Annotated in this window: 110 protein-coding genes, 4 tRNA genes and 1 pseudogene (2 of these 115 running past the window's edge); 69 read left to right on the forward strand and 46 right to left on the reverse strand. The window is 66.8% G+C overall.

The genetic code is table 11. The features are described 5' to 3' along the window. Positions 1–661: the 3' portion of a phosphotransferase gene (locus BLJ79_RS01035; protein WP_071212805.1), read on the forward strand. 557 nt of this gene lie to the left of the window's left edge; 661 of the gene's 1,218 nt are visible here — the last part of the coding sequence; its start codon lies off the left edge, out of view; it ends in the stop codon at positions 659–661. A gap of 56 nt (positions 662–717) precedes the next feature. Here the strand turns inward: BLJ79_RS01035 and BLJ79_RS01040 are convergent, their stop codons facing one another. Then, positions 718–1,194 (reverse strand): hypothetical protein, encoded by a 477-nt coding sequence (locus BLJ79_RS01040; RefSeq protein ID WP_071212806.1) that lies wholly within the window; start codon positions 1,192–1,194, stop codon positions 718–720. 275 nt (positions 1,195–1,469) lie between these two features. Between BLJ79_RS01040 and BLJ79_RS01045 the strand changes: the two genes are divergently transcribed. Continuing rightward, positions 1,470–1,949, forward strand: a complete 480-nt coding sequence (locus BLJ79_RS01045) for an ASCH domain-containing protein (RefSeq protein ID WP_071212807.1) — start codon at positions 1,470–1,472, stop codon at positions 1,947–1,949. Positions 1,950–2,217: 268 nt separating this feature from the next. Beyond that, positions 2,218–3,108 (forward strand): hypothetical protein, encoded by an 891-nt coding sequence (locus BLJ79_RS01050; RefSeq protein WP_071212808.1) that lies wholly within the window; start codon positions 2,218–2,220, stop codon positions 3,106–3,108. Positions 3,109–3,243: 135 nt separating this feature from the next. Here the strand turns inward: BLJ79_RS01050 and BLJ79_RS01055 are convergent, their stop codons facing one another. The 3 genes from BLJ79_RS01055 to BLJ79_RS01065 are packed head-to-tail and all read right to left on the reverse strand — an operon-like array spanning position 3,244 to position 5,792. Then, entirely contained in the window at positions 3,244–3,912 is a 669-nt protein-coding gene (locus tag BLJ79_RS01055; protein ID WP_071212809.1) for a response regulator transcription factor, read from the reverse strand. Further along, positions 3,890–5,404, reverse strand: a complete 1,515-nt coding sequence (locus tag BLJ79_RS01060) for a sensor histidine kinase (RefSeq protein ID WP_083410916.1) — start codon at positions 5,402–5,404, stop codon at positions 3,890–3,892. Before BLJ79_RS01060 ends, BLJ79_RS01055 begins: the two co-directional genes overlap by 23 nt. After that, the gene (locus BLJ79_RS01065) at positions 5,397–5,792 is read right to left on the reverse strand and encodes a hypothetical protein (RefSeq protein WP_071212810.1); all 396 of its coding nucleotides are present in this window, start codon (positions 5,790–5,792) and stop codon (positions 5,397–5,399) included. The genes BLJ79_RS01060 and BLJ79_RS01065 overlap by 8 nt, the downstream gene beginning before the upstream one ends. A gap of 243 nt (positions 5,793–6,035) precedes the next feature. On the opposite strand from BLJ79_RS01065, the gene BLJ79_RS01070 reads away from it, so the two are divergent. Next, positions 6,036–6,800, forward strand: coding sequence for an SGNH/GDSL hydrolase family protein (locus BLJ79_RS01070; RefSeq protein WP_071212811.1), 765 nt, complete (start codon positions 6,036–6,038; stop codon positions 6,798–6,800). A gap of 91 nt (positions 6,801–6,891) precedes the next feature. Here the strand turns inward: BLJ79_RS01070 and BLJ79_RS01075 are convergent, their stop codons facing one another. Next, the gene (locus tag BLJ79_RS01075; protein ID WP_071212812.1) at positions 6,892–8,568 is read right to left on the reverse strand and encodes a thiamine pyrophosphate-dependent enzyme; all 1,677 of its coding nucleotides are present in this window, start codon (positions 8,566–8,568) and stop codon (positions 6,892–6,894) included. Positions 8,569–8,863: 295 nt separating this feature from the next. On the opposite strand from BLJ79_RS01075, the gene BLJ79_RS01080 reads away from it, so the two are divergent. Genes BLJ79_RS01080 through BLJ79_RS01095 form a run of 4 tightly spaced genes read left to right on the forward strand, consistent with a single transcriptional unit; the run spans position 8,864 to position 13,717 of the window. Next, complete coding sequence (locus tag BLJ79_RS01080) at positions 8,864–9,457, forward strand: PadR family transcriptional regulator (RefSeq protein ID WP_071212813.1); 594 nt, start codon at positions 8,864–8,866, stop codon at positions 9,455–9,457. Continuing rightward, entirely contained in the window at positions 9,454–10,185 is a 732-nt protein-coding gene (locus tag BLJ79_RS01085; protein ID WP_071212814.1) for an ABC transporter ATP-binding protein, read from the forward strand. Before BLJ79_RS01080 ends, BLJ79_RS01085 begins: the two co-directional genes overlap by 4 nt. Further along, positions 10,182–13,130 carry an FtsX-like permease family protein gene (locus BLJ79_RS01090; protein ID WP_175475357.1) on the forward strand — a complete coding sequence of 983 codons (2,949 nt, stop codon included), beginning with the start codon at positions 10,182–10,184 and terminating at the stop codon, positions 13,128–13,130. Before BLJ79_RS01085 ends, BLJ79_RS01090 begins: the two co-directional genes overlap by 4 nt. Next, the gene (locus BLJ79_RS01095) at positions 13,127–13,717 is read left to right on the forward strand and encodes a GNAT family N-acetyltransferase (protein ID WP_071212816.1); all 591 of its coding nucleotides are present in this window, start codon (positions 13,127–13,129) and stop codon (positions 13,715–13,717) included. The genes BLJ79_RS01090 and BLJ79_RS01095 overlap by 4 nt, the downstream gene beginning before the upstream one ends. Positions 13,718–13,807: 90 nt before the next feature. Here the strand turns inward: BLJ79_RS01095 and BLJ79_RS01100 are convergent, their stop codons facing one another. The 4 genes from BLJ79_RS01100 to paaI form a co-directional block, all read right to left on the reverse strand. Continuing rightward, on the reverse strand, positions 13,808–14,509 hold the full coding sequence (locus tag BLJ79_RS01100) for a nicotinamide mononucleotide transporter (RefSeq protein ID WP_071212817.1): 702 nt from the start codon (positions 14,507–14,509) through the stop codon (positions 13,808–13,810). 88 nt (positions 14,510–14,597) lie between these two features. Next, the gene (locus tag BLJ79_RS01105) at positions 14,598–15,215 is read right to left on the reverse strand and encodes a TetR/AcrR family transcriptional regulator (RefSeq protein ID WP_071212818.1); all 618 of its coding nucleotides are present in this window, start codon (positions 15,213–15,215) and stop codon (positions 14,598–14,600) included. Between the two features lie 110 nt (positions 15,216–15,325). Then, positions 15,326–16,648 (reverse strand): phenylacetate--CoA ligase family protein, encoded by a 1,323-nt coding sequence (locus BLJ79_RS01110; RefSeq protein ID WP_071212819.1) that lies wholly within the window; start codon positions 16,646–16,648, stop codon positions 15,326–15,328. Between the two features lie 46 nt (positions 16,649–16,694). Beyond that, positions 16,695–17,135 carry a hydroxyphenylacetyl-CoA thioesterase PaaI gene (gene paaI, locus BLJ79_RS01115; RefSeq protein ID WP_071212820.1) on the reverse strand — a complete coding sequence of 147 codons (441 nt, stop codon included), beginning with the start codon at positions 17,133–17,135 and terminating at the stop codon, positions 16,695–16,697. Between the two features lie 258 nt (positions 17,136–17,393). Here paaI and BLJ79_RS01120 point away from each other — a divergent pair, with 258 nt between their 5' ends. Then, on the forward strand, positions 17,394–17,753 hold the full coding sequence (locus tag BLJ79_RS01120; protein WP_071212821.1) for an SPW repeat domain-containing protein: 360 nt from the start codon (positions 17,394–17,396) through the stop codon (positions 17,751–17,753). Between the two features lie 61 nt (positions 17,754–17,814). On the opposite strand, the gene BLJ79_RS01125 is transcribed toward BLJ79_RS01120, so the two are convergent. Beyond that, the gene (locus BLJ79_RS01125) at positions 17,815–19,086 is read right to left on the reverse strand and encodes an MFS transporter (RefSeq protein ID WP_071212822.1); all 1,272 of its coding nucleotides are present in this window, start codon (positions 19,084–19,086) and stop codon (positions 17,815–17,817) included. Positions 19,087–19,218: 132 nt separating this feature from the next. Here BLJ79_RS01125 and BLJ79_RS24010 point away from each other — a divergent pair, with 132 nt between their 5' ends. Then, positions 19,219–19,602 (forward strand): ClpX C4-type zinc finger protein, encoded by a 384-nt coding sequence (locus tag BLJ79_RS24010; protein ID WP_071212823.1) that lies wholly within the window; start codon positions 19,219–19,221, stop codon positions 19,600–19,602. Between the two features lie 117 nt (positions 19,603–19,719). On the opposite strand, the gene BLJ79_RS01135 is transcribed toward BLJ79_RS24010, so the two are convergent. The 3 genes from BLJ79_RS01135 to BLJ79_RS01145 form a co-directional block, all read right to left on the reverse strand. Continuing rightward, a complete protein-coding gene (locus BLJ79_RS01135) occupies positions 19,720–20,766 on the reverse strand; it encodes a GNAT family N-acetyltransferase (protein ID WP_217641771.1) in 1,047 nt (348 codons plus the stop codon). Then, positions 20,763–22,925, reverse strand: coding sequence for a S9 family peptidase (locus BLJ79_RS01140; protein ID WP_071212824.1), 2,163 nt, complete (start codon positions 22,923–22,925; stop codon positions 20,763–20,765). The genes BLJ79_RS01135 and BLJ79_RS01140 overlap by 4 nt, the downstream gene beginning before the upstream one ends. Before the next feature lie 147 nt (positions 22,926–23,072). Beyond that, the gene (locus BLJ79_RS01145; protein ID WP_071212825.1) at positions 23,073–24,701 is read right to left on the reverse strand and encodes an alkaline phosphatase D family protein; all 1,629 of its coding nucleotides are present in this window, start codon (positions 24,699–24,701) and stop codon (positions 23,073–23,075) included. A gap of 139 nt (positions 24,702–24,840) precedes the next feature. On the opposite strand from BLJ79_RS01145, the gene BLJ79_RS01150 reads away from it, so the two are divergent. The 3 genes from BLJ79_RS01150 (at position 24,841) to BLJ79_RS01160 (ending at position 27,424) form a co-directional block, all read left to right on the forward strand. Next, the gene (locus BLJ79_RS01150; RefSeq protein WP_071212826.1) at positions 24,841–25,149 is read left to right on the forward strand and encodes a hypothetical protein; all 309 of its coding nucleotides are present in this window, start codon (positions 24,841–24,843) and stop codon (positions 25,147–25,149) included. A 113-nt stretch (positions 25,150–25,262) separates the two neighbouring features. After that, a complete protein-coding gene (locus tag BLJ79_RS01155; protein ID WP_071213226.1) occupies positions 25,263–26,669 on the forward strand; it encodes an amino acid ABC transporter substrate-binding protein/permease in 1,407 nt (468 codons plus the stop codon). Next, on the forward strand, positions 26,666–27,424 hold the full coding sequence (locus BLJ79_RS01160; protein WP_071212827.1) for an amino acid ABC transporter ATP-binding protein: 759 nt from the start codon (positions 26,666–26,668) through the stop codon (positions 27,422–27,424). The genes BLJ79_RS01155 and BLJ79_RS01160 overlap by 4 nt, the downstream gene beginning before the upstream one ends. Before the next feature lie 114 nt (positions 27,425–27,538). On the opposite strand, the gene BLJ79_RS01165 is transcribed toward BLJ79_RS01160, so the two are convergent. Next, positions 27,539–28,174 carry a polysaccharide deacetylase family protein gene (locus tag BLJ79_RS01165; RefSeq protein WP_286135226.1) on the reverse strand — a complete coding sequence of 212 codons (636 nt, stop codon included), beginning with the start codon at positions 28,172–28,174 and terminating at the stop codon, positions 27,539–27,541. 411 nt (positions 28,175–28,585) lie between these two features. On the opposite strand from BLJ79_RS01165, the gene BLJ79_RS01170 reads away from it, so the two are divergent. Beyond that, positions 28,586–29,014: a DoxX family protein gene (locus BLJ79_RS01170; protein WP_071212829.1), complete on the forward strand. Its 429-nt coding sequence runs from the start codon at positions 28,586–28,588 to the stop codon at positions 29,012–29,014. Between the two features lie 93 nt (positions 29,015–29,107). Here BLJ79_RS01170 and BLJ79_RS01175 read toward each other — a convergent pair whose 3' ends face one another. Next, a complete protein-coding gene (locus tag BLJ79_RS01175; RefSeq protein WP_071212830.1) occupies positions 29,108–29,764 on the reverse strand; it encodes a DUF4386 family protein in 657 nt (218 codons plus the stop codon). A 237-nt stretch (positions 29,765–30,001) separates the two neighbouring features. Beyond that, complete coding sequence (locus BLJ79_RS22725) at positions 30,002–30,283, reverse strand: hypothetical protein (RefSeq protein WP_139194662.1); 282 nt, start codon at positions 30,281–30,283, stop codon at positions 30,002–30,004. A gap of 638 nt (positions 30,284–30,921) precedes the next feature. On the opposite strand from BLJ79_RS22725, the gene paaA reads away from it, so the two are divergent. The 9 genes from paaA (at position 30,922) to BLJ79_RS01220 (ending at position 38,022) form a co-directional block, all read left to right on the forward strand. Beyond that, complete coding sequence (gene paaA / locus BLJ79_RS01180; RefSeq protein ID WP_071212831.1) at positions 30,922–31,911, forward strand: 1,2-phenylacetyl-CoA epoxidase subunit PaaA; 990 nt, start codon at positions 30,922–30,924, stop codon at positions 31,909–31,911. 3 nt (positions 31,912–31,914) lie between these two features. Further along, positions 31,915–32,208 carry a 1,2-phenylacetyl-CoA epoxidase subunit PaaB gene (paaB, locus tag BLJ79_RS01185; protein ID WP_071212832.1) on the forward strand — a complete coding sequence of 98 codons (294 nt, stop codon included), beginning with the start codon at positions 31,915–31,917 and terminating at the stop codon, positions 32,206–32,208. Beyond that, complete coding sequence (gene paaC / locus BLJ79_RS01190; protein ID WP_071212833.1) at positions 32,205–33,065, forward strand: 1,2-phenylacetyl-CoA epoxidase subunit PaaC; 861 nt, start codon at positions 32,205–32,207, stop codon at positions 33,063–33,065. The genes paaB and paaC overlap by 4 nt, the downstream gene beginning before the upstream one ends. A 16-nt stretch (positions 33,066–33,081) precedes the next feature. Further along, complete coding sequence (gene paaD, locus BLJ79_RS01195) at positions 33,082–33,567, forward strand: 1,2-phenylacetyl-CoA epoxidase subunit PaaD (protein WP_071212834.1); 486 nt, start codon at positions 33,082–33,084, stop codon at positions 33,565–33,567. Beyond that, positions 33,564–34,760: a 1,2-phenylacetyl-CoA epoxidase subunit PaaE gene (gene paaE, locus BLJ79_RS01200; RefSeq protein ID WP_071212835.1), complete on the forward strand. Its 1,197-nt coding sequence runs from the start codon at positions 33,564–33,566 to the stop codon at positions 34,758–34,760. The genes paaD and paaE overlap by 4 nt, the downstream gene beginning before the upstream one ends. Before the next feature lie 87 nt (positions 34,761–34,847). Further along, positions 34,848–35,627 carry an enoyl-CoA hydratase/isomerase family protein gene (locus tag BLJ79_RS01205; RefSeq protein ID WP_071213227.1) on the forward strand — a complete coding sequence of 260 codons (780 nt, stop codon included), beginning with the start codon at positions 34,848–34,850 and terminating at the stop codon, positions 35,625–35,627. A gap of 547 nt (positions 35,628–36,174) precedes the next feature. Next, positions 36,175–36,495, forward strand: a complete 321-nt coding sequence (locus BLJ79_RS01210) for a hypothetical protein (RefSeq protein WP_139194663.1) — start codon at positions 36,175–36,177, stop codon at positions 36,493–36,495. Positions 36,496–36,965: 470 nt separating this feature from the next. Next, complete coding sequence (locus BLJ79_RS01215) at positions 36,966–37,391, forward strand: GNAT family N-acetyltransferase (protein ID WP_071212837.1); 426 nt, start codon at positions 36,966–36,968, stop codon at positions 37,389–37,391. Between the two features lie 109 nt (positions 37,392–37,500). Next, positions 37,501–38,022, forward strand: coding sequence for a GrpB family protein (locus BLJ79_RS01220; protein ID WP_071212838.1), 522 nt, complete (start codon positions 37,501–37,503; stop codon positions 38,020–38,022). Positions 38,023–38,189: 167 nt separating this feature from the next. On the opposite strand, the gene BLJ79_RS23220 is transcribed toward BLJ79_RS01220, so the two are convergent. The 3 genes from BLJ79_RS23220 to BLJ79_RS01235 all read right to left on the reverse strand — a co-directional run bounded on the left by BLJ79_RS23220 (position 38,190) and on the right by BLJ79_RS01235 (position 40,257). After that, the gene (locus BLJ79_RS23220) at positions 38,190–38,552 is read right to left on the reverse strand and encodes an iron chaperone (protein ID WP_071212839.1); all 363 of its coding nucleotides are present in this window, start codon (positions 38,550–38,552) and stop codon (positions 38,190–38,192) included. A 323-nt stretch (positions 38,553–38,875) separates the two neighbouring features. Continuing rightward, complete coding sequence (locus BLJ79_RS01230) at positions 38,876–39,208, reverse strand: ArsR/SmtB family transcription factor (protein ID WP_071212840.1); 333 nt, start codon at positions 39,206–39,208, stop codon at positions 38,876–38,878. A 50-nt stretch (positions 39,209–39,258) separates the two neighbouring features. Further along, a complete protein-coding gene (locus tag BLJ79_RS01235) occupies positions 39,259–40,257 on the reverse strand; it encodes a zinc-dependent alcohol dehydrogenase family protein (RefSeq protein ID WP_286135227.1) in 999 nt (332 codons plus the stop codon). Positions 40,258–40,361: 104 nt separating this feature from the next. Here BLJ79_RS01235 and BLJ79_RS23885 point away from each other — a divergent pair, with 104 nt between their 5' ends. Continuing rightward, on the forward strand, positions 40,362–40,835 hold the full coding sequence (locus BLJ79_RS23885; protein WP_139194686.1) for a helix-turn-helix transcriptional regulator: 474 nt from the start codon (positions 40,362–40,364) through the stop codon (positions 40,833–40,835). Here BLJ79_RS23885 and BLJ79_RS01245 read toward each other — a convergent pair. Both BLJ79_RS01245 and BLJ79_RS01250 read right to left on the reverse strand, forming a co-directional pair. Then, positions 40,832–42,127, reverse strand: a complete 1,296-nt coding sequence (locus tag BLJ79_RS01245; protein ID WP_071212843.1) for an MFS transporter — start codon at positions 42,125–42,127, stop codon at positions 40,832–40,834. The genes BLJ79_RS23885 and BLJ79_RS01245 overlap by 4 nt on opposite strands. 63 nt (positions 42,128–42,190) lie before the next feature. Further along, positions 42,191–42,640 carry an Lrp/AsnC family transcriptional regulator gene (locus BLJ79_RS01250; protein WP_071212844.1) on the reverse strand — a complete coding sequence of 150 codons (450 nt, stop codon included), beginning with the start codon at positions 42,638–42,640 and terminating at the stop codon, positions 42,191–42,193. 215 nt (positions 42,641–42,855) lie between these two features. Here BLJ79_RS01250 and BLJ79_RS01255 point away from each other — a divergent pair, with 215 nt between their 5' ends. The 6 genes from BLJ79_RS01255 (at position 42,856) to BLJ79_RS01280 (ending at position 49,172) form a co-directional block, all read left to right on the forward strand. After that, entirely contained in the window at positions 42,856–44,025 is a 1,170-nt protein-coding gene (locus BLJ79_RS01255) for a thiamine pyrophosphate-dependent enzyme (RefSeq protein WP_071212845.1), read from the forward strand. Continuing rightward, complete coding sequence (locus BLJ79_RS01260) at positions 44,022–45,122, forward strand: alpha-ketoacid dehydrogenase subunit beta (protein ID WP_071212846.1); 1,101 nt, start codon at positions 44,022–44,024, stop codon at positions 45,120–45,122. Before BLJ79_RS01255 ends, BLJ79_RS01260 begins: the two co-directional genes overlap by 4 nt. Continuing rightward, positions 45,119–46,552 carry a dihydrolipoamide acetyltransferase family protein gene (locus tag BLJ79_RS01265; protein WP_071212847.1) on the forward strand — a complete coding sequence of 478 codons (1,434 nt, stop codon included), beginning with the start codon at positions 45,119–45,121 and terminating at the stop codon, positions 46,550–46,552. The genes BLJ79_RS01260 and BLJ79_RS01265 overlap by 4 nt, the downstream gene beginning before the upstream one ends. A gap of 211 nt (positions 46,553–46,763) precedes the next feature. After that, positions 46,764–46,964: a hypothetical protein gene (locus BLJ79_RS01270; RefSeq protein WP_071212848.1), complete on the forward strand. Its 201-nt coding sequence runs from the start codon at positions 46,764–46,766 to the stop codon at positions 46,962–46,964. A 150-nt stretch (positions 46,965–47,114) separates the two neighbouring features. Further along, positions 47,115–47,951: an MBL fold metallo-hydrolase gene (locus BLJ79_RS01275; protein WP_071212849.1), complete on the forward strand. Its 837-nt coding sequence runs from the start codon at positions 47,115–47,117 to the stop codon at positions 47,949–47,951. 21 nt (positions 47,952–47,972) lie between these two features. Beyond that, entirely contained in the window at positions 47,973–49,172 is a 1,200-nt protein-coding gene (locus BLJ79_RS01280) for an MFS transporter (RefSeq protein ID WP_071212850.1), read from the forward strand. Here the strand turns inward: BLJ79_RS01280 and BLJ79_RS01285 are convergent. Next, complete coding sequence (locus BLJ79_RS01285) at positions 49,127–50,056, reverse strand: phosphatase PAP2 family protein (RefSeq protein WP_071212851.1); 930 nt, start codon at positions 50,054–50,056, stop codon at positions 49,127–49,129. The two genes, BLJ79_RS01280 and BLJ79_RS01285, sit on opposite strands and share 46 nt — an antisense overlap. A 160-nt stretch (positions 50,057–50,216) precedes the next feature. On the opposite strand from BLJ79_RS01285, the gene BLJ79_RS01290 reads away from it, so the two are divergent. The 9 genes and pseudogenes from BLJ79_RS01290 (at position 50,217) to menD (ending at position 60,710) form a co-directional block, all read left to right on the forward strand. After that, complete coding sequence (locus BLJ79_RS01290) at positions 50,217–50,810, forward strand: winged helix-turn-helix domain-containing protein (RefSeq protein ID WP_071212852.1); 594 nt, start codon at positions 50,217–50,219, stop codon at positions 50,808–50,810. Then, positions 50,807–51,493, forward strand: coding sequence for an SRPBCC family protein (locus BLJ79_RS01295; RefSeq protein WP_071212853.1), 687 nt, complete (start codon positions 50,807–50,809; stop codon positions 51,491–51,493). The genes BLJ79_RS01290 and BLJ79_RS01295 overlap by 4 nt, the downstream gene beginning before the upstream one ends. A 27-nt stretch (positions 51,494–51,520) precedes the next feature. Further along, positions 51,521–52,519, forward strand: a complete 999-nt coding sequence (locus BLJ79_RS01300) for an o-succinylbenzoate synthase (protein ID WP_071212854.1) — start codon at positions 51,521–51,523, stop codon at positions 52,517–52,519. A gap of 197 nt (positions 52,520–52,716) precedes the next feature. Next, entirely contained in the window at positions 52,717–54,792 is a 2,076-nt protein-coding gene (locus tag BLJ79_RS01305) for a PhoX family protein (protein WP_071212855.1), read from the forward strand. A 223-nt stretch (positions 54,793–55,015) separates the two neighbouring features. After that, positions 55,016–55,693, forward strand: a complete 678-nt coding sequence (locus BLJ79_RS01310; RefSeq protein ID WP_071212856.1) for a recombinase family protein — start codon at positions 55,016–55,018, stop codon at positions 55,691–55,693. A 28-nt stretch (positions 55,694–55,721) separates the two neighbouring features. Beyond that, entirely contained in the window at positions 55,722–57,254 is a 1,533-nt protein-coding gene (locus tag BLJ79_RS01315; protein ID WP_071212857.1) for a zinc ribbon domain-containing protein, read from the forward strand. Between the two features lie 151 nt (positions 57,255–57,405). Further along, positions 57,406–57,858: pseudogene (locus tag BLJ79_RS01320) on the forward strand (RNA polymerase sigma factor); the annotation flags it as partial. After that, positions 57,851–58,969 (forward strand): hypothetical protein, encoded by a 1,119-nt coding sequence (locus BLJ79_RS01325; RefSeq protein WP_071212859.1) that lies wholly within the window; start codon positions 57,851–57,853, stop codon positions 58,967–58,969. The pseudogene BLJ79_RS01320 and the gene BLJ79_RS01325, both read left to right, overlap by 8 nt. Positions 58,970–59,012: 43 nt before the next feature. Further along, positions 59,013–60,710, forward strand: coding sequence for a 2-succinyl-5-enolpyruvyl-6-hydroxy-3-cyclohexene-1-carboxylic-acid synthase (gene menD, locus BLJ79_RS01330; RefSeq protein ID WP_071212860.1), 1,698 nt, complete (start codon positions 59,013–59,015; stop codon positions 60,708–60,710). A 205-nt stretch (positions 60,711–60,915) separates the two neighbouring features. Here the strand turns inward: menD and BLJ79_RS01335 are convergent, their stop codons facing one another. From BLJ79_RS01335 to BLJ79_RS01350, 4 genes are all read right to left on the reverse strand, one after another. Further along, entirely contained in the window at positions 60,916–61,704 is a 789-nt protein-coding gene (locus BLJ79_RS01335) for an amino acid ABC transporter ATP-binding protein (protein WP_071212861.1), read from the reverse strand. An 11-nt stretch (positions 61,705–61,715) separates the two neighbouring features. After that, a complete protein-coding gene (locus BLJ79_RS01340; RefSeq protein ID WP_071212862.1) occupies positions 61,716–62,510 on the reverse strand; it encodes an amino acid ABC transporter permease in 795 nt (264 codons plus the stop codon). Positions 62,511–62,602: 92 nt separating this feature from the next. After that, positions 62,603–63,394 (reverse strand): ABC transporter substrate-binding protein, encoded by a 792-nt coding sequence (locus BLJ79_RS01345; protein WP_071212863.1) that lies wholly within the window; start codon positions 63,392–63,394, stop codon positions 62,603–62,605. A gap of 165 nt (positions 63,395–63,559) precedes the next feature. Then, on the reverse strand, positions 63,560–64,897 hold the full coding sequence (locus tag BLJ79_RS01350; protein WP_071212864.1) for an isochorismate synthase: 1,338 nt from the start codon (positions 64,895–64,897) through the stop codon (positions 63,560–63,562). Between the two features lie 118 nt (positions 64,898–65,015). On the opposite strand from BLJ79_RS01350, the gene BLJ79_RS01355 reads away from it, so the two are divergent. Together BLJ79_RS01355 and BLJ79_RS01360 are read left to right on the forward strand one after the other, a co-directional pair. Beyond that, a complete protein-coding gene (locus BLJ79_RS01355; RefSeq protein ID WP_071212865.1) occupies positions 65,016–65,714 on the forward strand; it encodes a demethylmenaquinone methyltransferase in 699 nt (232 codons plus the stop codon). A 186-nt stretch (positions 65,715–65,900) separates the two neighbouring features. Beyond that, positions 65,901–66,998 (forward strand): polyprenyl synthetase family protein, encoded by a 1,098-nt coding sequence (locus BLJ79_RS01360; RefSeq protein ID WP_071212866.1) that lies wholly within the window; start codon positions 65,901–65,903, stop codon positions 66,996–66,998. A 20-nt stretch (positions 66,999–67,018) separates the two neighbouring features. Here the strand turns inward: BLJ79_RS01360 and BLJ79_RS01365 are convergent, their stop codons facing one another. From BLJ79_RS01365 to BLJ79_RS01375, 3 genes are read right to left on the reverse strand one after another with little or no spacing between them, the layout of a single operon-like run. Further along, entirely contained in the window at positions 67,019–67,534 is a 516-nt protein-coding gene (locus BLJ79_RS01365) for an HIT family protein (protein WP_071212867.1), read from the reverse strand. 10 nt (positions 67,535–67,544) lie between these two features. Next, entirely contained in the window at positions 67,545–67,979 is a 435-nt protein-coding gene (locus tag BLJ79_RS01370) for an SMI1/KNR4 family protein (RefSeq protein WP_071213228.1), read from the reverse strand. Between the two features lie 26 nt (positions 67,980–68,005). Continuing rightward, on the reverse strand, positions 68,006–69,412 hold the full coding sequence (locus BLJ79_RS01375; protein ID WP_071212868.1) for a PucR family transcriptional regulator: 1,407 nt from the start codon (positions 69,410–69,412) through the stop codon (positions 68,006–68,008). 110 nt (positions 69,413–69,522) lie between these two features. Between BLJ79_RS01375 and BLJ79_RS01380 the strand changes: the two genes are divergently transcribed. The 3 genes from BLJ79_RS01380 to gabT all read left to right on the forward strand — a co-directional run bounded on the left by BLJ79_RS01380 (position 69,523) and on the right by gabT (position 72,851). Continuing rightward, positions 69,523–71,100 carry a sodium-dependent transporter gene (locus BLJ79_RS01380; protein ID WP_071212869.1) on the forward strand — a complete coding sequence of 526 codons (1,578 nt, stop codon included), beginning with the start codon at positions 69,523–69,525 and terminating at the stop codon, positions 71,098–71,100. After that, entirely contained in the window at positions 71,097–71,234 is a 138-nt protein-coding gene (locus BLJ79_RS22230) for a methionine/alanine import family NSS transporter small subunit (RefSeq protein WP_083410922.1), read from the forward strand. The genes BLJ79_RS01380 and BLJ79_RS22230 overlap by 4 nt, the downstream gene beginning before the upstream one ends. Positions 71,235–71,510: 276 nt before the next feature. Next, positions 71,511–72,851, forward strand: a complete 1,341-nt coding sequence (gene gabT, locus BLJ79_RS01385; RefSeq protein ID WP_071212870.1) for a 4-aminobutyrate--2-oxoglutarate transaminase — start codon at positions 71,511–71,513, stop codon at positions 72,849–72,851. A gap of 148 nt (positions 72,852–72,999) precedes the next feature. Here gabT and rarD read toward each other — a convergent pair whose 3' ends face one another. After that, a complete protein-coding gene (rarD, locus tag BLJ79_RS01390) occupies positions 73,000–73,959 on the reverse strand; it encodes an EamA family transporter RarD (protein WP_071212871.1) in 960 nt (319 codons plus the stop codon). A gap of 358 nt (positions 73,960–74,317) precedes the next feature. Here rarD and BLJ79_RS01395 point away from each other — a divergent pair, with 358 nt between their 5' ends. Beyond that, positions 74,318–75,715, forward strand: a complete 1,398-nt coding sequence (locus BLJ79_RS01395; protein WP_071212872.1) for an FAD-dependent oxidoreductase — start codon at positions 74,318–74,320, stop codon at positions 75,713–75,715. A gap of 592 nt (positions 75,716–76,307) precedes the next feature. On the opposite strand, the gene BLJ79_RS01400 is transcribed toward BLJ79_RS01395, so the two are convergent. Next, entirely contained in the window at positions 76,308–77,819 is a 1,512-nt protein-coding gene (locus BLJ79_RS01400; protein ID WP_502686087.1) for a catalase, read from the reverse strand. Positions 77,820–77,859: 40 nt separating this feature from the next. Further along, entirely contained in the window at positions 77,860–78,288 is a 429-nt protein-coding gene (locus BLJ79_RS01405) for a Fur family transcriptional regulator (RefSeq protein WP_071212874.1), read from the reverse strand. Between the two features lie 71 nt (positions 78,289–78,359). Between BLJ79_RS01405 and BLJ79_RS01410 the strand changes: the two genes are divergently transcribed. From BLJ79_RS01410 to efeB, 5 genes are all read left to right on the forward strand, one after another. Then, complete coding sequence (locus BLJ79_RS01410; protein ID WP_071212875.1) at positions 78,360–79,640, forward strand: MFS transporter; 1,281 nt, start codon at positions 78,360–78,362, stop codon at positions 79,638–79,640. 106 nt (positions 79,641–79,746) lie between these two features. Continuing rightward, on the forward strand, positions 79,747–80,619 hold the full coding sequence (htpX, locus tag BLJ79_RS01415; protein ID WP_071212876.1) for a zinc metalloprotease HtpX: 873 nt from the start codon (positions 79,747–79,749) through the stop codon (positions 80,617–80,619). Positions 80,620–80,964: 345 nt separating this feature from the next. Next, entirely contained in the window at positions 80,965–81,810 is an 846-nt protein-coding gene (efeU, locus tag BLJ79_RS01420) for an iron uptake transporter permease EfeU (RefSeq protein ID WP_071212877.1), read from the forward strand. Positions 81,811–81,841: 31 nt separating this feature from the next. Continuing rightward, on the forward strand, positions 81,842–83,002 hold the full coding sequence (gene efeO / locus BLJ79_RS01425) for an iron uptake system protein EfeO (RefSeq protein ID WP_071212878.1): 1,161 nt from the start codon (positions 81,842–81,844) through the stop codon (positions 83,000–83,002). Between the two features lie 5 nt (positions 83,003–83,007). After that, positions 83,008–84,330: an iron uptake transporter deferrochelatase/peroxidase subunit gene (efeB, locus tag BLJ79_RS01430; RefSeq protein WP_071212879.1), complete on the forward strand. Its 1,323-nt coding sequence runs from the start codon at positions 83,008–83,010 to the stop codon at positions 84,328–84,330. Between the two features lie 124 nt (positions 84,331–84,454). On the opposite strand, the gene BLJ79_RS01435 is transcribed toward efeB, so the two are convergent. Beyond that, positions 84,455–84,943: a YajQ family cyclic di-GMP-binding protein gene (locus BLJ79_RS01435; protein ID WP_071212880.1), complete on the reverse strand. Its 489-nt coding sequence runs from the start codon at positions 84,941–84,943 to the stop codon at positions 84,455–84,457. 158 nt (positions 84,944–85,101) lie between these two features. Here BLJ79_RS01435 and BLJ79_RS01440 point away from each other — a divergent pair. Continuing rightward, positions 85,102–85,183 (forward strand) — tRNA-Tyr (locus BLJ79_RS01440). A gap of 172 nt (positions 85,184–85,355) precedes the next feature. On the opposite strand, the gene BLJ79_RS01445 is transcribed toward BLJ79_RS01440, so the two are convergent. Continuing rightward, a complete protein-coding gene (locus BLJ79_RS01445) occupies positions 85,356–85,769 on the reverse strand; it encodes a hypothetical protein (RefSeq protein WP_139194665.1) in 414 nt (137 codons plus the stop codon). 347 nt (positions 85,770–86,116) lie between these two features. Here BLJ79_RS01445 and trxA point away from each other — a divergent pair, with 347 nt between their 5' ends. After that, positions 86,117–86,488 carry a thioredoxin gene (gene trxA, locus BLJ79_RS01450; RefSeq protein WP_071213229.1) on the forward strand — a complete coding sequence of 124 codons (372 nt, stop codon included), beginning with the start codon at positions 86,117–86,119 and terminating at the stop codon, positions 86,486–86,488. A 13-nt stretch (positions 86,489–86,501) separates the two neighbouring features. On the opposite strand, the gene BLJ79_RS01455 is transcribed toward trxA, so the two are convergent. After that, entirely contained in the window at positions 86,502–87,494 is a 993-nt protein-coding gene (locus tag BLJ79_RS01455; protein ID WP_071212882.1) for a DNA-3-methyladenine glycosylase family protein, read from the reverse strand. A 95-nt stretch (positions 87,495–87,589) separates the two neighbouring features. Here BLJ79_RS01455 and BLJ79_RS01460 point away from each other — a divergent pair, with 95 nt between their 5' ends. Next, a complete protein-coding gene (locus tag BLJ79_RS01460) occupies positions 87,590–88,966 on the forward strand; it encodes a cystathionine beta-synthase (RefSeq protein ID WP_071212883.1) in 1,377 nt (458 codons plus the stop codon). Between the two features lie 18 nt (positions 88,967–88,984). Further along, positions 88,985–90,142 carry a cystathionine gamma-synthase gene (locus BLJ79_RS01465; protein WP_071212884.1) on the forward strand — a complete coding sequence of 386 codons (1,158 nt, stop codon included), beginning with the start codon at positions 88,985–88,987 and terminating at the stop codon, positions 90,140–90,142. Between the two features lie 96 nt (positions 90,143–90,238). Here the strand turns inward: BLJ79_RS01465 and BLJ79_RS01470 are convergent, their stop codons facing one another. Together BLJ79_RS01470 and BLJ79_RS01475 are read right to left on the reverse strand one after the other, a co-directional pair. Further along, a complete protein-coding gene (locus BLJ79_RS01470) occupies positions 90,239–91,426 on the reverse strand; it encodes an amidohydrolase (RefSeq protein WP_071212885.1) in 1,188 nt (395 codons plus the stop codon). A 64-nt stretch (positions 91,427–91,490) separates the two neighbouring features. Then, complete coding sequence (locus BLJ79_RS01475) at positions 91,491–91,928, reverse strand: hypothetical protein (RefSeq protein ID WP_071212886.1); 438 nt, start codon at positions 91,926–91,928, stop codon at positions 91,491–91,493. A 130-nt stretch (positions 91,929–92,058) separates the two neighbouring features. Between BLJ79_RS01475 and BLJ79_RS01480 the strand changes: the two genes are divergently transcribed. The 7 genes from BLJ79_RS01480 (at position 92,059) to BLJ79_RS01510 (ending at position 98,018) form a co-directional block, all read left to right on the forward strand. Continuing rightward, the gene (locus tag BLJ79_RS01480) at positions 92,059–92,331 is read left to right on the forward strand and encodes a metal-sensitive transcriptional regulator (protein WP_071212887.1); all 273 of its coding nucleotides are present in this window, start codon (positions 92,059–92,061) and stop codon (positions 92,329–92,331) included. A gap of 9 nt (positions 92,332–92,340) precedes the next feature. Continuing rightward, positions 92,341–93,027, forward strand: a complete 687-nt coding sequence (locus BLJ79_RS01485; RefSeq protein WP_071212888.1) for an MOSC domain-containing protein — start codon at positions 92,341–92,343, stop codon at positions 93,025–93,027. Positions 93,028–93,366: 339 nt separating this feature from the next. Then, the gene (locus BLJ79_RS01490; protein WP_071212889.1) at positions 93,367–95,376 is read left to right on the forward strand and encodes a DEAD/DEAH box helicase; all 2,010 of its coding nucleotides are present in this window, start codon (positions 93,367–93,369) and stop codon (positions 95,374–95,376) included. 999 nt (positions 95,377–96,375) lie between these two features. Then, a tRNA-Thr gene (locus BLJ79_RS01495) sits at positions 96,376–96,447 on the forward strand. Between the two features lie 71 nt (positions 96,448–96,518). Continuing rightward, a tRNA-Met gene (locus BLJ79_RS01500) sits at positions 96,519–96,592 on the forward strand. Between the two features lie 480 nt (positions 96,593–97,072). After that, positions 97,073–97,768 carry a VTT domain-containing protein gene (locus tag BLJ79_RS01505; RefSeq protein ID WP_286135245.1) on the forward strand — a complete coding sequence of 232 codons (696 nt, stop codon included), beginning with the start codon at positions 97,073–97,075 and terminating at the stop codon, positions 97,766–97,768. A gap of 178 nt (positions 97,769–97,946) precedes the next feature. Beyond that, positions 97,947–98,018: transfer RNA gene (locus BLJ79_RS01510), tRNA-Thr, on the forward strand. Positions 98,019–98,085: 67 nt separating this feature from the next. On the opposite strand, the gene BLJ79_RS01515 is transcribed toward BLJ79_RS01510, so the two are convergent. After that, the gene (locus tag BLJ79_RS01515) at positions 98,086–98,694 is read right to left on the reverse strand and encodes a DedA family protein (RefSeq protein WP_071213231.1); all 609 of its coding nucleotides are present in this window, start codon (positions 98,692–98,694) and stop codon (positions 98,086–98,088) included. Positions 98,695–98,977: 283 nt separating this feature from the next. On the opposite strand from BLJ79_RS01515, the gene BLJ79_RS23225 reads away from it, so the two are divergent. The 8 genes from BLJ79_RS23225 to BLJ79_RS01555 all read left to right on the forward strand — a co-directional run bounded on the left by BLJ79_RS23225 (position 98,978) and on the right by BLJ79_RS01555 (position 106,676). After that, complete coding sequence (locus tag BLJ79_RS23225; RefSeq protein WP_071212890.1) at positions 98,978–100,957, forward strand: MinD/ParA family ATP-binding protein; 1,980 nt, start codon at positions 98,978–98,980, stop codon at positions 100,955–100,957. Position 100,958: 1 nt separating this feature from the next. Then, positions 100,959–101,894, forward strand: a complete 936-nt coding sequence (locus BLJ79_RS01525; RefSeq protein ID WP_083410923.1) for a DUF2797 domain-containing protein — start codon at positions 100,959–100,961, stop codon at positions 101,892–101,894. A 32-nt stretch (positions 101,895–101,926) separates the two neighbouring features. Then, positions 101,927–102,220, forward strand: a complete 294-nt coding sequence (locus BLJ79_RS01530; RefSeq protein ID WP_071212891.1) for a hypothetical protein — start codon at positions 101,927–101,929, stop codon at positions 102,218–102,220. 71 nt (positions 102,221–102,291) lie between these two features. After that, on the forward strand, positions 102,292–102,741 hold the full coding sequence (locus BLJ79_RS01535) for an FAS1-like dehydratase domain-containing protein (RefSeq protein WP_071212892.1): 450 nt from the start codon (positions 102,292–102,294) through the stop codon (positions 102,739–102,741). Further along, the gene (locus BLJ79_RS01540) at positions 102,741–103,181 is read left to right on the forward strand and encodes a MaoC family dehydratase (RefSeq protein WP_071212893.1); all 441 of its coding nucleotides are present in this window, start codon (positions 102,741–102,743) and stop codon (positions 103,179–103,181) included. The genes BLJ79_RS01535 and BLJ79_RS01540 overlap by 1 nt, the downstream gene beginning before the upstream one ends. 56 nt (positions 103,182–103,237) lie before the next feature. Further along, the gene (locus BLJ79_RS01545; RefSeq protein WP_071212894.1) at positions 103,238–104,425 is read left to right on the forward strand and encodes an MFS transporter; all 1,188 of its coding nucleotides are present in this window, start codon (positions 103,238–103,240) and stop codon (positions 104,423–104,425) included. 13 nt (positions 104,426–104,438) lie between these two features. After that, positions 104,439–105,515 carry a UDP-N-acetylmuramate dehydrogenase gene (locus BLJ79_RS01550; protein WP_071212895.1) on the forward strand — a complete coding sequence of 359 codons (1,077 nt, stop codon included), beginning with the start codon at positions 104,439–104,441 and terminating at the stop codon, positions 105,513–105,515. Between the two features lie 18 nt (positions 105,516–105,533). Beyond that, positions 105,534–106,676 (forward strand): winged helix DNA-binding domain-containing protein, encoded by a 1,143-nt coding sequence (locus tag BLJ79_RS01555; protein WP_071212896.1) that lies wholly within the window; start codon positions 105,534–105,536, stop codon positions 106,674–106,676. Between the two features lie 160 nt (positions 106,677–106,836). Here BLJ79_RS01555 and asd read toward each other — a convergent pair whose 3' ends face one another. From asd to BLJ79_RS01595, 8 genes are all read right to left on the reverse strand, one after another. Next, on the reverse strand, positions 106,837–107,955 hold the full coding sequence (gene asd / locus BLJ79_RS01560) for an aspartate-semialdehyde dehydrogenase (protein WP_071212897.1): 1,119 nt from the start codon (positions 107,953–107,955) through the stop codon (positions 106,837–106,839). A 160-nt stretch (positions 107,956–108,115) separates the two neighbouring features. Further along, a complete protein-coding gene (locus BLJ79_RS01565) occupies positions 108,116–108,349 on the reverse strand; it encodes an NF038396 family protein (protein ID WP_071212898.1) in 234 nt (77 codons plus the stop codon). Next, positions 108,346–108,855 carry a dihydrofolate reductase gene (locus BLJ79_RS01570; protein ID WP_502686092.1) on the reverse strand — a complete coding sequence of 170 codons (510 nt, stop codon included), beginning with the start codon at positions 108,853–108,855 and terminating at the stop codon, positions 108,346–108,348. The genes BLJ79_RS01565 and BLJ79_RS01570 overlap by 4 nt, the downstream gene beginning before the upstream one ends. Positions 108,856–108,914: 59 nt before the next feature. Next, complete coding sequence (locus tag BLJ79_RS01575) at positions 108,915–109,718, reverse strand: thymidylate synthase (protein ID WP_071212900.1); 804 nt, start codon at positions 109,716–109,718, stop codon at positions 108,915–108,917. A 142-nt stretch (positions 109,719–109,860) separates the two neighbouring features. Continuing rightward, positions 109,861–110,247 (reverse strand): GntR family transcriptional regulator, encoded by a 387-nt coding sequence (locus tag BLJ79_RS01580; RefSeq protein WP_071212901.1) that lies wholly within the window; start codon positions 110,245–110,247, stop codon positions 109,861–109,863. Beyond that, on the reverse strand, positions 110,244–112,049 hold the full coding sequence (locus BLJ79_RS01585) for a hypothetical protein (protein ID WP_175475358.1): 1,806 nt from the start codon (positions 112,047–112,049) through the stop codon (positions 110,244–110,246). Before BLJ79_RS01585 ends, BLJ79_RS01580 begins: the two co-directional genes overlap by 4 nt. A gap of 114 nt (positions 112,050–112,163) precedes the next feature. Beyond that, positions 112,164–112,499, reverse strand: coding sequence for a GNAT family N-acetyltransferase (locus tag BLJ79_RS01590; RefSeq protein WP_071212903.1), 336 nt, complete (start codon positions 112,497–112,499; stop codon positions 112,164–112,166). Between the two features lie 92 nt (positions 112,500–112,591). Beyond that, positions 112,592–113,160 carry the 3' portion of an NUDIX hydrolase gene (locus BLJ79_RS01595; RefSeq protein ID WP_083410925.1) on the reverse strand. 397 nt of this gene lie beyond the right edge of the window, so 569 of the gene's 966 nt are visible here — the last part of the coding sequence; the start codon falls outside the window, past its right edge; the stop codon is at positions 112,592–112,594.

Below are 113,160 nucleotides of genomic sequence, written 5' to 3' on the forward strand. Positions count from 1 at the left end.
GCCGCCGATCGACGGGGTCCTGGCCTTTCACCGCGCCCACGGGGTGCCCCTGGCCGAGGATCTCATGCACGCCCCGGAACTGCCGCTGGCACCGCAACACATCATCGGGCTGCTCGACGCGCTGCCGCAAGCACTCCTGGAGGTCCCGGCTCGGCCGGCTTGGTCCGACCGCCTGGGCTGGTACGGGCATGCCGCGCAAACCGCCGTCCCCGACCAGGCCGGACCTATCGGTGAGCTGCTCACACGCCTGGCCCGCATCCTGGAAACCGCGCACCGCGGTGACCTGGTGCCCAGCCACGGGGACTTCTACGAGGCGAACATCTTCGTCGAGAACGGGAACATCACCGGGCTGCTCGACATTGATTCGGCCGGCCCAGGGTACCTGGTCGACGACCTGGCCTGCTTCTTGGGGCACTTGGCGGTCCTGCCCGACCTGGACGCGCGCTACGGGCGCGTCAACGGCTACTTCGAGGATTATGCCGCGGCCTTCGAGACCGAACTCGGGAACCGCGGGGTCTCGGCCAATGGACTGTATGCCCGGGCAGCGTGCGTGGTCCTGTCGCTCGTGGCAGGAGCCCGCGACGAGGCGAATCCCGACTGGCATGCCGTGGCCCTGGCCCGGTTGGCATTGGTGGAACAGTTGCTGGCCCGCGCCGAATAGGCCCCCGGCGGCGAAGATGAGAGCTTTCTCATCCGGCTCTCCTCTTCGGCTCACATTCATTGGCCATGCTTGAAGCAGATCAAGAGCAAGACAATGAACGAGAGGTTCGCAGCCATGAAGAAGTCACGTACGTTTTGGTCCATCACCGGTGCGCTGGGCGTAGTCGCCATCGGCGCTGGCGTTGCGGTCGCCCAGCCAATCGTCCCGGTCAACGAGACCGTGATCATGCAGGAAAGCGCGGCGCAGCAAGGATTCTCCTCCGTGGAGCGCGTCGCCGAAAAGGCCGAAACCTCGGCCGCGGTGGCCGACTCGGCACAGTCCGCGGTCTCTGCGGTGTCGGCGAAGTCCGCTGTTTCCCCGGTGTCGGCGAAGTCCGCTGTTTCCCCGGTGTCGGCGAAGTCGGCCGTCTCGCCGGTGTCGGCGAAGTCCGCTGTTTCCCCGGTGTCGGCGAAGTCGGCCGTTTCCCCGGTGTCGGCGAAGTCGGCCGTCTCGCCGGTGTCGGCGAAGTCCGCTGTTTCCCCGGTGTCGGCCAAGTCGGCTGTCTCCCCGGTGTCCCCGATGTCGCCGCAGTCCGCTCCCTCGGCTGCCAGCGCCGCCTAACGGACAAAAGACTAGAAGACACGCGGCGGGTGCCGGTTCCGTTCCAGGAACCGGCACCCGCCGCGTTCATGCGCCCGGCAGCGCAGGGCACGTCTTCGTACCCACGCGATGTCTTGCCTGATCACTGCGGGACCGCGGTGGCATACTGTGGTTTGTGAAACCAGAAGACGCCAATGCAAGCCGCTTGGACACGGAAGCCGCCGCCCGGATGTGGGATTCGTACGCAGCAGCCCACCCGGATGCCGTGCGCCTCTGCGCCGAGTATTCGGTCGAACGCTTTGGGGATTCGGCCGAGCTGGCCGATGCCCTGCTGCGGGAAGTTATCCATGGCAGCAAGCGCGCCACCTCGACCCTGGCCCGGGAATTCCTGGACGACGGGGCATCCCTGCCCCGAGTTGGCTCGCACTGGATTGCCTGCGACGGCGAGGGAACCCCAAGGGTCATCTTGCGCAGCATCGAACTGAGATTGGGAACCTTCAACGACGCCGACGCCGATTTTGCCAGGGACGAGGGCGAGGATGACCTGTCCCTGGAAAGCTGGCGGCGTGAACACCGCAGGTACTGGCAGCGCACGGAGGCCGCCCGCGGGCGGAGCTGGAGCGAGGACGACCCGATCGTTTTCGAACGCTTCCGGATTGCCTGGACACCGGCACCTGCCGGCATTGAACCCGAAGCAGCCGGCACCTGATCCGGGCGGGGAATGACAAGCCCGAAACCGAGTTCCATGCGTAGTCATGGGGAGCCGAATCCGAGTGCTGCACGCAAGTTCGGGTAGTTAACTGGTAGCCCCACCTGTTGTCCGCCCGTTGTGGCGGACGTACTCTTCGTACATCTGGAACGCAGCATATCCACAGGGTCCTTGTGGGGAACACAAGGTGGGGCTCGTGCTTGCTGGGAGTGCAATCGATCTGTTGGGTGCCGGATGCAGTATCCAACTCGTCGATCAGAGGGATCCCATGAACAAGATCTTTGCCATTCCCAGCGCAATCTTCATCGCTTGCGCGACCATGCTGGTGGCCCCGGCAACCGCGGCACCGCCGGCAGGCACCCAGCTCTCCGGGGCGATCTTCACCTCGGATGTCACCGGCACTCCGGTCAACCTGAACGTCTACGACGCCAAGGAAGATGTCTACCTCAACGGCGGGCCCGGCATCAACGCTCCCGACGACGCGGCGGGACTGCCCGCCGGAACCTATTCCTTCCAGGTCACCGATCCCTCGGGAAAGGTGCTGCTGTCTTCGGACCCGGTTGCCTGTCGCCAGTTCACGGTGAATGCCAGCGGTGTCATCCAGGACACCTCGCCCTCGGGGGCCTGCGCCCACGCCACCGGGCTCGACGGTGAAGACGGAGGGGCAACCGTCCAGTTGTTCCCGTACGCCGACACCCCGAACAACGGCGGGGTCTACAAGGTCTGGGTCACCCCCACCGACAGGTTGGACTGCTCGGACCGGGGCAGCAAGAACTGTTTCGTGCCGCGCTACAGCAAGGTGGACAACTACAAGGTCCTCAGCGACATGATCGTCGAGATCGACGTGAGGTTCTGGAAGGACGGGGTGGCCATGGACGGCTACGCCGCCACGTGGACCGACACCAACGGCGCCCACAACGTGAAGTTCTCCGAATGGAACCCGGCGGTGTTGGCCTTCCACGAGGCCCACTTCGAGGCAACCGAGCAGGGCACGCACTCCATCCGCGTGGCCAGCCAGCCCGGCTGCACCATCGTGTCCGTCCAGGCGCCCGACGGATCCGCGGCCAAGGTGAAGGGCACGACCTCGGACGTGGCGGTGACCGTCGCGGACCACGCCGACGGCAACCACACCTACTGGGTGGATGTCACCTGCAAGTAGGCAAGCAAGGAAGCGCTCCGGCCGGGTGCCCTTTTCGGGCATCCGGCCGGAGCGCGTCAGGTGCGCAAACCGTGCCGGAGCGTCCGGCGGGACCCGCTGCCGCAACCTCGCCGGCCGCCCGGGCCCGCTGCCCGGCTAGCTCGGTTCCTCGAAGCGGTAACCCATGCCGCGGACCGTGGTGAACCATTCGGCGCCCAGCTTGTTGCGCAGGTAGCGCACGTACACGTCCACGACGTTTGAACCCGGGTCGAAGTCATAGCCCCAGACCCGGGAGAGCAGTTGCTCGCGGCTGAGGACCTGCCCGGGGTTGCGCATGAAGGCCTCGGCCAACCCGAATTCCCTGGCCGAGAGGTCGATCTCGCGCCCGTGCAGGCGGGTGCGGCGGCTGGCGGCGTCAAGCTCCAACGGCCCCACGCGGATCACCTGGTCCTCGGGCACCGCTGCCTGCGGACGCAGCCGCAGGCGCACCCGGGCCAGCAACTCCTCGAAGCGGAAGGGCTTGGCCATGTAGTCGTCCGCACCGCCCTCGAGCCCGGCGACGGTGTCGTCGATGCTTGAACGCGCGGTCAGGATGATGACCGGGGTGTCGACATTCGTGGAGCGGATCCGTGACAGCACCGAGAACCCGTCCTCGTCGGGCAACCCGAGGTCAAGGATGATCAGCTCGAAGTCCCCGGTCTGGGCCAGGTAGCCGCCCTCCTTGCCGGTGTCGGCGACGGTCGGCTGGAAGCCGGAGGACTTCAGTCCCTTGGCAACGAAGGAGCTGATGCGCTCCTCGTCCTCAATGATCAGTATCCGGCTCATCTTCTTCTCTTTCCAGGCTGGTGGGGATCTCAATGACGAAGGTGGACCCGACGCCCACGTCGGAGCTGACCCCGACGGACCCGTGGTGCGCCTCGGCGATGGCCGAGACGATGTTCAGGCCCAGGCCCGAACCCTCGGTGCGCTTGGAGTTGCGGCCACGCCCGAAGCGCTCGAAGATCCGCGATTGGTCCTCGACCCCGATGCCGACCCCCTCGTCGCGCACCCAGAGGCGCAGCACCGATTCCTCGTTGGTGCCGTGGGTGACATTGGTTCCCATGGTAATCGTGGACCCGTCGGCGGAGAACTTCACCGCGTTGGAACACAGCTGCAGCATGGCCTGGGTGATCCGCTGGGGATCGACGTTGGCCACGGCCTCCACGCGGTGCCCGATCCGCCAGGCCCTTTCGCCCAGCGGGCGGGCCCGGTCCAGCAAGTCGTCCAGCAGCGTGCCGATGTTCGTGGGCACGGGTTGGACGAAATCGACGCTGTTGGAGGTGGCCAGGGTGACCAGGTCGTTGATCAGCAGGGACATCCGGTCCAGTTCGGCCAGGGCGATGTCCCGCGACTGGTTCACGTCCACCGGATCGTTGGCGTCCATGAGTTCGAGGTGACCCTGGATGATGGTCACCGGTGTGCGTAGTTCGTGGCCCACGTCGTCCAGCAGCTGCCGCTGGGAGACCATGGCGTTTTCCACGCGGTCCAGCATGGCGTTGACGGTGATCGTCAACTCGGCCAGGTCGTCGCGCCCGACGACCTCGATGCGCTGGGACAAATCGGATTCGGAGATCTTCCGGGCCGTGTCGCGCAGCAGCGCCACGGGGCGCAGGAACCTGCCCACCAGCAGCCATCCGGCGGTTCCCGCGGCCAGCAGGATGACCATCCCGACCACCATGTACATCACGAAGCCGCGGTTCAGTGCCTGCTTCTCGGCCGTGTAGTCGTAGGCGAACACCAGGTGGGCCGGGGTCCGGGGCTGGGTGACGGTCAGCGGTATGCTCACCGCGCGGTAGGTGGACTGGCTGGTCGGCACGGTCTGCAGCATGATCTGCTCGTCCGGTGCGTCGTGCACCGCCCAGGCGACGAATCCCGGGTCGTTTTCCAGACGGGTCTGCACGACCTCGGGGGCGGTCCAACGCACCTTCTGGTTGACCAGGCTCAGCATCCCCTCGTGCCGTGCCGGCAGGGTTTGCTGCATTGCGGTGTACAGCAGCACCTCGGCCGTGAGGGGTTCGGCGGCGGTCGCCAGTTCGGAACTGCGCGCGGTGAGCACCTGGAACTCCTGGACGCTGCGCTTGAGCGAGTCGTCTATGCGGGCGTCCATGGTCTTGACCTGCAAGAGGTAGACCACGGTTCCGGTGACGGCGAAGGCAAGCGTCATCAACCCGAGCATCCCGGCCAGCACCCGGGTGCGGACGGAGAACCCGCGGCGGGCAAAACGGGTGCCTTCGGGCGCGGAGGCCAGTTGTTGGGCGAGCTCGGGGATCCTAATCATCGTCGTCCCCGTCGTCCCCGTCGTCCCCGTCATCATCATCGTCGTCGTCGTCATCATCGTCGTCGTAGGCCTTGGAGGGCGGCAGCGGCTTGACCGGCGCCGACTTGCTGGGCAGGACGGTGGGTTTCTTGGACGGGGGGCTGGTCGTGGGCTTGGGCGTAGTCGACTTCGTGGGCTTGGGCGTTGGCGTGGGCACGGCCGATGGGCTGGGCGTCGCGGATGTCGATGACGGAGTGGCCGGTGCGGTGCCTTGCTCGATCGTGATCCCCGGGCCCAGGTTCACCGCCGGCGGAGCCGAAAGTTCCAGGGCAACCACGTAGGCGCCGAAACCCAGTGCCAAGAGCGCCACCAGCGCGGCCGCGATCTTGCCGATCTTTCCCAATCCCATGAACCCAAGTATGGCCGAGATTGATGAGACCCAAATGAGAGGGAGCCCATGTCGGCGTCGTTTCCCGCAGCAAGCCCCCGGCAACCGGCCAGCCCGTGCAACAAGGTGGATGCGGTTTCCCCGCATCCGGCGCATTGACAGGGGAACGGGGAAGGTCGACCCTGAGGACTGGGACGGCACGGGAAACCGTGGCGGGGGGAGCGTTGGCTGGTTCAGGGGCAGGGCTATGCGAAGGGAACCACGATGAGCGGCTTCGTTGGTATCGAACGAATCCGGCGTGTTTGGCTGGATGCCGTCCAGGCGGGGCCCTCCCTGCTGCAGGGACACCGGATCGCCAGGAACATCCCGAGACTCGAGGAAGCGGCCGGACCCAACTGGGGCCTGGTCGATGCGGCCGGAAGCGGCGGGGTGCCGCTGCGGTTGCTGGTCATCGGGGATTCCAACGTTGCCGGGACCGGGGCTCCCACACACTCCGTGGCATTGACCGGCCAGCTGGCGGTGCGCCTTTCGGCGCGGCGGCACCGCCCGGTGGCCTGGGAAGCCGATGGCGCGAACGGCGCCACCTTGGAACGCATCCGGCATGAAGTGCTCGGACTCATCCAGGAACACGACCCGGACATCGTCGTGCTGGTCGCAGGGGCCAACGACGCGATGTCCGGACGGAGCCCCGCGCATTGGGGCAGTGACCTGCGGGCGGTGCTGGGGGCCTTCCTGGATCCGGGCAGGGACCGGGAAATCGTGGTGGCAGGGGTCCCGCCGTTTCGGTACTTCCCGGCACTTCCGACACCGCTGAACGAGTTCCTGGAACGCCGGGCCAGCCGCCTGGATGCAGTCTCGGCGGGAGTGTGCGCGGAACTGGGGCTGGACTTCGTCTCCTTTGCCGATGATCCGCCGCTCGGGGAGGCCTTCTTTGCCACCGACCGTTTTCATGCCTCGGTGGCTGGTTACGGTCACTGGGCGGAGTTCCTGCTCGAGGTCTTGCAGGACCGCCGTTCGAGCGGTGGCTGAGGCGGCCGGCCCGCAGCAAACGGCAAGTGCCTGCCGCTTCCCCGCAGGCGGGGATGCGACAGGCACCGTTGGTTTTCGGCGCGGAGCCGGGTCAGTAGGCCTTGACGCGCTGCTCCACGATCAGGTGGACGAGGGCGAACTGGCCCTTCTCGTCAATCGCCGAGAGTGCTGCCTCGAGGGCGGCGGGAACATCGGCGTCGTTCTCGACACGGATGCCGAAACCGCCGAAGGCCTGGGCCATCAACGCGAAATCCGGGTTCTTGAGCTGGGTGCCCGAAATGCGTTCCGGGTAGTGGCGTTCCTGGTGGGTGCGGATGGTTCCGTACTCCTGGTTGTCCATGACAATGACCAGCGGGGTGGCGCCGTACTGCGCCGCGGTGGCCAGTTCCTGGCCGTTCATCAGGAACTCGCCGTCACCGGCGATGGTGACCACGCGGCGGCCCGGGAAATTCAGCGAGGCCGCGATGGCGGAGGGCACCGAATACCCCATGGACCCGTTGCGGGCCGAAATCATCGAGGCGTATTCCTCGGTCGGGAAGTAGCGGTGCGCCCAGTTGGTGTGCTCGCCGGCGCCCAGGGTGATGATGGCGTCCTTGGGCAGGGACGGGACCAGGTTGGCCATGAGCGTGTCCATGCGTGCAGGCCCCGCCGAGGGCGTGGCCGGGGGCAGGGCCGCGAACTTTTCCTGTTCGCCGCGCATGCGTTCGGTGAAGGACCTCCACTCGGGCTTGCCGGAGAATTCCATCATGACCAGGTCCCGCACGAAGACATCGGGCTTGGAGACGATCTGGTGGGAGACCGGGCCGGAGCGGCCGCGCAGGGACGGGTCGATGGTGACCAGGAAGTTCTTCTTTGACCAGTCCTGGCGCACCAGGAAGCCGTCGGTGATGACGTCGCCCGGGACGGTGCCGACGAAGATCAGCAGGTCGGTTTCCTCGAGCAGGTCGTAGGTGGGTTTCGGGCGGCCGTAGCCGATGGGACCCACGTAGGACGGGGAGCTGAAGGGGATGTTTCCCTCGCAGCGCCATTCGACGGCTGCCGGGAGGTGGTGTTCCTCGAGCCAGGAGGTCAGCTGGGTGGTTCCTTCCTGGGTCCAGTCGTTGCCGCCCAGGACGAACAGGGGCTTGGAGGATTGCTCGAGTGCGTTCTTGAGTTCCTTCCAGTCGGTCACGGTCATGCCGCCGGTGGCCACCGGGATGACCGGGTGCAGGGCGGGGTCGACCATTTCCCGGATGACGTCCTCGGGCAGTCCGACGACCACGGGGCCGGGGCGTCCGCTCATGGCTGCGAACATGGCTTCGGCCACGATTTCCGAGGCCCGCTCCGCGTGGTCCAGGACCATCACGCGCTTGGCGCCGGTGTCGAACCATCCCTTGATGTCGAATTCCTGGAAGGCCTCGCGGTCCCGGTGGGCGAAGGGGATCAGGCCGACGAAGAGCACCATCGGGGTCGAATCCTGCCATGCGGTGTGCAGGCCGACGTGCGCGTTGGCGGCACCCGGTCCGCGGGTCACCATGGCAATGCCCGGGCGCTGGTGCATCTTGCCGTCGGCCTCGGCCATGTAGGCGGCGCCGCCCTCGTGGCGGCACACGACGGTTTCGATGGGGGAGCGGTGCAGTCCGTCCAGGACGTCGAGGTAGCTTTCCCCGGGAATCACGTAGGTGCGCTCGACACCGTGGGCCACCAGGGTGTCAACGATGATGTGTCCGGCCGACTTCTTGGTCGGCACCTGGACCTCGGCGGGTTCTTGCAGTACTTGGGTGCTCATGCGTCATTGCTCCTTGCTGTCACCGCGGCGAACGGCGACATGTGTTGCACGGCGGTCACGTCATTGTGCCGCGTCGGGTCGAACGAATTCTGAAGTTCCAGCAAATGTACATGATGCTCGGGACCGACCCTAAGTATGGTACGAAATGCTTCTGTCACAATGGGTTGTTGATCACTATGACTTGTTTTTGCTATCGAACCTCCCGGTGAAATCGGGATCCCGGGTTTGGCCTCGCGTCGTCTGAATACCGAGTATGTAAGATGGTCGGAAACATACTGAGTATTTAGGGGTCGATTTGTCAATCAAGCATTCATTGCTGGTCATGCTGGAACAGCAGCAACGCTACGGGTTCGAGCTGCGCGAGGAGTTCGAGCGTTCCACCGGAAGCACCTGGCCGCTGAACATCGGGCAGGTCTACACGACACTGGACCGGCTCGAACGCGACGGTCTGGTCAGCGACCTGGGCACGGACGAACGCGGGCACCGCTACTACGCCATCACCGAGGCGGGGCGGATGGAGGTCGCCGCCTGGTTCTCCACCCCGGTGGCCCCCAGCACCCCGCCGCGCAACGAGTTGGCCATCAAGCTCGCCCTGGCACTGGGAACACCGCGGGTCGATGTCGCCGCGGTCATCCAGACCCAACGGCTCTCGACCATCCACGCCATGCAGGGATACGTGCGTTCCCGGCGCGAGGCCGACAAGGCCAACAAGGCAGAGGACTTTTCCTGGCGGCTGGTCCTGGAATCGCTTATCTACTCGGCAGAGGCCGAGCTGAAGTGGCTGGACCACTGCGAGGAGAAAATGCTGACCATGGCCAAGCCCTCCGTGGCTGGGGCAGGCATCGCGGCCTCGGTGGCCGCACCGGCGCGCACCCGGGAACTCTCGTGAGCGCGCCGGGGAACCGACAGTTGCTGGAGCTGGCGGGCGTGACCAAGACCTACGGCACCGGGGACACCTCGGTTGCCGCGTTGCGCGATGTCTCCTTCAGCGTCGACGAGGGGGAGTTCGTCGCGGTGATGGGCCCCTCGGGTTCGGGCAAGTCCTCGCTGCTGGCCCTGGCCGGAGGGCTCGACACCGCCACCAGCGGGGAGGTGTTCATCCAGGACACGCCGCTGGGTTCGCTGGGCCTGGCCGACCTGGCCCGGCTGCGCCGCCGGGCCGTGGGGTACGTCTTCCAGGACTTCAACCTGATACCCACGCTGACCGCGGTGGAAAACGCCGCACTGCCGCTGGAACTCGACGGCTGGAAGCCGGCCAAGGCGCACCGGGCGGCGCGCAACGCCCTGCGCCAGGTCGGCATCGAACACCTGGCCGGGAGGTTCATGGACCAGCTCTCCGGCGGCCAGCAACAACGGGTCGCCATCGCCCGCGCCATCATTGGCGAGCGCTCACTGATCCTTGCCGACGAACCCACCGGGGCCCTGGACTCGGTGACCGGCAACGGTGTCCTCGAGGTGCTGCGCCAGCGCGCGGATGCCGGGGCCGCGGTGGTCATGGTGACCCACGAGCCCCGGCATGCGGGATGGGCGGACCGCGTGGTGTTCCTCAAGGACGGGCGCATCGTGGACCAGACCGCATTGCAAAACGACCCGGCCTCGCTGTTGGTGAACCGATGATGTTCAAGCCGCGCTCCGGAACCAAGGGACCCACCGGCCAAGCCGGCGGACGCGCCCTGGCCCGCAGGATGGCGCTGCGCGACATCCGCGCCAACAAATCGACTTCGGCACTGGTGCTGTCATTGATCGCTCTGCCACTGATGCTGATGGTGCTGGCCGTGACGCTCATCGACAGCGCCGTCCCCACGGGACCGGAAAACGCGAGCAGGCAGCTGGGCGGATTTGACCTGCAGCTGCTGGGCAGCGAGTACCCCCTCGGTGCCGTGCAGAACCCGAACGACCCCTTCCAGTCCGCCAGCAATGGCGATCCGGGCCCCGAGGAAGAGACAACTGGTGCAGCGGATGTGCCGGCGATCCTGAAACAGCTCGACGAGGGCGCCTCGAGCACCGTGGTGCGCAACGGGTACCTCAAGTTCCCGGGCGCGGACGGCGAGGTGCAAACCGAGGTAACGGTCGGGGAGCTTCAGGACCCGCGTTTCACCGGGCGCTACACGCTGTCGGCCGGTGCCTGGGGCACGGGGGAGTCGGTGGCCATCAACCGGGATCTTGCCGATGCCACCGGGCTGGGCATCGGAGGGCGGCTGGTGCTGGGGGACGCCGGGTACCCGATCAACGGGATTGCGGAGCAGTCAGTCGGCATGGGACTCAGCGGCAGCGGACTCGGGCTCAGCCTGGGGATTGGCGGGTTCGAATCCCCGGCGGTGTTCCTTGCCCCGGGACACCCGATGGCCAAGGAGGCGGAACACGCGTACTTCTCGGTCTTCGTGGAGGGGATGGAGATCGACCTGGAGCGGCAGGCAGCGCTCAATGCCCTGGGGATCGGCAGCTACGCCAGGGACTTCATCATCGACCCTCCCGCCAGTGGCCTGTGGACGGGATCCTCGGGCGACGACGCGAGGGCCGAGGCATTGTTCAGGTTCATGGCGATCTCCACCGTTGGGTTCTTCGTCTTCCTGGAGGTGGGGCTGCTGGCCGGTGCCGCCTTCGCCGTGGGAGCAAAGCGGCAACGCCGGACCTTTGCGCTGTTGGGCGCCAACGGCGCCGACGCCGGGGTGATCAGGTGGATCGGTGGGTACTCGGGGCTCTTCCTGGGCGGGAGCGCGGTACTGCTGGGCACGGGCCTGGGCCTGGCCGGGGCCCGGGGCGTGACCTGGTGGAGCGAGGCGAACGCCGGGGGCTTCCCCGGTTGGCATGTCCCCTGGAGCATCATCGCCGCACTTGTCCTGCTGGGCCTGGCCAGCGCCGTGGTCGCCGCCCTGGTGCCCGCGCGGTCGGTGTCCCGCAATGCGGCACTTTCCGCGCTGCGCGCCGAGGCGAGCCCCTCGGCGCGGCCCAGGATCCCGGTGCTTGGGTTTGTGTTCCTCGGGTTGGGTGCAGCCTGTTGGTCCGTGGCGCTGGTGCTGGGGTTCGGAGCCGGCAGCTACGGAGTGCTCAACGAGCGCGGCAGCCTGGTGGCGGGCGGATTTATTGCCGGGATGGTGCTGTGCACCTTGGGCTTGATGCTCTCGATCGGGTTCATCCTGAGGGTGCTCGGCAACGCCGGGCACAGGCTGCCGCTGGCCGGGCGGCTCGCGGTGCGCGACATCCAGCGCAACCACGGGCGCACAGTGCCCGCGGTTGCCGCGGTGATCGCCGGCACGGCGCTGGCCACGGCATTGGCCCTGGCTGCCGGGCACACGGTGTCCGGTGCCGGGTTTGCGGAGCCCACCAAGCCCCCGAACCTCCAAGCGATCTTCCTCATGTCCGGCACGGAAGAAGACTTGTCTGTCAACGAGAATGATGCCCGGACCAAGGCCGCGGAGGTCATCGAGCAACTCGAACGCTCTGGCCATGCTCCGCTGTCCAGTGCCAGGCAGGGGTCGTTCCATGCAGGCAAACGGCAGCCGGGCACCGGGGATTCCTCCGGGGGGCCGTGGGTCGCGTTGTTGGCACCGAGCAGCATCTGCCGCTACGGACACCAGGACATGGACAGCAGCACCGCTCCGGACCTGGCGGGGTTGGAAGCACGCACGCAAGCCGTGGCGCAGAGCATTTGGGAGTCGGACAGATTCACTGCACGGTACTGCGGGGTGGACGGCAACGGAAGCGGGGCCTCGGTGCATGCCGAGAACTCCGCAACCATCACCGACCTGGCGGGGCTCAAGCTCCTGTTGGACAAGTCCTACACGCCCGCGGCAGGCGAGGCCTTCGGGAAGGGCAAAGCCATCGTCACGGTGCCCGAATTCGTCACCGACCAGCAGCGCGTGGCCTTGGGAATTCCGGACATGGGGCTTCCGGAAGTCGAGCGCGGATACTTTTATGCAAGTCCCGCCGGGGCGCTGCTGGGCATTCCGGTGAAGGATGCCTTCGAGATCGACGCCCTCGAGGTGCGCGTCCCCCACCGGAACGTGCCGCCGGTCATGATGTCCAAGGAAGCGATGATCGGCACCGGGGGATTCATCGCAGACTCGACCCTGCTGGTCGATCTGGGGAAGAGCCTGAACACGGAGGAAATCCGGGCCGTGAACAAGGACCTGGAGCGGCTGGGCGTCAGCCTCGAAACGAGGATCGAGCCCTCGGGAATGGACCGGCTCATGGTGTTGCTGCCCTGGCTGCTGGGCATCGCCGCCGGGCTGCTGGTGCTGGGCACCGTGGCGGTGACCACCGGCCTGGCGCTCGCCGACGGACGGCGTGATGCCCGGGTCATGGCGGGAGTCGGCGCTTCCCTGGAAACCCGCCGCCGTTTCGGGGCCGCGCAGGCCGGATTCACCGCGCTGCTTGGCACGGTGCTGGGAATGCTGCTCGGGGCCATGCCGGTGCTACTGCTGCTCGTCGTCATGGAGGGAACCGTGGATCCGCGGCTGTTGGCGCCGCTGACGGTGCTTGTGGCCGTCCCTCCGTTGGCTGGATTGGTCGGTTGGCTCATGGTTCCGCGCCGCATCCGCGCAGCTAGGATGGGCGGATGACCACAGCTGACAATTCGCCGACCGCCGGCCGCCTGCGTCCCTGGACTGACTCCGGACAAGACCTTGCCGCGATTCTCGAGGCCTTCGACAGCGACGACATGGCGGCGCAGGCCGGGGAACCGCTCGGGACCGAGGCAGCCGCGCGGCGTTGGGTGGCACAGTGGATCGGCCCCGGGAACCAGGGCGCCGTGGCGTTCGCCATCGACGTGGCGGGCAGGGCGGTCGGGCACGTGATGGCCGGCGCGATCGACCGTCGCCACGACACGGCATGGGTCTCGTACTGGGTCGCACCCGAAGCCCGTGGCACGGGATTGGCCTCGCGGGCGACAGCCGGCCTGGCCGAGCACTGCTTCGGGTCCTTGGGGCTCTTTCGCCTCGAACTGGCCTACCGGGTGAACAATCCAGGCTCCGCGGGCGTGGCCAGGAACGCCGGGTTCCGCATCGAGGGCCTGGAACGCGCGAAGCTGCGCTACCTGGACGAACACGGGAACGCGGTGCGCTACGACGTGCAAACCTGCGCCCGGCTGCGCAGCGACGGCCCCGCACTGGTTCCTCCGCTGCCGCTCGCCCCTGCGGGAGCCGCGTAAACCGGGAATCGACGTTGGATGGCAATGGCCCGGAACCACAAGGTTCCGGGCCATTGCCATGACGGAAAAACGCGCCTGTGCCGATGCAGCCTATGCGGTGTAGGGGCTTGGCGGGTACTTTGCCCCGGGTGCCGCATCGGCATCCATCGAGGCCTGGGTGGGCAGGTTGCGCCAGGCGAACCAGCCGTAGATTCCGGCCAGGGCCTGGAAGACCGTGACGCCGAGCAGGGCCAGTGCGGGGTTGGTGTCAAAGAGCAGGGCGACATAGACGATGGCCGATGCGGTGCTGGCCAGCCAGGCCCAGCGGTAACCGCACGCGATGCCGACAAGGGACACGATCAGTGCGGCCTCGGCCGCAAAGGAGATCCACAAGGATGCGGTCCCCTCGGTGAAGATGAACCCGGATGTCAGCATGCGGCCCATGCGCAGGGCTGTGAACACCAGCACCAGCAGCACGCCGACCAGCAGGGACTTGACGCTGAACCCGCGCTGGATGACCTTGCGTCCGAACTTCCCGGAGATCTCGAACTTGGAGAAACGCCACAGGCCGAAGGCCGCCGCCAGCAGGGCAGGCACGGCATAGGCGAGCAGGGATGCCTCGAATTGCAGGGCGATGACCAACGGGCCGGCGAAGACGGCCAGGATCTGTGCCCACCAGCCCAGGTCGTTGCGCCGGGCGAGCACCACCATGGCGATGCAGCTGAGCAGTGCCGAAAGGGCAAAGAGTGCCACCTGGGTTCCGGAATCCGTTCCGGGGGCCTGGGTGAAGAGATTGTAGAAAAGTTCGTCCACGAAGAATGCTGCCTATTCACAAAGAAAATCGGTGGGGGCGGTGCGGTGCCTCAGCTATCGATCGTAGCGCGACTTGACGTGGTGAACCCTATTGGCCGTTCTGGTGTAATCCATCGAACATCATGGTGATGGCGTGCTCCTCGACCTGTTCGGCCGTGACGTTTCCATCTTCCCTGAACCATTCGACCAGGGAGTTGATGGTGCCGAACAGCAACCGGGTGGTGGTTCGCGGGTCGATGTCGCTGCGCAGCGAGCCTTCCCGCTGGGCCTCGACCACCAGGTCAGAGACCTTGCGGTCCACGGCGCGGCGGCGCTGGAGCGCGTCGCGCTCGATCTCGGTGTTGCCGCGCAGCCGCAGCAGCAGCGTCACGTATTGCTGGCGCTTGACCAGGACCCGGATCGTGGAGCGGAGGAAGAACTTCAGGCGTTCCTCGGCGGTGCCCACGCTGGCACGCTCGTCCTCGGCGATGGCCTCGAGCGGCACCAACGCCTCGTCAAGGGCCAAGCGCAGCAAGTCGCCCTTGGAGGGAACATGGTGGTAGATCGCGGACTTGCTGATACCCAGGTTCTCGGCGAGCTTGCCCATGGAGGTGGCGTCGTAGCCGTGCTTGTTGAAGACCTCCACGGCAATCGAGAGGACGGATTCCTGGTCGTATCCGGGGCGACCGCGCTTGGTCGGTGAGGAGTTCGTAACGCTGGCAGTCATGATTCCTCATTCTCTCACGAACGGTCGGTCCGTAAATTCGGCCCGGGATGCCGCCTTGGGGGCGGGCGGTGGCGTGTCCATCGCCCGCCCCCAAGGCGGAGGGGATCGGCCTACTTCTTCTCGCGCAGGTCGTAGATGCGGCGCAGCTTGCCCGAGGAACGGGCCAGGGAGCCGGGGTCCACGACGTCGATCTCGCAGGACGAACCGACATGGATCTTGATTTCCCGGGCAAGTTCCCTGCCGGCGGCGATCGCCCGGTCGGCGTCGCAGTCCTCGCGGCGCTCGATGCGCACCGCCAGCTGGTCCATGCGGCCCGGCCGGGTGATCTCCAGCTGGAAGTGCGGGGAAAGGCCCGGCACCCGCAACGCGATTTCCTCGATCTGGGACGGGAAGAGGTTCACGCCCCGCAGGATGATCATGTCGTCGCTGCGCCCGGTGATCCGGCCCATGCGGCGGTGCCCCGGCCGTGCGGTGCCCGGCAGCAGGCGGGTGAGGTCGTGGGTGCGGTAGCGGATGATCGGCAGGGCCTGCTTGGTCAGCGAGGTGAACACCAGTTCGCCGTGCTCGCCGTCGCGCAGGACCTGGGTCTCGTCGAAGGCRTCAATGATCTCCGGACGGAAGTGGTCCTCCCAGATGTGGCTGCCATCCTTGGTCTCGTTGGATTCGCCGGCCACCCCCGGGCCCATGACCTCGGACAGACCGTAGATGTCGCAGGCATCGATGTCGAACATGACCTCGAGCTCGTGGCGCATTTCCTCGGTCCACGGCTCGGCACCCAGGACCGCGGTCTTCAGGGAGGTCTTGCGCGGGTCGATCCCGGCCCGCTGCATGGCATCGCCGATGGTCAGCAGGTACGTGGGTGTGCACAGGATCGCGTCCGGCTCGAAGTCCTGGATCAGCGTGATCTGCTTTTCGGTCTGGCCGCCGGACATCGGAATCACCGTGGTGCCCAGGCGCTCGGCCGCGGCGTGCGCTCCCAGGCCGCCGGTGAACAGGCCGTAGCCGTAGGCGTTGTGGACCTTCCATCCCGGCTTGACGCCCGAGAGGCGCAGGCAGCGTGCGCCCATCTTGGCCCAGTCGTCCAGGTCCTGCTGGGTGTAGCCGACCACGGTGGCCCGGCCGGTGGTGCCGGAGGAAGCGTGGATGCGGGCGACCTCGTGCTGCGGGACTGCGAACATGCCGAACGGGTAGGTCTTGCGCAGGTCTTCCTTTTCCGTGAACGGGAACTTGGACAGGTCCGCCAGTTCCTTCAGGTCGCTCGGGTGGACCCCGGCGGCATCGTACTTTTCCTTGTACAGCGGAACCCGGTCGTACGCGTAGGCCAGGGTGTCCTGCAGCCGCGTGAGCTGGATCGATTCGATCTGGTCCCGGCTCATGCTTTCTTCCGGGTCCAGCGGGTTGGGCAGTTCGATCCGGGTGGAGGTCTGGGTCATGATGTGGCCTTACGTGCGTTGTTGCGGGAGGTGGGGGAGGGGGGCGTCAGGGACGCTTCGGGATGGTGCGGGAACGGCCGCGGAACTCGGCCAGCACCTCGTCCTCGGCGCCCGGGACGCTCTGCAGGACCTGGATGTCGTAGATCCCGCTGCGCCCGGTTTGCTGGCGGCGGTTGGCCACGGCGGTGAGGGTCCGGCCGGGGATGCCGGGCTTGAGGAAGTTGATGTCGACGCCGGAGGCCACCGTGATGGTGTCGGCCGAGCCGGTGTGCGGGTTGCAGGACATGGCGAACGCGGTGTCGGCGAGGGCGAAAACCATCCCGCCGTGGGCGATGCCGAAGCCGTTGAGCATTTCCCGGCGCAGCTCCATGGAAATGGTTGCGTGCCCGTCTGCCACCTTCAGCACCTCGATGCCCAACCACTTGGCCGCATAGTCGTTTTCCAGGATGGGATGCATCAGCGGTGCATCGACGCCAGTGTCGCTCATGGGGAGCCTCTCAGTTATTTACCGAACGATCATTAGGTAATCCTGAAATGTGAGATAAGTCAAGACGGGAGGAGCCGAAGCCCGGGTTTTCGGGCGACATCCATTCGTCATCAAGGTCCCAACCGGGCCGGTTGCCCAAGGTGCCCGCCGGGTCGGGTCCCAAGGCGGCGGTGGGACGAAAGCCCCTACCCGCCACGGCGCACCCGGCCCAGACTGAAGGCAGGATCAAGTGCGTGACAGCAAAGGAGTTGAAGTCCAATGCGTAGATTCAGGCGTTGGGAAGATTGGGTCGTCGTGGTCGTCGGGCTCGTGATGGCGCTGACTCCCATCTGGTCGGAAGGCACAGGCAACTCGGTGTCGATGCTGATCATCTCCGGGGTGCTGTTGCTGGCCGTCGGGCTGGTCAACCTGGCCGGGCCGAACCTGTACGGGATCGAGGTCGGGCAGGTCCTGGCATCCATCCTGGCCATCATCCTGCCATGGCTGGGCCACTTCAACGGGACAAATGTCCCGGCGCTCACCGCATGGATCGGTGGGGGATTGGCCCTGCTGGCAACCTTCCTGGCCATGAAGCCCAGCATCGACGTCTCGGAAAAACTGCACCACCAAGAGGGGTAGGCGCGGCCTCGGCCGCCTGTGCATCCGCCGGCACAACCGTGTGCCGGCGGAAGCCTGCGTCCTAGGCATTGGTTCCGCGCGGTTCGGGGCCCAGGTGCCAGCTGCGCAGCGGGGAGAAAAGAATGGGCACCGCGGATAGCCCTGCCAGCAGCGCCCACGCCCACAGCACCGGTTGGATCCCGAAGGCGGAAGCCGCAATGCCCCCGGCGATGCTGGCCACCGGCATGATCCCCAGTGTGAAGAAGCGGTTGCCGGCCATGACGGTGCCAAGCCGCGATTCCTCGCACAGTTGCGGGATGACCCCGGCGCCGGCCACGGTCGCCAGCACCAGCATGAATGCCCACAAAAACGACTGTGCGGCCACCCAGGCCAGGGCGGGGCCCGGCAGGATTTCGGCCAGGGCCAGCGCAGCAACGGCCGGCACGCAGCCCAGCGATGCGGCGATCTTCAGCCTTCCGATGCCCAAGCGCCCGAGCAGCCGCGGGGCGATCAGCGAGGCAACCAGGCTGCCGCTTGCCGAGACGGTCCCGACCAGGGCGAAGGTTGCCGCGGAAAACCCCAGCGATGAGATCACGAAGACGGCGAGGACCGAGTTGCCCAGTATTGCCGCGGCATTGAGCAACAGGTTCGACAGCAGCAGCGCGCGCATTGTGCGATGGCCAACGGCCATCGACAACCCCTGGGCGATCGAGCGCCAAAACCGCGGCCTTGGCCCGGCCGCCGGGGGCGTGGCATGGCCGGAGGCTCGGGGCAGCAGGAGCGCGGAGCACAGGTAGCCGAAGCCGCCCAGGACCAAAGCCAGCGGCGCGGCGAGGACCTTCAGCCCCGCGGTTGCCACCGCGGGGGTGCCGATCGAGGCCAGGCTGGAGGCTCGCTGGAGCCTGGCGTAGGCGCCACCGAGTTCGTTGGATCCCACAAGGGACGGGACCAGTGCCCCGCTGGCCGAAGTGAAGAAGACGTCGGCGATGCCCAGCAGTGCGGCGGCCACCAGCAAGTGCCACATGTCCAATGAACCAAGGAGAAAGAGCAATGGGATCGCCAGGATGAGTGCGGCCCGGGCCAGGTCTGCCGCGCGCATGGCCGGAAGCTTGGGGAGCCGGTCGACCAGGGCGCCTATGGGCAGTCCGAGGACCAGGAACGCCCCGAGCCCCAGGGCGTTGAGCAGGCCGACCTCCACCGTTCCTGCGCCGAGGCTTGCCACGGCGATCACCGGCAGCAGGGTCCGGGTGGCGTTGTCGGCGACGGCTTCAAAGGCGTTGGATGCCAGGAGCCGTCGGAAGGCCGCCGGATTTCCCTGTCGCTTCGCCGTTGTCAGTGTTGGTGCGGGGTTCACGGTGGGGGACCTCTCGATCGTGTCAGGTGATTCCTGACAGATTGTCAGGTTAATCCTGACAGCGCAACCCCGTTGATCACGTAGTGTTGGGTTGTGAGCGAACCAGGGGCAATGATGAGTCCGTCCGACCGGATGGCGGATACCGGCCAGTGCAGTTTTTGCGGGCGTGACCGGGAGGCCTGCGGCAAGCTTGCCTACGGGCCGGGCGTCGCCATTTGCTCGGACTGCACGGAAAACTGCGCTTCCCTGCATGCCGGCGGGGTCGCCTCCGAACCGTGGCTTGACATGACCCAAGAGCAGGTGCTGGAACTGCTGCCGCGGATTTCCGCGGTGGCCGCACAGGTCGAGCAACGCCTGGCCGCGTGGGTGGGCGTCGCCCGGGGCAAGGGTGCCAGCTGGGCACGCGTGGGCGAGGCCCTGGCCATGACCAGGCAATCGGCCTGGGAAAGGTTCAAGCAGCCCGGCAGCAATCGGGCCGCAGGGGGCAAACCGTCAAGGCCCCGAGAGCAAGGCTGAGCGACCCGGGGCCGCAGGGCCGCATGTTCCAGGATCGCCAGGCCACAAGGCCCGGCAGGCTACCGGTAGTTGGCCATCGTGTGTTAGCCGTCGGTGCCGCCGGGAGCCGGACGACGGTTAGCGTTCCTCCGGCCCCGGATGGCCTTGCAGGATCCGTGCGTAGAGGTCGCGGATGAACGGTTCCTTGGCCCGGTTGTAGTCCATCACCAGCCCGGCACCGCCGCCGCGTTCGTTGATCCGTTCGGCGGACGCCCGCTTGATGCGCGCATAGGCATCGAGGTCCGCCGGATGGGTGCGCAGCCATTGGCGGAACGCGAGCATGCGTGCGGTCTCGGGGCAGCCCGGCGCAAAGACATGGATGTTGGCTGCCGGCAGCCCGGAGCCCGGGCCGGAAACCAGCAGCCGGTGGCCATACCAGCCGCGCTCGCGGAGGCGGAAGACGAATCCCGCCGCCTCGAGCAGGGGCACGTAGTGGTCCTCAAGGTCCGGGTCCTCGACCGTCAACACCACGTCAATGACCGGCTTGGCCCAAAGCCCCGGCACCGAGGTGGAACCCAGGTGCTCGAGGGCCAGGGCCCGGGAACCCAGCGCGTCGCGCAGGCGCCCGGCGAGCGCGTCGAAGTCGCCGGCCCAGTGCGGCGAGGCGGGCACCACATGCACGGGGGCAGGGGACGGTTCCCCATGGATCCACTCGACGCCACCGTCATCGGACTGCGGGCTGCGCAGCAACGGCAGGTGGGGCAGCACGCAGAGGTAGCGGCGGCGACCGGGCCAGCGGGAATCGGGCGGTGAATCGCCGGCGTGGAACCCTGCGGCCCGGTAGAAGCCGATGGCGTCGTCATCGGTGCGGGCTACAACCATGGCGGCCTCGTCGCCCTGGATCCGGTGCACCAGCGCGGTGGCAAGCCCCTGGTTTTGCAGTGCCGGGGCCACGGCGAGGTATTCGATCTCGACCGCGAAACCGTCGATGCGCCGGTAGGCGGCCAGCGCCGCAGGTTCCCCGCCCGCATCGGGCGCAACGAGCAGCTCCAGGTCCTTGATTTCCTCAACCACGGCGTCGAGGTCGGCGCCGGTGGCGCCGGAAGCCGCGGTGAGCAGCGCCCGGAACGCGGGGTTCGTGGCGAACCCCGCGCCGGACGTGCTGGTTATTTCCGGTGTGCTCATGCGCCTTCGGGGTTCAGGCCCAGGGTGTCCAGAGCGAAGGCGTAGTCCCAGGCGCGGGTCTTCCAGCCCTCGTAGCGGCCCGAGGCGCCGCCGTGCCCGCCGTCCATCTCGATCTTCATCACGATGGGTGCGGTGCCGGTGGTCTCCTCGCGCAGCTTCGCCACCCACTTGGCCGGCTCCACGTAGAGCACGCGGGTGTCGTTTAGCGAGGTGACGGCGGCGATCCGCGGGTAGGGCAGGGCCGCGACGTTCTCGTAGGGGGTGTAGGACTTCATGTAGTCGTACACCTCCTTCTCCTCGATGGGGTTGCCCCATTCCTCCCATTCCAGGGCCGAGAGCGGCAGGTCCGGGTCCAGGATGGAGGTCAGTGCGTCGACGAAGGGGACCTGGGCGATGATGCCGGCGTAGAGCTGCGGGGCCAGGTTGGCCACCGCGCCCATGAGCAGCCCGCCGGCCGAACCGCCCAGGGCGACGATGCGCTTCGGGTCTGCCCATCCGGATTCCAGCAGGTACTTGGTGGCGTCCACGAAGTCGGTGAAGGTGTTCTTCTTGGCCAGCTTCTTCCCGTCCAGGTACCACTGCCTTCCCAGTTCTCCGCCGCCGCGCACGTGGGCGATGACGAACACGACGCCGCGGTCCAGCAGCGAGAGCCGCGGGATGCCGAAGCCCGGGTCCATGGACATCTCGTAGCTGCCGTAGCCGTAGACGAGCACCGGGTTGGGCGATTCGTTGGTGATCTCCGCGCGGCGCAGGATGGTCAGCGGGATCCTGGTGCCGTCGGCCGCGGTGGCCCACTCGCGGGTGGCGCGGTAGTTGGCCGGGTCGTAGTTGTTGACCTGGGTCTGCTTGCGCAGGGTCAGGGTGCCGTCGGCGAGCGTGTAGTCGTAGACGCGGGCGGGGGTGAAGTCCGAGGTGTAGGAAAGCCGGATCATCGGCGCCTCGAGCTCCGCGTTGGCCAGCGAGCAGGTGTAGAGCTCCTCGTCGAACGCCGGTTCCACGGCCGGGAGCTGGGTTGCGGTGCCCAGGCCCGCCAGCGGGAGCACCTGGATGCGTTCGGTGGTGTCCTGGCGCACGGAGATGACCAGGTGGGTGGCCGTGGCGGCGGTGCCTTCGACCTTGACGGTGTCGCGGTGCTCGATCACCGTGTCCCAGCGCTGCTGCGCGTAGGGCAGGGCAAGCTGGTCGGCGCGCAGCAGCGAGACCATGTTGTTCAGGGCCTGGCGGTCGTGCGTGATGACGTAGGCGCGCTGCCCGTCCAGGGTGACGGGGTCCGCGGTGTGCAGGATGCGGTGCTCGCGGGAGACCAGCATGGCCGGGACCGCCTGCTCGTCGAGCAGGTCCAGGGTGCGGGTCTCGGAGTATTCGGAGTTGCCGATGGAGATCAGCAGCTCGGTGCGGTCCGCGGAGAGGTCGAAGCCCAGCCACATGCCCGGGTCGTCTTCCTGGAAGACCACGGTATCGTCGGCGGGGTCGGTGCCCAGGGTGTGGACCTTGATCTGGTGGGGGCGCCAGGAATCGTCGACCACGGTGTAGAAGACCCGGGTTCCGTCGGGGGAGAACACCAGACCGTAGAACACGTTTTCGATGGTGTCCGGGAGCAGCTGCCCGGTGGACAGGTCCTTGAGGCGCAGGGTGAAGCGTTCGTCCCCGGCGTTGTCCTGGGCGTAGGCCAGCAGGTTCCCGTCCTCGCTGACGGCCATCCCGCCCAGGGAAAAGAAGGGCTTGCCCTCGGCCTCCCGGTTGCCGTCCAGCAGCACCTGCTCGCCGGCGATGGCCACGCCCGCCTCGATGGCCGGCGGCGTCCAGTCCGCGGCCAGGTCCCCGGTGTCGGTGGCCGCCACGCGGCAGTGGATGGCGTACTGGGAGCCTTCGGCGGTGCGGGTGAAGTACCACCATCCGCGCTTGCGGGCGGGGACCGAGAGATCGGTTTCCACGGTGCGGGCCTTGATCTCGTTGAAGATCGCCTCGCGCAGCGGCGCCTGGTTGGCGGTGACCGCCTCGGCGTAGGCGTTCTCGTCCTGAAGGTGGGCCCGGACCGCGGGGCTGTCCTTGTCCCGCAACCATTCGTAGTCGTCAGTGAAGGCATCCCCGTGGTGAGTGCGAACGGTGGGGACCTTGGGGGTCTGCGGGGGGACGGGTGCGTGCTCGGCGTGGCTCATGCTTCCATTCAATCCGACTTGCCGCCCATTGGGCCCATGGCTTCGCCCAACGCGGACAAAACCACACCGGAGGGAGGCAACGGCACGAGCCAGCGGTCCCTGGGCCCGTGAGGCCCCTGGACCCCTGGCTCGTGCGACGGCCATGGATCAGCGTTGCCGGGTCAGCGTCTTGGTGTACTGCACCTTCCCGTTGGCGTTGATCAGCTTCACCGTGAAGGCGGAGCCGTCGCCGGGAATCTCCACGTGGCCGAAGTACTGGTGCTCGCCCGAGCGCGGGGAAGCCATGGTGGGCCCCGCCTGCTGGAAGTCGACCCGCGGGCCGAAGGTTCCATCCAGCGCGTTGGGTCCAAAGGAGCCGGCGTTGATGGGCCCGGCCACGAATTCCCAGAACCCGTTGAAGTCCTTGAAGGCGGCGCGCTCGGGGGAGTAGTGGTGGGCCGCGCAATAGTGCACGTCTCCGGTCAGGAACACCACGTTCTTGATGTCGTGTTTCTTGATCTCCGACAGCAGGCGCGCCAGTTCCAACTCGCGGCCCAGCGGCTTGCCGTGCTCGGCGTTGGAGATCGACTCCTGCGCCTTCCCGTCGGGGACGATGAGCCCCAGCGGCAGGTCGTTGCCGATGACCTTCCACGTTGCGTCCGAGTCGCGCAGCGAGCGGATCAGCCACTGCAGCTGTTCCTCGCCCAGCAGGGCGGTTTCCTGCGTCTCCAGGCCAGCGGTGTTGGGGCCCTTGTGCGAGCGCATGTCCAGGGCGAACACGTCCAGGTGCGGCCCGCGGCGGACCTGCCGGTAGATGCGGGCAGCCTCGAACCCGGTGCCCGGGCGCAGCGCACGGACATCGGCGATCGGCATGTATTCCTGCCAGGCCCGGCGTCCGCGGGCAGCGAGGGTGTCCACCTCGCGCACGGTGTAGCGCGGGTCGTCGATGATCTCGCCGGGGTACCAGTTGTTCACCGTCTCGTGGTCGTCCCATTGGGCGATCACCGGGACCTGGGCATACATGGCCCGCAGGTTGGCATCCATCATGTTGTAGCGGTGGCGGCCACGGTACTCGTTGAGGGTCTCGGCGACCTTGGAGACCTCCTCGGTGATGACGTTGCGCCAAATGTTCCCGTCCGGCTCCGTCATCTCGGCGGACATCGGCCCGTCCGCGTAGATGGTGTCGCCCGAGTGCAGGAAGAAGTCCGGCTTGGTCGCGGCCATGGCCGCGTAGCCGCGCATCCCGCCGATCTCCTCGTTGATCCCGTAGCCCTGCCCGGCGGTGTCTGCGGTCCAGACGAAGCTCTGCGCCGCCGACTCGCGGTTGCGCCCCTTGCCGGGGGCCGGGGCGGTGCTGAAGGACCCGGTCCCGGTTTCGCTGCGCCGGCCGGACTCGTCCTCGAAGTACAGCTCCATGTTGAATCGCGTGCCCGCGGGCAGCCCGCGCGCATTGATCTTGGCCGTGAAGTCGGTACCGGCGTGCGCCTGCGATCCGGAAAGCGTCACCGTGCGGGCGAAGCGCCCCTTGAGCCGATCGCCCTGCTCGTCGGCGGCGCGCAGGGTGGCGTGCAGGCGCCCCGGTCCGGAGGCACGGGACCACAGGACGGCGGAATTCGTCGAGACATCCCCGGTGGAGATGCCCGAGGGCAGACTCAGGCGGCGGGCCGCCAGCGGCACGGCGAAGGGCCGCGGGGAGGCCAGGGCGGAAGGGGCAACGAACGAGGATGCGGCGAGGGCGGAGAGCGCCGCGGCGCCCTTGAGCAGCGAGCGGCGATCCGGGAGCGGGGAGGTATCCATGGGTTCCAGCCAACAGCACCCCGGAAACCGGAACCTTGCTCCGCGGTTAACGACCGCCCAACCTTGCCGGAACGGCCCGCCGCCGTGCCATGCGGAGCCAATACGTCGGCCACCTGCCGCCCGGTGGCAGGACGGCTCCATGAGCACAGCGCACGGGACCGGCGGGCAGCAAGCCACCAAGGACCTCGACGAACGTGCGGGGGAGCTGGCCTCCGGGTACGGCACGCTCGCGCTCGCCGGAGAACACGGTGCCCTGGCGGGGCGCACCCGGATCGAATACGTCCACGCCCGGTTGCCGGGAGCCGCCATGGGCTTCTACTCCACCGCCTCGGACATGGAGCCCGGCGCGGTGTCACGGTCGGGCAACAATGCCGGAGCAATCCGGCGTTCCTTCCGCGTGGATGGTGCCGCGCGCGGCCATCAGCATCTAGGCTATGACCCGTGTTAGCGCCCTCGCACCACGGCGGCGGAACCTGCAATCAAGGAGATGAACGACTCTTGAAGACGTCCAGAACGACTCGAGGTCCAAGGACCTGGCCCAGGGCGGTGATTGCCGCCATCATGGGCATGTTCCTGGTGTTCGGCGGTGCCGGCGCCGCCATGGCGGCCCCTGCCGACAACGGTGTCGAAGGCAAGACCTTTGTCATCGGCACAGACACCACCTTCGCCCCCTTCGAGTTCCGCGAGAACGGGGAACTGACCGGAATCGACATGGACCTGGTCCGCGCCATTGCCGAGGCGGAAGGCTTCAAGGTCGAGATCCGTTCCCTGGGATTCAACGCGGCATTGCAGGCACTGACCTCCAACCAGGTCGACGGTGTGATCGCCGGCATGTCGATCACCGACGAACGCAAGCAGGTCTACGACTTCTCGGAACCCTACTTCGAGTCCGGCATCCAGATGGCGGTCGCCAAGAACGACGACACCATCAAGGGCTATGAGGACCTCAAGGGCAAGACCGTGGTCGCCAAGACCGGGTCCGAGGGCGAGGCCTACGCCAAGTCGATTGCCGGGCAGTACGGTTTCACCGTCAAGTCCCTGGACCAGTCGGCAACCATGTACGAGTCCGTCAAGTCCGGTTCCGCCGTGGCCGTCTTCGACGACTACCCGGTGCTCGCCTACGGCGTGGCCCAGAACAACGGGCTGAAGACCGTCACCGACAAGGTCCCCGGCGGCTCCTACGGGTTCGCCGTGAACAAGGGCAAGAACACCGCACTGCTGGCCGCCTTCAACGACGGGCTGGCCAAGCTGAAGGCCGACGGCGACTACCAGAAGATCCTGGACAAGTACCTGGCCAATCCGACCGCCGCGCAACCCACCACCTTCCTGGACCTGCTGGGCAAGTCCTTCCCGGCCCTGATGAGCGGCCTGAAGAACACACTGGTGGTGACGATCATTTCCTTCGCCGTGGCCATGGCGATCGGCCTGTTGGCCGGATTCATGAAGATCTCCCACAACATCGTGCTGCGCGGCATCGCCACGACCTTCGTCAACATCTTCCGCGGCACCCCGCTGCTGCTGTGGGCCTTCATGTTCTACTTCGGCCTCCCGCAGCTGACCGGGCAGCCGATCAACATCTGGGTTGCCGGCGTGCTGACGCTGTCGCTGAACTCCGGCGCCTATGTAGCGGAGATCGTGCGCGGCGGCATCCAGTCCGTGGACCCCGGGCAGCTTGAGGCCTCGCGTTCGCTGGGCCTGGGCTACGGCAAGTCCATGCAGAAGGTCGTGGTCCCGCAGGCGTTCAAGATGATGACCCCGTCGCTGATCAACCAGCTGATCATCATGCTCAAGGATTCCTCGCTGCTGTTGGCCATCGGCTTTGCCGAGCTCCTGTACCAGGGCCAGCAGATCTACGCGGCGAACTTCCGCGTCACCGAGACCCTGCTGATCGTGGGCGTCATCTACTTCGTGGCCGTCATGGCCCTGACCAAACTGGCAAACTACGCCGATCGGAGGTTCAACAAGTGAGTGCATCACCGGTTGAAACACAAAAGCCAGCCAAGATCACCGTCAAGGGACTGCGCAAGTCCTTCGGCGCCAACGAGGTGCTCAAGGGCATCGACGTGGAAATCGCCGAGGGCGAGGTGGTGTGCGTGATCGGTCCCTCGGGCTCGGGCAAGTCCACGCTGTTGCGCTGCCTGAACAAGCTGGAGGAGATCTCCGCCGGCCATGTCATCGTCGACGGATTCGATGTCACCGACCCGAAGGTCGACATCAACGAGGTCCGCCGCCACGTGGGCATGGTCTTCCAGCACTTCAACCTCTTCCCGCACATGTCGGTGGCGGAGAACATCATGCTCGCCCCGGTGGAACTGAAGAAGGCCACCAGGGTCGAGGCCAGGGCCCAGGCCATGAAGCTGCTTGAGCGCGTGGGCCTGAAGGAGAAGGCGGACGCCCGCCCGGCATCGCTCTCCGGCGGCCAGAAGCAGCGTGTGGCCATCGCCCGCGCGCTGGCCATGAACCCCGGCATCATGCTCTTTGACGAGGCCACCAGCGCACTGGACCCGGAAATGGTCGGCGAGGTGCTCCAGGTCATCCGCGACCTGGCCGCCGAGGGCATGACCATGGTCCTGGTGACCCACGAGATGGGCTTCGCCAAGGAAATCGGGGACCGGGTGGTCTTCATGGCCGATGGCGTGGTCTGCGAATCGGGCCCGCCGGCCGAACTGTTCGGCAACCCGCAGCAGGACCGCACCAAGGAGTTCCTCTCCAAGGTCCTTTAGGCGGAGTCCTTCACGCATAAGGACGAAAGCCCGCGCTGCCCCTGCGGTTCCCTTTCCGGGATCCTGCGCGGCAACGCGGGCTTTCGTGTTTTCACCGGCGGTTGGCCGGATGGGTCACTTCTTCGTCCCTGGTTTCTGGCCGGTCTCGTATCCGACCCCGGGTTTGGGTTGGCCGATCAGCTGGCTGACGGTGACGAAATGGTAGCCCTGGGCCCCCAGGTCCTCGAGGATCTTCGGTACGGCATCGACCGTGGACTTGTGGATGTCGTGCATCAAGACAATGGAGCCGGGCTTGATGTCCTCGGCAGCCTTGACGGTCTTCTTGGTATTGCGGGTCTTCCAGTCCAGGGTGTCGTCGCTCCACAGCACCACGGGTACTGGCTGGGCCTTCTTCAGGCTTTCGGTAATCGTGCCGTAGGGGGGCCGCATCAGCGTCGGGGCGGCCCCTGTCGCTTGCTTGATGGCCTCGTCCGCCTTTCTGAGTTCGCGTTGGGCGGCGGCCGGGGACAGCTTGGCGAGGTCCTGGTGCGACCAGGTGTGGTTTCCGATTTCATGGCCGTTGGCCAATTCCTCCCGCACGACTTCGGGATATTTGGCGACGTCCTTGCCGATGAGGAAGAACGATGCCTTGGCGTTGTGCTTCTCCATGACATCGAGCAGCGACTCGGTGTAGGGACCGGGCCCATCGTCGAAAGTCAGGGCCACGCACTTGACCTCGGCGCAGTCCGGCCCCTCCGGGGTGCCGGTCACCTCTGGGGATTCCGTGGCTGCACCCTGTTCCGACGGCGCTTTCCCCGGAAGCCCCTGCCAGTGCGCACTGAGCGGGGCGCCGCAACCGGCCAAGGTGAGGGCGAGTGCCGGAGCAAGGATGAAACGTAAAGCCGTGGAGCGAGAAATCATGCTGGCCATCCTCTCAAACCAACCTGCGAGAATGCGCAAAGGGCCCCTGCTGCGGGCCGCCGCGCCGCGGCTTCCCGGGGGACGAGCGAATGGCACGGTTGGGTGTTTCCTTTTGTGACGCGAGGCGCATCTCACATCACTTGAAGATTCAAGTAAAGATGTGTCATGGTGGATTTGAGCTTGCGGACCGGATGAACCGGTCCGACGCGACCGACATCCACGACGATGTCTGGTTTGCTACGAAACGACAGAAGGATTTTCATGGATACTGCAGCAAAGAACCCCGCCTTGGCCATCGCCGCACGGACGATGCTTCGCGTCGTCATCGGCTTCCTCTTCGCGGCGCACGGCTGGCAGAAGTACTTCCAGTTCACCCTGGATGGGACCACCGCGGCGTTCGGCCAGATGGGCGTTCCCGCGGCCGGCGTGGTGGCACCCGTGGTGGCAACCCTTGAAATCGTGGGCGGCATCGCCCTGGTCCTCGGTGTGCTCACCCGCATCTTTGCCGCGCTGTTGACCGTGAACATGCTCGGCGCACTGTTCCTGGTGCACGCCCCGGCAGGCGTGTTCGTCGAGGCCGGCGGCTTCGAGCTCGTGCTCGCCCTGGCCGCGGGCGCAGCAGCCATCGCTCTGGTGGGCCCGGGACGCCTTTCCGTGGACAGGTTCATCCCGTCCCGCATTGCCGCCTAACAGGCATTCGCCAATCCACCCGGGACGCCCCGGGGCACCGGAATTCCCCGGTGCTCCGGGGCGTTCCTGCGTGCTGCCAAGGTATGGCAAGCGCTAGGTCCGGGCCCGTGCCGGCGCGGCCATGGCCCGGGCTGCGGGCACGGACCCGGCGAGCAACAGCGCCAGGGCAGCGACGCCCACGGCCGTCCTGGCGCTTGAATGGAAAGCGAAGGCGGCAATGGTCAGAGGACTGCTGGCAGCCATCATCCAGGCCGCCCACCGCGGAATGATCCGGCCCCGGCCCAGGATGACGCCAAGCATCACGTACGCGACCAGGTGGAAGGCGACGTAGACGACCAGGTAGGTGGACATGACCGCATCATTGGTGAATGTATCGAGCAACGCGCCGTTTTCCCTGGCGCCCGGATGCCGCGTCATGGCCCGGGCCAGGTCGTCCAGGGCCGTGAGCGCCGAGAACGGCAGCCATCCCAGCACCCCCAGCAGCCCGGCGCCGAGGGCGAGCCGCGGGTTGCGCCGGTACCCCAAGTAACCCAGGCCCGCAGCGCCGACCGGCAGGAGGAACGAGGCCAGCACGAATGCCGCCAGGTGCATCGCGTTGCCCGCCGGATTCGCCGCTGCATTCGCAGCTATGGTGGCAGGTCCCGAGTCGTGGATGGCCGGCGCCAGAAGGCCTCCGAGCAGATAACCCAGCGGCCCGCCAACGATCGCCACGACCACGGGTATCCGCAGCAACCGCTCGGTCCCGCTCATGCCTTGAACGCCCATAGCTCCATGCTATTCCCGCCCGCGGACCGGGGGCGCGGGGCGGAATCGGCAGGCCCTGGCCGGTGCGTCCGATCGCTGTGTGGCTCCGACCGGCACCGGGAGGGCCAGGGCTTGTGCCGGAAAGCGGGCCTGGCGACCTTGCCGGTGAATGCTGCGCGGTTCGGCACCGTCGAATCGGCAAGCGCCCTGGATGTCGCCCTGATGCGGTGCCAGGGTGATTTCCTAGGCAGCGACGTTTGCCGGTGTTTGCTCGGGGTGATGGCCTTCCGCAGCGCCCGCAGCGCCCGCAGCGCCCGCAGCGCCCGCAGCGCTCGCGGTCCCCGCGGACAGTGTTGCCCCGGTAGCAGCGTGCGGTGGCTTGGTGCTTGCGTTGGAACCGATGATCGCACCCGCAGCGATGGCGGCGGCCAGGGCGATGGCGCCCAGGACCCATGGCCACTGTCTTTGCTTTCGGGCTGTGAGGTCGTCGGTGTCGGGTCTGGCGTCGGGATCTGTGCTGGTCACGGGGAAGGCTTCCTTTTGGTGCGGGAATGTGCGAGTACTGGCTGCTCGGGAACCGGGGGATTGCGCTCTCGCGCCGGCGAACTGCTCAATGGGGGCGATAGCGACCGGTGATGAACCATTGTGTTCCGTCGGAAAGGGCCCGCGCGACGGGTCGGTCACAGGATGGCATGCAACGACTTTTTGCGTCATCTGCGCGTGGGGATTCTGCGCCGCGCCTTCATCCGCCAGGCGGCTGCGGCCTGGTTGCCGACTTTCTTCGTCATGTTCGGGCGGCGTTGTGCGTTGGCGTGCTCAAGGCCGCGGCGGCAGGTGTCCCGTTTCATTGCAAGTGAGGCAAAGTGGAGGATCCGTTGGCTCGAGGGTGTTTTTAGTTGATGTTCATTTGTTGAGGTCGGCTGGTGTTGGAATCGTTGATTCAGGTGCCCTCGTTTGGTTCCATCCAATCGAGGAGAGGGCTAATGCCTCGGATGCAATGAAACGGAAAGGTGTTTGCCTCGGGTGTAGTGAGATTGCCCCACCTGTAATGAGACAGGACAAAAGCAGTCAAAACCGCGCCAGCGATTGACGAAAAGACGGCAGGACGCATATATTGAACGAACGGTCAGTAAATAATTCTTTGTCACAGTGAGGTGAGCACTATGGCTGCACAGCAAGAAAGCGGCGGATCGCTATCCGCGGTACTTTCTCCTGAGGAGCAAGCAGGGCAGGATCGGTTCAACCAGATCATTGCCGACGATTCGCGCATCGAACCGCGCGACTGGATGCCCGAGGCATACCGCAAGACCTTGACGCGGCAGATGTCGCAGCACGCGCACTCCGAGATCATTGGCATGCAGCCAGAGGCCAACTGGATCACCCGGGCACCGTCGCTGAAGCGCAAGGCAATCCTGATGGCCAAGGTGCAGGATGAAGCGGGCCACGGACTGTACCTGTACTCGGGCACCGAGACCCTGGGCACCCCGCGCGACGTGCTCAACGAGCAGCTGATGACGGGCAAGGCCAAGTACTCCTCGATCTTCAACTACCCGGCACGCTCCTGGGCCGACATGGGCGCGATCGGCTGGCTGGTCGACGGCGCAGCCATCGCCAACCAGGTGCCGCTGTGCCGCGCTTCCTACGGCCCGTACGGCCGGGCCATGGTGCGCATCTGCAAGGAGGAATCCTTCCACCAGCGCCAGGGGTTCGAGATCCTGCTGGAGCTGGCCAACGGCACCGAAGCCCAGAAGAAGATGGCACAGGATGCCATCAACCGTTTCTACGCCCCGTCGCTGATGATGTTCGGACCACCGGATTCCGATTCCCCGAACTCGGGCCAGTCCACCGCGTGGAAGATCAAGCGCTTCTCCAACGACGAATTGCGCCAGCGCTTCGTGGGCATGATCGCCGAGCAGGTCAAGGTCCTGGGCCTGACCCTTCCCGACCCGGAGCTGCGTTTTGATGCGGAAACCGGGACTTGGATCCACATGGAACTGGACTGGGTCGAGTTCAAGGCCGTCATCGCCGGCAACGGGCCCTGCAACGCGCAGCGCCTGCAGCGCCGCCGCGATGCCCACAACGAAGGCGCCTGGGTGCGCGAAGCTGCCGCGGCGTACGCGGCAAAGATGGCTCGAAAGACCGAGGTTGCATAAATCATGACCGAAACACACGGCACCTGGCCGCTCTGGGAAGTATTCGTCCGTTCCTCCCGCGGACTCTCGCACGTCCACGCCGGTTCGCTGCACGCACCGGATGCGGAGATGGCGCTGAAGAACGCCCGGGACCTGTACACCCGCCGCAACGAGGGCATTTCGCTCTGGGTCGTGGCCAGCACCGACATCATCGCCTCGGACCCCGACGCCAAGGGCATGTACTTCGAGTCCCCGCAGGGCAAGGACTACCGCCACGCAACGTACTACACCAAGAGTGAGGGCGTGAAGCACCTGTGAGCGCACACGACATCGACCATTCGCTGGACTCCTTCGGCGACTCCACGGCCTCGGCCACCCGCGTCACCCCGGGCAACGCGCTGCGCCCCGAGGACATTGCCATCGCGCAGGACAAGCCATCCGAGCAGGTCGCCGAATATGCGCTGCGCCTGGGCGACGACGCCCTGATCCTGGCCCAGCGGCTCTCGCACTGGATCTCGCGCGGACCGGAGATCGAGGAAGACATTGCCCTGGGCAACATCGCCCTGGACCAGCTGGGCCACGCCCGCTCCTTCCTTTCCTACGCCGCCAAGGCCTGGGACAAGACCGAGGACGATTTGGCCTACTGGCGCGAGGAAGAGGAATTCCGCTCGCTGCACATCGTCGAACAGCCCAACGGCGACTTCGGCGTGACCATTGTGCGCCAGTTGATCATCTCCATCTACCAGCACCTGCTCTACACGGCGTTGCTGGAATCGAGCGACGAGACCATCGCGGCGATTTCCGCCAAGGCCGTCAAGGAGGTCGACTACCACCGCGACCACGCCATCGCCTGGACCCTTCGTCTGGGCCTCGGCACCGAGGAATCGGCCCGGCGGATGCGCCATGCCCTGGACATCCTCTGGCCCTACGTGGGGGAGATGTTCGAGGACGAGGAACTGCACACCGCCCTGGGCGACGTCGCCGTGGCCCCTTCCTCGCTGCGCGCCGCCTGGGACGAAGAGTTCACGGCCGTGCTGAAGGACGCCGAACTCGAGCTGCCCACCGTTCCGTTCGCGATGGCCCGAGGACGGCGCGGCGAGCACTCCGAACACCTCGGCTTCATCCTGGCCGAGATGCAGGTGCTGGCGCGCAAGCACCCCGGCGCCACCTGGTAAGCAAAGGACACAAGAAATGACTGCCACCATCACCGAGCTTCGCGAGATCGCCTCGCGCGTCACCGACCCCGAAATCCCGGTGCTCACCATCGCGGATTTGGGGATCCTGCGGGACGTGGAACTGGCGGGCGACACCGTGGTCGTCACCATCACCCCCACGTACTCGGGATGCCCGGCGATGGATGCAATCACCGAGGACCTCGGCACCGTCTTCAGGGAATCCGGGTACCGGGACGTGAAGGTCAACCTGGTCCTGTCCCCGGCCTGGAGCACCGACTGGATGACCGAGTCGGGCAAATCCAAGCTCCAGGCCTACGGCATTGCCCCGCCCACGGGCACCGGCCACCGCGGCCCGGTGACCCTGGGGCTGGCCGTGAAGTGCCCGCAATGCCATTCGCTCAATACCAAGGAACTTTCCCGTTTCGGTTCCACTGCCTGCAAGTCCATGTACCAATGCAAGGACTGCCTGGAACCCTTCGACTACTTCAAGGTGCTCTCATGACAGACACGACTGCCTCCCTGCCCGCCAACGAGGGCATCGATCCAGAGGTCCCGGGCCGACGCCGGACCACCTTCCACACCCTGGAGGTCTCCGAGGTCCGCCGGCTCACCGCCGACGCCATCGAAGTGACCTTCGCGGTCCCCGCGGCGCTGCAGGGCCAGTACGACTACCTGCCGGGCCAGTACGTGGCCCTGCGCAAGGAACTGGAGGACGCCGACGGCAACCTCGTGGAGCTGCGCCGCAGCTACTCGATCTGCGCCGAGCCGACCGCCGGGGAAATTCATGTGGCCATCAAGCGCGACATCGGCGGCATCTTCTCCACCTGGGCCAACGAGTCCCTCGTGGCCGGCGACACCATGGACGTCATGAGCCCCACCGGCGGCTTCATCTCCAAGCACAAGATGAACGGGATGAACGACCCCGGGGACATCGACGTGGAAAACGAGGACACCTTCGTGGCGGTTGCCGCCGGCTCGGGCATCACCCCGGTCATGGCGATCGCCCGCACGGTGCTGGCCGCCAACAAGAACGTCCACTTTGACCTGATCTACGCGAACAAGGCCGCCATGGACGTGATGTTCCTGGAGGAACTGGCCGACTTGAAGGACCGCTACCCGGCCCGCTTTGCCCTGCACCACGTGCTGAGCCGCGAACAGCGAATCTCCCCGCTGCTCTCGGGCCGCATCGATGCCGAGAAGCTGAACAAGTTGCTCGGCGCGGTCATCCGCACCGACCAGGTCGACGAATGGTTCCTCTGCGGGCCCTTCGAGCTGGTCCAGCTGGTGCGCGACAACCTCGCCGCCCAGGGCGTCCCGGCCGAGAAGGTCCGCTACGAGCTGTTCACCACCGGCGAGCCGCACCGCCCCGAGGGAAACATCGGACGCCCGGTGCTGATCGACGAGTCCGACGAGACCTACCAGATCGCGTTCAAGCTCGACGGGCTGCAGGGCGAGGTCAAGAGCCCGGTCAAGGCGCGCGAAACCATCCTGAACGCCGCGCTGCGGGTCCGCCCGGACGTCCCGTTCGCCTGTGCCGGCGGGGTCTGCGGAACCTGCCGCGCCAAGGTCGTCGAGGGTTCGGTGGACATGGACGAGAACTACGCACTGGAACCCGACGAAGTCGAAAAGGGCTACGTGCTCACCTGCCAGTCCCGCCCCACCACCGAACGCGTGCTGGTCGACTACGACGCCTAGAAATAACCACATCGGCAAGGATCCATCCGCGAGGCGCGGGTGGATCCTTGCCGCAGGACCCGAGAAACCCCAGTGAACGGACCGAAGATGATTGAACTGAACATCACCGGCGGCGTGGCAGAGATCGTGCTCAATGCCCCCGAAAAGATGAACTCGCTGAACGAAGCCGCGCTGGCGGAACTGGAAGCCGCCTACGACAAGGCCGCCGAGGGCGTCGAAACCGGCCAGGTGCGCGCCCTGCTGCTGCGCGGCGAGGGCCGCGGCTTCTGCGCCGGGCGCGACATCTCCGGGGTCGTCCCGGCGGACGACGACGTCATGGGCTACCTCGGCGGGAAGGTGCAGCCGCTGCTGGCCAAGATGTCCTCCTTCCCGGCACCCACCTTCGCCGCCGTGCAGGGCGCCTGCCTCGGGGTCGGGCTGGGCCTGGCCATCGCCACCGACGTTGTCTACGTAGCGGAGAACGCGAAGATCGGTTCCCCCTTCGCCAACCTGGGCGCGACCCTGGATTCGGGAGGACACTGGCTGTTCACCGAGCGACTGGGCACGCACCGCACGCTGGATTTGATCTACACCGCCGAGCTCATCAGCGGCGCCGACGCCGTGGCCTCCGGGCTCTTCTCCCGGGCCATGCCGGCGGAGTCCCTGCTGGAAACCACGCGCGAGATCGTCGCGAAGGTCGCGACCGGAGCCACCGGCGCGTTCCGTGCCTCGAAGGAACTGGTCGCCGAAATCCGCGACGCCCGCCTGGGACTGTGGGACTCGATGGCCAACGAGAACCAGGCCCAGGCCGACCTCTGCGCGACCGAGGACTACGCCGAGGGATTCGCGGCCTTCCAGGAAAAGCGGAAGCCCGCCTTCAAGGGCTGATTTTCCGGATTGAATCGAAGCGGTGCCCCTGCGACGAACGGGGGGCGTCGCTTTGTCCGGCAGGGCACGCTCTGATCGCCATGATTGCCTTGGCCCGGTGAACCCGGTACTCGTGGCAGATGCATGCCTCATCGGGACACCGGAAGCCGTACTCGGTCACCGGACGAGGTCGCTTGGAAAAATTCAGAGTAGCAACGCAGCATAGCCATGGATAGGCGACCAGACATTGGTTTGGTTGCGCCATGTCCATGTTCGCGCTGGACGCGGCGCTTGCCCACTGCGGCAACCAGGTGGGCCACCTTGGAGACATGGACATGGCCTCCGCGGGAGCCCATGGAAAGCGCCATGTGGCAGACAACCCATGCCTTCTCGAGGTCGGGAAGGTATGGGAAGCAAGGTAGGTGGCACCTGCAAGCAGGCGCACCACGCCATCCAGGTTCAATCAAGCGGCACTACCGCAAGCCATCGATCTGGCCACAGGCGGGACGGCTGCCTTGCGGTGCTGCTACCTGCAGAGTGGCTCTCAATCCGTCATGCGGATGCGTCTATGACCATCCAGGGGTTGTACCCAGAGGCAGTCGCGCCGGGCCTGGGCTTCCGAAAACCAAACCCGCTGTGGAACGGTCCGGGTTGCCACCAACGCGGTCGAACTGACATGCTCAATGCCATGCGTCCCAACCCGATCGTCATCCTGAGCATCGTTGTCACCCTTGCCGCAAACATCGCGTTGGACACGTTTACGGATGTTCCCATGCTGATTCGTTGGACTCTATCGGTTGGCCTTGGGCTGCTCGCCACCCTCGCACTGAGCAAGTGGTCCCAACGCCGGAAAAGCCGGCGTAACAACGATGCATTGGACCGCCCGTAGGTCGGCGACGGAACAAACCTCCAGGAGCGGGCATGCCGAGGTCGAAGCGTCGCAACGTCCTCGACCCGGTGGCGACCACGGATCCGTCGGGTGCCGTGTAGAACGAAAACGTCGTCCCCGACCTCACCTTGAACTTCGCAGCCCATCGGCCCGCCGCGTTCCCTGTGGGAGTTGTGTCGGATTTTTTCGTTCCAACAGGGGTCCCCGGGACCAGGTTATTCCGACTCGGCGGCCTCGCCGGGAGGAAGCCGCCGAGAACTCCTCCCGGCAGTTCGAAAAGAACCAAGGCCTCTCGCGGGAAGCGCCAGAAACCGTGCCACAGGGCATCCTGGATTCCCGTCCTCCGCACGTGGGCAGCGGCCTGTGGGACGGGAGTCTTCGTGGAGGGTGTGGGCTCGAACCGAATCCTGGCGGGGATGATGATCGGTCACATAGGTGCAGGTGATCGTTCTTCGTGCAACATTGGAACAATGTCACCATTCGCCTTGTCCACGTCCCCAGTCATCCCCGATGCCGAGATCCTCTCGCTGTACGACTCTGTTGGCTGGACGGCCTACACCAAGAGCCCGGATGTGCTCCTCCAGGCGATCAAGAGTTCTTCCTTTGTCGTATCTGCCTGGAGCGAGGGCGGCAAGCTGGTTGGTCTCGCCCGGACGATTTCCGACGATGCAACGATCTGCTACCTCCAAGACATCCTGGTTCATCCGGACCTTCACCGAACCGGCGTGGGGCGTGCCCTCTTTGAGCAGGTGCTGGAGCGATACGACCACGTACGCCAAATGGTGCTCATCACGGACGACGAGCCACAGCAACGTGCCTTCTACGAGTCCATGGGGTTGACCGAAGGCGCCGATTTCAGCGGTCGACCGGTGCGTGTCTTCGCCAGGTTCCGCTAGCGGCGGGTCGAACCAAAGCCAAGGCTTCTGCGCGTCAAGGTCTGAACGGTGAGGTGCATCCGGACCGATTGGGAGGCCTGTGTCGGCCGGCCTGTGGCAGGATTGAACGATGCATCCCGAGTGGTTCGATAGGCCAGGTGGGGAACCCGTGGAGCTGTGTGCGGGCGATCCATTGTGGCCGGAAGCGGCGGCGGAATGGGCGGTCCGCATCCGAAGCGCGATCTTGCCAACGCTCGCGACAGTGGAGCATGTGGGCTCGACAGCGGTCCCTGGGCTGGTTGCCAAGCCGGTGCTCGACCTCCAAGTAGCAGTGCCCGACATAACCCACGAGGCTGCCTACCGTCCCGGCCTGGAATCGCTCGGCCTCGTGCTCCGGCAGCGTGCTTCCGAGCACCGTTTCTTCCGCCCGCCGGCCGGAGAACCTCGGACAGTGCACGTGCACGTCTGCGGGAGCGGGTCAGCTTGGGAGCGAGACCACTTGCGTTTCCGCGACCGGCTTCGAGCCGATCCCGCTCTTGCCGCCCGATACGCCGCGCTGAAACGCAGTCTCGCCGGTCAGGTTGGCCACGATCGGTTTGCCTACAACGACGGCAAGTCGCAATTTATCGCGGATGCCATTGCCCAGCGGTAGCCATCTCAAAACGGTGCTCCCGGTGGCCGATCGAAGTGGTGCGCGCTCCTTGGCGGAAAGAGACTGATCTTCCCTTTGGCCTCCCTGGGGAAATTTCCGGGGGCGGTCACCCGCAGTGGTTCGGCTCTTGCCGCGACCACGGTGCTGGCTCGTGGGACGCCAGCGGGCTATTGCCTGTTGGCGTCGATTTCGCGCACGTGGACGCGAACAAGGTCTTCGACCAAGCGGCCGGGCAGCGTCTTATCCAGCGTAAATTGGATCGCGTGTTCGGTGGTCTTGTAGCCCTTGAGCTGGTCCCTCAACGCTTCGATCGCCCACGAGGACGGGTAGAAGCTCATGTGCTTCTTGGACGCGGTGAAGTACACCAGTGCCCGGTTCTTGTATTTGAGCGTCGGCATCCCGTAGCTTATGGTTTCCTCGGTGTCCGGCACGAGCTGCGTGACGAGCGCACGGATCCGTTCGAGTTCGGCTCGGACCGCGGGGTCGAGCGCCTTGAGATACTCTTCGACGTTCTTCGCTTTTTCACCCATGACTCGAGTGTAGCGATCCGCGGCCCTGGCTACGCGTCGGTGACGACGCTCCCGGGCCCGCGGCGGCGGTACCCATCCTCCGCCACGAGGACTGGGGCGGGACCGGATTCCTCGGTCGCTGAAGTTGATCCTGCAGCAGTCCCTTGAAGAGGCCGGATTCCGGGACGCCATACCCTGGCACCTGGACGAGGAATGCCCGCCATGGTGTGTCCCACGGACGGCCCCCGAGGGGAACGGTTGCATGGCCTTGGTTCTTTGTTTGGCGCCCTGGACACGTGTGGCCGGTCCGCTCACTGCCTCGGTCGGCGGCCGGCGTGCGGGTGCTACTTGGTGCCGTGGGCCGACAGGCCGGCGATGACCGAGGGCAGGAAGCCGGGGTAGGCCCGCTCCATGTCGTCGATTCGCAGGAGGTTCATCCTGGAGGTGCCGACGTAGTACTGGTGCAGGACACCTGCCTGCCGCAGGGCAGCGAAATGGTGGGTTGCCGTGGATGCCTTGATGGGCAGTTCGATGGCTCCGCAGCTCAGTGCTTCCTGCGCGTTGGCCAGTTGCTTGAGGATGCTCAGGCGCACGGGGTCTGCGACGGCGGCGAGGATGCGGGGGAAATCGAAGTCGGCGATGTCGGGTTCGTCCGAGATCTTGGTGGTTCTTGCCATGGTTGTCCTCCTGTCAGCCTTCGATCCTACTAGTCGCCGCCGTCCGCCGGTTAGCTGACCTGGATGACGATCTTCCCGAACGCGCCGCGGGAGAGCTGGTCGTAGGCGGCGTGGGCTTCCTCGAAGGGGTAGACGGTGTCGATGACCGGGTGGATGGTGTGTGCGTCGAGGAACGTGGCCAGGTCGCGGAAGGCGCGCAGGTGCCCGACCGCGATCCCCTGGATCTGGGCCTGGTGCCAGATCACGTCCATCAGGTCCAGGGTGGCGCTCTGGCCCTGGAGGAAGCCGATGACCGCGACCAGGCCGTTGCCCTTGGTGGCACGGACCGAATCCCGCAGCCCGTCGCCGCCGACGACGTCGAGCACGACATCCACGCCCTGGCCGTCGGTCATTTCCAGGACGGCGGCAGCCCAGTCCGGGGTGGTGCGGTAGTTGATGGTGTCGGTCGCCCCCAGCTCGCGAGCCCTCAGGAGCTTCTCGTCGCTGCTTGAGGTCACGATCACCCGGGCTTCGAGGGCCGAGGCGAGTTGGATGGCGAAGATGGATACGCCGCCGGTGCCCTGGACCAGGACGGTGTCGCCGGCTTTCACCTTGCGGTACTCGCGCAGGACGAACCATGGAGTGAGCGCCGCGATGGGCAGGGTCGATGCTTCAAGGTCGGTCATGTCCCGGGGAGTGGGGACGACGTTGTCCTCGCCGAGGATCTGGTATTCGGCCAGCCCGCCGTTGATGGGCCCGCCGGTCTGGAAATCGGCGTATTCGTTCAACCACGGCCCGTCGTGCCAGGTGGAATAGAAGTGCGAGGTCACGCGGTCCCCGACCTTGTATTTCGTCACGCCTGCGCCGACGGCGGCCACGACTCCTGCGGAGTCGGCCACAGGGATAAGCCCCTTCGGCATTTTTTCCGGTGCGTAGATGCCATCCACCAGGGCCTTGTCCCGGTAGTTCAGCGAAACGGCCGAGACCTTGACCAGAAGTTCCCCGGCAGCCGGCTGGGGTGTCGGGATCTCGTGCAGGTTGAGGTTCTCGAGGCCGAAGTCGTCTAGCATCCAGGCGCGCATATGTGTCCTATCGTGTGGGCGGGGCACCGTGCCTCGCTTCGTCCATTCTTCGCCTTATTTCGATCTACGTCAAATATGATGAATATCGAACAATGCCCGTTCAGGCGCCGGCCCGGCACTCACCTACGCGGTCCGATGCCGCGGGAGCGCATCCTCCGTGCTCCGTGTTTTTAGCCGCCGCCTTGCCATTGAAATCGACGCATCGCCCCGAACGGGGTGTTCCGCCTGGGTGCCGACCAAGCGTCCTGAGGCCGGTATTCTGCCAGTCTTTCCGATCTCGTGGGCGCCGGGTTGTAGATCGGCGGCTATCGCCGCGGCGTACAAACGTGGTGAATCGTGGCCAGCTCGGCAATTCCATCCGGGAGCTCAGGGCAAGAAAAAACAACATGACCCAAGTTGAGCTTGCCGCCCGGGTCGGCGTGACCCGGCAAACCATCATTGCCATCGAACAAGGTAAATACTCGCCATCTCTGGAAACCGCTTTCCTCATCGCCCATGTCCTGGGAAAACCACTCACGCAGGTCTTTAGCTACGCGCCGGGATCGAAGGGCGGAAGCGAAACCTAACTCCCGGGCCGATTCCCGCTTCGCAACAATGAGATCAGCGGCAACGCCGCAAAAGCGGTCAGGCCCACCCAGATCCACATTGCCAACTGCAGGCCCAGCGCGTCGCCCGCCAATCCGCCCACGATGCCAAGGACGGGTACCGGCCCCATGGTGAACACCAGCCGGAATCCTTGCTGTCGTCCCATCATCTCGTCCGGGGTGAACTTGGCCAGCAAGCCGTAGGCCGTGGCGTTGTAGGAAACCATTAGCGCGTTGTAAAGAACCGAATGGCACACCACCATGGCAATGGCTGCACCCGGGACGGACGCGGCCAAGGGGAGAACGGCAACGGTAAGCGGCAGGCTGAGGATCGACAGTGCCAAGACCCCGTTCTCGCCCAGCCTCCTGACGAGCGAGGGAACGGCAAGGGAGCCGAGCAATCCGCCGACGGCGATGGTCGAGATGACCAACCCGATGACCTGGGGGCTGAAACCCAGGACCTTGACGAAATAGAGGGTCTCCAACGCCGAACCGAATGCCAGGCCCATGTTGGTGATCGCGGATGAGGAAACCAGGGCACGAATGGTTCGGTGCTTGAGGGTGAACCGGAGTCCTTCGGCGAAGGACTCCCTGAATCCGACCCGTGGGGCGGGATCTTCCGGGGACGCGACGGATCCGGATTTCTTCCTGAAGCCCCGCAGCAGGGTTGCTGCGGCCAGCAGGTTTGCGGCCCCTGCCACGATGAGGGTGAACGGCGCCGACATCACGGCGACAAGGACGCCGGCGATTCCCGGGGAGATGATTCCCACCGAGGTGTCCACGGTTTCCTTGCGGGCGTAGGCGCTGGAAACCAAATCGCGTCCCACGATGCCCGGGATCGCCGATCCGGCACCCATGCCCCACAACATGCCTGCCACTCCGACCAGGAACGACACGATCACCAGCTGCTGGTAGGTCAGCACGCCGGCGGACCAGGCCAGCGGCACCGAGAATATCGCCAACCCGGAGGCCAGCTGTGCCCACATCATGGTCTTCACCCGGTTGACGCGGTCGAGCATGATGCCCGCGGGGATGGCCAGAAACAGGAAGGCCACCGACTCGGAGGCGTTGAGGAATCCAATCTGGGTGGCGGTGGCGCCAAGGGCATAGATGGCGACCAGGTCGTTGGCTACGTTCAGGATGCCCGAGGCCACGGAGCCAAACGCGATGGACAGCAGCAAGGTCGGGAACCCGGGGCGGTGTCGCAGCAGTTGGACGGGTTCGGCTGCCAGGGGATCGGTGCCGCCCGCCTTGTCCACCGTTTCCTCGTCCACGAAACTCCCCGTTCTCCCGTCTCGGATCAAGCCATTGGGAAGAGTCTATGGGTGCTTCGGCATTTAGCGAGTGTCGACATCCTCGAAGACCAGGAACGTCTGGGTGTCCAGTATGCCGGGCATGGCCTGGAGCTGTTCAAAGATCACCCTGCGCAGATCCACATTGTCGCGGGCGCGCACCAGGAGGATCACGTCGAAGTTCCCGCCGACCAGGCCGATGTGGTGGACCTCGGGCATCGCGGCGAGGCGCTCGCGCAGCTCGCGCCAGGAGTGCTGGCGCAATTTCAGCGTGACGTAGGCGCTGGCCCGCAGGCCGGCGCGAAGCGGATCGATGACTGCGGTGTAGCGCGTGATGACCCCCTCGTCCTGGAGCCGGTTGATCCGGGAATAGGCATGCGCACGAGAGACATGGACCTTTTGCGCGACGGTGGTCACTGACTGGCGACCGTCCTTGGTGAGTTCCTCCAGGATCCGTCGATCCACCTCATCGAGCCGAACCGAGGGAGTCTCCATCAAATGCCTCTTTCCACTTTGTCCAAAAACCGTCATGTAGCGACGGTCACACTTTCAATCTGTCTCCAAGAGTAGTCATCCTATGCGCACTTTTCCAGAATATTCCAAGAAGCTGGATACATTTCATGCCAAATACCCATACTTAAGGCAAGAACTGACGCTTGGGTGGGCATGGCCCAATGCCCTTGTCCCGAAAAACCAGAAAGGCGTGAACCGTGACGACCACCGAACCACGCGATGCAATCGAGCAGGTGAGCAGCAAATTCGGGATCACCCCCGAGGACTACATGCTCCCTGCGCGCACCGAAATCCACATGCTCGACATCAACGGCAAGCTGCACCCCTCGGGGCAGCAAGGGGCCGAACCCGGCCACGAATACCCGCTGCCAAGCCCCAAGGCCTTGGTGGACGCCTACGAGCAACTGGTCATTGGCCGGCGCGTCAACGACCAGAATTCCGCCCTGGTGCGCCAGGGCCGCATGGCCGTCTATCCCTCCAGCCACGGGCAGGAGGCCTGCCAGGTGGCGGCTGCCCTGTGCCTGGGCGAGAACGACTGGATGTTCCCCACCTACCGCGACACCGTCGCGGTGATGGCCAAGGGTGTGGCGCCCATGGAAGTGATGGCCGGGTTCCGCGGGGACTGGCACAGCGGGTATGACCCGAAGCAGTACAAGGTCTCGATCCAATCCACGCCGCTGACCACCCAGCTTTTGCACGCGGTGGGCGTGGCCCACGCGGCCAAGCTGCGCGGCGAGGACACCGTGGTGCTGGCGATGTGCGGCGACGGCGCCACGTCCGAGGGCGACTTCCACGAGGCACTGAACTTCGCCGCGGTCTTCAACCTTCCGGTGATCTTCTTCGTGCAGAACAACCAGTACGCGATCTCCGTGCCGCTGTCCCAGCAGTCGGTTGCACCCTCCCTGGCCCACAAGGCCGTCGGCTACGGCATGGCCGGCGAGCGCGTGGACGGCAACGACCTGGTGGCCCTGCTGGCCGTGCTGGGCCGTGCGGTCCGCCTGGCCCGAGAGGGCAACGGCCCGCTGCTGGTCGAGGCGCACACCTACCGCATGCAGGCGCACACCAATGCCGACGACGCCACCCGATACCGCGAGGATTCCGAGGTGCAGGGCTGGATCGACAAGGACCCGGTCACCCGCATGCGCACCTACCTGGCCGATGCCGGGCTGCTGCCCCAGGACACCGAGGCACGGATCACCGCCCATGCGGAGGCCGTCGCCACGGCCCTGCGCGACGGCATGAACTCGGAAAACGTTCCCGACCCGGCCGACCTGTTCGCCCACGTCTATTCGACACCCACCACCCAGATGGCCGAGCAGGCTGCGATGCTCGCCGACGAACTCGCCCGCGAGGAGGACGCAAAATGAGCCCCACGGCAACCACATCTTCGGCGGCCAACGGCAACGTTTCAGCCGCCACCGCCGCAGCCGCGGCACGCACCGCCGACGCCGGGACCCAGCCGGTCACCTTCGCCAAGGCGCTGAACAGCGCCCTGGCCGACGCCATGGCACTGGAGGATTCGGTCCTGGTCTTCGGCGAGGACGTCGGGGTCCTGGGCGGGGTCTTCCGCATCACCGACGGCCTGACCAAGCGCTTCGGCACCGGGCGCTGCTTCGACACCCCGCTGGCCGAGTCCGGCATCGTGGGCATGGCCATCGGCATGGCGATGAACGGCATGCGCCCGGTCATCGAGATGCAGTTCGACGCCTTCGCCTACCCGGCCTTCGAGCAGATCGCCTCGCACGTGGCCAAGATGCACAACCGCACCAAGGGCAGGATGCCCCTGCCGATGGTCATCCGCATCCCGTATGCCGGCGGCATTGGGGGAGTGGAGCACCACTGCGACTCCTCCGAGTCCTACTACGCCCACACCCCGGGCCTGAAGGTCTTCACCCCGGCCACGGTGCGCGACGCGTACCTGATGCTGCGCGAGGCCATCGACTCCCCGGACCCGGTCATTTTCATGGAACCCAAGAAGCTGTACTGGACCAAGGAGCAGGTGGACCTGGAGGCGCTGCGGCTCTCGCACGAGACGGATGCGGTGCCACCGACCGAGGGGCGCGCCGCGGTGGCCCGCTCGGGCACCGACGCGACGCTGATCGCCTACGGTCCCTCGGTGTCCACCGCGATGGCCGCGGCCGAGGCAGCAGCCCTGGAGGGCCGCAGCCTCGAGGTCATCGACGTGCGCACCATCGTCCCGCTCGACGACGCAACGATCTGCGAGTCCGTCCGCAAGACCGGGCGCGCGGTGGTTATCGCCGAGGCGCCGGGCTTCGCCTCGGTCTCCAGCGAGATCGTCGCCCGGATCCAGGAGCGGTGCTTCCACTCGCTGGCTGCTCCGGTGCTGCGCGTGACGGGATTCGACACCCCGTACCCGGCCCCGAAACTCGAGAAGTACTACCTGCCATCCGTTGACCGCATCCTGGATGCCGTGGATGCATTGCAATGGGAAGAAGGGGCATGAGCGTGAAGACCTTTTTGTTGCCGGACCTTGGCGAGGGATTGACCGAGGCCGAGCTGGTGAAATGGCTGGTTGCCGTGGGCGACACCATCGTCATCGACCAACCCGTCGCGGAAGTCGAAACCGCCAAGTCGATGGTGGAGGTGCCCAGCCCCTACGCCGGAACCGTCCATGAGCTCCACGGCACCGTCGGCGAAATGGTGCTGGTGGATTCCCCGCTGTTTTCGGTGTTGGAGGAAGGCGCGGTCGCCCCGGCGGCGCCCGCCGTGGAACCCAAGTCCGGCATCCCGGAACGCGAGGTCGCCCAGAGCTACCGCGAGGAGGAACGAGCCGGAACCAAGGCCCCGGCGAGCGAAGGTTCGGGCAACGTGCTTATCGGCTACGGAACCCCGGAGGGGCTCTCGGCCAAGGCACGCAAGCGCCGCCCGCGCACCGATGCCGGCACCGCACCGGCCACCGCCATCGGGGTGCCCGCCGCCGTGCCGCGCCGCGCCCCTCTGGTGATCTCGCCACTGGTGCGCAAACTGGCCCGGGACCACGGCATCGACATCGCCACGCTCAACGGCAGTGGTGCCGGCGGGCTGGTCCTGCGCTCGGACATCGAGGCGGCTGCCGCCGCAACCACGGCAGCGCCGGTGGCGCAGGCCGCGGCACCGACCGCCGAACCGGCGCGCGAGGCTGCCTCGGCATCCGGGGCCGAGGGCGGAATCGATGCGCGCTCGGGCCTGGGAATTTCCACCAGGACCCCGATCAACGGCGTGCGCAAGACCATCGCCCAGGCCATGAGCCGGTCGCGCAGCGAGATCCCCGAGGCCACGGTTTGGGTGGACGTGGACGCCACCAACCTGGTGCGGATGCGTTCGGCCATGAAGGGAACCGACCCGGACAACACCCCGGGGCTGCTGGCCTTCATTGCGCGCTTCGTGGTTGCCGGGCTGCAGAAGTACCCGGCGCTCAACTCCCGCATCGAGCACAACGCGCAGGGTGAAGCCGAGATTGTGGGCTTCGAGGGCATCAACCTGGGCATTGCCGCGCAGACAGAACGGGGCTTGATGGTCCCGTCCATCCGCAACGCCCAGCTGCTCAGCGCCCGCGGGCTGAATGCCGAACTGGCACGGTTGACCGAGGTCACCCGTTCCGGCAAGGCCACGGTCGCCGAGCTCACCAGCGGCACCTTCACCCTGAACAACTACGGGGTCTTTGGCGTCGACGGTTCCGCGGCGATCATCAACTACCCGGAAGTTGCGATCCTGGGCGTCGGGCGGATCATCGACAAGCCCTGGGTCGTGGACGGCGAGCTCGCGGTCCGCAAGGTCACCGAGTTGACGCTGGCCTTCGACCATCGGGTTTGCGACGGCGCCACGGCCGCCGGCTTCCTGCGCTTCGTGGCCGACGCAATGGAAAACCCGGCCTCGGTCCTGGCGGACCTGTAGCGGTTTCCCGTATCGCGGCCTAGCAGGTGCCCGCGGCGAGAGGTTCCTCATGGAACCGCGCCGCGGGCACCTGCGCATCCGCCGCCGGGGCGCAGGGATGCTGCCGCTGGCACGTGATTCGCCTCGCCATCGCCAACCGCCTTGGCCGAGGCCCGGATCAGCTTCCCACCACCCCCTATTGAAAGCGGCGGCGACCAACTATCCTGATGCCATGGAAAAGCTACCTGCTGAATACGAGCATTACCTTGTAGGCAAGGACGAACTCCACATCGAAACGGTCATGCCGATCTTCCGGGAGTCCATGGCCGAAGGCAAGTACGGGGTTCACATCCGCGGACTCGGCGGCCATTCCGAACAGGCCTTCGTTGACGAGACCGTCCCCTTCGGGAAGATCAAGATCACCGTTCCCTAGCACCTGCCGTTCCACGGTGGTGCCACCCGATTCCCCGGCATGCCCCTGCGGCCTCCGGGGAATCGGTTTTGCCCGGACCGATTTTCATGCAGAATGTGGATATCGCCAAAACACCGGCACCGCCCGGCACCGAGGAAACGGGGAACCGCCATGAAGCAGCCCTTGGTACCCAGCGTGGAACAGCTTGCCCCGCATTGCTGGCGACTGCTCAACCACGGATTTTCCATGAACACCGGCCTGATCGTGGGCCAGGACCGCGCCGCTGTCATCGACACCGGCTCCGGGCCGCGGGAAGCGGAGGGCCTGTATGCGGCCATCCGCAAGATCACCGACCTCCCCTTGCTTGTGGTCAACACCCATGCCCACGGCGACCACGTCTTTGGCAACGGCTACTTTGCCGCGCAGGGCGTTGAGAACTTCCACGCCACGGCAGCGGCAATCGAGCACCTGCGCCGCAACGGGGAGTTCGAGCGCCAGCTGGTGCGCTTCCTGGAACCCGAAATGGCCCTGCGCCAGGGAGACCACTCGGGCATCGTCGTGCCGGGCAACATCGTCGCGGAAACCGGGGGCACGCTGGAGCTTGGCGATGTCACCGCGCAGCTCTTTGGCCTGGGCCCCGGGCACACCAGCGGAGACCTTCTGGTGCGCTGCGGCAAGGTGTTGTTCACCGGCGACCTGGTCGAGGAGGGCGGACCACCGAACTTCGAGGATTCGAACCCCTATCTGTGGGCGGAGTTGCTGGGCCGGCTCGTGCGCGAATGCGACGACGATGTGGTGGTGGTGCCCGGGCACGGAAACCCGGTGGACCTGGAATTCGTGCGCCGGCAGCACCGCGAAATGCTGGCCGCAATCCTGGAAGGGGAAACCATCGTGCGCTCCTGGCCGACCGGAAGCTTCGACCCCACCGCCCACCAATTGGAAGTGCTGCCCTACGGCCCCGAACAATCCACGATCTTCCTGCAAAGGCTGAGTAAAACCATGCCATAGCCCGTTCAGTAGGATGAACACATGAGTGCACAAACTTTCAGCCTGCGTAGGATCGCGGTGAAAGTGTATTCACCTTCCCTGCTGTACGGACTGGGGCTGGGTGCGGTCACGCCCATTATTGCCCTGTCCGCCCTGGACCGCGGGGCCAACCTGGCCACGGCCGCACTGGTCGTCACGCTGGTCGGCGTGGGCTCCCTGGTTTCCAATGTCCCCGCCGCGGTGCTGACCACGAAGGTGGGTGAACGGCTGGCCATGGTCTTCGCTGCAGGGTGGGCGGCCCTGGGCATGGTGCTGGGCATCGTCCCCTCGAACCTCGGCCTCTTTGCCGTGGGCGTGACGATGCTGGGCATGGCCGGGGCCGTGTTCAACCTGGCCCGGCAGACCTATCTGGCCGAGGCCGTCCCGCTGGAATTCAGGGCCAGGGCCATGTCAACCCTGGGCGGGGTGATGCGCATCGGGGTGTTCATCGGACCCTTCGCCGCCACCCTGGCCATGAAGTGGCTCGGCATCGCCGGGGCCTACTGGGTGGGCATGGTGGCAATGGCCATTGCCACGGTCGTGTGCCTGTGGATTCCGGACCTGGAGACCCGGGCGCCGGTTGAAGCGGGCCAAAGCCGCGCCGGGGGATCGATGCTCTCCATTGCCAAGGACCAGTGGCGGATCCTGCTGGGGATCGGGCTGGGCATCGTTTGCATCTCCGCGGTGCGCTCAACCCGCCAGGTCGTGCTTCCCCTGTGGGGCGAAAGCATCGGGTTGGACGCGGCCACGATCTCGCTGGTCTACGGGTTCTCCGGGGCCATCGACATGCTGATCTTCTACCCCGCGGGCAAGGTCATGGACAAGCGCGGACGGGCCTGGGTCGCGGTGCCCTGCATGGCGGTGATGTCGTTGGCGCTGTTCCTGCTGCCGCTGACCCACTCCATGCCCACGATGCTGGCCGTGGCCATGGTGCTGGGATTCGGCAACGGCATCGGCTCGGGAATCGTGATGACGCTGGGAGCCGACTACTCGCCGGTGGCCGGACGGCCCAAGTTCCTGGGGCTGTGGCGGTTGATGTCCGACACCGGCGCCATGGCCGGACCGGTGCTGCTCTCGGTCCTGGTGGCCGTGGCGACGCTGGGCGCCGGGGTGATGGCGATCGGCGGGATCTCGCTGCTGGGCGCGGGGATCTTCGGTTATTTCATTCCCCGGACCAACCGGCGGCGGATGGGTGCCCCGTAACGGGCAAAAAGCTCATGAATGAACCAGCCCGTGACCATGGCGGTGCCCAGGACCAATGCCAGGCCCACGGCCAGGAAGACGAACAGGGCGCCGTTCCCCACGGTACCGATCGCCGGGTGGTCCATGGCCAGCGCGAGTCCCAGTGCCGCTGCCGCAGCCACGGCGCCCACCACCGCTGAGGCGCGCAAGAGCCGCTCGGGAACCGACCTGGAGCCGGCGGCCGCGGTGCGGGGTCCGGGACCGCTCCCGTGGGCATGGCGCAGGAACAGCCCGGCCAGCACGCTCCACCAGGCAACCACCAGGTAGGCGGCAAGCACGTCGCTGGGGCGGTGCCAGCCCAGCACCAGCGTCGAGGCCCCGGCCACCGCTGCGTAGGCCCAGCCCAGCAGGGCCACCGGCGGACGGTGCGCCACGGGGGCGACGATGAAGATCGCGGCCATGGCCGCGGCGGCGAACGTCGTGTGCCCCGAGGGGAACGAGTTCATCGAGGCGCCCGAAATGTTCAAATCCGGCCGCACCAGCAACACATGCTTGAGCAATTGGGTGGATCCGGCGGCACCCAGCAGCAGGGCCCCGGCCACCGCGGGGCGCAGGAAATCGCGCCTGCGAACCAGTGCGAAGACGATGAATCCGCCGGCCAGCAGCGCCGAGGCCGCCGGCATGTGGTCCAGGAAGGCCAGCGCGGGGCCCCGGGTCTTGTCCGCAGCCAGGAACGCCTCGCCGCCCAGCAACGCCGCCTCGTCGATCCATTGGCCGAGCTTGGCCATCACGAAGAAGCTGTAGCAGGCCCAAAAGAGGGCAGCCAGCAGCACCAACGCGCCGTACCAGGGGAGCAGGGCGCTGCCCGTTGATTGGCTGGGCGGGGGCTTGGAGGAAAAACTCATTGCCAACAGGGTTTCACACAATCCTTGCCGGTGGCCCGGAACGTGGGCTTTCTCCCATGGATCCGCCAAGCCCGCGCACGAGGAGAGGGCAACGCCGCAGCGGGTTACGGACCTCGACGATCCATTGACAAATTAATTTGTCAGTGAGATTGTTGGAAACATGTTGGACCTCGAAGTGATCGAAGACCCGCGGGCCGCGGCGGCAACGCTGGACCCGATGCGCCAGCGGCTGCTGGCCGAGCTGGCCGAACCCGCCTCGGCGAGCATGTTGGCGGCCAGGCTGGAGATCCCGCGCCAGAAAATCACCTACCACTTGAACCAGATGGCCGAACTCGGGCTGCTGGCCCAGGTGGAATTGCGCCACAAGGGCATCATGACCGAACGGCTCATGCAGGCAACCGCGGCGTCCTACGTGATCTCGCCGCAAAGTCTTGCGTCGCTCACCCCGGCGCCCGCGGTCCTGCGGAACGAATTCTCCGCAACCTGGCTGCTTGCCCTGGCCGCACGAACGATCCGCGAGGTCGGCGCCCTTCTCATCGGCGCACGCAAGGTGCGAAAGGGCTTCGGTACCTTCGCCATCGATGCGGACATCGTCTTCGCATCCGCCCGCGAACGGGCGGAATTCAGCGCCGAGCTCGGCCTCGCCGTCGCCCGGCTCGCCACCAAGTACCACGACAACACCAACGCACCCGCTGCCCGGGCCCACCGCCTGGTCGTGGCCCTGCACCCCACCTTGAAGGAAGGTACGCCATGAGCAAGGAATTCGAGATCGTCGAAGAACTGGCGATCGACAGCACACCGGAACGGATCTGGGAAGCTGTCACCAACGGCACCGCAGCCTGGATGTTCCCCACGGACCAATGGCCCTCCGTGCGCACGGTGGACGAGTACCCCACGCACCTGGTTACCCGGATGGACGGACCCGACGGCTGGTTCAACCAGCTCGAGCACGTGCTGACCCCGGGGGAGAACGGCACCGCGCTGCGCTACGTCCACTCGGGAATCTTCGTCGACGACTGGGACAACCAATACGACGGGGCCTCCAAGCACACCGCCTTCTACCTGCATACCCTGGGCGAGTACCTGCGCCACTTCGATGGGCTCCCGGTGGCCTTCAGCGCCATCCAGGGACCCGAGGCCTCGAAGGCCCCGGACGCACTGGAAACCTGGCTTTCGGCCCTGGGCCTGGACGACGCCGCGGCCGGCGCCGAACTGGAACTCCAACTGCCCGGGCGCGGAACCACCCGGGTCACCGTGGACTTCCGCAACGAGAACTTCGTGGGTCTGCGCACTTCCGACGCACTGGTGCGGATCTTCGGCCGCAACGCCTTCGGCGGCCCCGTTGGGCTGACGGTGCACGACTTCGCCACAGGCGCCGATGCGCAGGCCAACACCGCGGCCTGGCAGGAAGCGCTCGACGCCGCCTACCAGGGCTGAGCATCAACGGAAGATAGGCTGAAGCCCATGACCCAGTTGCCCGACCTTGACGAGCTCATCAACGCCTCACATGTGGTTTCCCTGCACATGACAGTGCAGTTCCGTGGCGTGCGGCACCGCGAGGCGATGCTCTTTGAAGGCCCGGCGGGCTGGGGCGAGTTCTCACCCTTCCTGGAATACGGTCCGGCCGAGGCCTCGGCCTGGCTGCGCTCGGGGATCGAAGCTGCGTGGGAAGGCTACCCGGATCCGGTTCGCCAATCCGTTCCGGTCAACGCCACCCTGCCGGCCGTGGGCCCCGAAAGGGTCGCTGCCGTCCTGGCTTCCTACGACGCGGCGCACACGATCAAGGTCAAGGTCGCCGAAACCGGCCAGGACCTTGCCCAGGACGTGGCCCGCGTGGCCGAGGTCCGCCGGTTGTTTCCCGAGGCCGCCATCCGCATCGACGCCAACATGGGCTGGACCCATGACGAAGCCCTGGCCGGACTGGAAGCGCTGGCCGGATTCGGGCTGCAATACGCCGAACAGCCCGTGGCGGGAATCGACGGCCTGGCGCGGGTGCGCGAGGAAGTCGCACGCCGCGGACTCGGGGTGCTGATCGCCGCCGACGAATCGGTGCGCAAGGAATCGGACCCGCTCGCGGTGGCCCGTGCCGGGGCTGCCGACCTGATCGTGATCAAGGCCCAGCCGCTGGGCGGGGTCCGTCGGGCGCTCCAAGTGGTTCGCGATGCCGGGTTGCCCGCGGTGGTTTCCTCCGCCCTGGACACCTCCATCGGCCTGCGCCAGGGCGCCGCTCTGGCCGCCGCGCTGCCGGAGCTGCCCTACGCCTGCGGGCTGGCCACCGGTTCGCTTTTTTCCTCCGACATCACCACCGACAGGTTCCTGGCCGTGGGCGGGGAACTGCAATTGCGGGACATCGCCGCCGATCCCGACCTGCTGCGCAAACACGAGGTCAACGCCGAACGCCGCAGCTGGTGGCAGCAGCGACTGGCCGACTGCCACCGGGAATTACTTGCGCCCAACCGGTAGCCGGTGCAGGGTACCTCCCCGCCGCAAATGCCGGATCTCCGCCGGCTTCGTGACCCGTGCCACGATTCGGCTCCCGCACCTCGAAACGGACACCCACCGCTTGCCTGCCGTTAACCTTGCGGCGGCCGGGCGCTCACCGGTGGCTGGAACGCTGGGAATCGAAGTCATCCACTCGATAGCGTTGCACGGAGAAAACCATGAGCCTTACACGTACCTTCCTTCCCATGCTCGGCCACACCCGCGGCAACCGCGACGCGGCCACCTGCCACTTCAAGTGCGGCAACGCCTGCGCCAAGGACGTGTGCAACACCAGCTCCAACAGCTACTTCCGCGACATCGCCGACGCAGCCCTGAGCCGCCGCTCCATCCTGGGCATCGGTGCCGTGGCTTCGGCCGCACTGGTCATCGGCGTCGACACCTTGGGGGCACCGGGAGCCCAGGCGGACATCATCGTGGCCCCGCAGGGCGGCGGGAAGCTGTCCTTCCAGGCCATCGCCCCGGTGCCGCGCACGGTCGATGCCATGACGGTACCGGAGGGCTACGACTGGGCCCCGATCATCCGCTGGGGCGACCCGCTGTTCAACCACGCACCGAAGTTCGACATCACCAAGCAGAGCGCCAAGCGCCAGGCCGGCCAGTTCGGCTACAACAACGACTACCTGAACATCATCGTGGACAAGTACTCCGGACGCTCCGGCGTGCTGGTGGCCAACCACGAATACACCAACGAAGACCTGATGTTCGACCCCGCCTGGTTCGAGGCGAACAAGGCCGAGGCCGCGAAGATCGCCATGGCCGCCCACGGGTTCTCCGTGGTCGAGGTCAAGCGCGTGAAGGCCGGAACGCCCTGGAGCTACGTCCGCGGGGGCGAGCGCAACCGCCGCATCACCGCCACCACGGCCTTTGCCATCGACGGCCCGGCCGCCGGGTCCGAGCTGCTCAAGACCGTTGCGGACCCCACGGGCAGCAAGGCGCTGGGCACCCTGAACAACTGCGCCGGCGGCACCACCCCGTGGGGCACCGTGCTCTCGGGGGAGGAGAACTTCAACCAGTACTTCCGCGGCACCGGCTCGGCGACCGACGCCCGCTACGGCATCTCCGACAAGGCCACCGAGCGCGGCTGGGAGGACGTGGACCCGCGCTTCTCCGCCCACAACCCGGGCTACGAGAACGAGATCAACCGCTTCGGCTGGATCGTGGAGATCGACCCGCAGAACCCGGACTCGACCCCGGTGAAGCACACGGCGCTGGGCCGCTTCAAGCACGAGGGAGCCAACGTCCTCATTGCCAACGACGGGCGCGTCGTGGCCTACTCGGGCGACGACGAGCGTTTCGACTACGTCTACAAGTTCGTCTCCAAGGCCAAGTACCGCCGCGGGGACCGCAAGCACAACATGAGCCTGCTCTCGGAAGGCGACCTCTACGTCGCCAAGTTCTCCGGCAACTCCCCGGCCTCCCAGATCGACGGGTCGGCCGCCGTTCCCGCCGACGGTTCCTTCGACGGCACCGGCACCTGGATCCCCCTGGTCAAGGACGGCGCCTCCCAGGTCCCGGGCATGAGCCTGGAAGAGGTGCTCGTTTACACCCGCCTGGCCGGCGACAAGGTCGGGGCCACCAAGATGGACCGCCCCGAGGACGTCGAGCCGAGCCCGGTCACCGGCAAGCTCTACATCGCCCTGACCAACAACACCCAGCGTGACACCACCGGCAAGGCAACCGTGGACGAGGCCAACCCGCGCACCCGGAACCGCGACGGCCACGTCATTGAGCTGACCGAGGCCAACAACAACGCGACGGGCACCGCATTCGCCTGGAACATCCTGTTGGTCGCCGGGGACCCGTCCAAGGACGCGAGCACCTACTTCTCCGGCTACCCCAAGGAGAAGGTCTCCCCGATCTCCTGCCCGGACAACCTGGCCTTCGACTCCAAGGGCAACCTGTGGATCTCCACCGACGGGCAGCCGGGCACCATCGGGTACTGCGACGCCCTGCACAAGGTCACCCTGACCGGAGCGGACCGCGGCCGCGTCGAACAGTTCCTGGCTGTCCCGGCCGGCGCCGAGACCTGCGGCCCGCTGATCCACGACCGCGACGGCTCGGTGTTCGTGGCCGTGCAGCACCCCGGTGAGGGCGGCACCTTTGCCGACCCGATCTCGTTCTTCCCGGACTACGTGCTGAACCCCTCCAAGGCCAAGCGAGGCGAGGTCTACGGCCCCCGCCCCTCGGTGGTCCAGGTCTTCACCTCGGCCAAGGGCCACGGTCCCAAGAAGTAGCCGCGCTTCGCCGCATGCGTGCGGCGTCGATGCACCACCAAGCGCCCTTGGCGGCAACGAAAAGTTTCGTTGCCGCCAAGGGCGCTTTTGCCTGCCCGGAAGGTTTTCGGTTTCCCCATGTCAGGAACGCCCCACCGGCGGAAATAGATAGGATGTTGGAACTAGTTTCCTATATGTGTGGAATTTCGCCCAAACCATGCAAGCCCATGCGTCGATGTGACGCATGAAGCTTACAGAGTACGCGCGGCGCCGCAACCTTGGATACCGTGCTGCCTGGAACCGCTTCAACCTCGGCAAGATCCCCGGCGCCTACAAGGACGAAGCCGGACAAATTTACGTCCCGGACCCTGTGGCCGAAAACCTGAAATCCGCGGCCATCTACGCCCGGGTGTCCACCCACAAGCACAAGGACGACCTGGCCCGTCAATCCGATCGAATGGTCGCCTTCACCAATGCCTCCAGGCCTGGGGTCACCGCGGTCGCCACCGAGGTGACCTCCGGCGTCAACGACAGCCGACCCAAACGCACCAAGCTGCCGCAGGACGACTCCTGGGGCACCCCGGTGGTCGAACACCAGGACCGCCTCGCCCGGGCGGGCTTCGGCTGGTTCGAGGTGCTCCCGGAAATGCAGGGCCGGCGCATCCTGGTGGCCAACGCCGCCCAAGAGCAGACCGCGGACCTCATGGAGGACTTCCGATCCATCATCTATTCGGGCGAGCCCAAAGTGTCGGGGCCCACACCTAGAGTGAATGCATGCACACGGAAGAGATCACGCAACGACATCACGTCGCGCAACAGCTCCGGCGGCAGCCACCCGATGGCACCCCGCACCCCACCGCCCGAACCCAAGCCGCGAATGGCTGCACCGAGCTGCTCTGCACCCTTGTGGTGCAGGGCGTGACCCACTCGATGGCCACCCGGGTCCTGCCATGATCACCGCCCACCGCCACCGGCTGGCGGCCAACACCGGCAAGGAACAAGCCCTCGCAGCCCTGTTCCCGGCGTTTCGCGACACCCTGGCGAACCTCTCATCGATGACGCTGCGGGAATTGCAGGAAGGGGCACCCCTGGCCAAATGGCGGATCCTCACCGACCTACCCTTCGGCACCCGGCTGTCGGCCCGGCAGGTCAAGTCCGCCCAAAACCAGATGCACGCCGCCCACGCCGCCTGGCTCGCCTTGCTCGAGGCCGCCATCCGCCAAAATCTCACGGCCTCCACCCTTCAGGGGCACCGGCTGGCCACCTTGTACCGGATCAACTCGCGCCGCGCATGGTGGGCCACCGACCTCACCCTGCCCTGGCAGGAAACCAGCAGCGGGGAACTGGTCCACGTCTCCCACGCCTACGCGGAAAAGCACCCCGAAGCATGTGTGTGGGTGCCTGTGGCCCCGGATGACCTAAAACTGGCTCGCCACCTGGCCAAGCATGTTTCCCTGCGGCAGGCCAGGCACCCGGACCTCTCCCGGGTGCGCACCCTGATCTTGGACGGGATCATCGCCAAGCCTGAACGCGCCACCACCGCCAACGAATACGCATGGTGGGTGACGGTCGCCACCCTCACCCGCGGCAAACCCGAGCGCATCCCGCTGGAAACCAACACCTACTTCGAAAAGCTGCTCGCCGCACCCGGAGCCGAGCTGGCCGGGGCCATCCAACTCCACCTGGACACCGACAACCACGGACAACCCTCCGGCGCCTCGGTTTCTCTGCTGCTCAACACGCCCGACGGGCACAAGCGCACCACCGGAACCGTGCTGGGCCTGGACTTCGGGATGGCCAATGCCCTCTTCGCCACCAGCGACGGACGACTCCTGGGCCAAGCCATGCTCCACACCCTGAGAAAGTGGGACGAACGGCTGAACATCATCGCCGCCGCCACCCAATCCCGTGGACTCAGGCTCCGCGACAACTCCGAATACCGGCGGTTGAACCAGCGCATCCGTGACTACGTCACCAACGAAGTCGGACGGCTGCTGAACATCCTTGCCCGTGACGGCGGGGATGAACGGGTGATGGAGCTCGTGGTGGAGAAGCTGGACTTTCGCGGTGGCGGAATGTCCCGGCGCATGAACCGGCTGATCACCCGCACCGGACGCGCCTGCGTCAAGACCCGGCTGGCTGCACTCACCGCCAAGCACGGGATCGCCGTCACCGAAATCGGTTCGGCCTACACGAGCCAGGAATGCTCCGGATGCTGGTACACCTCACAAACCAACCGCAAGGCCAAGCACTTCGGGTGCCGGTTTTGCGGCCTCAAACTCCACGCCGACATCAACGCCGCACGCGTGATCCGGGGACGACGTTCGTTCCCGCTGCAGGATCACGGCAGCAAGCCGGGGCGGAACACCACCCTCCGAAAGCTCGATCAACGGCACCGGCAACGCTGGGGCCTCAGACCGGCTTCAGGAGCGGACCCGGGCCTTGCAGGGGACCCGGGCGGCCACGCGGTTCAACCCGCCTGATTGGTAAGAGCCGGAATTCCATAGACTTCCATGCAATTACGAACTGTAAGACTTACCAACGAGATCGAGGGAGGCCCATGCAACCGGATGCAAGGTTGCTGGAGGGTGAAAGCAGACCCCAAGCGCACCCGAAGAGCGGTTCAGCGACTTCTACCGGCAGCATTATTGGCTGGTGCTTGCCTATGCCCAACGCCGGATCAACAACCACGAGACAGCCCGGGACCTGGCCAGCGAGACCTTCCGGGTGGCATGGTCCAAGTTCGAGCAGGCCGAGCACCTGGGCCTGGCCTACCTGTACCAAACCTGCAAGAACCTCATCGGCAACGAGTACCGGCGCCAGCTACGTGTCGCCGCCCTCGAGGTCAAGCTGCAGCACTGTCCCGAACGCCATGCCGGGGACGAACACTCCCTCCAGCTGCGCGAGGCCATGCTGGGCATGCGGGATGCCGAACGCGAGATCCTGTACCTGACCTATTGGGAAGAGCTCAGCGCCCAACAACTGGCCAACGTCCTGGGCTGTTCCCAGGAAGCGGCCTGGGCACGGGTCAGCCGCGCACGCAAGTCCCTCAAGAACATCCTACGAAGCGGGGTTCACCATGCCTAAGCAACTTTTCGAGGACGACAGCACGCTCGACGCAGGGATCCGGAATGCCAACCCGTTCCCCGTCGAACAGGTCCAGGAGCTGGATCAGCGCGCCCTGGACGACCTGGCCTCCATCCTTGCCGCGCCACCCGCCACGATGGCTTCAACCGACTCTGCTGTGGAGCCCGCCGCAGGGGAGCCTGGGGAGCCGGCGCCCAGCAACGTCGTGGCGCTGGACGCCACCCGCAGGACCACGCGCCGGTGGATACTGGGAGCCCTGGCCGCCGTCGCCGCCGGCGTGCTCGTGGCAGTGCCGCTGGGATCCGCTTTGGATGGCACCACCAAGGCCACCGCATCACCCATGCCCGTGGAAAAGATGACTCCAAGCGTCGTGGGAACCAAGGAAGCCCTGGTGAACCTGATCCAGGCAGCGGAATCCCATCCGGACCCGGCCGACTTTGATCCGGGCCGGATCGACGTCGGGCACTGGGAGGGAGGGGCCTTCGGCGACGGTGGGGACTTCGATGATCGCTTGTCGATCCCGACGTTCAACGAACATCGAGTGAACCCGGATGGCAGCAGCTCCATCCGACAAACCGTCGGAGAGCCCTTTTCGCTGACCGGCGAGTCCGTCAAGTACAACCGCAAGAACCTGATGGACAAGCCGGGAACGGTGAACAATTTTGAATTCGCTCCAGGCGAGCGTAGGAACATGTGGGATATCGAACCGGGACGTACCGCCGAAGAGTTCTACACGAACATCCACAACAAGTTGGGCCCACACGACGCCATGGTTGGCGATGGTCCCCAGGGATTCTTGCAAATCATGGGCTTTACCATGATGGACCGAAAACTCGATCAGGTGGAATCCGCATCGCTGTTGGGAGCGCTGGCCAAGCTCGAAGGGCTGGAAGTCATCGGAACCACCACCGATCGATGGGACCGGGAAGCCGTCGCCTTTGGTGTGGAAACACCCAATGAAGGAGGGACCTACCGGACCATGCTCATGTTCAATCCGCAGACCGGGCGGCTGACGAACTACATGGAAGAGTTCGTGGCCGACGACGACCCGGAAGCCCGGGGCGACTTTGACGCCAGCATGGTCACCCGCTACATCGCCATCTCCGAATAGGCGGAAAACGGTTCTGGTCGGGGACGGAATTAGGATGGTACCCATGCCCTCCGATTCCGTTCCCGAACTTTCCTCCATGGAAGTTGCCCGCCTGTTGCTTGCCGCGCTGCAGACCCACGGGGTCCGCGACGTGGTGATCTGCCCCGGATCACGCAGCGCCCCGCTGGCCTACGCCCTGGCCGAGGCGGAAGCCGCAGGAGCCATCCGGCTGCATGTGCGCATCGACGAACGCGTTGCCGGGTTCACCGCGCTGGGGCTGGCCCTGGCCGGCGGCGGGCCGGTTCCGGTGCTGACCACCTCGGGCACCGCGGTGGGGGAGTTGCTGCCGGCAGTCATGGAGGCCAACCATGTCGGAGCCAAGCTGGTGGTCCTCTCGGCCGACCGTCCCGCCGAGCTCCACGGGACCGGCGCCAACCAGACCACCAACCAGATCGACTTGTTCGGTGTGCATGTGCGCGGAAGCGTCACCATTCCCGCCGGTACACGCCCCGATGCCCTGGTGGCCGAGGCCCTGGCCCTCGCGCGGGGCACCGCTGCGGTGGCGCCGGGCCCGGTGCAGATCAATGTGTCCTTCCGGGACCCGCTGGTTCCGGCACCCGGGGACAGATTGCCGGAATTCGGCGCCAACGTCACTTATCCGCCCGTCGCGCTCGCCTCCGACAACGAGCCGGGATGGCGGAACCACAAAGCGGTGACCGAACGCCGAACCGTGGTGGTCGCCGGCCACGGTGCCGGCCCCGAGGCCGAGGGCTTCGCCCGGGCGCTGGGCCTGCCGCTGTTTGCCGAGCCGAGTTCCAATGCGCGATTCGGACCCAACGCCATTGGCCCGTACCGGACGCTGCTGAGCAGTCACATGGCACGGATCGAACGCGTGGTCCTGTTCGGCCGTCCCACCCTGACCCGGCCCGTGGGCATGCTGCTGGCCAACCCGGACATCGTTTCGGCGCTGTGGGCCCCGGCCCCAGCCCCGTGGTTTGAACCGGGACGCCGGCGCGAGCAGGCCATCGGAGATCCCGCCTCACTGGCGGAGTTCGCCGGGGTCGGTCCCGCCGGCTGGCTGGGACAGTGGCAGGAGTTGGGGCGGCAAGCCGAAGAGGCCATCGAGCAAGTCCTTGCGGCGGACGGCGTCCTGGACGGACCGGCGGTCGCACGCGAAACCTGGGCACTGTCCCGCGGGAACCTGGTCCTGGGATCCTCCAACGTCATCCGCGACGCCGACCTCTGCGGCCGCCCTGCACCCCATCCCTCCGCAACGGTCTACGCGAACCGGGGACTGGCCGGGATCGACGGAACGCTGGCCACCGCCACGGGCATCGCCCMGGCGCGCGGCGGGCGCAAGACCACGCTGCTGGTCGGGGACGTGACATTCCTGCATGACGTGGGAGCGCTGCTGATCGGCGAGGGTGAAGCCGCACCGGAGATGGATGTCGTGGTCCTCAACGATTCGGGCGGGGCCATTTTTTCCACCCTGGAACACGGTGCGGTGGCCGAATCCGGGCGCTACGCCAACGCCGTTGAGCGTCTCTTTGCCACACCGCACCGGGTCAAAATCCAGCCGCTGGCCCAGGCCTACGGCTGGGAATACCTGGCCGTGGACACCGTGGACGAGTTGCGGGACGTGCTGCAGCGCCCCGGGACCCGTCGCATCATCGAGGTGGCCGTGACGAGGTCCGGTCTGCGTGCCCTGCATGCGGGCATCGCGGCACGGACCGGAGAACTGGCCTGGCCACCAATCCGCTAGACCGGAGCCGCCGGAAACGTACGGGCCCCCTTGCTGGGGCAAGCTTGGCCCATCGTCTAACCGGGCGGGTCCCGTTCGCGAAAGCTCGGCTGAAGGGGCAACTACGGCCGCAGGAGCGCCGCTTGCGGTGCGGTTAAGGACCGAGGGGCGGTTTGGCATCCGGGTGGATACCAAACCGCCCCTCGGGGTTTCCGGTGTGCGGGACCTACTCTGCGATCTCCACGTGGGTGGGATCGAGCACGCGCTTGAGGAAGTCCTGGGTGCGCGGCTGCTGCGGGTTGCCGATGACCTCCTTGGCGGGCCCCTGCTCGACGACGACGCCCCCGTCCATGAAGATCACCCGGTCTGCGACCTCCTTGGCGAAGGACATCTCGTGGGTCACCACCAGCATGGTCATGCCCCCCTTGGCCAGCGAGCGCATGATCGCCAGCACCTCGCCAACGGTCTCCGGGTCCAACGCCGAGGTCGGCTCGTCAAAGAGCATCAAGGTCGGATCCATCGACAGCGCACGGGCGATGGCCACCCGCTGCTGCTGGCCGCCGGAGAGCTGGTCGGGGTAGCGGTCGCCGAAGTCCCCGAGCCCCACGCGGGTCAGGTTCTTCCGGGCCGTTTCCTGGGCCTGGGCGGCAGGGCGCTTGAGCACCTTGGTCTGCGCGATCGTGCAGTTCTGCAGCACCGTCAGGTGCGGGAACAGGTTGAACTGCTGGAATACCATGCCAACTTTCTGGCGCATCTTGTCCAGGTTCACGTCGAGGTCGGTGGCGTCGAATCCGCCGACGTGGATGACGCCGGCATTCGGCTTCTCCAAGAGGTTGACGCAGCGCAGCAAGGTCGATTTCCCCGAACCCGAGGGTCCGATGAGGCATACGACTTCTCCGGGCTTGACCTCCAGGTCAATGCCCTTGAGGACTTCGTTGTCGCCGTAGGACTTGTGCAGGCCGCGGATATCCACGCCTGATGCCTTGAAAGTGGTTGGGGTGTTGTTGTCAGACATGAGGTACTTCCCTAACGCTTCGTCCGTGCAGAACGGGATTCAAACTTTCGAGCGATCAGGCTCAAAGGAATGGTGATGACGAGGTAGAACGCACCGGCCACAATCAAGGGGGTGATGCCGGCGCCCAGGGAGGTGATCCCGTCTCGGCCGATCTTCGTCATTTCGTACTGTGCCATGCTCGCCCCCAAGATGAAGGCCAGGGACGAGTCCTTGGTCAGCAAGATGATTTCGTTGGTCATCGGCGGCAGGACGATCTTGAAGGCCTGGGGGATCACGATGGTGACCATGGCGCGCCACGCGGGCATGCCCAGCGACCTGGCGGCTTCAATCTGCCCCTTGGGGACGGCTTGCAGGCCCGCGCGCAGGGTTTCGGCGATGTAGGCGGCTGAAACCAGGCCAAGGGAAACCATGACCACTACCGGTTGCGGCCAGCTCGTGCCGGGGAAGGCGGTGGGCACACCGTAGCCAAAGGCGATCAAGACCAGGATTGCGGGAACCCCGCGGAAGAACTCGATGAATCCGGTCGCGAACCAGCGGTACGGAGCGAAGCTGGCCATCTTCATGAGCGCCAGGAGCAGACCCAGGGCCAATCCGAAGGCAAAGGAGATGACCGTGTAGTACAGGGTGTTCTTCAGGCCGACCGTGATCAGCTCGGGGAAGATGGGGCCCAGCTTGTCGAACGCGAAGAAGTTGTCGCCGAGGATCTTCCAGTCGACCTGGAGCACCACCGCCACGATGACGCCGACGAAGATGACGATCTGAATGATTTTGCTTAATCGGGCGCGTTGACGAGTGGTCATGGCCATGGGATTGAAGCCTTCCGTGAAAGATGGCGAGGCCCCGGTTCCGATCGGGAGCCAGGGCCTCGCCTGAGTGCCTGCATCAAATGGGACTGAAGTTAGTTTGTTGCGCCGAACCAGGTCTCGGTGAACTTGGCCAGTGAACCGTCATCGGTCAGGCGCTTGAGCGTGGTGTTGACCTGGTCGAGCATTGCGCCCGCACCCTTGGGGACTGCAACACCCAGCTGTTCGCCGGTCTTGAAATCGGCAACGCGCTTGAGCGTGGGGTCGTCCTTGATGGCGTAGCCCAGCACCGACTGGTTTCCCAGAGTTGCAACGGTGGTTCCCGCCTTGAGCGAAGCGAGCTGGAGACCCGAGTCCTCGTAGCCGATGGCGTCAAGGCCGTTTTCCGTGGCGAATTTCGCACCGGTGGTGGCCTGCTGTACGCCGACCTTCTTGCCCTTGGCGGACTCGAGGTCGGTGACGCCCGAGCCTTCCTTGGCGACGAGGGTCAGGTCGTCATCCATGTAGGGGGTGGAGAAGTCCATGTTTCCCTTGCGCGCATCGGTGATGGACACCGAGGAAATCGCGATATCGCACTGCGTCTTGAACAGCCCGGACTCGATGGCATCGAAGCCGGAATCGATCACGGTGAGTTCGACCTTCATGTCCTTGGCGATTTCGGCGGCGATGTCCATGTCGAAGCCGACGTTCTTGCCGCCCTTGACGAATTCGAACGGCTCGTACGGGATATCGGAGCAAACGGTGAGCTTGCCGGCATTGATGAGCTTGAGCGCGTTGGCGTCCGTCGACGATGCAGCAGGGGTTTCGCTGCTGCCGCAGGCAGTCAGGGCCAGGGCCCCCACGGCCGCTACTGCCAATGACTTGAGCACGGTTGATGTAATCCGCATGGAGTGTGATCCTTCTCTAGGTGATCGCTCGCAGGTTTTGCGTTGAAGTTCATTCTAACCGGCAGCGCAGCCCTTGTGAGATGTGCCTCACAGGCTACATTGTTTTTCTCATGGTAAACAAGCTTCGTTGTTCAATCGTTGTACGACGTGGGCTTGCCCAAAAACCTAGATGCCCAGTGCCTCGCGCATGGGGCGCATCTTGGCCCAGGACTCGGCAAGCTCGGCCGCCGGATCGGAAGCGGCAACCACGCCGCACCCGGCGTAGAGCCTAACCGAGGTGGGCGATTCGATGACTCCACCACGCAGGGCAATGCCGAACTCGCCGTTTCCGCGGGTATCGATCCATCCCACGGGTCCTGCGTACGGCCCGCGGTCCATGCCCTCGAGCTCGCGCAGGATCCGGCCGGCCTCCTTGGTGGGAGTCCCGCACACGGCGGCCGTCGGGTGGAAGACCTCGGCCAAATCAAGCACGCTCGGCACCGAACCATCGGCCCTGGCCGCGAGGGACGCCTTGACGTCAGAGGCCAGGTGCCAGACGTTGGGCAGCTGCAGGACAAAGGGCTCGTCAGGGGCGTCCATGCCCGAGGAAAGCGGGCCGAGCTGCTCGGTGAGCGAGTCGATGGCCAACTGGTGCTCGTGGCGCTGCTTCTCGTCCTCGATCAGCATGCGGTGGGCGTAGCGGGAATCCCCGCTCGGGGCAGTGGCTCGGTCAAGGGTCCCGGCCAGGACCCTGGCCTCGGCAATGTCCCCGCGCACGCGCACCAACATTTCGGGGGTGGCTCCGATGAGCCCGTCCACCGAGTAGGTCCAGCAGTCGTCGTAGCGCAGCACCAGCTGGCGCAGGACCTGGGCCACGGCGATCGGGGAAGCGAGCTCGGCCACCGCGTCGCGGGCGAGCACCAGCTTGGTCGCGGCACCGGATTCGATGACCGCAACCCCCTTGCGCACCGAGTCCTTGTATTCCTGCTCCGAGATTTGCCCGGCCACGAGCCGGTCGAGGCCCTCGCCCAGCTCGTGCTCGGGGGAGTAGTCCTCCAGCAAGGCAGCCAGTTCCGCCTCGGCCGCCTCCGCGCTCAGTTCCGTTTCGGGGTCCGACACCGTGTAGGTGATCCAGCTGCAGGTCTCGTTGCGGCCCACCACGATCCGCGGCACGATCAAGCGGGAGGAGTAGGTGCTGGAAAACGAGAAGGCAAACGCCCCGAAGGCGATCAGGCCGGTGCCCGGTAAATCCAGCGGGTCACTTACCTGCGCCGCATCGGAAACCGCATCCCACCACGCGTGTGCCAGGGCAAAGCGCTCAGGGCCGGTGGATTCGAACCTCGCGACCTGGCCGAAACCGATGGTTCCCTCGCCATGTCGGGACCACACCAGGGAATCGTCGCGGGTGATGTAGTCGAGCAGGCCGTGTTCGCTCATGGCCGGCCGCTGGACGGTGATCGAACGCAGGAGCGGGACGGTGCCCGGGACCGGGGTCCCCAAGGCGGCGGAAAGTTGCGAAGTCATGATCTGCCTAGCTTACCGCCGCGGAACGGGCCCCATGGGGCGGTAGTGGCCCCGCTCACCCGGGCGCCGGAGCAGCAAGGGTTTTCCCGATGCCCGTGAACTTTGCAACAATGAAACGGTGAGCCGTGCATCGCTGGAAAAGCGCCCCGAAGAAGTCCAAGCCATGTTTGATGATGTCGCCCCGCGTTACGACGTGATGAACGATGTCCTCTCCCTGGGCCAGACCCGGCGATGGCGAAAGGTCGTCGTCGACGCGGTGGGTGCCAAGCGCGGCCAGCGGGTCCTTGACCTGGCTGCCGGCACCGGCACCTCCTCCGAACCGTACGCGGATGCCGGAATCGGCGTCGTGGCGTGCGACTTCTCCCAGGGCATGCTCAAGGTCGGCAAGCGCCGCCGCCCCGACATCGACTTCGTCGCCGGGGACGCCACCAACCTGCCCTTCGTCGACGACAGCTTCGATGCCTCCACCATCAGCTTCGGGCTGCGCAACGTCAACGAGCCCAAGAAGGCGCTGGCGGAAATGCTGCGCGTGACCAAGCCCGGCGGAACACTGGTCGTAGCCGAGTTCTCGCACCCCACCTTCGCCCCGTTCCGCACCGTGTACTCCGAGTACCTGATGCGGGCGTTGCCGCCGGTGGCCACCAAGCTTTCCTCCAATCCCGCCGCATACGTCTACCTGGCCGAATCCATCCGCGCCTGGCCCACCCAGGATGGGCTGGCCGCGTGGATCGAGGAAGCCGGCTGGGAAAATTGCCGTTACCGAAACCTCTCCGGAGGGATCGTGGCGGTGCACCGGGCCACCAAACCGAAGGCCTGAGAATGGCCAATCGCGCCCTCCCGGGGTCCTCGACCTGCCGCGATCCCGGCACAAAGGGAGCCCGCGCGGTGAATGGCGATAGAGTGAACCTTGTACTTGAGCAGCTGGTGCCAACCGACCAGCACCCAGAATCGGCCACACGCCGCCCCTGGAGCCGACCGTCGAGAGATAGTAAGTCTTAGAACAGTGACCGATTCCCAGACAAACTGGACAGCTGCCGGACACGGCGTGCACGACTCCTTCGATTTGAACCCGGAAACCAGCGTGCTGGCCGCCGCGGTCAACCTTCCCGGCGGTTTTGGGCTCATCGCCCAGGACCCCGAGTTCGGTCCCGCCATCGCCACCGGGCTGGCCAGGGTCGAGAAGCTGCTGCGCGATGCGATCGCCAATTCCGACCCGCTGATCGATGCCACCAGCCGCCACCTGGTCGAGGCCGGGGGCAAGCGCATCCGGCCCCTGCTGGTGATCCTCACCTCCCTGCTGGGCGAGGGCGTGACCGAGGACGTCATCAAGGCCGCGGCCATCGTGGAATTGACCCACCTGGCCACGCTTTACCACGACGATGTCATGGACTCGGCGCCGCTGCGCCGCGGGGCCCCCACCGCCCACGAGGTCTGGGGCAACTCGGTAGCGATCCTCACCGGCGACCTGATCTTCGCCCGCGCCTCGGTGATCGGCGCGGAGCTGGGCCCGGAGGCCGTGTCCATGCAGGCACGCACCTTCGAGCGCCTGTGCCTGGGCCAGCTGCACGAATCCGTCGGCCCGCGCGAGGACGACGACCCGATCGAGCACCACCTGAACGTGATCTCCGACAAGACCGCATCGCTGCTGGCCACCTCCGGTGCCTTCGGCGCGCTCTTTGGCGGAGTGGCGCAGTACGTGGAGGTGCTGCGTTCCTACGGCGAGAAGGTCGGGGTGGCCTTCCAGGTCGCCGACGACGTCATCGACGTCACCGGCGCGCAGGTCCGTTCGGGCAAGACCCCCGGCACCGACCTGCGCGAGGGCGTCCCGACGCTGCCGATCCTGCTGATGCGCGATGCGGCCGCGGCCGGAGACACCGCTGCAGCGAAGGTGCTGGAGCTGGTGGACGGGGACCTGACCGAGGATGACGCGCTGGCCAGAGCCGTTGCCGCGGTGGCCTCAAACCCGGCGACCAACCAGGCCTGGGACGTGGCCCGGCACTGGGCCGATGCCGCCATCGAGGCCCTGGCGCCGCTGCCGGAGGGAACCGTCAAGGAATCCCTGGCCGCCTTTGCCGACGCTGTGGTCACACGCGAGCTCTAAGCCGGGTCGGACACCAGGAACTAAAAACCGAATCCGTCGGGGGAGTCTCCCCAAAGATTTGCTTCGTCAAGGGCCGCCCGCAACTGGGCGGCCTTTTGCGCGCGTTCTTCAACCGATACGCGGTGGCGCAGGTGCCCGTAGAGGTTGTCGCCGGGGAAGCGCGGGAAGACATGCTGGTGGTAGTGCCAGACGTGCTGGTTCCCGGCCGGCTCGTTGTGCTGGCGGGTGCTGGTCCCTTCCGGGTTCCAGGCATGCTTCATGGCCAGGGCGATGCGCCTGGTCTCGAACATGATGTTCGCGGCGACCTCGTCGGGCAGGTCGTAGAGCGCCTCATGGTGCTGGACCGGGATAACCATCGCATGCCCGCCGTAGGGGCCGAATCCGTCGCAGGCCATGATCACGGCGACGGATTCGGTGCGGTAGATCAGGTCGGTGGGTACGCAGAGGTTTCCCTCCGAAAGCGGGCCGCCGGCCAGCAGCTCGCAAAACGGGCAGGCATAGCCCTGCGGAGCATGCGATTTCCACAATCCGCCCATGGGCCGCGCGTTAGTTGTTGAGCTCGGGGGAGAGCTCGTCGAACACCCAGCTGAACATGTCCAGGACGTACTCGCTGAAGGTGCCTTCCTCGGACTTCCAGATGCCGCGGGCATTCTGGCGGCGGTACACGATCGGGTCCGGGACCTCGAGCTGGTCCACGCGGATGCCCCATACGTACTTTTCCTCTTCGTCCTCCAGGAACAAGAGGTAGCCGTCTTCGATCTCGAGCTCGTCCGGGTCGAAGAAGTAGTGGTAGGCCTCCATGAGGTCCTCGCAGCCGCCCAGGGCCAGGTAGAACTCGCGCAGGACCAGCGGGATGGGGGAGCCGACCTCGGACAGGGCATCTTCGATTTCGGACTCGGTCAGTCCATCTTCAACTTGCCACTCGTCCTCGAGGTAAAGCGGAACCAGCGAACGGAACTTCTCAAGGAACATTTCAGCCATGCCAACCATCTTAGTCGGCCGGCGCCCTAGTTCAGGTCCATCGCGGTCAACGCCAGCCACAATTGCACCCGGTCCGCGGTGGTCGTGGGGTCGTAGCCGGAGAGCTCGCTGATTTGCTGCAGCCGGTAGCGCACGGTGTTCCGGTGCAACCCGAGGGCTTCGGCCACCGCCCCGACGCTGCCGTCGAGTTCCAGGTAGCTGCGCAATGTGCCCAACAACTCGGCCGAGTGTTTCTTGTCAAAGACCTGCAGCGGCTCCAGGGCCTCTTGCGCCAGGGCCTGCAGCGGCACGTCTCGGGCAGCCAGCAGCAGCGAGGTCAGCGACAGCTTGGAGGGGGTGTTGATTCGTTCGCCGTGGCGCAGCGCCTCGATGGCCTCGAAGAAGCTCCAACGCAGTCCGTTGGGTTGGGTGTAGCCGCCGCCGAACCCGACACGGGCCCCGATGCCTGCACCCTGGAGGTAGCGGTCGATCCCGTCGGCCACCTCGGTGCCGTCGTTGCGTGCCACCACCAGCGCCAGCCGGTCCTCGACAATGGCCGAGACGATGTGCTCGAATTGCGGCGGGATGGGCAGGGTGCGCAGGGCATTTTCCTGCCCCGGGGACGCCGCGACCAGCACCACCGAGTGCGGCTGGCTGGGGACGACCCCGATTCCCTGGAGCCTCGCGTTGGCCTCCGAGCCCTTGAGGGTTCCGGCCATGAGGTCCGAGAACACCTGCCCGGCGACCAGGCGGTTGGATTCCCGCAGCCTGGCCTGGTTGGCCAGTTCCAGGCCGATCAGGCCCTGGGCGTAGTGCACCAGGCCGTCGTGTTCGTAGGGCTCGGACAGGTACAGGGTGCATTTGTCCCGGAGCCCGGTGGCGATGGGCACCTCGTGCCAGGTGTCGTCGCCCAATTCGGGTCCGTGGATCCGGGCGGCATATTGGGTCAGGGCCACGGCGGTGCCCAGCATCCGGGACAGCTCGCTGAGCATCGCGCGCAGGCCGCCGGTCAGCAGGGTGGAGGCGAGCTTCTGGTGGCCCTGGAGAAGCTGCTCGAGGCGCTTGAGGTGGTCGTCGTTCAACGCATCGGCGATGAGCTTGGTGATGGCCATGAACGGGGTTTCGTAGGGGACTTCGAAGACCGGCAGTCCCAGCTCGGTGGCCTTGCGGACCACCGCGGCCGGGACGCTGCGGTGGCTCAGCCCTGTCCCGTAACCCAGCGCCAGGGCGCCAGCACCGTGGACCGTGGCGACGAAGGCCTCCTGGTTGGCAATCGTGTTTTGCCGCAGGCCCGTGGTGAGCACGATTTCCCCTCCGCTGAGAAAGGGGGAGGGGTCTCGCAGCTCGGTGACGGCCGCCCACTCAATGGGTTTGTGTCCCACCCCGGCGACGTTGGTGTGGGCCTTGAGTCCAAGGGTTTGGGACTCAAGAAGTTTCAACAGAGTGATGGCCATGCACTAATACTAAGAGAAATTTTGTGCACTCGTACTATGGCGATGGCCGAAAGCGGCCGGTAAAGGGATTCACTTCACAAAGGGCCGCACTCTTTGGGTAACGTTGAAACATGACCACTCCATCTTCAGTCCAGGGCGGAAACCCCGTCCAGGAGCGCCGGGAAACCTTCTCGTCGCGAAAACTCTTTATCCTCTCCGCCATCGGCTCCGCCGTCGGCCTGGGTAACATCTGGCGCTTCCCGTACATCGCCTACGACAACGGCGGCGGCGCCTTCCTCATCCCTTACCTGGCGGCGCTTCTGAGTGCCGGCATCCCGTTGCTCTTCCTTGACTACGCCATCGGACACAAGTTCCGTGGCTCGGCGCCCTTGGCATACCGGCGCCTGCACCGTGGCGCCGAGGTCTTGGGCTGGTGGCAGGTGCTGGTGTGCTTCATCATCGCCATCTACTACGCGGTCATCATCGCCTGGGCGGCCATGTACACCTGGTTCTCGGTCACCAAGGCCTGGGGTGATGACGCGGCCGGCTTCCTGATGGGGGAATTCCTGCAAGTCGCCGACGTCCCGGGGGTTAAGCTCGAATACGTGCCGGGTATTTTCTGGCCGCTGCTGGTCGTCTGGCTGGTGATCATCGTGATCATGGTTGCCGGAGTCCGCAGGGGCATCTCGCGAGCCAACGGCATCTTCCTGCCGCTGCTCGTGGTCATGTTCGTCCTTCTGGTGGTTCAGTCGCTGTTCCTGCCCGGCGCGATTGACGGCCTGAACGCATTCTTCACCCCCAATTGGGAAGCCCTGGGCGACCCGGGCGTGTGGGCCGCCGCCTACGGCCACATCTTCTTCTCGCTTTCGGTGGCCTTCGGCATCATGGTCACCTACTCCTCGTACCTCAAGCGCAAGACCGACCTCACGGGCTCCGGCATGGTCGTCGCGTTCGCCAACTCCGGGTTCGAGATCCTCGCCGGCATCGGTGTTTTCGCGGCGCTGGGCTTCATGGCCCAGGCCGCCGGCAGCGCCATCGACGAGGTCGCCACGGCAGGTGTCGGGTTGGCGTTCATCGCCTTCCCCACGATCGTCTCGGAGGCCCCGTTCGGTGCGCTGATGGGCGTGCTCTTCTTCGGGTCGCTGGTTTTCGCCGGCATGACCTCGCTGATCTCGATCCTCGAGGTCATCGTGGCGGCCGTGCAGGACAAGACGGGCTGGGGCCGTGTCGCCTCGGCGGTGTCCGTGTGCGTCCCGGTTGCGTTGATCTCGATAGTGCTCTTCCCGACGGTGACAGGCCTGTACCTGCTGGACACCTTCGACGCCTTCGTCAACAGCTTCGGCATCCTCGCCGGTGCCCTGGTGGCCGTTGTGCTGATCTCCTGGGTGTTCCGCAAGCTCCCGCTGCTCTCGAAGCACCTGAACCGCACCTCCACGGTCAAGATGCGCCGGACCTGGATGGTGTTGGTCGGCGTCGTTGCACCGCTGGCATTGGCCTACATGCTGTACAACGAGTTCGTCACCAAGATCACCGAGCCGTACGAGGGCTACCCGGTGGAGTTCCTGGCCATTTACGGGTGGGGCATGGCCGGAGCCCTAGTCGTTGTGGCGGTCATCCTGACGCTCGTGCCCTGGAGCCGCAAATCCAAGGTCGACGACCCCGAATACGCGGCGATCGCCGCCGACGAAGATGAGGAAAAAGTATCATGACACCCATCGCCATCACCATGTTGGTTATCGCGCTGCTGACCATTTGGGGAGGGCTTGCGCTCTCGCTGGTCAACCTCTCCCGGCACCCCGAGGACGAGGGCCAGCTGCCCGAAGACATCGCGCCGGAACTCTAACTGCGGACAAACGCACCACACGCGGGCCCGTGCCCCGGGAACAGACCCCGGGGCACGGGCCCGCGCTCGTATCGGGGCCGGTGCTGCTCTGTGCAACTGCACTGCGCCGCGGGAACGGAACTGTGCCAATTTCACTGGCGGGCGCCGAACGCCACAACATAGGCTTCGAGGTAGATAACACCACCACATCACCGGGTTTCCCCGCGCGCCTTCGTCGCCATTGCCGCCGCACGGCGCAACCAGGGGGAACCCGGCCCGGGAAAGGACTGAACGTTCATGGCCATCACCTACCGCATTGAACAAAAACGACAGATCAACGGCGCATTCCCCGGACCGAAGTCGGTGGAGCTGGCGGCACGCCGCACCAACGCCGTCGCCGCCGGCGTGGCCTCCGCCCTGCCGGTGTACGTCGCGGATGCCGACGGCGGCATCATCGTCGATGTCGACGGCAACTCGATCATCGACCTGGGCTCGGGCATCGCCGTGACGTCCGTGGGTGCCTCAAACGAGAAGGTCGCCGCAGCGGTCGCGGCCCAGGCCGCCCGCTTCACCCACACCTGCTTCATGGTCACCCCGTACGAGGGATACGTCGAGCTGGCCGAGAAGCTGGCCGAAATCACCCCGGGCACCCACGCCAAGAAGGCCGTCTTCTTCAACTCCGGTTCCGAGGCCGTGGAGAACGCCATCAAGGTTGCCCGCGTGGCCACCGGCCGCCAGGCGGTTGTCGCCTTCGACCACGCCTACCACGGCCGCACCAACCTCACCATGGGCCTGACCGCCAAGGCGGCCCCGTACAAGCGCGGCTTCGGCCCGCTGGCACCGGAAATCTATCGCATGCCGATGAGCTACCCGTACCGCGAGGAAAACCCGAACATCTCGGGCAAGGAAGCCGCCGAGCGCGCCATCCTGGCCATGGAGAAGCAGATCGGCGGCGACCAGATCGCAGCCATCATCATCGAGCCGATCCAGGGCGAGGGCGGTTTCATCGTCCCGGCCGAGGGCTTCCTGGGCCGCATTGCCGAGTGGGCCAAGGAGCAGGGCATCGTCTTCGTCGCCGACGAGGTGCAGGCCGGCTTCTGCCGCGCCGGTGCCTGGTTCGCCTCCGACATCGAGGGGATCGTCCCGGACATCATCACCGTGGCCAAGGGCATCGCCGGCGGCATGCCGCTGTCGGGCATCGTGGGACGCGCCGAACTGCTCGACTCGGTCCACCCCGGGGGCCTGGGCGGCACCTACGGCGGCAACCCGGTTGCCGTCGCCGCAGCACTGGAAACCATCAAGTACATGGAAGAGCACGACCTTGCGGCGCGCGCCCGCGAGATCGAAGAGCAGTTCTTCACCCGCATGCGCAAGATCGCTTCCGAGGTTTCGGTCATCGGCGACATCCGCGGCCGCGGCGCCATGGTGGCCATCGAGCTGGTCAAGGCCGGCGGCACCGAGCCGGATGCGGAGATCACCAAGAAGATCGCCGCCGACTGCCTCGCCGCCGGAGTACTGATCCTCACCTGCGGCACCTACGGCAACGTCATCCGCCTGCTGCCGCCGCTGGTCATCGGCGACGAGCTGCTGGCCGAGGCCTTCGAGGTCCTCGAAGGCGCGATCCGCGCCAACGCCTAGCCCCTGGGCTGGCGCCGCACCACGAAAGGGACCGATCCGGTCGTCCAGGGCTTTGGACAACCGGATCGGTCCCTTTTCGTGGTCCCGTACCCGGGCGCCCCCGGATCCGCCACGGCGGCCACGCCGAAATCCCGGGTGCGGATGCCTGCTAGGAGACCTTGGTCGGGGTGAGCCTGCGTGGCTGTCGGGCCATGTCGATGCACAGCATGGCCACGGCGACCCAGACCAGGGCAAAACCAACCAGCCGCTCCACCGGCATGGGTTCCTTGAACACCACCAGTGCCACGATGAACTGCAGGATCGGGGCCAGGAACTGCAAGGTCCCCAGCGTCGTCAGCGGCAGGCGTCGTGCCGCGGCCCCGAAGAGCAGCAACGGGACGGCGGTGATGATTCCGCTGGCGGCCAGCAGCCAGAAGTGCGCCGGCCCGGCGGAAAGAACGGTGTCGTTGTCCGAGGCGACCAACCAGACAAGGAACCCCAGGGCGGGGAGGGCGAGGATCGCCGTTTCCATGCTCAGGGACGTCAGCGCCGTGGCGGTGCGGCCCACGCGGTTCTTCACAAAGCCGTAGAAGCCGAAGGAAAATGCCAGGATCAGCGCGATGTAGGGGACGTTGCCGTAGGCAAAGGTGAGCGTGATGACCGCTGCCAGCCCGAACCCGATGGCCACCCACTGCAGCTTGCGCAGTTTTTCCTTCAGGAAGATCACGCCCAGGGCAATGGAGACCAGCGGGTTGATGAAGTATCCCAGCGCCGCCTCCGCCGCGTGCCCGTTGAGCACCGCATAGGTGTAGGTCAGCCAGTTCACCGCGATGAGCACCGAGGCCACCGACAGGCGGACCATTGCCCGGCGATCACGGCCCAGCGTGAGGAACCGGCCCCAGTTCCTGGTCACGCTCAACAGGATCGCGCAGAAAACCAGCGACCACACGATGCGGCTGGCAACGATCTCCCAGGGGGAGGCGAGGGCGATGGTCAGGAAGTACAGCGGCAGCAGTCCCCACAGGCCGTACGCACCCAAGCCCTGGATCAGGCCCGTCGTGCGTTCGGCGGCTGGCCCGCCAGCGCCTGCCGTGGCGGTGGTCGTTGCTGTGGACGGCGTTTGGGTCATGATCGACTCAACAGGGCGTGCATCGTTTCCATTCCGGGCGCGCGATCCCGTGAGGGATTCGCGCAGGTCTTGGGGCGGTCGGGCGCCGGTTCGCGATGCTCACGGGTAGCATGGGTGTTTGGCGTCGTGTTGGGGCACGTTTTGCCCCTTACTAGGTGAGCCTATCGCGGGCCCGCGCCCGCCGGAGGCCCGGCGGCAGTGTCGGAACGTGCTGATTGCCCACGGCAAGCCGGGGCTGACCGCCCAGGGCGTGAGCATCCCCACAATGGTTCACGTTCGGCGACCGGTGCCAATTAGACTAGTTGGGTGTGCGCTATTTGCGCGGTCCAGTGATCATTCTCCGGAAGGAACCCCCCTCGTGTCCGATTCAGCAGTACGCCCGCTCCGTGTCGCCATAATCGGGGCAGGTCCGGCGGGAGTCTATGCTGCCGACATCCTCACCAAGGCGGAGCGCGAGTTCGAGGTCAGCATCGACCTGCTCGACGCCTACCCGGCCCCCTACGGATTGATCCGCTACGGCGTCGCCCCGGACCACCCGCGCATCAAGGGCATCGTCAATGCCCTGCACAAGGTGCTGGACCGCGGCGACATCCGATTCCTGGGCAACGTGACCTACGGCCGGGACCTGACGCTGCGCGACATCCGCGACATGTACGACGCGGTCATTTTCGCCACCGGCGCCATCAAGGACGCCCGCATGGACATCCCGGGCATCGACCTTGAGGGATCCTTCGGCGCGGCCGACTTCGTCTCCTGGTACGACGGACAGCCCGATGTGCCGCGCACCTGGCCGCTTGAGGCCAAGCAGATCGCGGTGCTGGGCAACGGCAACGTGGCCCTGGACGTGGCCCGCGTGCTCTCCAAGCACGCCGAGGACCTCCTCGTCACCGAAATCCCCGACAACGTCTTCGAGGGCCTGAAGGCCTCGCCCGTCACCGACGTGCACATCTTCGGCCGCCGCGGCCCGGCCCAGGTGAAGTTCACCCCGCTGGAACTGCGCGAGCTGTCCCACAGCCGCGATGTGGACATCGTGCTCTACCCCGAGGACTTCGAGTTCGACGAGGCCTCCGACGCCCTGATCAAGTCCAACAACCAGGTCAAGACGATGGTCAACACGCTGACCAACTGGATCGTCGAGGAGCAGGACACCGGCGCCTCGCGCCGCCTGCACCTGCACTTCCTGCACAACCCCGTCGAGGTCATGGGCGAGGATGGCAAGGTTGCGGGCATCAAGTTCGAGCGCCAGGAACTCGACGGCACCGGCAACGTGCGCGGCACCGGCGAGTTCATCGACTACCCGGTCCAGGCCGTCTACCGCGCCATCGGCTACCTCGGCTCGGAACTGGCGGAGCTCGAATTCGACGAACGACGCGGTGTCATCCCCAACGAGGGTGGGCGTGTGCTTGATGCCGAGGGCGCCCACGTTCCGGGTCTCTACGCCACGGGTTGGATCAAGCGCGGCCCGGTCGGCCTGATCGGCCACACCAAGGGCGATGCCCTCGAGACCATTGGAAACCTGCTCGAGGACCGCCTTTCGCTTCCGGTGGCAAGCCACCCGGGCGAGGACGAGATCATCAAGCTGCTGGAATCCCGCGGCGTTGAGTACACGACCTGGGACGGCTGGAAAAAGCTGGACGCACACGAGATTTCCCTGGGTGCAGCGGCCTCCCCGGCACAGACCTCAAACGGTCCGGTTGACCGTGCCCGCGTGAAGGTTGTGGAGCGCGAGGAAATGGTCAAGATTTCCCGCGGTTAGACTGTATAGCGCAAGGGCCTGTGTTTTCCGAAGTAGCGGAGAACATGGGCCCTTGTTTTTTGCTTAATTCCACGGGGTTCCCGGGAGCCGTTGAAGCGTCCGGATGTCCATTGGCACCGGCTCGACGTCCAGGTGCAGGCCCTGTGCGGGGACGCCGTGGGCTTCCGGCGCCCGCTCGAGCTCCAAGCCCGGCGCATTGAAACGGCGGTAAGAGGTCGGATCCGTTTCAACGAGCGGGGCCTGCGGTTTCCGCGATACGTGGCCTCTGCCTCCGGTACCGAATCCTTGAAGGCCTTGCCCGTGTCCGCAGCCATCATGGACGTGGTTCGCTCCTCGTGGTCGATGCGCAATTGCCGGGACCGGGCCAACACCTGGGGAACCTCGCGGGTTGTTGGGCTTCGCGACGTTCGTGGACCCGGCGTTCAAGGTGCTGCCGGCGTGAGGGTCCGCTGCCGGGGTCCGAGCGACTCGGATGCCGTCCGGGCCAAAAGCCCTCCAGGTCCGCGCGGCACCTGGAAGCGGTTCGGCCCGGCCTCCCCACCGTGGGGAGGCCGGGCCGAACCGGTATTACTTGGTGGATGCCAGGGGCGGGTTAGGCCTTGCCGGCCATTTCAGCTGCACCGTCGGTGGAGCCTGCGACGCCGGCTGCATAGCCGTCACGCAGGATCTGGCCGAGGTTTGCATCGACGTTGGTCCAGTACTGGAAGAAGCCTTCGCGGATGGACTCGATGGTGATGCCGCCGCACTGGCCCAGCAGGGTTGCGTGGAAGCGTTCCTTGGCGGCTGCGTCGTAGACCTCGCGGTACAGGGTTCCGGCCTGGCCGAAGTCGTCGTCCTCGGAACGCAGGGTCGCGGCGGAGCGCACCAGCTCGCCGTCGTTTTCCCAGCTGCCTTCACCGGCGCGAGCTGCGTCGGCTTCCGGTCCGCCGAAGGAGTTCGGGGTGTAGACGCGGGCCTCCGGGGCGTTGAAGTGGTACTGCATGCTGCCTTCGTGCATGTAGGTGGTGACCTTGGAAGCATGCGGCTGGTTGACCGGCAACTGGTTGTAGTTGGTGCCGATGCGGTTGCGCTGGGCATCCGGGTAGGAGAACACGCGGGCCATCAGCATCTTGTCGGGGCTGATGTCGATGCCCGGAACCAGGTTGGACGGCGAGAACGCTGCCTGCTCGATCTCGGCGAAGAAGTTCTGCGGGTTGCGGTTCAGCGTGAAGTGGCCGACCGGGATCAACGGGTAATCCTTGTGCGACCAGGTCTTGGTGATGTCGAACGGGTTGAAGCGGTAGGTCTTGCCCTCTTCGTACGGCATGATCTGCACCGAGACATCCCAGGTCGGGAAGTTTCCGGCGGCGATGTTGTCGAACAGGTCGCGGCGGTAGTAGTCGGCGTCCGAGCCGGCAAGCTTCTCGGCTTCCTCGTTGGACATGTTGTGCACGCCCTGGCGGGAGTGGAAGTGGTACTGCACCCAGAAGCGCTCGCCCTCGGCGTTGATCCACTGGTAGGTGTGCGAGCCGTAGCCGTTCATCTCGCGCCAGGAGGTCGGCAGGCCGCGGTCGCCCATCAGGTAGGTCACCTGGTGTGCGGACTCGGGGGAGTGCGTCCAGAAGTCCCACTGCATGTCTGCATCGCGCAGGCCGGAGGCGCCCAGGCGCTTCTGCGAGTGGATGAAGTCCGGGAACTTGATGCCGTCGCGGATGAAGAACACCGGGGTGTTGTTTCCGACGATGTCGTAGTTGCCCTCGGTGGTGTAGAAGCGAAGTGCGAAACCACGCACGTCGCGCCAGGTGTCGGGGGAGCCCTGCTCGCCGGCCACGGAGGAGAAGCGCAGCAGCGTCTCGGACTTGGCGCCCGGCTGGAAGACCGCTGCACGGGTGTACTTCGAAACGTCTTCGGTGATAACCAATTCACCGAAGGCTCCGCCGCCCTTGGCGTGCGGGTTGCGCTCCGGGACACGCTCGCGGTTGAACGAGGCGAGCTTTTCGACCAGGTAGCGGTCGTGAAGCGCGGTGATGCCGTCGGGACCGGCGGTCAGCGAGTGTGCGTCGCTGGCGACCGGGGCACCGGACTGGGTGGTGGTGAAGTTCTCGCTCAAGAGATTCTCCTTCATTGTGGGTTGGTAACTCTTCTGCCGGTGTCCCGGAGCGCAGCTAGGCGGCGCCGGTCTTCCTGCAGTCTTCACAGATGCCCTGGTAAAGGACATCGGCAATCTGGATGACCATGCCGTGGCTGTCCGAGGGGGTCAGGCAGGGGGCGTGGCCCACCGCGCATTCCACGTCCTCGATCCGGCCGCAGCTGGTGCATATGGCATGGTGGTGGTTGTCGTTCACGCGGGTCTCGTAGAGGGCCGGCGAATGCGGGGGACTGAAGCGGCGCAGCATGCCCTGCTCCGTCAGATCATTAAGCACGTTGTAAACGGACTGGATGGAAACATCGGGCAACGCGTGGTGGACCGCGGCAACAACCTTCTCCGCCGAGGAGTGCGGGTGTTCGTCCAGGACCTCGAGCACGGCAAGGCGGCCGCGGGTAACCCGCAGGCCGAGGTCCCGCATCTGCGCCGAATAGTCCATGTGATCCATTCCACCTCCTTATTTTGAATATGTCAAGATAGCGGTCGTTGCGGCGTGGCGCCTGTGGCTAGACTCGATTCGTGGCACGACTCCTGGCTGACCTCACCCCCTTGCGCGAAAGCCCCGCCTTCAGGCGGCTGTGGATCGGCAATGCCCTCGCGGCGGTCGGCGGCCAACTCACCCTGGTGGCGGTCAGCCTCGAGGTCTACGCACTCACCGGTTCCAGCCTGCACGTCGGGCTGCTCGGAGCCTTCGCACTGGTGCCGCTGGTGCTCACCGGCCTGTACGGGGGCTCGATCGCCGATGCCCACGACCGGCGCAAGGTCGCCCTGGGCTCCGCGCTGGTGCTGTGGGCGGCCACCGCGGCCATCGCGGCCCAGGCCTGGCTGGGCGTGGACAACGTCTGGGTGCTCTACGGGCTGGTGGCCATCCACTCGGCGGCCGGCGGAATCAACCAGCCCACCCGCGGGGCCATCATCCCGGCCATCGTGGGCCTGAAGCTGCTGCCGGCGGCGAACTCGCTGAACATGGTCACCTTTGGCATCGCCCAGATGGTCGGCCCGCTGCTCGGCGGCCTGCTGGTCGCCCAGGTCGGTTTCGGCTGGACCTATTCCATCGACGTGCTCACCTACGCCGCAGCCGTCTGGTCCGTCTACAAGCTGCCGTCGCTGCCGCCCTCCGGCATGCCGGCCAAGGCGGGGCTGCGCTCGGTCATCGAGGGATTCAGGTTCCTGGGTTCCCAGCCCAACGTGCGCATGACGTTCCTGATCGACATGGCGGCCATGGTGCTGGCCGCGCCGCGCGCGCTGCTGCCGGCCATCGGCGCGGTGCTGATCGGCGGGGGCGAGCTGACCATGGGGTTGTTGCTCGCGGCAACCGCCATGGGCGCCTTCCTGGCCGGAATGTTCTCCGGGCCGGTGGGCCGCATCCACCGCCAGGGCGTGGCGGTGTTCGTCTGCGTCAGCGTGTGGGGTGCCAGCATCGGACTGTTCGGGGTCGTGGTCATCCTGGCCGCACGCACCCCGGTCCCGGCCGACGGTTCGGCCGGCGTGTGGCTCTGGCCCGCCGCCGCGGCCATGGCGCTGGCCGGGGTCGCGGACGCAATTTCCTCGGTCTTCCGCACCACCATCTTGCAGACCGCAACACCCGACCACCTGCGCGGACGCCTGCAGGGCGTGTTCATCGTGGTGGTCGCCGGCGGGCCGCGGTTGGGGGAGATGCTCTCCGGGACCGTGGCCACCGGCCTCGGCGAGGGCGCCACGCTGCTGGCCGGCGGCGTCGCGTGCATCGTGGTTGCGGCCGCCTTGATGCGCTGGGAGCCGGGGTTCCTGCGATACGACGCCCGGCACCCACGGTCCTGAAAGAAGGGCACCAGCGGGAACAAAGCCGGCACACAGCAGGTTTGCGTAAACTGGATGCAAGCATCGATCCGGCACGTCCGGAACGTCTAACGAGGAGTGAACCGCAGTGCACAATCACAACAACGGCCTGAAGACGGCGGGGTTGCTCGGCGGCCTGTTCGCGCTGCTGCTGGCCATTGGTGCCTTGCTGGCGTCGGGAACCGGAAGCAGCAGCTTCATCTGGATCTTCGCACTCATCGGCGTGGCCACCACCGCCTACGGGTACTGGAATTCCGACAAGCTGGCCATCCGCTCGATGCAGGCCTACCCGGTCACCGCGGCGGAACAGCCGGCCATGTACCGGATCGTGCACGAGCTCTCGGTGGCAGCCCAGCAGCCGATGCCGCGCCTCTACGTCTCACCGACCAGCGCGCCCAATGCCTTCGCCACCGGGCGCAACCCGGAAAACGCCGCGGTCTGCTGCACCGAGGGAATCCTGCAGCTGCTCAACGAGCGCGAGCTGCGCGGGGTGCTGGGCCACGAACTCATGCACGTGTACAACCGCGACATCCTCACCTCCTCGGTAGCCGCAGCCGTGGCCGGCGTCATCACCTCCGTGGCGCAGATGATGCTCTTCTTCGGCGGCGGGGACCGGCGCAATGCCAACCCCATCGCCCTGATCGCCATGTCGCTGCTGGCGCCGCTGGCTTCCACCGTCATCCAGATGGCCATCAGCCGCACCCGCGAATACGACGCGGACGAGGACGGGGCCAAATTGACCAACGACCCGCTGGCCTTGGCCTCGGCCCTGCGCAAGCTCGAGAGCGGGGTGCAGCGCGCACCGCTGCCCGCCGACGACCAGCGCCTGGTGAACACCTCGCACCTGATGATCGCCAACCCCTTCCTGGGCGGTGCCAAGAAGCTCTTCGCCACCCACCCGCCGATGGACGACCGTGTTGCCCGGCTGGAGAAGATGGCGGGCCGGTCCCTGGGCTACTGACCCGACGGGCGCAACCGAACCAGCAAGCGACAGGGCGGTTCCCTTTGGGGAGCCGCCTTTGGCGTGCCGCGACTTTTCACGCAATCTTCGGCAATCTGCATCTCCGCGGTCTCGAGCTGATCCGCCCACGTGAAAGTCCATTTTGTTGCCCGCCGGCGGCCGTGGCGCGGTGCGCGGCGTGCGTAGCGGGGCGGATTTTGGTTTGCGGGGGGAACTAAGCCGGGCGTAATCTCATTAGGCGATGGGCATATGGCCTATTGAACCCAGTCACGCCTAAGTCCAGCCAAGGGCCTGCAGCCGCAGGCCCTTTTGCGACCGGCGGTGAACCACGAAGGCACCCCAGATATGACCGGAAACTTCCTCATCGGCCTGCGCGAAGGCCTCGAAGCGGTACTCATCGTCGTCCTCCTGCTGGCCTACCTGCGCAAAAGCGGACGCACCGCACTCATCCCGCGGATCTTCACCGGCGTCGCGGTCGCCATCGCCGTCTCCCTGGGATTCGGGGCGCTGCTGACCTTCGGGCCTCGGGGGCTGACCTTCGAGGCCCAGGAAGCCATCGGCGGGGGACTGTCGATCCTCGCCGTYGGATTCGTGACCTGGATGGTCTTCTGGATGGCAAGCGCGTCCAAGACGCTGGCCAGCGACCTGCGCGGCAAGGTCGATGGCGCCGCCGAAGGCTCGGGCTGGGCGCTGGTGCTGGTCGCTGCCCTGGCCGTGGGGCGCGAGGGCCTGGAAACCGCGCTGTTCCTCTGGGCCGCGACGCGGGCCACCGGGGAAACCTGGCAGCCGCTGCTGGGCGCCACCCTGGGAATCCTGGTCGCCGTCGGGCTCGGCGCGCTGCTGCACCGCGGCGTGCTGCGCATCAACCTCTCGAAGTTCTTCACCTGGACCGGGGCCGCGCTGATCGTCGTCGCCGGCGGCGTCCTGGCCTACGGGGTCCACGACCTGCAGGAGGCCGGCATCCTCCCGGGCCTGCACCACCTCGCCTTCGATGTCTCGCACCTCATCGCCCCCTCGGGCTTCCTTGGCACCCTGCTCAAGGGCATCCTCAATTTCTCGCCCGCCACCACCTGGATCGAGGCCATTGCCTGGGTCGCCTACGTCGTGCCGGTGACGATCCTTTATTTCCGCAAGATCCACACCCACAATGGAGCCAAGCGGGCAGCAGCCCCGCAGCCGGCCTCCGCCTGACACCCTCTCGCACCCAACCACGAGGACCTTCATGAAACTCGCTCGCCCGCTCCAGATCACGGCGGCACTGTCCGTGGCAGCCCTGTCCATCACCGGCTGCACCACCAACACCCCCGCGGCAGAGGGCGACGGTGCCATTGCGGTCACCAGCACCGCCGACGCCTGCACGCTGTCCACCACCAGCGCCCCGGGCGGAACGGTCAAGTTCACCGTCAAGAACGAGGGGCCTCAGGTCACCGAGTTCTACCTTTTGGCCGAGGACGGGCTGCGGATCATCGGAGAAGTCGAAAACATCGGCCCGGGCCTGAGCCGCGACCTGGTCGTGGTGGCTCCCGAAGGAAGCTACATCACCGCCTGCAAGCCGGGCATGGTCGGAGACGGCATCCGGGCCGAGCTTGCCCTGGGTGCGGCACCGGCGGGCCAGGTCGTCAGCACCGACCGGGCCGAAAAGCAGAAACAGGCCGTCACGCTGTATGCCGCCTACGTCAAGGACCAGACCGAGCAGCTGGTCACCGGCACCAAGGACTTTGCCCGGGCCTTCGCAGACGGGGACACCGCCACCGCCAAGGACCTCTACCCGTCCGTGCGCATGCACTGGGAGCGCATCGAGCCGGTCGCCGAGTCGTTCGGCGACCTGGACCCGATCCTCGACGCCCGCGAAGCCGACCTGGAAAAGGGACAGGAATGGACCGGCTGGCACCGCGCGGAAAAGGACCTCTGGCCGCCGGCCGGCGGATACAAGGCCATGAGCGACGCCGAACGATCCGCCCTGGCCACCAAGATGGTCGCCGACACCGAGGAACTCTACGCACGCACACGCGAGCTGACCTACACCCCGGACAAGCTCGCCAACGGCGCCAAGGAACTGCTCGACGAGGTCGCCACCGGGAAGGTCACCGGCGAGGAAGAAATCTGGTCGCACACCGACCTGTGGGACTTCCAGGCCAACGTCGACGGAGCCCGCATCGCCTACGAGGACCTCAAGCCGCTGCTGACCGACTCCGACGCCGAACTCGACGCCACCTTGCAAAAGAACTTCGACGCCCTGCAGAAGCTGCTCGACGGGCACAAGAAGGGCCAGGGCTTCGTGTTCTACGACGAATTGGACCAAGCCCAGGTACAGGAACTGAGCGCCGCGGTTGACGCACTGGCCGAGCCGCTGTCCAAGTTGACCGCCGCCGTGGTGAAGTAGGAAGCATGCTCGGCAAGAAGAATACCGGCGCCAAGGTCCCTGGGCAGGGGACCCCTACGGACGCGGCCGCGCCCAAGGCTGCACCCAGCCGCCGTTCGCTGCTCGTTGCCGCCGGGGCCGGCGGTCTCGGACTGGCCGCGGGGGCGCTGGGACATGCTGCCCTGGGTGCCGAAGCCTCCGGAGGCGCACAGGTCGACGACGTCGTTGCGTTCCACGGACAGCACCAGGCCGGCATCGCCACGCCCATGCAGGACCGCATGCACATCGCCGCCTTCGACGTCACGGTCGACAGCCGGGACGAGCTCGTGGCCCTGCTGAAGGACTGGACGGCCGCCATCGAGCACCTGATGCAGGGCACGGACGTCGGGGAGTTCGGCGCGACCGGCGGCAGCTACGATGCCCCGCCGGAAGACACCGGCGAGGCCATCGGGCTCTCGGCCAGCCACCTGAGCGTCACCGTCGGCTTCGGGAGGACCCTCTTCGAGGATGCCCGCGGCCCGCGCTTCGGGCTGCAGGGGCGCATCCCCGACGCGCTGATCGACCTGCCGCATTTCCCCGGCGACGCCCTGGAGGAAGCACGCAGCGGGGGAGACCTCGTGCTCCAGGCCTGCGCCGACGACCCGCAGGTCGCTGTCCACGCCATCCGCAACCTGGCCCGCATCGCATTTGGCCGGGCCCGGGTGAGATGGTCCCAGATCGGGTTCGGACGCACCTCCTCGACCTCCACCAGCCAGATGACCCCGCGGAACCTCTTCGGGTTCAAGGACGGCACGGCAAACCTGAAGGCCGAGGAGCAAAAGGCGCTGGACACCCACGTTTGGGTCGGCGGCAACACCGGGAATGAAGCGTGGATGAACGGGGGAACCTACCTGGTGGCCCGGCGCATCCGCATGCACATCGAAACCTGGGACCGGACGTCCCTGGGCGAACAGGAAACCATCTTCGGACGGACCAAGAGCGAGGGGGCGCCGCTGTCCGGCGGCACGGAGTTCTCCGAACCGGATTTCGCCATGCCCGGTCGCGGCGGACCGATCATGCCGGTGGATTCACATGTGGCCCTTGCCCATCCCTCGGCCAACGGCGGGGTGCAGATGCTGCGCCGCGGGTTCAACTACACCGACGGATCCGACGGCCTGGGCCGGCTGGACGCCGGGCTTTTCTTCATCGCCTTCGTCATTGACCCGCGCACGCACTATGTCCCGATGCAAAACGCCATGGCCAAGAACGATGCTCTCGTGGAGTACCTGAAGCACACCGGTTCCGGGCTCTTCGCGGTCCCTCCGGGAATCTCCCAAGGCCAGTTCCTGGGGCAGTCCCTGTTCGCCTGATGGCCCGGGGCCCGGCCCGGCACCCGTTGGGAACGCCAAAAGGGGAGGACGGGTGGAACCACCACGGTGGTTCCACCCGTCCTCCCCTTGCGTGCGGCAGGGCCGCGGGGATCGGAAGGTCCGCTTAGCGGAAGTTCACGAACTGCAGGTCTGCTTCCTCGAAGCCGCGCAGCAACGCCATGGTGGTCTGCAGGTCGTCGCGGGACTTGGAGGACACGCGCAGTTCGTCACCCTGGATGGTGGACTTCACGCCCTTGGGTGCCTCGTCGCGAATCAGCTTGTTGATCTTTTTCGCCACGTCCTGGGCAATGCCCTCGACGATCTCGGCCTCGATGCGGTATTCCTTGCCCGAGGCGAAAGGCTCGCCCGCCTCAAGGGACTTGAGCGAGATGTTGCGCTTGACCAATTTCGACTGGAAAACGTCGAGAACGGCCTTGACCCGCTCCTCGGAGTTCGCCTTCATCAGGATCTTCTCGCCGCTGAAGTCGATCTCCGCGCCGATGCCCTTGAAATCGTAACGCTGGACGATTTCCTTCTGCGCCTGGTTCAGTGCATTGGACACTTCCTGGCTGTCGACCTTGCTGACAACATCAAAAGTTGAATCGCTCGCCATGTGAGCCTCCTTGGGTAGTGATTGTGCTTTGCCTACAAGAGTACCGGGGCGTCCCAAAAGCCCGGAGGAACCGTGCGCTGACGCGCCGCCGAACCCTCGATTTGTACTCTTGGGAAAAATTCGGGTAGAGTTTCTACTCGTTCCGAAGGGAACAATTCGGCAGATTACCCGAGCGGCCAAAGGGGGCTGACTGTAAATCAGCTGGCAACGCCTTCACTGGTTCGAATCCAGTATCTGCCACCGAATGAACAAAGCCCGTGTTCAAATCCACAAGATTTGAACACGGGCTTTTTCGTGCCCGGCCCCGTTGCCACAGGTGGGAGCCCGTATTGGAAGTCGGGCGACGGGCCTCGTCCAGGAATGTGGGCCCACTCAACATCCCTCAGGCGGGCGATACCCGCCGCCCAAGATATCAGGCGGCCAACTTCTGGCCCATCGGGACCACGTAGAGGTCCCAGAGCAACATGATGGAATCGCGTGGGGCCGACAACACCGCGTGATAGTGCGCCCACTGCCATTCGGTGGCCCCGTTGTCTTCCAGCGGCTTGGGAGGGCACGATCCGGGAGTGAGCCACCGATTCCCGTTCCAGATGGCCTGCAACGGGCCAACGGATGTGGCCGCGGCCGTGCTGTCTTCGAGCGGAACGGGAAAAGACACCCGTTCCTGGATCCGCAACGCGGGAGCGACAGCGAACGGGGTTGATTCCACGATGGCCAAATCCATGGGTAGTGCATCGACGTAGCGCTCGGCCAGCAGCATTCCCTCTGAGAGCGCCTTGCGTCCGGACCCTCCCGTTGTGACCAGCAACAATGTGCAGCGTGTCATGTTCTTGTTGGCGTCCGGTCGCGTCCCCGTTCGGGTGGTCGCACTCCGGATGCATCCTTCCTGTGATCCGTTGAACCGGTGCTCCCGGCAGGGGAGCTGGGCTGCATGTCAAACCCGATTCGGCCGCGAAGCCGGGGGTTCCATGGTGGTGCGGTCGATGGCTGCCTCCTTGGGTGGTTACGACGATTCCTTCGAGCATAAGGTCGTGCGAAAGCCCGCGGGGCCGAAGCGGCAAATCTGTGGATAAGTTTTGACATCGGGCCCCTGACGCCGTGAACAGGAACCAAGCCGGCCGAAAATCGGATGCCGACTGCGGCGCCAACGGCATCACGCGGTACCGTTGGTACATGGCTACTATCAATATCACCGAGTCTGAGTTCACGACGACGCTGGAAGAAAATGACATTGTCTTCGTAGACTTCTGGGCAGCGTGGTGCGGACCTTGCCGCCAATTTGCCCCGGTTTACGACGCAATCTCCGAAAAATACACCGACGTGAAGTTCGCCAAGGTGGACACCGAAGCCGAACAGGGCTTGGCGCGCGCCGCGAACATCACCTCCATTCCCACCCTGATGGCGTTCCGCGACAAGGTGCTGGTCTTCTCGCAGCCCGGCGCCATGAATGCCTCGCAGCTGGACGACCTCGTGGTCGCCGTCAAGGGCATCGACATGCAGCAGGTCCACGCACAGATCGCCCAGCAGGAAGCCGAAGCCAAGTAGCTTCCGCACCGGCCTAGCGGCGTCGATGGTCCATGGGCGCCAGCCGGGGTCCGAAGGACTGCTTGCGCTGCCCGGAAAGGCCGATCAGTCGCACCACGCGCTGGCGGTGCCCGCTGAAGGGCGCCAGCAACTCCAGCATCCCGGCGTCGTCCACCCGACGCCCGGTGAGCACCTGGCCGACGAATGCCGCCAGATGGTAGTCACCCACCGACACATGGTCGGGTGCGCCATGGGTGCGCTGCAGCACCTCGGCAATGCTCCACGGTCCCACCCCGGGAATCGATCCCAGCGCGGCGGCCAGGGTCCCTTCGCCCATCACGTTTTCCCGCACGGCCCCCAGCTCCAGCAGGGCCCAGCGTTCGAGGCTTGCGGCGGCCGCCGCCGCACGAACCGCGGTGGCCGCTCTCTTGGAATCCACGCGCGCCTGGTGCCATTGCCACGGCTGCAACGCACGGACCGCCGCCGGGGACGGCGGCAATCGCATGTCTGTGGGTGCGGGGCCCGGAGGGATCTGGCCAATGGCGCGGCAGAGGTAGCGCCAGGCGAAGTGGGCCTCGACGACGGTGACCTTCTGCTCGAGGATGGCCGGCAGCAGGGCGTCGAACACGCGCCCGGTGGACGGAAACCGCAGCCCCGGGTTGAACTTCCTGCTTTGGGCCACCACCGGGTGCAGCAACGCCGAGGTGTCCGGGGCGTCGAAGGCGCGCCAGTCGTCGTAGGCGCCAAGCAGGTGCAGCCCGCGCTCCACCGCATGCTCCGCGCCCGGCCCCCAGGCCTTGAGGAAAACCTCGGTGCCGCGACCGGCAGGATGCTTGGCCAGCAGCGTCACCGGTCCGCGCGGGGAGTGGAAGCACAACCAGGCCGCGGAATCCGTGACCTTGGCGGTCGGGTCGCCCGCACCGCGTTGCAGGATGCCCAGGGACTGGCGCAGCGAATAGGTGCCGTGCGGCTTCCACGAGGCCTGCGCATCGCACCCCGGCAAGACTGGTGCACTCGAATCGGGCATACCTCCATACTCCCACCGGGCCGCGGCATTTCGGTGCATGAAGATTCACTACGAACGGCGTCTTCAATGTGACGGCGCGCCGGTAGAGTGGCGCCATGAAGTATGCGCGCACAGTCCTGGACCTGATCGGCAACACGCCGCTGGTCAAGCTAAATTCGGTCACCGCAGGCATCGAGGCCACGGTCTTGGTCAAGCTGGAATACCTGAACCCCGGCGGGTCCATCAAGGACCGGATCGCCCTGAAGATGGTCGAGAACGCCGAGGCCGACGGGCAGCTGCTGCCCGGGGGAACCATCGTCGAACCCACCAGCGGCAACACCGGGGTGGGCCTGGCCATGGTCGGCCAGCTCAAGGGCTACAAGACCATCTTCGTGACCCCCGACAAGGTCGGGGAGGAAAAGCGCGACGTGCTGCGCGCCTACGGGGCCGAGGTCGTGGTGACCCCCACCGCGGTCGCCCCCGATTCCCCCGAGTCCTACTACGGCGTCTCGGACCGCCTGGTCCGCGAGATCCCCGGGGCCTACAAGCCCGACCAGTTCTCCAACCCCGCAGCCCCGGAAAGCCACTACGAAACCACCGGCCCGGAAATCTGGAACGACACCGACGGCACGCTGACCCATGTGGTCATCAGCGCCGGCACCGGCGGCACCATCACCGGCACCGGCCGCTACCTCAAGGACATCTCCGCCGTCCGCGCCTCCGGCCCGGTGAAGGTCATCGGCGTGGACCCGGACGGCTCGGTCTACTCCGGGGGCACCGGCCGGCCCTACTTCGTCGAGGGCGTCGGCGAGGACATGTGGCCGGGGAACTACGACCCGAAGGTCCCCGACGAGGTCATCGCCGTGAGTGACGCGGACGCGTTCGAGATGACCCGGCGCCTGGCCAAGGAGGAAGGCCTGCTGGTCGGCGGTTCCTCGGGCATGGCAGTGGTTGCCGCCCTGCAGGCGGCCAAGGACCTTCCGGCCGAGGCCGTTGTCGTGGTGATCCTGCCCGACGGCGGGCGCGGCTACCTGGGCAAGATCTTCAACGACTCCTGGATGCGCTCCTACGGCTTCTTGCGCGACAACGCCACGGACACCGTCGGTGCGCTGCTGGCCGCCAAGCCTGCCGGCCTGCCGGCGCTGGTCCACACCCACCCCAACGAGACGGTCCGCGACGCGATCGGCATCATGGGCGAATACGGGGTCTCGGCCCTGCCGGTGCTCTCCACCGAACCCCCGGTGCGCCTGGGCGAGGTCCGCGGCTACATCGACGAACGCACGCTGACCGAGCGGCTCTTCCGCAACGAGATCTCCCTGACCGACCCGGTGGGCCCGCTGGTGACCACCGCGCTGCCGCTGATCGGCATCCACGAAACCATCGACCGGGCCAAGGAGCAACTTTCCACGCACGACGCCCTGCTGGTCACCGACGACGGGGCGGCGGCCGGGGTCGTCACCCGCCACGACCTGCTCACCTACCTCACCCACTAAGAAAGTTGGCTCCCAGACATGAGTGAAAACATCCAAGGATTCAACACCCGCGCCGTACACGCCGGGCAGGCGTTCGAGCCCCGCACCGGGGCCGTGGTCCCGCCGCTGCACTTCTCCTCCACCTACGCCCAGGACGGCATCGGCAACCTGCGCGCCGGCTACGAATACGGCCGCGGCGGAAACCCCACCCGCGACGCCCTGCAGGAACAGCTCGCCGCCGTGGAGAACGGCACCCACGCCTACTCGTTCTCCTCGGGCCTGGCGGCCGAGGACTCGCTGATCCGCGCGCTGGCCGAACCCGGGGACCACATCGTGCTGGGCAACGACGCCTACGGCGGCACCTACCGGCTGATTTCCAAGGTCCTGGGCGGCTGGGGCATCGGCAACACCCCGGTGGACATGTCCGACCACGCCGCGCTGAAGGCGGCCATCGCCGCGAACAAGACCAAGCTGGTCTGGGTGGAAACCCCCTCGAACCCGATGATGCGCATCACCGACATCGCCGCCGTCGCGGCCATCGCCCACGAGGCCGGCGCACTGCTGGTGGTCGACAACACCTTCGCCTCCCCGGCGCTGCAGCAGCCGCTGGACCTGGGCGCCGACGTGGTGGTGCACTCCACCACCAAGTACATCGGCGGGCACTCCGACGTGGTCGGCGGCGCCATCGTGGTCAAGGACCCGGTGCTGGCCGAGGCCATCGGCTTCATCCAGTTCGCCGTCGGCGCGGTCTCCGGCCCGATGGACGCTTTCCTGACCACCCGCGGCCTGAAGACCCTGGGCGTGCGCATGCGCACCCACTCGGAGAACGCGATGGCCGTGGCCACCTGGCTGGCGCAGCGCCCCGAGGTTCAGGCCGTGCACTACCCGGGCCTGGAGTCCCACCCGGAGCACGAGCTGGCCAAGAAGCAGATGAGCGGTTTCGGCGGCATGGTCTCGGTGCAGTTCGCCGGCGGCGAGGACGCAGCACGAATCGTGGCCGAGGCCACCCGCGTGTTCACCTTGGCCGAGTCCCTGGGCGGCATCGAGTCGCTGATGAACTACCCCTCGGAGATGACCCACGCCTCGGTCAAGGGCACCGAGCTGGCAGTGCCGGTGAACCTGCTGCGCCTCTCGGTGGGCATCGAGGACATCGCCGACCTCATCGCGGACCTCGAGCAGGCCTTCGCCAAGCTGTAGGCGCACGCGCAGCGGCAACCCACGCGGGGTGCGTGCCGCCGGGAGATCCCGGCAGGCACGCACCCCGCGTTTGTGGGTTCCGGATTCCGCCTGCGCCTATTCGGGCACGACCTTGCGGGAGGCCACGACCGGGGTGCGGGTGGACGCATCGTATTCCATGACCTGGACCCCGCCGATCCACACGCGCATCGCCCGGGACATCACATCCAGCGGATCCCCGCTCCAGAGCACCAGGTCCGCGTCCTTGCCGGCTTCCAGCGAGCCGATGCGCGCCTCCAGGCCCAGCACCTTCGCCGGGTGGATGGTCACGGCCCGCAGCGCGGTCTCCCGGTCCAGGCCCTCCTTCACGGCCAGCGTGCACTGGTGGATGAGGAAGTTGATCGGGATCACCGGATGGTCGGTGATGATCGAGATCTCCACCCCGGCCTCGGCCAGCCGGCGCGGGTTGGCCAGCGAGCGGCCGCGCAGCTCCACCTTCGACTTGGTGGTGAACAGCGGGCCGATCAGCACCGGCACCCCGGCGGCGGCCACCACGTCGCCGATCACATGCGCCTCGGTGCCGTGGTCCAGGACCAGCTCGTAGCCGAACTCCGCGGCCAGGCGCAGCGCGGTGGCCACGTCGTCGGTGCGGTGGGCGTGCTGGCGCCACGGGATCTCCCGACGCAGCACCATGCCCAGGGCCTCGAGCCGCGCATCGCGCTTGGCCGGGTCGTTGGCGGCCAGGTAGTTCTGCGCCTCGATGAACCCCTGGCGGATCACCAATGCGGTGCCCAGCCGGGTGGAGGGGGTCTTGTCCTTGGCGCCGTGGATGCGCTTGGGATTCTCGCCCAGGGCGGACTTGATGCCGCTGGGGGCCCGCAGCACCATCTCATCCACGTAGCGCCCGTGCGTGTGGATCGCGGCGGTCTGCCCGCCGATCGGGTTGCCCGATCCGGGGTTCACGTTCACGGTGGTCACCCCGCCTGCCAGCGCGTCGTCGAAGCCCGGGTCGAAGGGATCGATGGCATCGATGGCACGCACCGCGGCCATGTTCGGGTCCGTCATCTCGTTCACGTCGGAGCCGGAACCGTCCTCGCCCTCCGGGTGCATGCCCAGGTGCACGTGCGCGTCGACGAGCCCGGGCAGCAGCCACGCGCCGTCCGCGTCGAGGACCTGCGCGCCGGCCGGGACCTTGGCCTGCGGGCCCAGCGCGGTGATGACCGAGCCGCTGACCACGACGGTCCCGGTGAATGGTTCCCCGATGATCGGGACGACGTGGGCATTGGTGATCGCAAAAGTGTTCATGGGTGCACTCTGCCATGGTTTGCCGCGCTCCGACATGGGTCGATGTCCGGGCACAGGGGATTTCCTAGCGCTGGTTGCGGGCCTTCTCGGCACTGCGTTCGGCCCGGCGCCTGGCCCGGGCGGCCTTGGTTTGCGGGGCGAAGTACCTGGTGGTTCCCGGGCTCCAGAGCAGCGCGACGCCCACCAGCAGCAGCGCGCCGAAGATGCCCAACCGCACCCCGCGGGTCAACAGCGGGATGCCCACGATGATCCCGCACCAGGTCAGGGACATCCGCCCGGCCAGTTTGCCCAGCCAGAGCTGGAAGGTGCAATACCCGATGACCAGGCCCAGCCCGACCAGGGCGATGCCCGCACCCCAGAAACCCGGCGCCTCATTGGCCGGGCGCGAGGCGGCGTTGAGGAAGAACCCGGCGGCGAATGCCAGCGCCGAGGCGCAGGCGGCGGCCCACCACCAGCGCGCGGTGCGCAGCGAGGCCGGCAGCGCGTCCTTCACGGTTTTCACGAAGCAGCCTCGACGGCGTTTTGGTTCTTCTCCATGCACCGCAGGTTACCCGATGAAAGCCGGTGCGCGGATTCGCCCCACGGCCGCGGCGCGGACCGGGACCGTACCCCCGGGCGTATATTCTGTGGACATGGAACTCGACCCCGTGGAACTGAAACCGGTGCTCAACCGCCTCAAGCGCGCCCAGGGCCAGCTGGCCGCCGTGATCCGGATGATCGAGGAGGGACGCGAATGCAGCGAGGTCATCACGCAGCTTTCGGCCGCCTCCAAGGCCATGGACCGGGCCGGCTTCAGCATCATCGCCAGCGGCCTGCAATCCTGCATGCTCGCCGAGGCCCGGGAGCCCGGGTCCGCCCAGCTGGACCGGGACAAGCTGGAAAAGCTCTTCCTGTCCCTGGCATAGGATTTTCCCATGACCCCCAACCCCGCCACCGGCCACCCCGAATCCGCCGACATTGCCCGCGGGCACCTGGAAGCGGTGTGCATCGTGCACGCGCTGAAGCCCGACGCGGGCGCGGTGGGCATCACCGCCATCGACAAGCGGCCCGTTGCCGGMCCGGTCAAGGTGCGCAAGATCGGGCTGTACGCCGACACCCAGGTGGACCGCGAACACCACGGCGGCTACGACCAGGCGATTTACGCCTACTCCACGGCCGAGGCCGAACGCTGGGGTGCGGAACTGGGGCGGGAAATCGTCGCCGGGCTCTTCGGGGAGAACCTGCGGGTCTCCGGCATCGAAACCTCCGACGCCGTGGTGGGGGAGCGGTGGCGGATCGGCGCCTCCGTCGTTGTCGAGGTCACCTGCCCGCGGATTCCCTGCTCGACCTTTGCCCGGCACCTCGAGGAGGACAACTGGGTGCCCCGGTTCACCGAACGCGGGGATGTCGGCTGCTTCCTGAGGGTAGTCCGCACCGGGAAGATCCGTGCGGGCGACGAAGTGGTGGTGCTGTCGCGTCCGGGGCACGGGGTGCGGATCCGCGATGTCTTCTTCGGCCCCACGCCCGCGCAGGCGCAGGCGCTGCTGGCCGACCAGGCGGCCACCGGCCACCGGCTTCCGGACAAGGTCCTGCGCACGCTGCCCGGTGCCGCCGGGCAGTAGCCCGGAAGGTCCGGGCCCGGCAAATAGGCGGATTCAAGCCGCGAACGGGCACATCATAGTCCGGTTTGCCACCCCGTGTGCGCAACCTCACCGGCATTAAGTACCCCATGTTGCGCCAAGGGCGATAAGATTAGGTGTTCACTGTATCCGGCTTCCCTCGCATTCTGCCCAATTCTTGAGGCAGAAGCTGTCGTGTGTGAGCCCGCCATCTGATGCGGGTTGTTCCTTTCATAGGGGAGTCGCCGGACCAAAGTGATTGAGTCCGATTGTGCTGCGGAACCTCGTTGATACGGGGTCCATCCGCCCCTATGAATGAGGTAATTCCCTTTGTCTTCTGACATGCCCGAAAACCAGCCCACCGCCGAAACCAAGACCGAAGAAGATTCGATCCTCTTCACCGATCTGGGCCTCGACGGCCGCGTTCTCGCCGCCGTCTCCGATCTGGGCTACGAAAAGCCCTCCCCGATCCAGGCAGCCACCATCCCGCTGCTGCTCGAAGGCCGCGACGTCGTGGGCGTTGCCCAGACCGGCACCGGCAAGACCGCCGCGTTCGCCCTTCCCGCACTGTCGAAGATGGCCGAACTGGCCGACCTCAACGGCACCGCCCGCAAGACCCAGGTCCTGGTCCTTGCCCCGACCCGCGAGCTCGCGCTCCAGGTCGCCGAGGCCTTCACCTCCTACGCCAAGCACATGGGGGACTTCACCGTCCTTCCCGTGTACGGCGGATCCGCCTACGGCCCGCAGCTTGCAGGCCTGCGCCGCGGCGCCCAGGTTGTCGTCGGCACCCCGGGCCGCGTCATCGACCACATCAACAAGGGTTCCCTGGACCTGTCGGACCTGCAGTACGTGGTTCTGGATGAGGCCGACGAAATGCTGCGCATGGGCTTCGCCGAAGAGGTCGACAAGATCCTCGAAGCCACCCCGGAAGAGAAGCAGGTCGTGCTGTTCTCGGCCACCATGCCGTCCTCGATCCGCCGCATCTCCAAGCAGTACCTGCGCAACCCGCAGGAAATCTCGGTCAAGTCGAACACCTCGACCGGCACCAACATCCGCCAGCGCTACGTGCAGGTCATGGGAGCCCACAAGCTCGATGCCATGACCCGCATCCTGGAGTCGGAGAAGTCCGAGGGCGTTATCGCCTTCGTTCGCACCAAGATGGCAACCGMGGACCTGGCCGACAAGCTCAAGTCCCGCGGCTTCACCGCCGCAGCCATCAACGGTGACATCCCGCAGCAGCAGCGCGAGCGCACCATCGAGAACCTTCGCGATGGCAAGATCGACATCCTGGTGGCCACCGACGTTGCGGCCCGCGGCCTCGACGTGGAGCGCGTGTCCCACGTGATCAACTTCGATATCCCGCACGACACCGAGTCCTACGTGCACCGCATCGGCCGCACCGGCCGTGCCGGCCGCTCGGGCGACGCGATCCTCTTCATGACCCCGCGCGAAAAGTACTTGCTGCGTGCCATCGAAAAGGCCACCCGCCAGACGGTGGAGCACATGCACCTGCCGAGCGTTGACGCCGTCAACGACAAGCGCCTGGCCAAGTTCGCCGACCAGATCGGCGAGACCATCTCCTCGCAGGACCTGACGGTCTTCCGCAACCTGGTGGAGAAGTACTCGGCCGAGCACGAGGACATCACCGAGGTCGAGATCGCCGCGGCGCTGGCCCACATGGCACAGGGCGGCCGCCCGCTGCTCATGCAGGAAATGCCGGCCGCACCGGCCAAGCAGGCACGCCTGGCCAGTGGCGGACGCGACGGATTCAACTCCCGCGGCCCGTCCCGCTCCCTGACCGAAGGCAACGCCACCTACCGCATCGCGGTGGGCCGTCGCCAGCGCGTCATGCCCGGCTCCATCGTTGGCGCACTTGCCAACGAAGGCGGCCTGACCTCCGCCCAGATCGGCGGCATCGACATCCGTGCCGACCACACCCTGGTGGAACTGCCGGCCGACCTCTCCTCGGAGCAGATCCGCTCGCTGTCCCGCACCCGCATCGGTGGCGAATTGATCCACCTCGAGCTGGACAACGGCCGCAGCCCGAAGTCCGACCGCGAAGGCGGCTACCAGGGTGGCGGCGGACGCGGCGGCTACAGCGGTGGCCGTGGCGGTGGCGGCGGCTACCAGGGCGGCGCACGCAGCGGTGGCGGCGGTGGCTACCGCGGTGGCAACGACCGTCGCACCGAAGGCGGCTCCTCCGAGGGCGACCGCGGATACGACCGCAACGCCGGTGGCGAGCGCAGCGGTGGATACCGCGGCAACGCCGGTGCCGGTGCAGGTGAGCGCAGCTTCGGCGGCTCCTCGCGCAAGCCCCGCACCACCGGCGGCCCGCGCCGTCGCGACTACTAAGCACTAAACAGCCAAGACCCCCGGTGAGGGGTGTCCTTCCGTAAAAGGGAGGGGCACTCCCGCCGGGGGTCTTGCTTTTCCCGGGTCCCGGCCGCATTACGCGTCTGGCCCGTCACCGACCGTGCGCCGAGGACCCCGCAGGCCTGGAACCCGATGCGAGCCTGCCCCTGGGTGAGCACCTGCACCCCGGGTGCCATGCGAACAGGGAAGGCGCCGTCACGGAAGCGGCTGATTTCCCGGGGGCGAGATCGTGCCGACCCCGCGGGACACCGGGACGTGCAGTGCGCGGCAGCCAGGAAGCCCCGGACGACGGCCCCGGCCCCGGAGGCCGTTCCCGGCCCACGGCCGCCTTGGCGGGGGCGCAGCGGCCCCTGCCTGCCATTCCGGGAGGGTCCCGCGAGGTGGCCGGCGACGGATCGCCGATCCGAGACGGGAGCACTCCCGGCGCGGCTGCCGCGGTGCGCGCGGCGGGACCCCTCAGCTCCCGCCAAAGCGGGTTGCACGTATGGGTGTTTGCGGGATCCCTGCGCGAGTGCTCGTCCACTTTTCTGTTGCGTCGGCTCCCGCGAGGAAGCCACGGAGCCTCCGGAAGGTGAGCCCGCCCGGACGGTTCCCGGCGGTTCCGAAGGCTTCAGCGGGCCAATTCATGCAGCGGCCCAACAACCCGGAGCCCTGGCCCGACCGTTTCCGCCAACGGCAACCAGTCCCGACGCGGGGAGAATGCCGAAGGGGAGCCAGGCACGTTTCGGGACCGCCGCACGAGTGGGCCTCCCGGCCACCGTGCTCCAAGGCGACACCTTGGGCCACCGTCGCCGGCATCACTGGAACCGGAGCATTCCGCGCCATCACCCCGCACCGATCATTCGGTGAATTGCGTCACTGAGATTTTGGGTGAATGACACCCTGACGTGCCGTTTTCGATGGATTTTGTGCGGTCGATCACAAAGTGCCATTCCGATTTCACAGCGTCGAAAATTGCTGGTAGAGTTCTTACTCGTTGCCCCCCTAGCTCAGTGGTAGAGCGCGTTCTTGGTAAGAACGAGGTCACCGGATCGATTCCGGTGGGGGGCTCTGGATGGAATGGCCCGCGCCTGAGTCAGCCCGCAAGGGAACCTGACGCGGACGCGGGTCTTACCATTCGTGGCGGCTTAGCTCAGCTGGTTAGAGCGCACGACTCATAATCGTGAGGTCCCGGGATCGAGTCCCGGAGCCGCTACACAAGAATGGCCCCGGAATCCCCACGGTTTCCGGGGTTTTTTGTGCCCAAAAGCAGCCCGGGTGCCGCCGCCGTTGGATCAGCGGGCCACCGGCCCATTTCCATGCGGCCGAACCGCTGAAATTCGGCGCACCGATCGGCTGGGTTGGCGATGCGGGCATTGCTTGGCTGTGGTCTGCCAGACGGGGGCCACCCGTCCGCCCGAGATCAAGGAATCCAGGCGGAGAAAATACCGCAGTGGTGGCGCTCAACGAGGCTTTGAGCACAGGAGCTGCAATGACCGTGACTGATGCCCGTCCGGCATGGTGCCTTTTGAGCGGCACGGTTGATCCAGAGGCGATGGAACGACGCAGTGCCGGCGCCCGTTGTCCGGCCCCACGGGACGTTTCCGCGTGCAGGCCGTGAATTCGCTGGGAAACCGGTGCGCGCCGGGGTCGATCCTGTCCGGGGAGAACCCGGTGCCGTAGGGTTTTATCGGTGATTCCCTTTCTTGATGTGCACGCGACACTGGCAGCGATTGCGGTGCGGCCGGTGTCGGCGAGCTTCCTGCCGGACTGGCTAAACCCCGACGTATTCCTGCGGAATCCCGCCTTGGGCCCGTGGGTGATCCTGCTGATTTGCGGCATCGTGTTTGCGGAGACCGGACTGCTGGTTGGTTTCTTCCTGCCGGGTGATTCCATGCTTTTCACCGCGGGGCTTCTGGTCGCTACCGGCGCCCTGGATGTCAGCCTGCCGCTGTTTGCGCTGCTGATCTTCATTGCGGCCTTCGCTGGTGACCAAACCGGATACCTTATCGGCCGCAAGGCCGGCCCCGCAATCTTCAAGAAGCCCGATTCGAGGCTCTTCCGCAAGGAATACGTCGACAAGGCGCACATCTTCTTCGAACGCTTCGGCGGGAGGGCCGTGGTGCTTGCCCGATTCGTTCCGATCGTCAGGACGTTCGTCCCGGTCATCGCAGGCGTGGCACACATGCGGTACCGCGTTTTCGTGCTCTACAACCTCTTGGGAGCCCTGCTGTGGGGCGTCGGGGTGACACTTCTGGGTTTCTGGTTGGGCCAATACGAGTGGGTCGGCGAAAACATAGATGTCATCTTCATCGTGATCGTGCTCATCTCGCTCGTCCCCGTCGCACTTGAGCTGCTGAAGGCCGGGCGTCGCAAAGCACCCGAAAACTGACCCGCATCCCGGAATCGGGGGCGGCGCGGCCCCCCGCTGCTGCGGGGCCGCATGGAGGAACTGCGCCTTTCGGGGGAGCGGAAGCGTGCGCTGAAGGACGCCAAAATGTGGCGTTGGTCATGTCCGAGGTTTTCGATGTGCATTTTATGTCGTTCATTGGGTAGAGTATTTTCTCGTTGCCCCCCTAGCTCAGTGGTAGAGCGCGTTCTTGGTAAGAACGAGGTCACCGGATCGATTCCGGTGGGGGGCTCGATAAAAAACCGCGGTTGGTCCCAGACAAGGGTCCAACCGCGGTTTTTGTTTTGCTCCGGCGCAATCTATTTGCGCAGCGACGTGTTCCCGCTGACCTTGGAAACGATCCGGTCGATGAGGATGCCAAGCCCGATGGCCACCGCGACTGCGACCGCCATGCCCAGAAGATGGTGTTCCTCGAACCACCGGCCGGCCAGGACGCCGATGAGAACGGAATAGGTCGCCCAGCCGAGGCTGGAGAAGCACGTCAGGATGACGAAGGTCCGGCGCGGGAAACCCGTGGCTCCGGCCACCAGGTTCACTGCGACACGACCGATGGGAACGAACCGGGCAACCAGGATCAGGGATACGGGGCGAAGCCGCAATTCGTACCCGGCCCAGGCAAAGGCGTGCTGGAGCCGCTTGCGGCGCATCCACGCAAACCTGTCGGTTCCGATGCTGCGCCCGATCAGGTACGCCACGTTGTCGCCGACGAAGGCACCCAGGCCGGCGACCAGCCCCAGCAGCCAGGGATTCGGATTTCCGTGGGTTGGCACCAGGGAAGCCAACGCAACGACCAGCGATTCGCTGGGCACCGGCGGGAAGAAGCCGTCAATCGCGCAAAACAGGAAAATCATCAAGTACGACAGGGGGTTTCCGGCAGCAGCGAAGATGAAGGCGCTTAGCGAGTCCAAAGCCGTGGTGAAAAAGTCCAAGAGAGATCCTGTTCGTTCAATGTCCCGGGCTCCCCATTAGGTCAACGCGAGCTTCCATCTCCAAGGCTAACCACGACACATACCATTTCCTACTTTGGTGGCGTCTGTGATCAAGCCGACTCAATCCGGCGGTTCACGTGGGTTGCCCGATAGGATGGACGAAGTGCGAAAGCCGCAATCATGCGTGCCCGACCTGGAAGGTTGGACTCGTTGGGGTGATTCGCTCTCGACGACCATGAATCTCCAGGAGAGGACGAAGCACATGCCGAAAGCGGACTTCAACCAAGAGTTCCCGACCCGTGCTTCCCTGCGGCGCGCCCGCCAAGCCGAAGTTGCAGCGCAGGAACAGGCCAAGGACGAAGCGAAGAAGACCGCGGAAAAGCCCCGGGTGCTGGACGAATTCGATGCCGTTCCCGAATCCGGCCTCGAAGGATCCCCGGCTGCAACCACCAAGCCCGGACCTGCCAGCCCGGTCAACACCGCGGACGCCGCAAAAGCCAAGACCGCACCGACGGCCGCGTCGAGCGCACCGGCCCCCGCGAAGCCGCAACCGAAGCCAGCTCCGGCAAAACCCGCTCCCGCAGCCGCCGCGCCGGCCCGGGAAACGGGCGGCAACGACACCAAGAGCGTGAACGAGCCCGCTGCCGCCGCATCGGCGCCGCCAAGTGCCAAGCCCGCCGCCAAACCAGCAGCCCCGGCTCCAGCAGCCGCAAAGGCGCCGCAGGCCAAGGCCGTGCCGCCCAAGGCCGAGGCGCAGCCCGGCGCCGCTGCACCGGCCAAGCCCGCGGCCCCCGCCGCAAGCGCCGCCAAGCCACCGGCGCCCGCAGCTGCCGCTTCCCCGAAACCTGCTGCAGCCGCCGCACCGGCCAAGCCCGCGGCCCCGGCTGCGAAGCCGGAAGCTGCCAAGCCGGCGGCCGCCCCCGTGGCAAAGCCGGCTCCCGTGGCACCAAAGCCCGCACAGGCCGCAGCCACAGCGAAACCGGCTGCCGAGGCGGCCAAGCCCGCACCTTCCGCGGCAAAGCCGGCTCCCGCGGCCGCCACGCCGGGCGCGAAGCCCGCGACAACTCCTGCCAAGCCGGCGGTCGCGACCGACAACAAGCCTGCAGCTGCACCGGCCAAGCCTGCGACGCCGACGGGAACCGCCAAGCCCGCTGGGCCCAAGCCGGTTGCCCCGAAGCCGGCCGAACCCAAGGCCGCCAACCCCGCAGTGCCCGCCGCGACCTCGGCCGAGGCAGCGGACGCCTCCGCACCGGCCGAGGACCTCACAACGCCCGAAGGCCGCCGCCAGGCCTTCCGCGAGATGAACCCGGCGGCCGGGACCCGCGACACGTTCCTGCGGCCCGAGGACGAGACCACGTTCCGTGCCGAACGCGGTTTCCGCGGCTTCCTCACGCGCCTGGGCTTCAACATGGAACCCTCTGCCGAGGAAGTCGAGGAACGCAAATGGCGCCGCATCGTCGGCACCCGGCTCACCGAATCCAAGACCATCTCCGTGGTCAACGGCAAGGGCGGAGCCAACAAGACCCCCACCGCCGTGCTGCTGTCGGCGGTCTTTGGCCGCAACACCGGCGACCCGGTCCTGGTCTGGGACAACAACGGAACCCGCGGAACGCTGGGCTGGCGCACCGTCCAGGGGCCGCACGCCGCCCACTCCATGGACCTGCTGTCCGCCGCACCGCGGCTCAAGGACGTGAAAGTCGGGGACCCGGTCATCCACAACTACACGCACTACCAGCCCGAAGACTGCTACAGCGTCCTGCGCACCGACCCGACGCTGCTGGCCAGCGAGCAATTCGTCAACGCCGCGGACTTCGACGCGCTGCACTCGATAGCCTCGCGATTCTTCGCGCTGACCATCATGGACTCCGGCAACGACGAGTCTGCCGAACGCTGGATGCGCATGATCGACCACACCGACCAGCTGGTCATCGCCAGCACCACCGTGGAGGAGCATGCCGAGGCCGGCGCCCTGCTGCTCGAGGCCCTGGCCAAGCGCGGGGGGCACTACAAGGAGCTGGCCCAGAACGCCGTCGTCATCGTTTCCCAGCACCAGCCCCACGGCAACAGCGAACAGCTTGACCGCATCGCCCACGGCTTCGGCCGCCTGGCCCGCTCCGTGGTCACCGTTCCCTACGACGCGGCACTGGTCAAGGGACAGATCCGCTTCGAGGGACTGCGTCCGGCAACGCGCCGGGCCTGGCTGCACGCCACCGCCGCGGTCGCCGGGGCACTGCACGACTGAGGTGGAAGCCCCCGCCCTGCTCTGCCGCGGGATCCGCTGGCCCTCGGAACCCGGAACCCCGTCGCTGGTGCTCGATGACGAGAGCCTTCAGGCCGGCGACGTGGTGCTGGAACCGGGAACCCGGCTTGGCTTCACGGTGCTGCCCGGCCGCTGGTGCCTGGGCCACCAACTGATCAAGGACAGGACCCACCGCACCCTGGTGCCCTGCCCGACCGGCTCGCTGATTGCCGGCGGCACCCAGTGCGCCCCCTGCGAGGCTGCCGACCAATCCCGGCCGATGCATGAATTCCACCGCACGGGCCGCGCTTCCCCGGGCCTGCGCGACTACCTGGACCAGCCGCACTGGCTCTACGTGGCGACATTCGCCCAGGGAACCACCAAGGTCGGCACGGCCGCGAACCCCAGCAAATGGCGGCGCCTGGCCGAACAGGGCGCGATCAGCGCCCGCTATGTCGCTTGGTGCCCCGACGGGGTCTCGGTGCGCAACCTCGAGGATCTGGTGACCCGCGAGCTCGGATTCACCCAACAGGTCAGGGCCAGCTCCAAGGCCCGCGGCCTGCTGGAACACCACGTGACCACCGCGGATCTCGATGCGCTCAACGCGTCCAGGGCCGAGGCCGCGCGCACCCTGCTGGCGCAGCTGGACCCCGGGACCCTGGCCGGTTCCCGCGCCGTCGAGGAGACCTGGAACCGGCCGCCCCAGGGACAGGTCCTGCTGGCCGGGTTCGACGCCCACCGGCTGCAGCCCTACCCGGGGAACCTGGCCGAGGGATCCCACGGCTTTTACGTGGCCGGGGTCTCCGGGCAGGTGCTGGGCGTGGAACTGGACGGGCAACCGGAGCTGTTCGTGGCCAATGCGGCACTGCTGAAGGGGCGCAAGCTGGCACCGGGCGAACATGTGACACAGTCGCCACCGGTCCAGGGCGCACTGTTCTAAGCCGATTTGCGGCGCTGAATTAGGATTGGAGCATGACCAATACCCCCTGGGAAGCTTCTTCCGGACTGTACAAGAAACTGGCCATCGGGTCGATGGTGGTTTCCGGCACGGGCATCGTCCTGGCCCTGATCGGTGCCAACACGCACAACCGGCCGCTGATGTACACGGCCATGGGCATCATCGGCATCGGATTGGTGGCGCACATGATCGGGATGGGGATCCGCGCCCGCGACGCCAGGGCCTGGCGCGTCTCCCAGGGACTGGTCCGGCCCCGGCCGCCCAAGCGCGGCAAGCGCAACAACACCACCCCCGGGGACACCCCCTAGCAGGACCCCCGGGCCCCACAACTTCCACCCCCAGCATCAGCACTCGTCCCACAACAGGAGCGGCACAACCGATGAGCATCAACCCCGATTTGGCAGGCCGGGTCTACCCGGCCCAGGAGCCCTACGCGGTGGGCCGCGAAAAGATCCGCGAATTCGCCGCCGCCGTGAAGGCCACCCACCGGGCCCACTACGACCTGGACGCCGCGGCGGCCCTGGGCCACGGCGACCTGCTGGCCCCGCCGACCTTCGCGATTATCGTCGCCCAGCGCGCCGACGCGCTGCTGGTCAACGATCCCGACAGCGGCATCGACTTCTCCCGCGTGGTGCACGCCGACCAGCGCTTCACCCACCACCGCCCCATCGTGGCCGGGGACCAGCTGGTCGCCGAACTTCACGTGGACACCGTGCGCGCCATGGGCGGCGGGGCCATGATCAGCACCCGCGCCGAGATCGCCACCACCGACGGCCAGAAGGTCGCCACCACCGTTTCCTCCATCTTGGTACGCGGAGAGGACCAGTAATGATCGACTTCGACACCCTTGAAAAGGGCCAGCAGATCGGCTCCACCACCGTCTTCGTGAACCGCGCGGACCTGGTGCGCTACGCCGGGGCCTCGGGGGACTTCAACCCCATCCACTGGAACGAGCGCTTCGCCACCGAGGTCGGGCTGCCCGGGGTCATCGCCCACGGCATGTTCACCATGGGGGCCGCGGTGCAGCTGGTCACCGACTGGGCGCAGGATCCCAGTGCCATCGTCGACTACCAGACCCGCTTCACCAAGCCCGTCCCCGTCGCGGACCCGGCCGGCACCAACCCGTCCGACGCCGCCGGCACCGCCATCGAGATCGCCGGCACCATCGGCGCGCTGGACGCCGAGGCCCGCACCGCCCGCGTGGACCTGGTGGTCAGCGTCGAGGGCACCAAGGTCCTGGTCAAGGCCCAGGCCGTGGTGCAGCTCTGAAACCAGCACCGGATTCCGCAGCGCCCGCCCCCGGGCGCCGGGGCAACCCCGAGGTCATGCCCTGGCGCAACGGGGTGCTGGCACTGTACCTGGCCTCCGGGCTGATGCTCGCCACGCTGGTCTCCCGGCTGCCCTCGGTGCGCGACGCGCTGGGGCTGAGCCACGGCGAGGTCGGCCTGCTGTTGCTGTGCATGACGGCCGGGTCCTTCGCCTCGGTCTCGGTCTCCGGATTCGTGGTCATGCGCCTGGGTTCCAAGCGGACCCTGGTGCTCGCCGCCTCACTGACCGCCGTGGCACTTGCCGTGGTGGGCGTCGCGGCGGCGGGGCTGCACTCGCTGGTGCTCACGGGCACCGCGCTGGGACTGCTGGGTGCCGGCAACGCCGCCTGGAACGTGTCCTCCAACGTCCAGGGCGCGGCCATGGAACGGACCCTGGGCGTGCCGATCATGCCGGTGCTGCACGGCTTCTTCTCCGTGGGCACCGTGCTGGGCGCCGCGGCCGGGGCACTGGGTGCCGCGCTGCACCTGAGTATTTCCTGGCACTTCGCGGCCATGTCCGTGGCCGTGCTGGCCATCATCCACCTCGGCACCAGGACCTTCAGGCCCGACGCCTCCAACGCCGGGTCCGGGCATTCCAACAAGTCGCTGCTGGCCGACGCCTGGCGCGAACCGCGCACGCTGGTGCTCGGCGTGCTGGTGCTGGGCATGGCGCTGGCCGAGGGCGCGGCGGGGGACTGGGTCGCCCTGGCCCTGTCCGACGGCTACGGGGCCATCAACTCCGTGGGCGCCATCGGCTACGGGGTCTTCGTCACCGCGATGACCCTGGCCCGGCTCGGCGGCGGGTTCGTCCTGGCCCGGCTGGGCCGGGTGGTGGTCATCCGGATCTCCGCGGCGTCCACCCTGGCCGGACTGCTGCTCTTCGTCTTCGGCCCTTCCCTGCACACGGCCTTCGCGGCCCTGGTGTTCTGGGGCCTGGGGGTGGCGCTGAGCTTCCCGGTGGCCATGACCGCGGCGTCGGACGACCCGATGCGCGCCGCCGCCCGGGTCTCGGTGGTCTCCACCATCGGCTACGGCGCGTTCCTGGGCGGGCCCCCGCTGCTGGGCCTGCTGGCGGACCGTGTCGGGCTGCTGCATGCCCTGGGCTACGTGGGCATCCTCGTGGTCCTCTCCTTCTTCCTGGCCCCGGCCGCCGGCCCCCGCAAGGCCGCCGTGCCGGCACCCGCAACCAACACCACCGAACCCTAAGGCGCAAACCACCGTGAACACCCAGCTGCTCGCACCCCTGACCACCACCGGCGTCGGCGGCCCCGCCGGCACGTTCGTCCGCGCGGACACCGAGGAACGGATCACCGCCGCGGTGGCCGCCGCCGACGCGGCAGGGGAAGAGCTGCTGATCGTTGCCGGCGGCTCGAACCTGGTCATCGACGACGCCGGGTACCCCGGCACGGTGCTGCAGATCGCCAACCGGGGGGTGGCGATCGGCAAGGAGCTCTCCGACGGGCGCATCCGCGTGGACATCGCCGCCGGGCACCCGTGGGACGACGCGGTCGCCCAGACCCTGGCCGCGGGGCTCTCCGGGCTCGAGGCCCTGTCCGGGATCCCCGGATCGGCCGGAGCCACCCCGGTGCAGAACGTCGGCGCCTACGGCTCCGAGGTCGCCCACACGCTGCTCGAGGCCAAGGTCTACGAGCGCGCCACCGGCACCACCACCCACTTCGGGAATGCCGGGCTGGGGTTCGGCTACCGCGACTCGCTGCTCAAGCGCACCACCGCCAACGGCTCCCCGCAATACGTGGTGCTCTCGGTGGCCTTCGCCCTGCAGCGCCGGGCCGATTCCGCGCCGATCCGCTATGCGGAGCTGGCCCGCAGCCTGGGCGTGGCGGCGGGCGAACGCGCCGACGCCGCGGCGGTGCGCGCCACGGTGCTGGCCCTGCGTGCCTCCAAGGGCATGGTGCTGGACGCCGCGGACCGCGACACCTACTCCACCGGATCCTTCTTCACCAACCCGATCGTGCCGGCCGCGGTGCTCGACTCGCTGCCCGCCGGGGCCCCGAACTTCCCGGTGGACACCCCGGGCCTGGTCAAGCTCTCGGCGGCCTGGCTGATCGACAAGGCCGGCTTCGCCAAGGGCTTCGGCCTGGAAGGCACCGCCGGGGCGGCGCTGGCCGGCGGCCGGGCGGCGCTGTCCACCAAGCACACCCTGGCCATCACCAACCGCGGACACGCCTCCAGCGCCGACGTGCTGGCCATCGCCCGCGCGGTGCGCGCCGGGGTGCTGGAGCGCTTCGGCATCGAGCTGCACAACGAACCGCTCTTGATCGGCTGCGCCCTGTAGGGAATCGTGGGGTGCACCATGGCACCGCACCCGATCAAGCTCAGCAGCCCGCAGCGCACCGCCGTCGCCCACATGCGCCTGGCCGCGCAGGGCCTGCTGCCGCATCTTCCGCTGGCCACCGCGGCGTCGGTGGCCGCCAGTCCGGCCGAGGTCGTATCCGGGATGGGCATGATCCAGGCCCAGGATCTGCCCCAGGGATGCTGGGCCGTGGGGGTGCGGCTGCCCGGGGCCGGGCTCAGCGACATCCACGCGGCCCTGGCCGACGGCTCGGTCATCCGCTGCTGGGGCGCCCGCGGCACGCTGATGCTCATCTCCCCGGCACTGCATGCCACGCTGCTCGCGGTCACCGGACCGCGGATGGACGCCTCGATGGCGGGGACCCGGGCGGCGGAAAACATCACCGAACCCGAAATCGCGCGCCTGGCCGAGGTGGCGCGCGAGCGCTGCTCCGGCGCCGGGGCCACCCGTGCCGAGTTGCTCGCCGCCTTTGCCCAAGCAGGGTCCAGCACCGCCGGGCAGCGCGGCTACCACCTGATCGTGGCGGTGAGCCTGCGCGGGGTGATCGTGCAGGGCCCGATGGAGCCGGGAAGCAGCACCCGCCAGCTGTTCATGGCCACCGAGCAGTGGATTGCGGGCCGCGGGCCCGCCGGGCACGCGGACCCCGAGGCGGCGCTGCGGCTGCTGGTGGGGACGTACATCCGCTCCCACGGGCCGGCGACAGCAGCCGATTGCGCCTGGTGGCTCGGCCTGCCGCTGGTTCCGGTGCGTGCGGCCCTCGCCGCGCAGCAGCAGGAACTGCCCGGGCGCTCGCTGGGCGGGGAGGTCTTCCACTGTGCCGAGGTGCATGCCAACCGCTGGGCGGGCCTGCGCGGGGCCCGCGGGACGCTGGCGCTGCCGGGCTTCGACGAATTGCTGCTGGGCTACAAGGACCGTTCGGCGGCGCTTGCCCCTGAACACGCCCAGGCAGTGACCCCGGGGAAGAACGGGATCTTCCTGCGCACCGTGGTCTCCTCCGGGCACGTGGTGGGCACCTGGGGCGTGGAGGGCCGCGGGCGGAGCCTGCGCGCGCAAAGCTCGCTCTTTGTCCCGGTGACATCGGCCCGCAACGGGGCAGCGATCGGGCATGCGCTGCAGGCCTACCTGGATTTCCGCAACGGCTGAGCCGCCCGGTCGGGGGAAAGGTGACACGGCCGCGGCGGACGAGGAAGGCGGGGCGCCGCGGGCATGAAAAAGCCGGCCGCCGCCCCCGTCCCCCTGCAACCAGGGGGACGGGGACAACGGCCGGCCGTGGGTCTTCGGCCCGCGGGGCCGGTGCCCGGGGCTAGAGCCGGCCCTGGGCGATGGCCAGCATGCGGCGCAGCGGCTCGGCGGCGCCCCAGAGCAGCTGGTCGCCCACGGTGAACGCCGAGATGTAGGTCGGGCCCATTTCCAGCTTGCGGATGCGGCCCACCGGGATGTCCAGGGTGCCTGAGGCGGCGACCGGGGTCAGCGCGTCGACTGTGGCTTCCTTGGTGTTGGGCACGACCTTGGCCCACTCGTTGTCGTTGGCCAGCAGCTTCTCGATCTCGGCCACCGACAGGTCCTCGGTGAGCTTGAGGGTCAGCGCCTGGGAGTGCGAGCGCATGGCGCCGATGCGCACGCACAAACCGTCGACGACGACCTTGTTGGCCTCGGTGTTGCCCAGGATCTTGTTGGTCTCCACCCCGGCCTTCCACTCTTCCTTGGACTGCCCGTTGCCCAGGTCCGCATCGATCCAGGGGATCAGCGAGCCGGCCAGCGGCACGCCGAACTGGGTGGCGTCCAGGCCGCCGCGCTGCGCGGCCAGGACCTTGCGGTCGATCTCCAGGATCGCGGAGGCCGGGTCGTCGAGCTCGGAGGCGACGTGGGAGTTGATGTCGCCGAACTGGGTCAGCAGTTCGCGCATGTGCCGCGCGCCGCCGCCGGAAGCCGCCTGGTAGGTCATCGAGGTGCCCCACTCGACCAGCCCGTTGGTGAACAGTCCGCCCAGGCCCATGAGCATGCAGGAGACGGTGCAGTTGCCGCCGACGAAGTCCTTGGTGCCGTCGCCCAGCGACTTGTCGATGACGTTGCGGTTGACCGGGTCAAGCACGATCACCGAGTCGTCGTTCATGCGCAGCGTGGAGGCCGCGTCGATCCACAGCCCGTCCCAGCCGCGCGCCCGCAGGTCCCCGTGCACGGCGGAGGTGTAGTCCCCGCCCTGGGCGGTGACGATGATCGGCAGCTTGGCCAAGGTGTCCAGGTCGTAGGCGTCCTGCAGGGCGGGTGCGCCTTCGGCGAAGGCCGGGGCCGCGCCGCCGGCGTTGGAGGTGGAAAAGAACACGGGGTCGAGGTTCGCGAAGTCGCCCTCGTCCTGCATGCGTTGCATCAGGACGGAGCCGACCATGCCGCGGTAACCGACAAAGCCAACGGAAGAAGTCATGGTTCAAGCTTAAGGGGTGCCGGGCCCGCGCGGGGATTCGGTTACGTGCCAAGGCCGAACGGCGCATGGGCCCGATAAACGCCGAACGCCCCGGCCCGGAGCAACGTCCGTGCGGGGGCGTTCGGTGGTGTTCGGCCGGCGGGCCGGTCGAACGGCCGGACTATTTGCCGCCGTCTGCCAGCAGCGCCTTGCGCATGCCCACCAGCTTGAGCGAGCCGAACGCGAAGATCTGGGTGAACACCAGTAGCAGCACCAGTCCCATGATCTTGGAACCGGTGAGGACCATGAACAGGCCCAGCCCGGCGAAGATCAGCGCGAAGAGCGGGAAGAGCATGTAGCCGAGCACGAAGAGGCCCTCGGGGCTGGTCTTCAGCGCCTTGATGGCGTCCTTCATGACTTCTGCTCCCACGCCTCGACGCGGTACTGGGTGCCGTTGGCCGCGGTGAGCCATCCGGCATCCGGTTCCGAGAGCGACTTGCTCCAGCCGTTCTCCAGCGCCGGGGCCTTGGTGTCGCCCTTCGGGGAGGCATTGATCACGGTCTTCACTGCCAGGTGGGCCCGGCCGGCGAATATCGAGTAGATCTCCCCGCCGCCGATGACCCAGATTTCCTGTGCGCCCTCGGCCGCGCGGGCGGCCTTCAGGGCCTCCTCGGCGGTGGCCACGGGCACGGCCCCGGCGCTGCGCAGCGCTTCGTGGCGTGCGGCATCGCGGGTGATCACGATGTTGGTGCGCCCGGGCAGCGGGCGGAACTTCTCCGGGAACGACTCCCAGGTCTTCCGGCCCATGATCACCGGGTGGCCGTTGGTGGTGGCCTTGAAGTGGGCCAGGTCCTCGGGCAGGGACCACGGCATGGAGCCGTTGGCGCCGATGACGCCGTCCGCGGCCTCGGCCCAGATCATGCCGATGCGTTCGGGGGCGGTGGTTTCGGCGCGGTGTCCGGCGCCTTGGTTTGGGTTGCTCATACGGCGATGGGGGCCTTAATCGTCGGGTGGTGTTGGTAATCCTCGATCACGAAGTCCTCGAGCGTGTAGTCGAAGATCGAATCGGGGGTGCGCGTGATGCGCAGGCGCGGGTACGGGTACGGTTCCCGGGTTAGCTGTTCGGCGACCTGCGCGACGTGGTTGTCGTAGATGTGGGTGTCCCCGCCGGTCCAGACGAACTCGCCGCGCTCCAGGCCGAGCTGGTCGGCCACCATGCAGGTCAGCAGCGCGTAGGAGGCGATGTTGAACGGGACGCCCAGGAACATGTCGGCGCTGCGCTGGTAGAGCTGGCAGGAAAGCCTGCCGTCGGCCACGTAGAACTGGAAGAACGCATGGCAGGGCGGCAGCGCCATGTTCTCGATCTCGGCCACGTTCCAGGCCGAGACGATGTGCCGGCGCGAGTCCGGGTTGGCGCGCAGCGATTCCACGACCTGGGATATCTGGTCGATGTGGCGCGCATCCGCGGTGGGCCAGGAGCGCCACTGCACCCCGTAGACCGGTCCGAGCTCGCCGTTCGCGTCGGCCCACTCGTCCCAGATCTTCACGCCGTTCTCGCGCAGGTAGGCGGTGTTCGAGTCCCCGCGCAGGAACCACAGCAGCTCCACGGCCACGGACTTGAAGTGCACCCGCTTGGTGGTGATCAGCGGGAAGGATTCGGAGAGGTCAAAGCGCATTTGTCGGCCAAAAACGCTCGAGGTTCCGGTGCCTGTCCGGTCGCCCTTGGCGGTGCCATGGGCCAGGACGTCACGCAGCAGGTCTTCGTAAGGAGTTGGAATCGTCACCGCATCAGTCTAGCCGCGGGCACGCGGGTCGGGGGGAAACGACTGGCCCCGGACACCGGAAATGCGCTCATGATCACCACGAAGGGACCCGCCGCGGGCAGGGCCGCGGAGGGCCCCGCACCCGTGCGTTGCCCCCCTGGAATCAGGCCCGGTCGGTGGCCCGCAGCCGTCCCTGGACCAGCGAGAGCAGGGTGGCATCCTCGATGCCGGCGGCGCGCGAGGCGGCGATGAGTTCGGTGATCCGCAGCCGGATCTCCACCTCGGCTTCCAGCTTGCTGCCCGACGGGGTGTGGGTCACCACGGTGCCGAGCCGGCGCCGGGACTCGATCAGCCCCAGCGCCTCGAGCTCCTTGTAGGCCCGGGCCACGGTTCCGGTGGCCACGCCGAGGTCCGAGGCCAGGGCCCGGACGGTGGGCAGGCGCGAGCCGTCGGCCAGCTGCCCCACGGCGATCAGCGAGGCGATCTGCGTGCGGATCTGTTCGAACGGGGGAGTGGCGTCGCGCAAATCGACGGTGACCAGGGCGCTCAATGGTTGCTCGGGCTTGGGACCGGGGCGTCGAAGCGCGCGGTGCGGTAGGCGGTGGAGGCCGGCAGCAGGCACAGCACCGCCCCGAGCACCAGGCAGGTGACCTGGAAGCCGGAGGGAGCCGGGTCCTGGAACGAATCCGCCACCTGGCCGAAGTCGGTTGTGACCCAGTATCCGGGGGTGCCCAGGATGCCCGCGATGATGAACGAGACCCCGCCGAAGGTGCGGGCCCCGCGCTGGGCCACCAGCACGCGCAGCTGCCGGTCTTCGGCGCCGCTGGCTCCGCGGAGCACCGGGCGGCGCGCTGCCATGCGGTACAGGCCCCGGGCGAGCGCCGCGGCCAGCAGCAGGATGCCCAGCAGCCACCAGGCGGCGGCGGCAAGCGCCGGCGGTCCGGTGAGCAGGAACGTGGCGACGCTCGCCACGCCCGTGGTCGCGGCCAGGCACAGCACGACCACGAACCAGGTGGGCAGCAGGTCGGTGCGCGGCCGATTCAGGAGAACACCGCTGCCAAGCCGGCGGGACACGATCCAGGCCGCCAGGGCCTGGAGCAGGAAGTATCCGGCGATGGCCAGCAGCATGGTCAGCGCGTTGGATGCCAGTTCGTCCAGGGAAGTGGTGCCGGATTCGGCGGTCCAGGCCGGGATCGACCCGAGCATCGCCACGGCGACGATCGAGGCGCCCTGGGCCAGCAGCAGGAAATCCCGGCCCTGGGAATACGACGCGGACGGGGCGCCGGGCCGGCGGCCGGTGAACTGGGCCGAGGCGGCCAGCTTCGGCGGCCCGAACGCCACAATGAGCACCAGCACCAGCAGCATCCAGAGCGTGGCGATGCCGTTGAGCGCGTTGGCCTGGTCCTGGGCCGTTGAATCGAAGTGGTACCCGGCGTCGCCGAGGGGCATGGCCCAGTCGGCGCGGGCCCGCATGCCCTCGGTGACGTAGCCCAGGGCGGCCATGCCGAAGCCGGTGACGGCGAAGATCGTGGTGCGCAGCAGCCGGTTGATCCAGATGGAGCGCAGCACCGCGTTGTCCCCGGCGTCCAGGGAGTCCAGCGGCGGGCGGCGGACGATCGCGGTGGCCGCGCCCAGGGATGAGAGCAGCACCAGCCCGAGCCCGCCGAGCAGGTACGGGCCCACGAGGGTGCCGGGCCGGGTTCCGTTGATGGGCCAGGTGGCCGGCTCGTTGGCGGCGGCGTCGGCCTCGGCTTCGGTGAGGTACTCCTCGGGGTGATCGAGGTCCAGCAGGTTGCCGTCCGTGTCGATGGGGTTGCCGTACGCGTCGGTGTCCCCGGCGTAGATTGGCAGTTCGATGCCGGTGGAGTCCTGGTTGCCCACCCGATCCGGGGCCCCGGGATCGTTCCAGGCCACGATGATGAGCACGGTGCTGATGATGGTGCACAGCAGCAGGAACCCGGCGAGGAACCGCGGGACCAGGGTCTTGAGCCGGCGCACCTCCAGCGAGGCGGCGCGCACGGGCTTCAGGTGCCGCGGCCAGGTGAACTGGCCCAGCACGTAGACGATGCCCAGCCAGAGCCCCGGGGCGGCGGCATGCATGATGAGCGTCGGGACGCTGGTGCCCGCGAAGCCGGTCTCGCGGAGCAGGTTTTCGCCGGGGTTGGCCCACAAGTTGGACAGCCCGGAGGTTCCGGAGGCGAGAAAGGCGATCAGCGCGGTCCAGAAGGCGTGGCGTGAGATTGCGGCCGTGGCGTTGGACGCGTTGGGCTCGGCGACCAGGAAGCGCAGCAGCACATAGAGCAGTGCCGCCGAGATGGCCAGGCCGGAACCGATGGCGGTGAGCGCGCCCATCATAAGGAACCCCTTTGGTTGGATCTTTGTCTCAATGTATCAACCCATTGAGACAAAGTCCGTCCGTTCGAGGGATTTCGGCCCGGCGCGGCCAAATCGTTACGGAAAGGGGGCTCAGACCAGCAGGTCGTTGTACTCCGGGTAGCGGCGCAGGTAGTCCTGCACGTAGGAGCACTCCGGGACGATCTTCAGCTTGCGGGCGCGCATGTCCTCCAGGACCAGGGTGACCAGCGCACGGGCATAGCCGCGGCGTCCGTATTCCTCGTTGATGATGGTGTGCTGCAGCGTGGCGACATCTCCCTCGACGCTGTAGCCCAGGAATCCCACGTAGGTGGCGCCGTGCCACAGGCTGTAGCGGCCGCGGTCCTCGTCGTGGTCCAGCCGCAACCCCTGGTGCGCGATCTTTTCCCCGGCGTTGCCGTGGACTGGGGGGGGATCGTGTCGGGCCATGATGCACTCCTTGAACCGTTGAGCCGTGAAAAACGCAACCGGGGCGCCGCCTGTCCGGGCGCCTACCTAGAGACTACCGCGAAGGGTCCGCGCTAGTCCTCAAACGCGTCGTAAACTTCCACCGAGACGAGTTTGCGCTTGCCAGAGACCGGTTGGTGGACCACGACGAGCGCCCCGGGGCGCAGGAACGGGTCCCGTTCGGGCAGGAAGGCGGACAGTGCCGAATCCATCCTGGCGCGCAGCTCGGACAGCACCAGCGGCAGCACCGGGCGGTGCGTGCACACCGCCTGGGCGCGGCGCTTGTCCAGCAGCTTGGCGACGGCGCGCTGGGCCTTGTCCGGGCGGCGCTGGGCCTCGTGCTCGGTGATCGCCGGCAGCATCTTCACGATGAAGCGGTGCTGTTGCACGTAGGGCGCGACGGTCTGCACGCACCGGGTCCACGGGCTGGAGGCGACCTTGGCCGGGCGCCAGGAACCCAGCAGCCGGGCCACGGCCAGCGCCTGCCGCTGCCCGGTGGCAGCCAGCGGGCGCTTGCCCTCCTCGCGGGTCCAGTTGGAGCGCGGCTTGGCCTTGGCGTGGCGCACCACCACAAAGGGGTGGGTATCCAGCTTCCCGGCCAGGTGCGCGGCGACCAGCGCCTCCAGCGGTTCCAGGTCCCCGG

The sequence above is a fragment of the Arthrobacter sp. UCD-GKA genome, from assembly GCF_001863355.1.
GTDB lineage: Bacteria > Actinomycetota > Actinomycetes > Actinomycetales > Micrococcaceae > Paeniglutamicibacter.

Coding starts and splice junctions, on each gene's coding strand:
- BLJ79_RS01045 (WP_071212807.1), top strand. CDS start 1,470: ATGTGGGATTCGTACGCAGCAGCCCACCCGGATGCCGTGCGCCTCTGC.
- BLJ79_RS01050 (WP_071212808.1), top strand. CDS start 2,218: ATGAACAAGATCTTTGCCATTCCCAGCGCAATCTTCATCGCTTGCGCG.
- BLJ79_RS01055 (WP_071212809.1), bottom strand. CDS start 3,912: ATGAGCCGGATACTGATCATTGAGGACGAGGAGCGCATCAGCTCCTTC.
- BLJ79_RS01060 (WP_083410916.1), bottom strand. CDS start 5,404: ATGATTAGGATCCCCGAGCTCGCCCAACAACTGGCCTCCGCGCCCGAA.
- BLJ79_RS01065 (WP_071212810.1), bottom strand. CDS start 5,792: ATGGGATTGGGAAAGATCGGCAAGATCGCGGCCGCGCTGGTGGCGCTC.
- BLJ79_RS01070 (WP_071212811.1), top strand. CDS start 6,036: ATGAGCGGCTTCGTTGGTATCGAACGAATCCGGCGTGTTTGGCTGGAT.
- BLJ79_RS01075 (WP_071212812.1), bottom strand. CDS start 8,568: ATGAGCACCCAAGTACTGCAAGAACCCGCCGAGGTCCAGGTGCCGACC.
- BLJ79_RS01090 (WP_175475357.1), top strand. CDS start 10,182: ATGATGTTCAAGCCGCGCTCCGGAACCAAGGGACCCACCGGCCAAGCC.
- BLJ79_RS01095 (WP_071212816.1), top strand. CDS start 13,127: ATGACCACAGCTGACAATTCGCCGACCGCCGGCCGCCTGCGTCCCTGG.
- BLJ79_RS01105 (WP_071212818.1), bottom strand. CDS start 15,215: ATGACTGCCAGCGTTACGAACTCCTCACCGACCAAGCGCGGTCGCCCC.
- paaI (WP_071212820.1), bottom strand. CDS start 17,135: ATGAGCGACACTGGCGTCGATGCACCGCTGATGCATCCCATCCTGGAA.
- BLJ79_RS01120 (WP_071212821.1), top strand. CDS start 17,394: ATGCGTAGATTCAGGCGTTGGGAAGATTGGGTCGTCGTGGTCGTCGGG.
- BLJ79_RS24010 (WP_071212823.1), top strand. CDS start 19,219: ATGGCGGATACCGGCCAGTGCAGTTTTTGCGGGCGTGACCGGGAGGCC.
- BLJ79_RS01135 (WP_217641771.1), bottom strand. CDS start 20,766: ATGAGCACACCGGAAATAACCAGCACGTCCGGCGCGGGGTTCGCCACG.
- BLJ79_RS01140 (WP_071212824.1), bottom strand. CDS start 22,925: ATGAGCCACGCCGAGCACGCACCCGTCCCCCCGCAGACCCCCAAGGTC.
- BLJ79_RS01145 (WP_071212825.1), bottom strand. CDS start 24,701: ATGGATACCTCCCCGCTCCCGGATCGCCGCTCGCTGCTCAAGGGCGCC.
- BLJ79_RS01150 (WP_071212826.1), top strand. CDS start 24,841: ATGAGCACAGCGCACGGGACCGGCGGGCAGCAAGCCACCAAGGACCTC.
- BLJ79_RS01155 (WP_071213226.1), top strand. CDS start 25,263: ATGGGCATGTTCCTGGTGTTCGGCGGTGCCGGCGCCGCCATGGCGGCC.
- BLJ79_RS01170 (WP_071212829.1), top strand. CDS start 28,586: ATGGATACTGCAGCAAAGAACCCCGCCTTGGCCATCGCCGCACGGACG.
- BLJ79_RS01175 (WP_071212830.1), bottom strand. CDS start 29,764: ATGAGCGGGACCGAGCGGTTGCTGCGGATACCCGTGGTCGTGGCGATC.
- paaA (WP_071212831.1), top strand. CDS start 30,922: ATGGCTGCACAGCAAGAAAGCGGCGGATCGCTATCCGCGGTACTTTCT.
- paaB (WP_071212832.1), top strand. CDS start 31,915: ATGACCGAAACACACGGCACCTGGCCGCTCTGGGAAGTATTCGTCCGT.
- paaD (WP_071212834.1), top strand. CDS start 33,082: ATGACTGCCACCATCACCGAGCTTCGCGAGATCGCCTCGCGCGTCACC.
- paaE (WP_071212835.1), top strand. CDS start 33,564: ATGACAGACACGACTGCCTCCCTGCCCGCCAACGAGGGCATCGATCCA.
- BLJ79_RS01205 (WP_071213227.1), top strand. CDS start 34,848: ATGATTGAACTGAACATCACCGGCGGCGTGGCAGAGATCGTGCTCAAT.
- BLJ79_RS01210 (WP_139194663.1), top strand. CDS start 36,175: ATGACCATCCAGGGGTTGTACCCAGAGGCAGTCGCGCCGGGCCTGGGC.
- BLJ79_RS01215 (WP_071212837.1), top strand. CDS start 36,966: ATGTCACCATTCGCCTTGTCCACGTCCCCAGTCATCCCCGATGCCGAG.
- BLJ79_RS01220 (WP_071212838.1), top strand. CDS start 37,501: ATGCATCCCGAGTGGTTCGATAGGCCAGGTGGGGAACCCGTGGAGCTG.
- BLJ79_RS23220 (WP_071212839.1), bottom strand. CDS start 38,552: ATGGGTGAAAAAGCGAAGAACGTCGAAGAGTATCTCAAGGCGCTCGAC.
- BLJ79_RS01230 (WP_071212840.1), bottom strand. CDS start 39,208: ATGGCAAGAACCACCAAGATCTCGGACGAACCCGACATCGCCGACTTC.
- BLJ79_RS01235 (WP_286135227.1), bottom strand. CDS start 40,257: ATGCTAGACGACTTCGGCCTCGAGAACCTCAACCTGCACGAGATCCCG.
- BLJ79_RS23885 (WP_139194686.1), top strand. CDS start 40,362: ATGCCCGTTCAGGCGCCGGCCCGGCACTCACCTACGCGGTCCGATGCC.
- BLJ79_RS01250 (WP_071212844.1), bottom strand. CDS start 42,640: ATGGAGACTCCCTCGGTTCGGCTCGATGAGGTGGATCGACGGATCCTG.
- BLJ79_RS01260 (WP_071212846.1), top strand. CDS start 44,022: ATGAGCCCCACGGCAACCACATCTTCGGCGGCCAACGGCAACGTTTCA.
- BLJ79_RS01265 (WP_071212847.1), top strand. CDS start 45,119: ATGAGCGTGAAGACCTTTTTGTTGCCGGACCTTGGCGAGGGATTGACC.
- BLJ79_RS01270 (WP_071212848.1), top strand. CDS start 46,764: ATGGAAAAGCTACCTGCTGAATACGAGCATTACCTTGTAGGCAAGGAC.
- BLJ79_RS01275 (WP_071212849.1), top strand. CDS start 47,115: ATGAAGCAGCCCTTGGTACCCAGCGTGGAACAGCTTGCCCCGCATTGC.
- BLJ79_RS01280 (WP_071212850.1), top strand. CDS start 47,973: ATGAGTGCACAAACTTTCAGCCTGCGTAGGATCGCGGTGAAAGTGTAT.
- BLJ79_RS01285 (WP_071212851.1), bottom strand. CDS start 50,056: ATGAGTTTTTCCTCCAAGCCCCCGCCCAGCCAATCAACGGGCAGCGCC.
- BLJ79_RS01290 (WP_071212852.1), top strand. CDS start 50,217: ATGTTGGACCTCGAAGTGATCGAAGACCCGCGGGCCGCGGCGGCAACG.
- BLJ79_RS01295 (WP_071212853.1), top strand. CDS start 50,807: ATGAGCAAGGAATTCGAGATCGTCGAAGAACTGGCGATCGACAGCACA.
- BLJ79_RS01300 (WP_071212854.1), top strand. CDS start 51,521: ATGACCCAGTTGCCCGACCTTGACGAGCTCATCAACGCCTCACATGTG.
- BLJ79_RS01305 (WP_071212855.1), top strand. CDS start 52,717: ATGAGCCTTACACGTACCTTCCTTCCCATGCTCGGCCACACCCGCGGC.
- BLJ79_RS01310 (WP_071212856.1), top strand. CDS start 55,016: ATGAAGCTTACAGAGTACGCGCGGCGCCGCAACCTTGGATACCGTGCT.
- BLJ79_RS01315 (WP_071212857.1), top strand. CDS start 55,722: ATGATCACCGCCCACCGCCACCGGCTGGCGGCCAACACCGGCAAGGAA.
- BLJ79_RS01325 (WP_071212859.1), top strand. CDS start 57,851: ATGCCTAAGCAACTTTTCGAGGACGACAGCACGCTCGACGCAGGGATC.
- BLJ79_RS01335 (WP_071212861.1), bottom strand. CDS start 61,704: ATGTCTGACAACAACACCCCAACCACTTTCAAGGCATCAGGCGTGGAT.
- BLJ79_RS01340 (WP_071212862.1), bottom strand. CDS start 62,510: ATGGCCATGACCACTCGTCAACGCGCCCGATTAAGCAAAATCATTCAG.
- BLJ79_RS01345 (WP_071212863.1), bottom strand. CDS start 63,394: ATGCGGATTACATCAACCGTGCTCAAGTCATTGGCAGTAGCGGCCGTG.
- BLJ79_RS01350 (WP_071212864.1), bottom strand. CDS start 64,897: ATGACTTCGCAACTTTCCGCCGCCTTGGGGACCCCGGTCCCGGGCACC.
- BLJ79_RS01365 (WP_071212867.1), bottom strand. CDS start 67,534: ATGGGCGGATTGTGGAAATCGCATGCTCCGCAGGGCTATGCCTGCCCG.
- BLJ79_RS01370 (WP_071213228.1), bottom strand. CDS start 67,979: ATGGCTGAAATGTTCCTTGAGAAGTTCCGTTCGCTGGTTCCGCTTTAC.
- BLJ79_RS01375 (WP_071212868.1), bottom strand. CDS start 69,412: ATGGCCATCACTCTGTTGAAACTTCTTGAGTCCCAAACCCTTGGACTC.
- BLJ79_RS01380 (WP_071212869.1), top strand. CDS start 69,523: ATGACCACTCCATCTTCAGTCCAGGGCGGAAACCCCGTCCAGGAGCGC.
- BLJ79_RS22230 (WP_083410922.1), top strand. CDS start 71,097: ATGACACCCATCGCCATCACCATGTTGGTTATCGCGCTGCTGACCATT.
- gabT (WP_071212870.1), top strand. CDS start 71,511: ATGGCCATCACCTACCGCATTGAACAAAAACGACAGATCAACGGCGCA.
- rarD (WP_071212871.1), bottom strand. CDS start 73,959: ATGACCCAAACGCCGTCCACAGCAACGACCACCGCCACGGCAGGCGCT.
- BLJ79_RS01400 (WP_502686087.1), bottom strand. CDS start 77,819: ATGAAGGAGAATCTCTTGAGCGAGAACTTCACCACCACCCAGTCCGGT.
- BLJ79_RS01405 (WP_071212874.1), bottom strand. CDS start 78,288: ATGGATCACATGGACTATTCGGCGCAGATGCGGGACCTCGGCCTGCGG.
- efeO (WP_071212878.1), top strand. CDS start 81,842: ATGAAACTCGCTCGCCCGCTCCAGATCACGGCGGCACTGTCCGTGGCA.
- efeB (WP_071212879.1), top strand. CDS start 83,008: ATGCTCGGCAAGAAGAATACCGGCGCCAAGGTCCCTGGGCAGGGGACC.
- BLJ79_RS01435 (WP_071212880.1), bottom strand. CDS start 84,943: ATGGCGAGCGATTCAACTTTTGATGTTGTCAGCAAGGTCGACAGCCAG.
- BLJ79_RS01445 (WP_139194665.1), bottom strand. CDS start 85,769: ATGACACGCTGCACATTGTTGCTGGTCACAACGGGAGGGTCCGGACGC.
- trxA (WP_071213229.1), top strand. CDS start 86,117: ATGGCTACTATCAATATCACCGAGTCTGAGTTCACGACGACGCTGGAA.
- BLJ79_RS01455 (WP_071212882.1), bottom strand. CDS start 87,494: ATGCCCGATTCGAGTGCACCAGTCTTGCCGGGGTGCGATGCGCAGGCC.
- BLJ79_RS01460 (WP_071212883.1), top strand. CDS start 87,590: ATGAAGTATGCGCGCACAGTCCTGGACCTGATCGGCAACACGCCGCTG.
- BLJ79_RS01465 (WP_071212884.1), top strand. CDS start 88,985: ATGAGTGAAAACATCCAAGGATTCAACACCCGCGCCGTACACGCCGGG.
- BLJ79_RS01470 (WP_071212885.1), bottom strand. CDS start 91,426: ATGAACACTTTTGCGATCACCAATGCCCACGTCGTCCCGATCATCGGG.
- BLJ79_RS01480 (WP_071212887.1), top strand. CDS start 92,059: ATGGAACTCGACCCCGTGGAACTGAAACCGGTGCTCAACCGCCTCAAG.
- BLJ79_RS23225 (WP_071212890.1), top strand. CDS start 98,978: ATGCCGAAAGCGGACTTCAACCAAGAGTTCCCGACCCGTGCTTCCCTG.
- BLJ79_RS01530 (WP_071212891.1), top strand. CDS start 101,927: ATGACCAATACCCCCTGGGAAGCTTCTTCCGGACTGTACAAGAAACTG.
- BLJ79_RS01535 (WP_071212892.1), top strand. CDS start 102,292: ATGAGCATCAACCCCGATTTGGCAGGCCGGGTCTACCCGGCCCAGGAG.
- BLJ79_RS01540 (WP_071212893.1), top strand. CDS start 102,741: ATGATCGACTTCGACACCCTTGAAAAGGGCCAGCAGATCGGCTCCACC.
- BLJ79_RS01545 (WP_071212894.1), top strand. CDS start 103,238: ATGCCCTGGCGCAACGGGGTGCTGGCACTGTACCTGGCCTCCGGGCTG.
- BLJ79_RS01555 (WP_071212896.1), top strand. CDS start 105,534: ATGGCACCGCACCCGATCAAGCTCAGCAGCCCGCAGCGCACCGCCGTC.
- asd (WP_071212897.1), bottom strand. CDS start 107,955: ATGACTTCTTCCGTTGGCTTTGTCGGTTACCGCGGCATGGTCGGCTCC.
- BLJ79_RS01565 (WP_071212898.1), bottom strand. CDS start 108,349: ATGAAGGACGCCATCAAGGCGCTGAAGACCAGCCCCGAGGGCCTCTTC.
- BLJ79_RS01570 (WP_502686092.1), bottom strand. CDS start 108,855: ATGATCTGGGCCGAGGCCGCGGACGGCGTCATCGGCGCCAACGGCTCC.
- BLJ79_RS01585 (WP_175475358.1), bottom strand. CDS start 112,049: ATGGGCGCGCTCACCGCCATCGGTTCCGGCCTGGCCATCTCGGCGGCA.
- BLJ79_RS01590 (WP_071212903.1), bottom strand. CDS start 112,499: ATGGCCCGACACGATCCCCCCCCAGTCCACGGCAACGCCGGGGAAAAG.